Annotated in this window: 103 protein-coding genes and 1 riboswitch; of the genes, 45 read left to right on the top strand and 58 right to left on the bottom strand. The window is 69.9% G+C overall.

All coding sequences use genetic code 11. From position 1 onward, the window contains the following. Positions 1-213 precede the first annotated feature (213 nt). The 7 genes from AC1DMN_RS06985 (at position 214) to AC1DMN_RS06955 (ending at position 7,944) form a co-directional block, all read left to right on the top strand. Positions 214-1,752 (top strand): ABC transporter substrate-binding protein, encoded by a 1,539-nt coding sequence (locus tag AC1DMN_RS06985; protein ID WP_441977273.1) that lies wholly within the window; start codon positions 214-216, stop codon positions 1,750-1,752. 65 nt (positions 1,753-1,817) lie between these two features. Further along, positions 1,818-2,759, top strand: coding sequence for an ABC transporter permease (locus AC1DMN_RS06980; protein WP_441977272.1), 942 nt, complete (start codon positions 1,818-1,820; stop codon positions 2,757-2,759). After that, positions 2,756-4,618 (top strand): dipeptide/oligopeptide/nickel ABC transporter permease/ATP-binding protein, encoded by a 1,863-nt coding sequence (locus AC1DMN_RS06975; protein WP_477230911.1) that lies wholly within the window; start codon positions 2,756-2,758, stop codon positions 4,616-4,618. Before AC1DMN_RS06980 ends, AC1DMN_RS06975 begins: the two co-directional genes overlap by 4 nt. Continuing rightward, a complete protein-coding gene (locus AC1DMN_RS06970) occupies positions 4,615-5,448 on the top strand; it encodes an ATP-binding cassette domain-containing protein (RefSeq protein ID WP_441977270.1) in 834 nt (277 codons plus the stop codon). Before AC1DMN_RS06975 ends, AC1DMN_RS06970 begins: the two co-directional genes overlap by 4 nt. 68 nt (positions 5,449-5,516) lie before the next feature. Next, positions 5,517-6,104: a TetR/AcrR family transcriptional regulator gene (locus AC1DMN_RS06965; RefSeq protein WP_440733394.1), complete on the top strand. Its 588-nt coding sequence runs from the start codon at positions 5,517-5,519 to the stop codon at positions 6,102-6,104. A gap of 46 nt (positions 6,105-6,150) precedes the next feature. After that, positions 6,151-6,879, top strand: coding sequence for an alpha/beta fold hydrolase (locus AC1DMN_RS06960; RefSeq protein WP_477230910.1), 729 nt, complete (start codon positions 6,151-6,153; stop codon positions 6,877-6,879). 81 nt (positions 6,880-6,960) lie between these two features. Further along, on the top strand, positions 6,961-7,944 hold the full coding sequence (locus AC1DMN_RS06955) for a methyltransferase family protein (RefSeq protein WP_477230909.1): 984 nt from the start codon (positions 6,961-6,963) through the stop codon (positions 7,942-7,944). Between the two features lie 182 nt (positions 7,945-8,126). Here the strand turns inward: AC1DMN_RS06955 and AC1DMN_RS06950 are convergent, their stop codons facing one another. Then, on the bottom strand, positions 8,127-9,452 hold the full coding sequence (locus AC1DMN_RS06950) for an amidohydrolase (protein WP_441977267.1): 1,326 nt from the start codon (positions 9,450-9,452) through the stop codon (positions 8,127-8,129). 270 nt (positions 9,453-9,722) lie between these two features. On the opposite strand from AC1DMN_RS06950, the gene AC1DMN_RS06945 reads away from it, so the two are divergent. The 3 genes from AC1DMN_RS06945 (at position 9,723) to AC1DMN_RS06935 (ending at position 13,062) form a co-directional block, all read left to right on the top strand. Then, positions 9,723-11,174, top strand: coding sequence for a glyceraldehyde-3-phosphate dehydrogenase (locus AC1DMN_RS06945; protein WP_441977266.1), 1,452 nt, complete (start codon positions 9,723-9,725; stop codon positions 11,172-11,174). A 177-nt stretch (positions 11,175-11,351) separates the two neighbouring features. Continuing rightward, complete coding sequence (locus AC1DMN_RS06940; RefSeq protein ID WP_477230908.1) at positions 11,352-12,020, top strand: response regulator transcription factor; 669 nt, start codon at positions 11,352-11,354, stop codon at positions 12,018-12,020. A 31-nt stretch (positions 12,021-12,051) separates the two neighbouring features. Further along, positions 12,052-13,062, top strand: coding sequence for a sensor histidine kinase (locus AC1DMN_RS06935; RefSeq protein WP_441977264.1), 1,011 nt, complete (start codon positions 12,052-12,054; stop codon positions 13,060-13,062). Here the strand turns inward: AC1DMN_RS06935 and AC1DMN_RS06930 are convergent. The 3 genes from AC1DMN_RS06930 to AC1DMN_RS06920 are packed head-to-tail and all read right to left on the bottom strand — an operon-like array spanning position 13,055 to position 15,917. Next, positions 13,055-13,930, bottom strand: coding sequence for an FAD:protein FMN transferase (locus tag AC1DMN_RS06930; RefSeq protein ID WP_477230907.1), 876 nt, complete (start codon positions 13,928-13,930; stop codon positions 13,055-13,057). The two genes, AC1DMN_RS06935 and AC1DMN_RS06930, sit on opposite strands and share 8 nt — an antisense overlap. A gap of 1 nt (position 13,931) precedes the next feature. Further along, positions 13,932-14,471 carry an FMN-binding protein gene (locus AC1DMN_RS06925; RefSeq protein ID WP_477230906.1) on the bottom strand — a complete coding sequence of 180 codons (540 nt, stop codon included), beginning with the start codon at positions 14,469-14,471 and terminating at the stop codon, positions 13,932-13,934. 33 nt (positions 14,472-14,504) lie between these two features. Further along, positions 14,505-15,917 (bottom strand): ferredoxin reductase family protein, encoded by a 1,413-nt coding sequence (locus AC1DMN_RS06920; protein WP_477230905.1) that lies wholly within the window; start codon positions 15,915-15,917, stop codon positions 14,505-14,507. 176 nt (positions 15,918-16,093) lie between these two features. Between AC1DMN_RS06920 and AC1DMN_RS06915 the strand changes: the two genes are divergently transcribed. After that, positions 16,094-17,164 carry a winged helix DNA-binding domain-containing protein gene (locus tag AC1DMN_RS06915; protein ID WP_477230904.1) on the top strand — a complete coding sequence of 357 codons (1,071 nt, stop codon included), beginning with the start codon at positions 16,094-16,096 and terminating at the stop codon, positions 17,162-17,164. A 45-nt stretch (positions 17,165-17,209) separates the two neighbouring features. On the opposite strand, the gene AC1DMN_RS06910 is transcribed toward AC1DMN_RS06915, so the two are convergent. After that, positions 17,210-18,649, bottom strand: coding sequence for a helix-turn-helix domain-containing protein (locus tag AC1DMN_RS06910; RefSeq protein WP_440733383.1), 1,440 nt, complete (start codon positions 18,647-18,649; stop codon positions 17,210-17,212). A gap of 110 nt (positions 18,650-18,759) precedes the next feature. Between AC1DMN_RS06910 and AC1DMN_RS06905 the strand changes: the two genes are divergently transcribed. Further along, entirely contained in the window at positions 18,760-20,628 is a 1,869-nt protein-coding gene (locus tag AC1DMN_RS06905; protein WP_477230903.1) for a phosphoenolpyruvate carboxykinase (GTP), read from the top strand. 140 nt (positions 20,629-20,768) lie between these two features. On the opposite strand, the gene AC1DMN_RS06900 is transcribed toward AC1DMN_RS06905, so the two are convergent. The 9 genes from AC1DMN_RS06900 to AC1DMN_RS06860 all read right to left on the bottom strand — a co-directional run bounded on the left by AC1DMN_RS06900 (position 20,769) and on the right by AC1DMN_RS06860 (position 31,251). Beyond that, positions 20,769-21,875, bottom strand: coding sequence for a ring-opening amidohydrolase (locus tag AC1DMN_RS06900; protein WP_477230902.1), 1,107 nt, complete (start codon positions 21,873-21,875; stop codon positions 20,769-20,771). Continuing rightward, positions 21,872-23,179, bottom strand: coding sequence for a hypothetical protein (locus AC1DMN_RS06895; RefSeq protein WP_477230901.1), 1,308 nt, complete (start codon positions 23,177-23,179; stop codon positions 21,872-21,874). The genes AC1DMN_RS06900 and AC1DMN_RS06895 overlap by 4 nt, the downstream gene beginning before the upstream one ends. A 99-nt stretch (positions 23,180-23,278) precedes the next feature. Beyond that, positions 23,279-24,412, bottom strand: coding sequence for a sugar phosphate isomerase/epimerase family protein (locus tag AC1DMN_RS06890; RefSeq protein WP_477230900.1), 1,134 nt, complete (start codon positions 24,410-24,412; stop codon positions 23,279-23,281). Continuing rightward, a complete protein-coding gene (locus tag AC1DMN_RS06885) occupies positions 24,412-25,236 on the bottom strand; it encodes an ATP-binding cassette domain-containing protein (protein ID WP_477230899.1) in 825 nt (274 codons plus the stop codon). Before AC1DMN_RS06885 ends, AC1DMN_RS06890 begins: the two co-directional genes overlap by 1 nt. Beyond that, a complete protein-coding gene (locus tag AC1DMN_RS06880) occupies positions 25,233-26,261 on the bottom strand; it encodes an ABC transporter ATP-binding protein (RefSeq protein WP_477384023.1) in 1,029 nt (342 codons plus the stop codon). Before AC1DMN_RS06880 ends, AC1DMN_RS06885 begins: the two co-directional genes overlap by 4 nt. A gap of 8 nt (positions 26,262-26,269) precedes the next feature. After that, positions 26,270-27,142: an ABC transporter permease gene (locus tag AC1DMN_RS06875; RefSeq protein ID WP_440733376.1), complete on the bottom strand. Its 873-nt coding sequence runs from the start codon at positions 27,140-27,142 to the stop codon at positions 26,270-26,272. A 12-nt stretch (positions 27,143-27,154) separates the two neighbouring features. After that, entirely contained in the window at positions 27,155-28,195 is a 1,041-nt protein-coding gene (locus tag AC1DMN_RS06870) for an ABC transporter permease (RefSeq protein ID WP_477230897.1), read from the bottom strand. Between the two features lie 5 nt (positions 28,196-28,200). Beyond that, positions 28,201-29,790 (bottom strand): ABC transporter substrate-binding protein, encoded by a 1,590-nt coding sequence (locus tag AC1DMN_RS06865; RefSeq protein ID WP_477230896.1) that lies wholly within the window; start codon positions 29,788-29,790, stop codon positions 28,201-28,203. 216 nt (positions 29,791-30,006) lie between these two features. Beyond that, positions 30,007-31,251 carry a M24 family metallopeptidase gene (locus AC1DMN_RS06860; protein WP_477230895.1) on the bottom strand — a complete coding sequence of 415 codons (1,245 nt, stop codon included), beginning with the start codon at positions 31,249-31,251 and terminating at the stop codon, positions 30,007-30,009. Positions 31,252-31,898: 647 nt separating this feature from the next. On the opposite strand from AC1DMN_RS06860, the gene uraD reads away from it, so the two are divergent. The 3 genes from uraD (at position 31,899) to AC1DMN_RS06845 (ending at position 34,500) form a co-directional block, all read left to right on the top strand. After that, positions 31,899-32,414, top strand: a complete 516-nt coding sequence (gene uraD / locus AC1DMN_RS06855) for a 2-oxo-4-hydroxy-4-carboxy-5-ureidoimidazoline decarboxylase (RefSeq protein ID WP_477230894.1) — start codon at positions 31,899-31,901, stop codon at positions 32,412-32,414. Between the two features lie 70 nt (positions 32,415-32,484). Beyond that, positions 32,485-33,435 (top strand): hypothetical protein, encoded by a 951-nt coding sequence (locus tag AC1DMN_RS06850; RefSeq protein ID WP_477230893.1) that lies wholly within the window; start codon positions 32,485-32,487, stop codon positions 33,433-33,435. Between the two features lie 30 nt (positions 33,436-33,465). Further along, positions 33,466-34,500: a S66 family peptidase gene (locus AC1DMN_RS06845; RefSeq protein WP_477230892.1), complete on the top strand. Its 1,035-nt coding sequence runs from the start codon at positions 33,466-33,468 to the stop codon at positions 34,498-34,500. Between the two features lie 15 nt (positions 34,501-34,515). On the opposite strand, the gene AC1DMN_RS06840 is transcribed toward AC1DMN_RS06845, so the two are convergent. From AC1DMN_RS06840 to AC1DMN_RS06810, 7 genes are all read right to left on the bottom strand, one after another. Beyond that, entirely contained in the window at positions 34,516-34,716 is a 201-nt protein-coding gene (locus tag AC1DMN_RS06840; RefSeq protein ID WP_440733369.1) for an AsnC family protein, read from the bottom strand. 87 nt (positions 34,717-34,803) lie between these two features. Continuing rightward, complete coding sequence (locus AC1DMN_RS06835; protein WP_477230891.1) at positions 34,804-35,220, bottom strand: hypothetical protein; 417 nt, start codon at positions 35,218-35,220, stop codon at positions 34,804-34,806. A gap of 11 nt (positions 35,221-35,231) precedes the next feature. Next, complete coding sequence (locus AC1DMN_RS06830) at positions 35,232-36,713, bottom strand: aldehyde dehydrogenase family protein (protein WP_477230890.1); 1,482 nt, start codon at positions 36,711-36,713, stop codon at positions 35,232-35,234. Further along, positions 36,710-37,939 (bottom strand): amidohydrolase, encoded by a 1,230-nt coding sequence (locus AC1DMN_RS06825; RefSeq protein ID WP_477230889.1) that lies wholly within the window; start codon positions 37,937-37,939, stop codon positions 36,710-36,712. The genes AC1DMN_RS06830 and AC1DMN_RS06825 overlap by 4 nt, the downstream gene beginning before the upstream one ends. Further along, complete coding sequence (locus tag AC1DMN_RS06820; protein WP_477230888.1) at positions 37,932-38,603, bottom strand: DUF1028 domain-containing protein; 672 nt, start codon at positions 38,601-38,603, stop codon at positions 37,932-37,934. The genes AC1DMN_RS06825 and AC1DMN_RS06820 overlap by 8 nt, the downstream gene beginning before the upstream one ends. Next, entirely contained in the window at positions 38,600-39,055 is a 456-nt protein-coding gene (locus AC1DMN_RS06815) for a RidA family protein (protein WP_477230887.1), read from the bottom strand. Before AC1DMN_RS06815 ends, AC1DMN_RS06820 begins: the two co-directional genes overlap by 4 nt. Then, positions 39,055-40,380 carry a flavin-containing monooxygenase gene (locus AC1DMN_RS06810; protein WP_477230886.1) on the bottom strand — a complete coding sequence of 442 codons (1,326 nt, stop codon included), beginning with the start codon at positions 40,378-40,380 and terminating at the stop codon, positions 39,055-39,057. Before AC1DMN_RS06810 ends, AC1DMN_RS06815 begins: the two co-directional genes overlap by 1 nt. Positions 40,381-40,509: 129 nt before the next feature. Here AC1DMN_RS06810 and AC1DMN_RS06805 point away from each other — a divergent pair, with 129 nt between their 5' ends. Continuing rightward, positions 40,510-41,427, top strand: coding sequence for a LysR substrate-binding domain-containing protein (locus AC1DMN_RS06805; protein WP_441977248.1), 918 nt, complete (start codon positions 40,510-40,512; stop codon positions 41,425-41,427). Positions 41,428-41,451: 24 nt separating this feature from the next. On the opposite strand, the gene AC1DMN_RS06800 is transcribed toward AC1DMN_RS06805, so the two are convergent. The 13 genes from AC1DMN_RS06800 to AC1DMN_RS06740 form a co-directional block, all read right to left on the bottom strand. Then, entirely contained in the window at positions 41,452-43,392 is a 1,941-nt protein-coding gene (locus AC1DMN_RS06800) for a primary-amine oxidase (protein WP_477230885.1), read from the bottom strand. A gap of 81 nt (positions 43,393-43,473) precedes the next feature. Beyond that, the gene (locus AC1DMN_RS06795) at positions 43,474-45,006 is read right to left on the bottom strand and encodes an APC family permease (RefSeq protein WP_477230884.1); all 1,533 of its coding nucleotides are present in this window, start codon (positions 45,004-45,006) and stop codon (positions 43,474-43,476) included. Positions 45,007-45,185: 179 nt separating this feature from the next. Beyond that, positions 45,186-46,643: an MFS transporter gene (locus tag AC1DMN_RS06790; RefSeq protein ID WP_440733359.1), complete on the bottom strand. Its 1,458-nt coding sequence runs from the start codon at positions 46,641-46,643 to the stop codon at positions 45,186-45,188. Between the two features lie 181 nt (positions 46,644-46,824). Then, positions 46,825-47,877, bottom strand: a complete 1,053-nt coding sequence (locus AC1DMN_RS06785; protein ID WP_477230883.1) for a hypothetical protein — start codon at positions 47,875-47,877, stop codon at positions 46,825-46,827. Next, entirely contained in the window at positions 47,864-48,475 is a 612-nt protein-coding gene (locus AC1DMN_RS06780; RefSeq protein WP_477230882.1) for an RNA polymerase sigma factor, read from the bottom strand. Before AC1DMN_RS06780 ends, AC1DMN_RS06785 begins: the two co-directional genes overlap by 14 nt. Before the next feature lie 26 nt (positions 48,476-48,501). Continuing rightward, positions 48,502-49,536, bottom strand: coding sequence for a hypothetical protein (locus AC1DMN_RS06775; protein WP_477230881.1), 1,035 nt, complete (start codon positions 49,534-49,536; stop codon positions 48,502-48,504). 154 nt (positions 49,537-49,690) lie between these two features. Beyond that, positions 49,691-50,047 (bottom strand): Fe-S protein, encoded by a 357-nt coding sequence (locus AC1DMN_RS06770; RefSeq protein ID WP_441977242.1) that lies wholly within the window; start codon positions 50,045-50,047, stop codon positions 49,691-49,693. A 113-nt stretch (positions 50,048-50,160) separates the two neighbouring features. Further along, positions 50,161-50,634 carry a 6,7-dimethyl-8-ribityllumazine synthase gene (ribH, locus tag AC1DMN_RS06765; RefSeq protein ID WP_440733357.1) on the bottom strand — a complete coding sequence of 158 codons (474 nt, stop codon included), beginning with the start codon at positions 50,632-50,634 and terminating at the stop codon, positions 50,161-50,163. Then, a complete protein-coding gene (gene ribA, locus AC1DMN_RS06760; protein ID WP_440733356.1) occupies positions 50,631-51,920 on the bottom strand; it encodes a GTP cyclohydrolase II in 1,290 nt (429 codons plus the stop codon). The genes ribH and ribA overlap by 4 nt, the downstream gene beginning before the upstream one ends. Beyond that, complete coding sequence (locus tag AC1DMN_RS06755; RefSeq protein ID WP_477230880.1) at positions 51,917-52,597, bottom strand: riboflavin synthase; 681 nt, start codon at positions 52,595-52,597, stop codon at positions 51,917-51,919. Before AC1DMN_RS06755 ends, ribA begins: the two co-directional genes overlap by 4 nt. Continuing rightward, complete coding sequence (gene ribD / locus AC1DMN_RS06750) at positions 52,597-53,709, bottom strand: bifunctional diaminohydroxyphosphoribosylaminopyrimidine deaminase/5-amino-6-(5-phosphoribosylamino)uracil reductase RibD (RefSeq protein WP_477230879.1); 1,113 nt, start codon at positions 53,707-53,709, stop codon at positions 52,597-52,599. The genes AC1DMN_RS06755 and ribD overlap by 1 nt, the downstream gene beginning before the upstream one ends. A gap of 53 nt (positions 53,710-53,762) precedes the next feature. Further along, positions 53,763-53,912, bottom strand: a riboswitch (FMN riboswitch). A gap of 81 nt (positions 53,913-53,993) precedes the next feature. After that, the gene (locus tag AC1DMN_RS06745; protein ID WP_477230878.1) at positions 53,994-54,869 is read right to left on the bottom strand and encodes an Fpg/Nei family DNA glycosylase; all 876 of its coding nucleotides are present in this window, start codon (positions 54,867-54,869) and stop codon (positions 53,994-53,996) included. A 79-nt stretch (positions 54,870-54,948) separates the two neighbouring features. Beyond that, positions 54,949-55,518 carry a GNAT family N-acetyltransferase gene (locus AC1DMN_RS06740; protein ID WP_477230877.1) on the bottom strand — a complete coding sequence of 190 codons (570 nt, stop codon included), beginning with the start codon at positions 55,516-55,518 and terminating at the stop codon, positions 54,949-54,951. Positions 55,519-55,767: 249 nt separating this feature from the next. Here AC1DMN_RS06740 and AC1DMN_RS06735 point away from each other — a divergent pair, with 249 nt between their 5' ends. Continuing rightward, complete coding sequence (locus AC1DMN_RS06735) at positions 55,768-56,646, top strand: endonuclease domain-containing protein (protein WP_477230876.1); 879 nt, start codon at positions 55,768-55,770, stop codon at positions 56,644-56,646. 54 nt (positions 56,647-56,700) lie between these two features. Here AC1DMN_RS06735 and trpS read toward each other — a convergent pair whose 3' ends face one another. From trpS to sdhC, 7 genes are all read right to left on the bottom strand, one after another. Continuing rightward, the gene (trpS, locus tag AC1DMN_RS06730; protein WP_441977237.1) at positions 56,701-57,705 is read right to left on the bottom strand and encodes a tryptophan--tRNA ligase; all 1,005 of its coding nucleotides are present in this window, start codon (positions 57,703-57,705) and stop codon (positions 56,701-56,703) included. 85 nt (positions 57,706-57,790) lie between these two features. After that, positions 57,791-58,684, bottom strand: coding sequence for an exodeoxyribonuclease III (locus AC1DMN_RS06725; RefSeq protein ID WP_477230875.1), 894 nt, complete (start codon positions 58,682-58,684; stop codon positions 57,791-57,793). Between the two features lie 10 nt (positions 58,685-58,694). After that, on the bottom strand, positions 58,695-59,957 hold the full coding sequence (locus AC1DMN_RS06720) for a YihY/virulence factor BrkB family protein (protein WP_477230874.1): 1,263 nt from the start codon (positions 59,955-59,957) through the stop codon (positions 58,695-58,697). Between the two features lie 86 nt (positions 59,958-60,043). Continuing rightward, on the bottom strand, positions 60,044-60,814 hold the full coding sequence (locus AC1DMN_RS06715) for a succinate dehydrogenase iron-sulfur subunit (RefSeq protein WP_440733347.1): 771 nt from the start codon (positions 60,812-60,814) through the stop codon (positions 60,044-60,046). After that, entirely contained in the window at positions 60,814-62,640 is a 1,827-nt protein-coding gene (gene sdhA / locus AC1DMN_RS06710) for a succinate dehydrogenase flavoprotein subunit (protein ID WP_440733346.1), read from the bottom strand. The genes AC1DMN_RS06715 and sdhA overlap by 1 nt, the downstream gene beginning before the upstream one ends. A 70-nt stretch (positions 62,641-62,710) precedes the next feature. Then, a complete protein-coding gene (locus tag AC1DMN_RS06705; protein ID WP_440733345.1) occupies positions 62,711-63,166 on the bottom strand; it encodes a succinate dehydrogenase hydrophobic membrane anchor subunit in 456 nt (151 codons plus the stop codon). Further along, a complete protein-coding gene (sdhC, locus tag AC1DMN_RS06700) occupies positions 63,166-63,600 on the bottom strand; it encodes a succinate dehydrogenase, cytochrome b556 subunit (RefSeq protein ID WP_440733344.1) in 435 nt (144 codons plus the stop codon). The genes AC1DMN_RS06705 and sdhC overlap by 1 nt, the downstream gene beginning before the upstream one ends. A gap of 181 nt (positions 63,601-63,781) precedes the next feature. On the opposite strand from sdhC, the gene AC1DMN_RS06695 reads away from it, so the two are divergent. From AC1DMN_RS06695 to AC1DMN_RS06630, 14 genes are all read left to right on the top strand, one after another. Beyond that, positions 63,782-64,597: an aldo/keto reductase gene (locus tag AC1DMN_RS06695; protein ID WP_477230873.1), complete on the top strand. Its 816-nt coding sequence runs from the start codon at positions 63,782-63,784 to the stop codon at positions 64,595-64,597. A gap of 36 nt (positions 64,598-64,633) precedes the next feature. Then, the gene (locus tag AC1DMN_RS06690) at positions 64,634-65,749 is read left to right on the top strand and encodes a mannose-1-phosphate guanylyltransferase (RefSeq protein WP_477230872.1); all 1,116 of its coding nucleotides are present in this window, start codon (positions 64,634-64,636) and stop codon (positions 65,747-65,749) included. 211 nt (positions 65,750-65,960) lie between these two features. Further along, entirely contained in the window at positions 65,961-67,073 is a 1,113-nt protein-coding gene (locus tag AC1DMN_RS06685; RefSeq protein WP_440733341.1) for a BMP family lipoprotein, read from the top strand. A gap of 113 nt (positions 67,074-67,186) precedes the next feature. Then, positions 67,187-68,701, top strand: coding sequence for an ABC transporter ATP-binding protein (locus AC1DMN_RS06680; protein WP_477230871.1), 1,515 nt, complete (start codon positions 67,187-67,189; stop codon positions 68,699-68,701). After that, positions 68,698-70,056 carry an ABC transporter permease gene (locus AC1DMN_RS06675; RefSeq protein ID WP_477230870.1) on the top strand — a complete coding sequence of 453 codons (1,359 nt, stop codon included), beginning with the start codon at positions 68,698-68,700 and terminating at the stop codon, positions 70,054-70,056. Before AC1DMN_RS06680 ends, AC1DMN_RS06675 begins: the two co-directional genes overlap by 4 nt. Further along, entirely contained in the window at positions 70,053-71,339 is a 1,287-nt protein-coding gene (locus tag AC1DMN_RS06670) for an ABC transporter permease (RefSeq protein WP_440733338.1), read from the top strand. The genes AC1DMN_RS06675 and AC1DMN_RS06670 overlap by 4 nt, the downstream gene beginning before the upstream one ends. An 11-nt stretch (positions 71,340-71,350) precedes the next feature. Then, positions 71,351-71,746: a cytidine deaminase gene (locus AC1DMN_RS06665; protein WP_440733337.1), complete on the top strand. Its 396-nt coding sequence runs from the start codon at positions 71,351-71,353 to the stop codon at positions 71,744-71,746. Beyond that, positions 71,743-73,038: a thymidine phosphorylase gene (locus tag AC1DMN_RS06660; protein WP_440733336.1), complete on the top strand. Its 1,296-nt coding sequence runs from the start codon at positions 71,743-71,745 to the stop codon at positions 73,036-73,038. The genes AC1DMN_RS06665 and AC1DMN_RS06660 overlap by 4 nt, the downstream gene beginning before the upstream one ends. A 98-nt stretch (positions 73,039-73,136) precedes the next feature. Then, positions 73,137-74,252 carry an adenosine deaminase gene (locus AC1DMN_RS06655; protein WP_440733335.1) on the top strand — a complete coding sequence of 372 codons (1,116 nt, stop codon included), beginning with the start codon at positions 73,137-73,139 and terminating at the stop codon, positions 74,250-74,252. Continuing rightward, the gene (locus AC1DMN_RS06650; RefSeq protein WP_441977230.1) at positions 74,245-75,123 is read left to right on the top strand and encodes a carbohydrate kinase family protein; all 879 of its coding nucleotides are present in this window, start codon (positions 74,245-74,247) and stop codon (positions 75,121-75,123) included. The genes AC1DMN_RS06655 and AC1DMN_RS06650 overlap by 8 nt, the downstream gene beginning before the upstream one ends. Then, the gene (locus tag AC1DMN_RS06645; RefSeq protein WP_440733333.1) at positions 75,110-75,523 is read left to right on the top strand and encodes a DMT family transporter; all 414 of its coding nucleotides are present in this window, start codon (positions 75,110-75,112) and stop codon (positions 75,521-75,523) included. Before AC1DMN_RS06650 ends, AC1DMN_RS06645 begins: the two co-directional genes overlap by 14 nt. Then, positions 75,520-75,840 carry a DMT family transporter gene (locus AC1DMN_RS06640; protein ID WP_440733332.1) on the top strand — a complete coding sequence of 107 codons (321 nt, stop codon included), beginning with the start codon at positions 75,520-75,522 and terminating at the stop codon, positions 75,838-75,840. Before AC1DMN_RS06645 ends, AC1DMN_RS06640 begins: the two co-directional genes overlap by 4 nt. A 39-nt stretch (positions 75,841-75,879) precedes the next feature. Continuing rightward, positions 75,880-76,317 (top strand): VOC family protein, encoded by a 438-nt coding sequence (locus tag AC1DMN_RS06635; protein WP_477230869.1) that lies wholly within the window; start codon positions 75,880-75,882, stop codon positions 76,315-76,317. 112 nt (positions 76,318-76,429) lie between these two features. After that, a complete protein-coding gene (locus AC1DMN_RS06630) occupies positions 76,430-78,097 on the top strand; it encodes a serine hydrolase (protein ID WP_477230868.1) in 1,668 nt (555 codons plus the stop codon). 21 nt (positions 78,098-78,118) lie between these two features. Here the strand turns inward: AC1DMN_RS06630 and AC1DMN_RS06625 are convergent, their stop codons facing one another. From AC1DMN_RS06625 to AC1DMN_RS06585, 9 genes are all read right to left on the bottom strand, one after another. Continuing rightward, positions 78,119-79,072 (bottom strand): NAD-dependent epimerase/dehydratase family protein, encoded by a 954-nt coding sequence (locus tag AC1DMN_RS06625; protein WP_477230867.1) that lies wholly within the window; start codon positions 79,070-79,072, stop codon positions 78,119-78,121. Between the two features lie 100 nt (positions 79,073-79,172). Then, a complete protein-coding gene (locus tag AC1DMN_RS06620; RefSeq protein WP_477230866.1) occupies positions 79,173-80,516 on the bottom strand; it encodes a flavin-containing monooxygenase in 1,344 nt (447 codons plus the stop codon). 33 nt (positions 80,517-80,549) lie between these two features. Next, positions 80,550-81,137, bottom strand: a complete 588-nt coding sequence (locus AC1DMN_RS06615) for a GNAT family N-acetyltransferase (protein WP_477230865.1) — start codon at positions 81,135-81,137, stop codon at positions 80,550-80,552. 52 nt (positions 81,138-81,189) lie between these two features. Then, positions 81,190-82,338 (bottom strand): mannitol-1-phosphate 5-dehydrogenase, encoded by a 1,149-nt coding sequence (locus AC1DMN_RS06610; RefSeq protein WP_477230864.1) that lies wholly within the window; start codon positions 82,336-82,338, stop codon positions 81,190-81,192. After that, the gene (locus tag AC1DMN_RS06605) at positions 82,338-82,769 is read right to left on the bottom strand and encodes a PTS mannitol transporter subunit IIA (protein WP_441977223.1); all 432 of its coding nucleotides are present in this window, start codon (positions 82,767-82,769) and stop codon (positions 82,338-82,340) included. The genes AC1DMN_RS06610 and AC1DMN_RS06605 overlap by 1 nt, the downstream gene beginning before the upstream one ends. A gap of 36 nt (positions 82,770-82,805) precedes the next feature. Beyond that, positions 82,806-84,401: a PTS mannitol transporter subunit IIBC gene (locus AC1DMN_RS06600; RefSeq protein ID WP_477230863.1), complete on the bottom strand. Its 1,596-nt coding sequence runs from the start codon at positions 84,399-84,401 to the stop codon at positions 82,806-82,808. A 44-nt stretch (positions 84,402-84,445) separates the two neighbouring features. Beyond that, positions 84,446-86,095 (bottom strand): phosphoenolpyruvate--protein phosphotransferase, encoded by a 1,650-nt coding sequence (ptsP, locus tag AC1DMN_RS06595; protein WP_477230862.1) that lies wholly within the window; start codon positions 86,093-86,095, stop codon positions 84,446-84,448. Then, a complete protein-coding gene (locus AC1DMN_RS06590; RefSeq protein WP_477230861.1) occupies positions 86,095-86,376 on the bottom strand; it encodes an HPr family phosphocarrier protein in 282 nt (93 codons plus the stop codon). Before AC1DMN_RS06590 ends, ptsP begins: the two co-directional genes overlap by 1 nt. Beyond that, entirely contained in the window at positions 86,373-86,678 is a 306-nt protein-coding gene (locus AC1DMN_RS06585; protein ID WP_440733321.1) for a PTS sugar transporter subunit IIB, read from the bottom strand. The genes AC1DMN_RS06590 and AC1DMN_RS06585 overlap by 4 nt, the downstream gene beginning before the upstream one ends. A gap of 161 nt (positions 86,679-86,839) precedes the next feature. Between AC1DMN_RS06585 and AC1DMN_RS06580 the strand changes: the two genes are divergently transcribed. After that, the gene (locus AC1DMN_RS06580; protein ID WP_441977220.1) at positions 86,840-88,768 is read left to right on the top strand and encodes a BglG family transcription antiterminator; all 1,929 of its coding nucleotides are present in this window, start codon (positions 86,840-86,842) and stop codon (positions 88,766-88,768) included. A gap of 38 nt (positions 88,769-88,806) precedes the next feature. Here AC1DMN_RS06580 and AC1DMN_RS06575 read toward each other — a convergent pair whose 3' ends face one another. Together AC1DMN_RS06575 and AC1DMN_RS06570 are read right to left on the bottom strand one after the other, a co-directional pair. Next, the gene (locus AC1DMN_RS06575) at positions 88,807-90,498 is read right to left on the bottom strand and encodes a phospho-sugar mutase (RefSeq protein WP_477230860.1); all 1,692 of its coding nucleotides are present in this window, start codon (positions 90,496-90,498) and stop codon (positions 88,807-88,809) included. Then, the gene (locus AC1DMN_RS06570; RefSeq protein ID WP_441977219.1) at positions 90,495-91,325 is read right to left on the bottom strand and encodes a purine-nucleoside phosphorylase; all 831 of its coding nucleotides are present in this window, start codon (positions 91,323-91,325) and stop codon (positions 90,495-90,497) included. The genes AC1DMN_RS06575 and AC1DMN_RS06570 overlap by 4 nt, the downstream gene beginning before the upstream one ends. A gap of 182 nt (positions 91,326-91,507) precedes the next feature. On the opposite strand from AC1DMN_RS06570, the gene AC1DMN_RS06565 reads away from it, so the two are divergent. Continuing rightward, positions 91,508-92,947 carry an NAD(P)H-quinone dehydrogenase gene (locus tag AC1DMN_RS06565; RefSeq protein ID WP_440733318.1) on the top strand — a complete coding sequence of 480 codons (1,440 nt, stop codon included), beginning with the start codon at positions 91,508-91,510 and terminating at the stop codon, positions 92,945-92,947. 63 nt (positions 92,948-93,010) lie between these two features. On the opposite strand, the gene AC1DMN_RS06560 is transcribed toward AC1DMN_RS06565, so the two are convergent. Together AC1DMN_RS06560 and AC1DMN_RS06555 are read right to left on the bottom strand one after the other, a co-directional pair. Then, positions 93,011-94,780 carry an acetyl/propionyl/methylcrotonyl-CoA carboxylase subunit alpha gene (locus tag AC1DMN_RS06560; protein ID WP_440733317.1) on the bottom strand — a complete coding sequence of 590 codons (1,770 nt, stop codon included), beginning with the start codon at positions 94,778-94,780 and terminating at the stop codon, positions 93,011-93,013. Between the two features lie 151 nt (positions 94,781-94,931). After that, positions 94,932-95,591, bottom strand: coding sequence for a Maf family protein (locus AC1DMN_RS06555; protein WP_441977217.1), 660 nt, complete (start codon positions 95,589-95,591; stop codon positions 94,932-94,934). Between the two features lie 73 nt (positions 95,592-95,664). Here AC1DMN_RS06555 and AC1DMN_RS06550 point away from each other — a divergent pair, with 73 nt between their 5' ends. The 4 genes from AC1DMN_RS06550 (at position 95,665) to AC1DMN_RS06535 (ending at position 99,985) form a co-directional block, all read left to right on the top strand. Beyond that, positions 95,665-96,951 carry a class I SAM-dependent RNA methyltransferase gene (locus AC1DMN_RS06550; protein ID WP_441977216.1) on the top strand — a complete coding sequence of 429 codons (1,287 nt, stop codon included), beginning with the start codon at positions 95,665-95,667 and terminating at the stop codon, positions 96,949-96,951. 72 nt (positions 96,952-97,023) lie between these two features. Beyond that, positions 97,024-97,689 carry a response regulator gene (locus tag AC1DMN_RS06545; RefSeq protein WP_440733314.1) on the top strand — a complete coding sequence of 222 codons (666 nt, stop codon included), beginning with the start codon at positions 97,024-97,026 and terminating at the stop codon, positions 97,687-97,689. A gap of 65 nt (positions 97,690-97,754) precedes the next feature. Next, entirely contained in the window at positions 97,755-98,981 is a 1,227-nt protein-coding gene (locus tag AC1DMN_RS06540) for a sensor histidine kinase (RefSeq protein ID WP_440733313.1), read from the top strand. Beyond that, positions 98,978-99,985, top strand: a complete 1,008-nt coding sequence (locus tag AC1DMN_RS06535; RefSeq protein WP_440733312.1) for a hypothetical protein — start codon at positions 98,978-98,980, stop codon at positions 99,983-99,985. The genes AC1DMN_RS06540 and AC1DMN_RS06535 overlap by 4 nt, the downstream gene beginning before the upstream one ends. Positions 99,986-100,260: 275 nt before the next feature. Here AC1DMN_RS06535 and AC1DMN_RS06530 read toward each other — a convergent pair whose 3' ends face one another. After that, positions 100,261-100,485, bottom strand: coding sequence for an acyl-CoA carboxylase subunit epsilon (locus AC1DMN_RS06530; RefSeq protein ID WP_233310488.1), 225 nt, complete (start codon positions 100,483-100,485; stop codon positions 100,261-100,263). Further along, a complete protein-coding gene (locus AC1DMN_RS06525) occupies positions 100,482-102,080 on the bottom strand; it encodes an acyl-CoA carboxylase subunit beta (protein ID WP_440733310.1) in 1,599 nt (532 codons plus the stop codon). Before AC1DMN_RS06525 ends, AC1DMN_RS06530 begins: the two co-directional genes overlap by 4 nt. A 127-nt stretch (positions 102,081-102,207) precedes the next feature. Between AC1DMN_RS06525 and AC1DMN_RS06520 the strand changes: the two genes are divergently transcribed. Continuing rightward, a complete protein-coding gene (locus AC1DMN_RS06520) occupies positions 102,208-102,975 on the top strand; it encodes a biotin--[acetyl-CoA-carboxylase] ligase (protein ID WP_477230859.1) in 768 nt (255 codons plus the stop codon). A 39-nt stretch (positions 102,976-103,014) separates the two neighbouring features. Here AC1DMN_RS06520 and zapE read toward each other — a convergent pair whose 3' ends face one another. Further along, positions 103,015-104,013, bottom strand: coding sequence for a cell division protein ZapE (zapE, locus tag AC1DMN_RS06515; protein ID WP_477230858.1), 999 nt, complete (start codon positions 104,011-104,013; stop codon positions 103,015-103,017). Between the two features lie 46 nt (positions 104,014-104,059). On the opposite strand from zapE, the gene AC1DMN_RS06510 reads away from it, so the two are divergent. The 6 genes from AC1DMN_RS06510 to AC1DMN_RS06485 all read left to right on the top strand — a co-directional run bounded on the left by AC1DMN_RS06510 (position 104,060) and on the right by AC1DMN_RS06485 (position 111,464). Then, entirely contained in the window at positions 104,060-105,877 is a 1,818-nt protein-coding gene (locus AC1DMN_RS06510; protein ID WP_477230857.1) for an ABC-F family ATP-binding cassette domain-containing protein, read from the top strand. 117 nt (positions 105,878-105,994) lie between these two features. Further along, positions 105,995-107,830: a Na+/H+ antiporter gene (locus tag AC1DMN_RS06505; protein ID WP_477230856.1), complete on the top strand. Its 1,836-nt coding sequence runs from the start codon at positions 105,995-105,997 to the stop codon at positions 107,828-107,830. Positions 107,831-107,940: 110 nt separating this feature from the next. Then, positions 107,941-108,615 (top strand): DedA family protein, encoded by a 675-nt coding sequence (locus tag AC1DMN_RS06500; RefSeq protein WP_477230855.1) that lies wholly within the window; start codon positions 107,941-107,943, stop codon positions 108,613-108,615. Between the two features lie 81 nt (positions 108,616-108,696). Further along, complete coding sequence (locus tag AC1DMN_RS06495; RefSeq protein WP_440732401.1) at positions 108,697-109,608, top strand: MetQ/NlpA family ABC transporter substrate-binding protein; 912 nt, start codon at positions 108,697-108,699, stop codon at positions 109,606-109,608. A 123-nt stretch (positions 109,609-109,731) separates the two neighbouring features. Next, complete coding sequence (locus AC1DMN_RS06490) at positions 109,732-110,805, top strand: methionine ABC transporter ATP-binding protein (protein WP_477230854.1); 1,074 nt, start codon at positions 109,732-109,734, stop codon at positions 110,803-110,805. Next, positions 110,805-111,464: a methionine ABC transporter permease gene (locus tag AC1DMN_RS06485; RefSeq protein WP_477230853.1), complete on the top strand. Its 660-nt coding sequence runs from the start codon at positions 110,805-110,807 to the stop codon at positions 111,462-111,464. The genes AC1DMN_RS06490 and AC1DMN_RS06485 overlap by 1 nt, the downstream gene beginning before the upstream one ends. Before the next feature lie 369 nt (positions 111,465-111,833). Here AC1DMN_RS06485 and AC1DMN_RS06480 read toward each other — a convergent pair whose 3' ends face one another. Further along, positions 111,834-112,808 (bottom strand): pseudouridine synthase, encoded by a 975-nt coding sequence (locus AC1DMN_RS06480; RefSeq protein ID WP_477230852.1) that lies wholly within the window; start codon positions 112,806-112,808, stop codon positions 111,834-111,836. Between the two features lie 171 nt (positions 112,809-112,979). On the opposite strand from AC1DMN_RS06480, the gene AC1DMN_RS06475 reads away from it, so the two are divergent. Further along, a partial coding sequence (locus AC1DMN_RS06475; RefSeq protein WP_477230851.1) for a DUF222 domain-containing protein occupies positions 112,980-113,770 on the top strand: 791 nt, incomplete at its 3' end.

The raw sequence follows: 113,770 nt of genomic DNA, 5'->3' as shown, positions 1-113,770 counted from the left end.
GCACGGGCGACAGCTCTGCGCGCTCGGACAAGGGTGATTCGCGCAGGGTCATGGATCCGGTCCGTCCTGTGAGAAGAACCGCTTGCGTTCTTTTTCCACACATGTAGACTAAACGCAACGACACATCGGAGTGACGTCGGTATGGCTCCCCGGAGCGCGGCCGAAGGCCCTTCGAACCCTTCTTCACCTCAACCCGCACCGAGAGAAGGAACCATGAAACGAGTGCCCCTCGCGATCGCCGCGGCCGTGGCCGCGGCCCTCGCCCTCACCAGCTGCTCCGGCGGCGGAGGCACCACGACGCAGACGAGCGACGCCGCCGCTGCCGCGAACGCCCCCGACGACCTCAACATCGGCAACTTCCTGGACGTCACGTCCTGGGATCCGGCCCTGGCCGACATCGGCTTCGACGGGCCGTACCTGTCCGCGGTCTACGACGCCCTGGTCGCCCTCGACAAGGACGGCAAGCCGGTTCCCGCCCTCGCGGAGAAGTGGGAGGTGGCCTCCGACGACCTCAGCATCACCCTGACCCTGCACAAGGGCGGGACCTTCAGCGACGGCACCCCGGTCGACGCCGACGCGGTCGTGAAGAGCCTCGACTACCTCAAGGCGGGCGCCCGTTCCGGCGAGGCCTACACGAACGTGTCGTCCTTCGAGGCGGTGGACGACCACACGGTCAAGATCAACCTCACGCAGCGCGACGACACGATCCTGTACTTCATGGGGCTCGGCCGCAGCTACGTGATGTCGCCCAAGGCCATCGCCGCGGGCACGCTCGGCAAGCAGCCGGTCGGCTCCGGCCCCTACACGCTGGACGGCGCGAAGAGCGTCGCCGGATCCGAGTACCACTTCACGAAGGTCCCCGGCTACTGGGACGCGAAGGCGTACTCCTTCAAGAACCTCGCGATCTTCCCGATCATGGACGCCACGGCGCGCCAGAACGCCATGCTCAGCGGCCAGATCAACGTGCAGTACGGCGACATCACGAACAAGGACGCGGCCCAGCAGCAGGGCTGGAACACGGTCTCGCGGGTCTCCGGCTGGGCCGGTCTCGTCATCACCGATCACACCGGCGCGAAGAACAAGGCGCTCGGCGACCTCAAGGTCCGTCAGGCGCTGAACTACGCCTTCGACGGCGCCGCGATCCTCAAGGCCGTCGGCAGCGGCGCCGGCGCCGCGACGAACCAGGTGTTCCCGGAGGGCGGCTCGATCAACGACCCTTCGCTCAACAAGCAGTACGCGTACAACGTGGACAAGGCGAAGCAGCTCCTCACCGAGGCCGGCTACCCGAACGGGTTCGACATCTCGATGCCGATGTCGCCGGTGTTCGAGCAGTGGAAGCCCGCCGCGGACCAGGCGCTGACCGCGATCGGCGTCAAGGTCACCTGGGACAACATGCAGATGCCCGACTACCAGCTGAACGCGCCGAACTACCCGATGTTCATCTCCTTCCTCGCGATGGACGGCAACGAGGTGGCGACGGTGGCCCGGCAGGTCACCTCCAAGCAGTGGTTCAACCCGGCACCCGACTACGCGAGCAACGCGGTCCTCGCGCCGCTCGTGAAGAAGGTCCAGGAGACGAAGGGCGCCGACCAGACGGCGGCGATCAAGGACCTGAACAAGGCCCTGGTCGACCAGGCCTGGTGGTCGGTCTGGTACCAGGCGGACAACACCTACTACTCGGTGTCCGGCATCAAGGTCCAGCCCGTCATCGGCATGATGTTCCCGACGCTGCGCTACATCACCAAGGGCTGACGCCCCGGGGGCCCGACCCGTCGTAGGTCGGGCCCCCGTTCCTCCTCACCCCCCGAGAGGTCCTCATGCTCCTGTTCACCGCGAAGCGGCTGCTGTCCGGCATCGTGCTGCTCGTGGTCGTCTCCGTCGCGACGTTCTTCCTCGCGCACCTGGCGATCAAGGATCCGACCGCTGCGCTTCTGGGCACCACCGCGAGCCCCGCGCAGCAGGCCGCGCTGGCGACGAAGATCGGCATCGACCGTCCGCTGCTGGTGCAGTTCTGGGACTGGTTCTCGCACCTCGTCACCGGCGACTTCGGATCCTCCTGGCGCAACTTCCAGCCCGTGGGCGCCCAACTCGCCATCAAGGTCCCGGTGACCCTCTCCGTCGTCACCTTCGCGACGCTCATCACGGCGGTGCTCGGCATCGCCTTCGGGATGATCACGGGTCTGCGCCCCGGGACCTGGTTCGACCGGATCCTCAAGGGCATCTCGGTCGTGCTGTTCGCGCTGCCCGGCTTCTGGGTCAGCCTGGTCCTCGTCCTGTGGTTCGCGGTGCAGCTGAAGTGGTTCCCTGCGGTCGGCTACGTGCAGCCGTCGCAGTCCGTCGACGGATGGATCCGCTCGCTCACGCTCCCCGCGATCTCGCTCGCGCTCGGCGGCGTGGTCGCCGTCTCGGAGCAGCTGCGCAACGCCGTGATCGCGCAGAGCCGTCAGGACTGGGTGCGCACCCTGCGCAGTCGCGGTCTGTCGCCGGCCAGGGTGAACCTGCACATCCTCCGCAACGCCTCACCGGCTGCGCTCACCGTCATCGCCCTCATGTTCGTCGGCCTGCTCAGCGGCGCCATCGTGGTGGAGCAGATCTTCAGCCTCCCCGGCATCGGGCAGCTGACCAATCAGTCCTCGCAGAACGGCGACATCCCGATGCTCCTCGGCATCACCGTGGTGTCGATCGTCTTCGTCGTGATCATCAACCTCCTGCTCGACCTCGTGCTCGGCTGGATCAACCCGAAGGTGCGCGTCGCATGACCACCACCGACATCCGCGTCGCGTTCGATCGCGCCAGGCAGCGGCGTCGCTCGAGCCTGTTCCGCCGGTTCCTCCGTCACCCCGGCGGGTACATCCCGCTCGCGATCTTCGTCCTCATCGTGCTCGTGGGCGTCTTCGCCCCGCTGCTCGCGCCGATGGATCCGAACTTCGTCGACCTCGCCGCCGCCAAGGCCCCGCCGTCTGCCACGCACCCGCTGGGCGCCGACTCGACCGGCCGTGACATCCTCAGCCGGCTCATCTACGGCACCCGGATCACGATCTGGGGTGCGCTCATCACGATCGTCACCGCCGTCGTGATCGGAGTGCCGACCGGCGTCGCCGCCGGCTACTTCCGCGGTCCGTTCGACCGGGTCGCGATGTGGGTGAGTGACGCGCTGCAGTCCATCCCCGGCATGATCATCCTGCTCGTCGTCGCCGCGGGCAGCCGCAACAACTTCGAGCTGCTCATGGTCACGGTCGGCGTGTTCATGGTGCCGGGATACTTCCGCATCGCGCGATCGCAGACCCTCAGCGTGCGCGAGGAGCCGTACATCGACGCGGCGCGCGTGTCCGGTCTGTCCGATGCCCGCATCATCTCCCGGCACGTCGTCACCGCCGTCTACCCGCCCGTCATCATCCAGACGGCGCTCACCGCCGGCATGGCGATGGGCATGCAGGCCGGGTTGCAGTTCCTCGGCATCGGAGACTCGAACGTGCCCAGCTGGGGCGCGATGATGCTCGAGGGCTTCCGCCTCATGCTCACCTATCCGCTCATGCTGCTGTGGCCCTCGGTCGCGCTCGGCCTGACGATCGCGGTGCTCGCGATCATGGGTTCCACCCTCGCCGAACTGGCCCAGGTGCGCACCCCGCGGCTGCGCCGCCGCCGCGCTACGGCGATGGACGCCGCGGCCGCCGCCACTCCCGCGACGGGTACCGTGCGGCACGCGGTGGAGGGATCCGCACTGCGCGTGGAGAACCTGCGGGTGAGCCATGCCACCCCGAACGGCGTCGTCGAGGTGGTGCACGGTGTCACGCTCGACGTAGCCCCCGGGGAGGTCGTCGGCATCGTCGGCGAGTCCGGATCCGGCAAGTCGCAGACGGTGTTCTCGGTGCTCGACCTGCTGCCCGCGAGCGGCGCGAGCACGGCCGACGCGATCCGCATCGCCGGTGAGGACGTCACGACGGCGACGCCGAAGCAGCGCCAGGCCCTGCTCGGCCGCGAGCTCGGCTATGTGCCGCAGGAGCCGATGAGCAACCTCGACCCGTCGTACACGATCGGCCACCAGCTCGTGGAGCCGCTGCGCCGCGTGCACGGCATGAGCGCCGCTGATGCGAAGGCCAGGGCGCGCGAGGTGCTGCTGCGGGTGGGGCTGGCGGATCCGGACCGGGTCCTGCGCAGCTATCCGCACCAGGTCTCGGGCGGCATGGCGCAGCGCGTGCTCATCGCCGGCGCGATCTCGGGCCGGCCGTCGATCCTCATCGCCGACGAGCCCACCACCGCGCTCGATGTCACCGTGCAGGCCGAGGTGCTCGAACTGCTGCGCGAGCTTCAGCAGGAGTACGGCATGGCGCTGCTGATCGTCACGCACAACTTCGGCGTCGTCGCCGACATCTGCGACCGCGTGATCGTGATGCGCGGCGGCGAGATCGTCGAGCAGGGCGATGTGGATCCGCTGTTCGCGCACCCGCAGCAGCCCTACACGCGGGAGCTCATCGCGGCATCGCTCGACGACGCCCTGGGGCGAGCGGAGCTCGACGCGGCCGGGCGGGCCGAGCCCGACGCTGGCCGGCGCAGCGCGCTCGACGCGTCGGACCCCGCGGCCGGCGCCACGACGGACACGACGGAGGTGCGCGCATGACCGCGCTGCTCGAGGTGCAGGATCTGGTCGTCGAGTACGGCCGTGGCCGGTCGGCGTTCCGCGCGCTGCACGGCGTCTCGATCGACGTCGCGCCCGGGGAGTGCATGGGTCTCGTCGGCGAATCCGGATCCGGCAAGTCCACCCTCGGCAAGGCGATCCTCGGCCTCGCACCCGTGACCGGCGGCAGCATCCGCTTCGACGGCAGGGACATCACGTCCCTCGGTCGCGCGGAACGACGCGCCCTCGCGGCCGACGTGCAGGTGGTGTTCCAAGATCCGTACGGATCCCTGAACCCGGCGATGACCATCGGCGACATCCTGTCCGAGCCGCTGCTGACCAGCGGACTGGGCGGATCCGAGGCGCGGGCGCGCGTACGGGAGATGCTCGACCGGGTGCGCCTGCCCGAGACCGCGATGGACCGCTATCCGAGCGAGTTCTCCGGCGGTCAGCGTCAGCGCATCGCCATCGCCCGGGCTCTCGTGCGCCGGCCGCGACTGATCGTGTGCGACGAGCCGGTCAGCGCGCTCGACCTCACCACGCAGGCGACCATCCTCGACCTGTTCATCGAGCTGCAGCGCGACACCGGTGTCTCCTACCTGTTCGTCTCGCACGACCTGGGCGTGGTCCGGCGGGTGTGCCACCGTGTCGCGGTGATGTACCACGGCGAGATCGTCGAGACCGGAGCGGGGGAGCAGGTCACGCGCTCGCCGCGGCATCCCTATGCCGAGCGACTGCGCCTGGCGTCGCCGGTCGCCGACCCCGTCAAGCAGAGGACGCGCCGTGCCGAATGGCTGGCGCTGCGCGAGGCCACGGATGCCCCGGTACGGTAGCAGGCAGCGATTCCGCACGTCCGCGCCCCGGTGCGCGTCGCCGGCGGACGCCATGTCGGAAGGAACCCATGCCGAAGATCATCGATCACGATCAGCGTCGTCGGGAGATCGTCGAGGTCGCCAAGGGAATCATCCTCAAGGGCGGGTTCGAGGCGGCGACCATGCGCAGCATCGCCGCCGAGGCGGGCTTCGCGAACGGTGCCCTGAAGCACTACTTCCCTGGCAAGGAGAGCATCGTCGCGGCGACGTTCGAGACGATCCTCGCGCAGATCTCCGAGGGTGTGCAGGAGGCCGGATCCGCCCCGGACGGTGCGGAGGCGGCGCTGCGCAGCTTCCTGGAGGCGACGATCCCGCGAGATCCCGAGCAGATCGCCGCCGGACGGGTGCTGCTCGCGCTTTGGGAGTACGCGATGTCGAACGAGCAGCTCGCAGAGCTGTACCGGAGCCATCTGCGCTCCTGGCGCGCATCGCTCGTGGAGCGGATGGAGGCGGCCCGCGACGAGGGCGCGATCCGCGACCAGGACTTCGCGCCCCTGGCGAACGAATACATCTCTTCCGCCGTGGGAGCGACCGTGATCAACCTCATGTACCCCGACGGCGATCGCATCGCCGACTATCAGGCCTACATCGACCAGTTCCTCGCGCGGCTGCGCTGACCCTGCTCCGGGCGGCCTCCACGCGTCATCGAGAGGAGGGCGCCCGATGACCGGCGCACCCAGGATCGCCCTGTCCGTCGTCCGCTCGGAGGGTACCGGCCGACCGGCCCTGTTCCTGCACGGCCTCGCCTCGCGCGCCCGGCTCGACTGGCCCTGCGCCGCATGGGAGCCTGCCCTCGCGGATCGACCGGCTCTGCTCGTGGACCTGCCGGCGCACGGCGACAGTCCTGCGGCCGGCGTGCTCTCCACGTCACGCGTGGTCGACCTGCTCGCGCAGACTGTCGCGTCGATCGCCTCGGGGGAGGAGATCGACGTCGTCGGCTACTCCCTGGGCGCGCGTCTCGCGTGGGCGCTCGCCGGGCACCCCGAGGTCGCGGTGCACCGTCTCGCACTGGGCGGACTCAGCCCGTGGGAGCCGTTCACGATGGTCGACCTGCCCGCCGCCCGAGCCGCGCTCGCCGGAGGGCCGGCGCCGGCGGATCCGATCACCGGCATGATCCTGGGTATGGCTGCGCTCCCCGGGAACCGCCCCGAGGAGCTGCTCGATCTCATCGAGGGGCTCGCGTCGGAGCCGTTCGACCCGGCGGCCGTCGCCGCGCCGACGCAGCCCGTGCTGCTGCTCGGCGGGACCGAGGACCCGATGTCGGAGGGCATCGACATGCTCGCCGCCGCCGTGGCGGGCTCCCGCGTCGTGCGGGTGCCGGGCGACCACCTCGCGGCGCTGCACGCTCCCGAGTTCCGCACCGCCGTCGTGGAGTTCCTCGCCGAGGACTGAGCCCGGCGCGGTCCCCGAAGCTCCCCTGGACACCCCCTGTCCATTATTTCCTACAATTGTAGAAACATGAAAGGCATGTACATGACCACCACTCCCGACGCCGCGCGGATCCTGGACATCGCGACGGGCTACATGGCCTCGAAGCAGCTCTTCGAGGCCAGCCGGATCGGCCTGTTCCCGGCGATCTCGAATGGCGCCGACACGGTCCCCGCCATCGCCGAGCGCACCGGCGCGAGTGAGCGCATCGTGCGCATCCTCGCCGACGCGATGACGGGCAAGGGGCTGCTGACGCGTACCGAAGGCCGCTATGCGCTCGAGCCGGACGCGGCCGCCTACCTGGCCGGAGACGCCTCGGTCGTGGACCTCGCGCCGTTCCTCACCTTCCTCGGCGAGATCAGCTACCCGCACTGGCTGCAGTTCGCGCACACCGTCGACACGACCGAGCCCGGCGACCTGCAGATGGACGACGCCCGCTGGGGGACCTTCATGGCCGGCGTCATGACCTACAACGCCCTGCACGCGCAGGAGTTCGGCCGTCTCGTCGACCTCTCCGCCGCGACGAACGCGCTGGACTTCGGCGGCCTGTCGGCGGGCTTCGCGCTCGAGGCGATGCGGCGCAACCCGGGCCTGCGCACCACCTTCCTCTACGCGCCCGGGTTCGAGGGCGGCATCGCCGAGGCCGTCGAGGCGGCGGGCGTGGCGGACCGCGCCACGGTCGAGGTCGGCGACACGGCGGGCGCGCAGCCGCAGGGCGCCTACGATGCGGTGCTCGCGAACCACGTGATTCACCGGTTCTCGGCCGAGGAGAACGCGCAGCTCTTCCGCAACCTCAGGGCCGCAGCGGTGCCCGGCGCCACCCTCACCGTGCTCGACTTCTTCCTCGACGACGACGCGCAGCAGCGCGGCATCGACGCGCTGCATGCGGGGGAGTACCTCGTGATCGACGGCACGGTCGTCTACCCCGAGGCGCAGGTCCGCGGCTGGCTGGCCGACGCGGGCTGGGAGGTGCGCGAGAAGATCGCCCTCCCCGCAAGCCCGCGGGTGCTCATCGCCACGGCGGTGTGAGAGCGGCGCGGCCTCGCGCGGCTCCTGTTCCGGGCGAGGCCGCGCGTCAGGATCCGGCTCTCGCGGACGGGACCGGATCCAGGGCGGGCGACGAGCGGACGCGTCGCCCGCCCCGTTCATCCACACGGCTCCGTGGCGAGCGTGAGGCGGCGAGCGGTGTGGTGGTCGCTCGCGCGCCCGCACTACGCCTGTGCGAACACCGTCCTGCCGTCGACGATGGTCCGCGCGATGCCGACATCGCCGAACGGACGACCTGGCGCGGCGGGGTCCTCGTCCAGGACCGTGATGTCCGCGACCTTGCCGACCTCGAGCGATCCCTTCCAGGCTGCGGCGCCGTCCTGGCGCGCCGGATCGATGGTCACGCACCGGAGCAGCTGCTCGCGGATGCCCGCGTCGTCGCGGCCGAGCAGCGCGAGCGAGGCGTCCAGGCCGATGCGCCAGTCCGGCGTCGCGATCGGTGCGTCGCTCGTGATCGTGGTCAGCGCCCCCGAGGCGATCATGTGGCTCAGCGGCCAGGCGGCGGCGATACGGGCCGCGCCGAGCTGTGCGCCCGCCCAGTCCCGGGTGTGCTCCGCGATGAGCGGCTGCACGGCGAAGCCGGCGCCGACGGCGCCCATGCGCTCGATCTGAGCAGGGGTCGCGAGGTCGGCGTGCACGACGTAGTGCGGTGCGGCGGCGGCCCTGGGGTGCGCCTCGAGCACCCGCAGGAACTCCTCGATCGACCGGTCGCCCGTCGCGTGCACCGCGACCTGCTCGCCCCGTTCGACGGCGAGGCCGATCATGCGCCGGTACGCGTGCAGCGCTCCCTCGGCGCCCTGGGGCAGCAGTCCGCCCGACGTGCCGTCGGGGTAGGGCTCGCTGACCCAGGCGGTCGTCATCGGAGGGATCCCGTCGGCGAAGATCTTGACCCCGGTGACGGCGAGCCAGTGCGGATCCGTCTCGGGTTTCGGCGCGCGGATCCCCTGCTCGAAGGCCGCGAGGTCGGCCGAGCCGTCCAGTTCCCCGAACAGACGCAGCAGCGTGACACGGGCGGTCTGGACGCCGGCGCGATGAAGCTCGAGGTAGGTGTCCATCATCGCGGTGCCGAAGCACCCGGTCTCGCCGGCGTCCTCACCTGGGCCGATCCCGGGTTCGGTGTAACTCGTGATGCCGAGTTCGGCGAGCAGACGCCAGGCGTTGCGCAGCGCGGCTCGGCGCTCGACGGCGGTGCGTATGAGCGTGCCAGAGGGCTGCTCGTGCGGTGAGGCGTCGGAGAAGAACAGGTGCGGCCAGCGCGCGCCGAGCCAGGCGGCATGCAGGTGCGCGTCGTTCACGCCGGGGATGGCGGTGCGGCCGTCGAGATCGACGGTTTCGGTCGCGTGGAGCCCGAGCGCCTCCGCACCCAGGGCGATGATGCGGCCCGCTCGAACCGCGAGGGCGTCGGTCGTCGACCCGCCCGGATCGAGCGTGCGGATCCGTCCGCCGCGCAGGAGGAGGTCGGCCTCATCGCCGAGGTGATTCGCGTTCATTATTCCACCAGTGTAGACGAAAGGTGGGAGGGCGTGCGGCGTTGGATGGACCAAGGTGGGCTCCGTGTCCAGGCGCGGGTTCCGGGCTCTTTGCGTTCCCGTGCGCGGACATGTCGGCGCTCGCCTTGAGCGGCAGGGAAAGAACCGCGATTCTTGCACCCCGGATCGGCCGGGCGCGCGTCCTGCGTCCGCCTACCCTGGATACGGGCGGATCCGCCCCTCCCGATCCCGCGCCACTGACCCCTGGCGCATCTGCTTGCAAGGACGCTGATGAACGACTTCGCCGCGCGCCGCGACGACTGGAAGGCCAGAGAAGAACTCGCAGAGCGGATGATCCCGCTGATCGGCGGGCTGAACCGCGATCGTGACGTGGTGACGTCGCTGCACGGACATCGCCTGCTCGGCCTGTCCACCACGGAGATTCTCGAGGTGCACGAGCGCGTCGCCGCGCTCGGTCATGACGAGCTCGCACTCGAGGACACCCTCGCCGTGCTCGAGGCGCTGCGCGAAATCTCGCCCTCCGCCGCATCGCTCGACCTCGGCCGCCTCAGCGAGAGCGTGCAGGGCGACGTCGCAGGGCTGACCGAGCGCCTCCGCGTCGAGCTCGCGCCGGCCCTCGGCGAGGCCTCGCCCGCCGAGCCCACCGACGTGGTGCTGTACGGCTTCGGCCGCATCGGGCGTCTGCTCGCCCGCATCCTCATCGCGCACACCGGCGGCGGCAGCGGGCTGCGCCTGCGGGCCATCGTCGTGCGCAAGGGCGCCGAGAACGACCTGGTCAAGCGCGCGTCGCTGCTGCTGCGCGACTCCGTGCACGGCCGCTTCGAGGGCTCCGTCGACGTCGACGAGGAGAACTCACAGCTCATCGCCAACGGCACCCGGATCCAGGTGATCTACTCGAACGACCCCGCGACGATCGACTACACCGCGTACGGCATCCGCGACGCGATCGTCGTTGACAACACCGGCCGCTGGCGCGATGAGGCCGGCCTCAGCCGTCACCTCGAGTCCACCGGCGTCGCCCGGGTGCTGCTCACCGCCCCGGGCAAGGGCGATCTGAAGAACATCGTGCACGGCATCAACCACGACACCATCGCCGACGACGACCGGATCCTGTCCGCCGCGTCCTGCACCACGAATGCGATCACGCCGGTGCTGAAGGCGGTCGACGAGGCGTACGGCATCGTCCGCGGCCACGTCGAGACGGTGCACTCGTTCACGAACGACCAGAACCTCATCGACAACTTCCACTCCGGAGACCGCCGCGGCCGCTCCGCCGTGCTGAACATGGTCATCACCGAGACCGGAGCCGCGAAGGCCGTCGCCCGGGCTCTGCCGGAACTCGCGGGCAAGCTGACCGGATCCGCGATCCGCGTGCCCACGCCCGATGTGTCGCTCGCGGTGCTGCACCTCACCCTGGAGCGTCCGGCCGAGAAGGCGGAGATCAACGACTACCTGCGCCGCGTGTCGCTGCACTCGAAGCTGCGCCAGCAGATCGACTACGTCGAGTCGCCCGAGGTCGTCTCGACCGACTTCGTCGGCTCGCACCGGGCGGGCATCGTCGATGGCCTCGCGACCATCGCGAACGGCACCGACGTGATCCTTTACGTCTGGTACGACAACGAGTTCGGCTACTCGAGCCAGGTCATCCGCGTGCTCGAGGTCATGGCCGGTTCGCACCCGATCGTGTTGCCGGTGCGCCGCGAGGTCACGCTGCAGGGCTGAGCGCTCGCATCGGGCGGCTCCCCGTCGTGTGGGGTCCGTCGTCGCATTCTGGGGCGCGTCCCGCCGGATCTTCCCGGTGGGACGCGCCCCGATTGCGTGGAGGGCGCCCCGAACCGGGCGTTTCCTGGGCCTCGTCTTGGAACGCGTGTGGTGCAATCCTGAGGACAGGAGGCCTGCATGATCGACGCCCGGCCGCGTCTCCTCTATGTGGAGGATGACGCGGACATCGCCGAGATGACACTCGAGGTGCTCGGCGAGACCTACGCCGTCGACCACGTGACCGACGGCGCCGTCGCGCTGCGCCGGGCGCTCGACGAGCGCTACGACGTCATGCTCGTCGATCGCCGCCTTCCCGGCATGGATGGGGCGCGCCTGGTGGAGGCGGTCCGCACCGCGCGGATCACCACGCCCGTGCTCATGCTGACCGCGCTCGGCACCGTTCCGGATCGCGTGGAGGGGCTGGACGCGGGCGCCAACGACTACCTCACCAAGCCCTTCGACTTCGAGGAGCTGCTGGCGCGGCTGCGCGCGCTGCGCCGCGGCTTCCAGGCGGAGGGCCGTCGGCGGGCGATCGGCGCGTGGACGTTCATCCCCGACTCCTGGGTGCTGCATTCGCCCACCGGCGCGCGCGTGTCGCTGACCGCCACGGAGGCTGCGCTGCTCGAGTTCCTCTCTGCGAGTCCGGAGCGGGTGTTCAGTCGCGAGGAGATCCTGCGCGGGGTGTTCTCCTCGGCGGACGGCGTCGGGACCGTCGACACCTACGTGCACTACATCCGGCGCAAGTCCACGCCGGAGATGATCGACACCGTGCGCGGGCGCGGCTACCGGGCGGGGGATCCGGGATGATCCTGTGCGCCCGGCGACGGGGGACGACGTCGTGAGCGGATCCGCCGATCGCGATCGGGTGCGCCGCTCAGCCCGGCAGATCGGGGTGTGGACGGGCCTCGCCTCGGCGATCGTGATCGCCGCCGGGGTCGGACTACTCATCGCGGTGATCCTCGCGACCTCGCGGCCGCAGGGAGACGACCGCGTCACGGCGGGGCCCCGGCCTGGCGACTTCGACATCGGAAACCCCGATCACGTCGTCGTGGATGTCGACCGGGTGCTGCCATGGGTGGTCGTGCTGGGCATCGCGGGAGTGGCGCTGCTCGGGCTCATCGCGTGGTTCACGGCCCGGCGGGCGGTCGCCCCGCTGGAGGTGGCGCTGCAGGCGCAGCGCGACTTCGTGGCCGACGCCAGCCATGAACTGCGCACCCCGCTCACGGCGCTGTCCAGCCGCGTCCAGATCCTGCAGCGCCGTGTGGCCCGCGGTGAAGACATCGGCGATGCCCTCGACCGGCTGCGCGGTGACACGGCGGCGATGGACGACATCCTCACCGAGCTCCTTCTGGCAGCGCAATCCGACCAGGGGCCTGTCTTGGCGGCGGTGTCGGATGCCGCCGCGGCGGTGCACGGCGCCGTCGACCTGATCCGGCCGATCGCGGAGAGCGCGGACGTGACGCTGCAGGCGGCGGTCCCGGCGGGGCTGTCCGTCGCCGTGCCCGAGGTCACCCTGACCCGTCTGTGCACGGCTCTGCTCGACAATGCCGTGCAGCACGCGCCGTCGGGTTCGTCAGTGGCGCTCTCGGCGGGAGCCGGCAGCAGCGCGGGCCGAGGTTTCGCGGAGTTCCGAGTCGCCGACCGCGGTCCCGGCATCAGGGCCGAGGACCGGGAGCGGATCTTCACGCGGTTCGCCCGTGGTCCCGAGACCGGAAGGCGGCGCGGATTCGGGCTCGGCCTCGCGCTGGTCCGCGACATGGCGACGCGTTACGGCGGGTCTGTCGAGATCGAGGAGACCTCGGACGCGGGCACCACATTCCTGCTGCGACTGCCCCTCGCGCTCAGCTGAGGAGCGCCGTCTCCGCGGGGACCACGGCGACCTCCACCCCGTGCGCCCAGCGGCGGATCCGACCGTCCGCCGCGATCAGCATCCCGGAGCAGTCGGGGGCGGCGCGCAGCCAGGTGAGGTCGTCGAAGCCCGCGACCACGGCGACCGTCGCCCAGGCGTCGGCGTCGCTCAGGTGCTCGGCGATCACGGTCGCCGTGGGGGCATCGCGCACGGCGTATCCCGTGCGGGGATCGACGATGTGCGCCCCGCGCTCGGCCGGCCCGGAGGTCGCGACGGCGCCCTCCCGCAACGGCACCTGTGCCCGCACGGCGCCGGGGCGGAGCGGATCCGCGATGCCGACGGTCCAGACCCAGTCCGCACCGGGCGCCGTGACCAGCTGCATGTCGCCGCCCGCGGAGAGCCCCGCCGCGAGGATGCCGTCCTCGGCCAGCAGCGGGGCGAGGTGCCGGAAGGCCGCTCGCTCGACGGCCCAGCCCTTGACGTACCCGGTCGGGTCTAACCAGCCGTGCCGGTTCGCGTCGAACCGCCCTCCGCTGGCCGACGCGAGGCGGACGCAGGCCTCCGACACCTCGAGGATCCGCGGATCCGCATCCTCGGGACGCAACGAGCCCGCGCGCAGCAGCGAGATCTGCGAGTCGGCGCGGAACGGGGAGAACAGTGCGTCGATCTCGTGCAGCTCGTCCATCGCCGCCGACTGCGCGGCGGCGATCCGTGTGGCGACGTCCGGGGCGGGGGAAGAGGAGGCGGTGAGCACATGCGCGCTCGCGACGGTACCCATGAGCTCCGCGGTGACGACGTGGCGCCGAGGTCCGGCCGCGCGCGCGTGCTCGGAAGACGGCGGCTGCACGGGCCGTGCCACGGCGCTCATGTCATGCCTTCGCCTGGTCGATCGCGCTCTGCAGCGACTGGGTGTAGCCGTCCGAGGTGAACGTGGCGCCCGAGACCATGTCGATCTGCGCCGACTGGGCGCCCTTGGTCTCCGAGACGAGGATCGGGATCGCCTGCGCGTTGATCTCCTCGTCACGGCGCTCGGTGTTCGGGTACTGCGGCACCGACACGTCGGTGATCTGCCCTCCGGACGCCGTGATCGCGACCTGCACGGCGCCGTAACGGGTATCGGCGGCCTGGCCGGTGAACGTGCCGTCCTTGAGACCGGTCGGGGTCGTGGCGGATCCGGGTCCCGAGGTCGTGGAGGAGGACGATCCGGAGGCGGTGTCGGATGACGCGCCAGAGGCCGTCCCGGACGCTGTGCTGCTCGGACTCGTCCCGGTGGCGGATCCGGTCGTGCTCTTGGTCGTGCCCGTGGTGCCGTTCGCGGCCGGCGTGACCACCTCGAGCGAGGTGCGGTAGCTGAACAGCAGGACCAGCCCGGTCAGCGTGGCGAGGACGGCGTAGACGATCTTCTTCATGATTCTCTCGCTCTCGGATCCGTCATCCGCCGCTCAGACGGCGAAGGCCTCACTGTGGATGCGTTCGGCGGCGACGCCGGCGGCGCGCAGGTCGCGGCGGATGCTCTGCATCCACGGGACGGGTCCGCACAGGTACACGTCGTACGGGGACAGGTCTCCGGCGATGCGCTGCAGCAGCTGCGCACCGTCCCACTCGGCGTGCGTGGAGGGCACCCAGCTCGTGCCCGTCTCGGCACGGCGCCCGTGCAGCGTGTAGTGCACGAGCCCGCGGGAGACGGCGAGACGGTCGATCTCCGCGCGGCGCAGTCCGTGGGAGGCGGAGTAGTCGCGGGTGACGAGGATCGCCTCGCCAGGCGCGTACGGCTCGGACTCGAGCAGGGCGACGAGGGGCGCGACGCCCGCTCCGGCGCCGAGCATGAGCAGGCGTGATCCGCTCCGGCGCTCGCCGGTCATGTGACCGTACGGGCCCTCGACCATGACGCGAGTGCCTGGACGCAGCTCGGCCAGCCGGTCGGTGCCGTCGCCGACGCGGCGGGCCGAGATGACCAGCTCGTCGCCGGCCGGATCCGCCGCGAGGGAGAACGGGTGACCGCGGGTCCAGCCCGGTCCGTCCACGAAGCGCCAGATGAAGAACTGGCCGGCGCGCGCTCCGAGTCGATGCACGTCGCGACCGGCCACGCGGACCGACACCCCGTCCTGGCCGTCGGGCGACACGGCGACCACGCGCAGTCCGTGCCGGGCGCTGCGGATCAGCGGCACCGCGACCCGGAACCACAGCACGCACAACGCCGTGCACGCCCACAGCGCCCACGAGTAGAACGTCGCACCGGCGGAGGCCGTGAAGTCGGCGCCGGTCCAGAGCATGTGCGGTATCGCGAGGCCCACGCCGAGGTAGCCGTACAGGTGCAGCAGATGCCAGGACTCGTAGCGCAGCCGACGGCGCGCCCGGCGGATCGATGTGACAACGACGAGGATCAGCAGTCCCGTGCCGGCCGTCGCGAGCAGCATGCCGGGGTAGTCCCAGACGAAGTCCCAGGCCTGCACGAGCACGTCGGTGTGCGACGTGATCGCGTACCCGGCGGTGATGAGCACCAGGTGCGCCAGCAGCAGCCAGAACGACCAGAACCCGACGAGGCGGTGCAGCCGGGTGATGCCGTCCCGGCCGAAGCCGCGCTCGAACACGGGTACGCGGGCCATCAGCAGCACCTGGTACAGCAGCAGGTTCGCCGACACGAGGCCGGTCAGGCGGCCCAGTGTCGTGAGCGTGTCGCCGTCGACAGCCAGCAGGGACTGGACCCCGGCGCCACTCACCCAGAGCGCGAGCACGAACAGGCTCGTCGCCCAGATCAGCGTCACCGCGGCCATCCGCCAGAGCGCCGGGCGCAGCCGGCGGGCCGGCGCGGCGACGAATCGCGGGACCGGAGTGAGGGTGGTGAGCGATGCCATGGCACCATCGTCGGCGTCCGTTTGACAGAGAAAGCCAAGAATCGGCCGCCTTGAGCATCGTCATAGGAAACTCATCGGATCCGACGGATCCGCGCTGTTCGACGAGTCCCGACAGCGTGCGTGGTGCTGTCCGCGGCGCCCGCCCAGTGTCCGCACCTCACGGCATGATGGACCCCATGACGGCTCTCCTGAGCGAACGGCTCCGTTCGCACCGGCTCACCGCCCCTGCGCGCACCCCGGTCGCCGCCGCCCGGCACATGCTCGCCGTGCAGGGCCAGGAATTCATCGCCGGCCGCTGGGCGCTCGGCATCCGATCGTCCGGTGCGCCGACGCTCGCCGCCGTCGACGCCGCGTTCGACCGTGGCGAGCTCGTGCGCACCCACACCATGCGGGGCACACTGCACGTGATCCCCGCCGAAGACCTGCGCTGGGTGCTGTCGGTGACCGGCGATCGCCAGCTCCGCCAGGACGCGACCCGCCAGCGCCAGCTCGGCATCGACGACGCCCTCATCGCCCGCGTCGAGGCGGCGTTCCGCGAGCGCCTGACCGACGGCGGGCGCACCAGGGCGCAGCTGTTCGACGACCTCGCGGAGATCGGCATCGATCCGGCGGGCCAGCGCGGAGTGCACCTCATCTACGCGCTCAACGTGCGCGGCATCCTCGTGCAGGGGCCCGTCGTGCACCGCGACGACGCGGTGTCGCGCGAGCAGCTGTTCATGCTCGCGGCGGAATGGATCCCCGAAACGCCCTTTCCGGAGGATCCGCTCGCGGAGCTCTTCGTGCGCTACGTCGACGGACACGGCCCGGCCACGATCGATGACTTCGCGTGGTGGTCGGGTCTGCCCATCACCGTGGCACGCGAGGCCGCGGAGCGGGGGCGCCCCCGCGTGACCGAGCAGGCGGAGGGCGTGTTCCTCGGAGCGGCCCGCCCGCGACGCGGGCCGGGGGCGGATGACGCCAGAGCGCTCGCTCTGCCGATGTTCGACGAGTACTACATCTCTTACGCCGACCGCTCGGCCGTGGCATCGGCGGAGAGCATGGCGTCGATCGGCCCCGGCAAGAACGGCATGGTGCGCGCGAGCCTGCTCGCCGGCGGACGCATCGCCGGCGCCTGGACCCACTCTGCGGCGGTCGGCCGGCACCGCGACGAGCCGATCCCCGAGCTCTTCAGCGGAGAGCCGGCACCCGATCCCGCCGCGGTGACTGCGGCCCTGCGCCGCTACGCCGACTTCGTGTCCGTGCACTGAGCGACGCGCTGAGCACCGTGCACTGACCGCCGTGCCGGCCCGCTGCTACTGGGCGGCGTGGCGGTCCAGGAAGGAGTACACCTCGTTGTCGTCGACGCCGGGGAACGCGCCGCGGGGGAGCGGCGAGAACATGTGCGTGTGCACGCGGGCGCTCGGCCAGGCCTTGTTGTTCCAGCGCTCCGCGATCCCGGCCGGAGGGCGGCGGCAGCACGCCTCGTCGGGGCAGGTCGACTGCGCACGATCGGTGGTCTCCCGCCCGCGCCACCAGCGGGCGTCGTCGAACGGCACACCGACCGTGATCGAGAAGCCGCCGCCGTCGGTGGATCCGGTCTGCGTCGAGCACCAGAACGTTCCGGACGGGGTGTCCGTGTACTGGTAGTGCTCCGTGGTGCGATTGCGCTGGCTGAAGGCGGCGCGCGCCGAGAACTTGCGGCACACGGTGAGACCCTCGACGGATCCGGTGACGTCCATCGGCAGCGGCAGGTCGTCGTTCTCGTACACACGGGTGAGCGCGCCCGACTCGTCCACGCGCAGGAAGTGCAGTCGCATGTCGAGGTGCTTCGTCATGAGGTTGGTCATCCGCATGCCGGCGGCCTCGTGGGTCACGCCGAACGCGTCGCGGAAGTCCTCGACGGCGAGGTTGCGGTCCTTCTTCGCCTGCTGCAGGAAGGCGACGCCCGCGGTCTCGGGGATGAGGCAGCACGCGGCGAAGTAGTTGATCTCCACCCGCTGCTGCAGGAAGTCGGCGTAGTCGGTCGGGGGAGTGTGGCCGAGCAGGCGGTGCGCCATCGCCTGCAGCGCCATCGAGCGCAGGCCGTGGCCGCCGGGGATCGATGCCGGCGGGAGGTAGATCCGCCCATGCTCAAGATCCGTGACCGAGCGCGTGGAGTGCGGCAGGTCGTCGACGTACAGCAGCTCGAACCCGAGCTGCTCGGCCATGATGCTCACGGTGCGGTGCGTGAGAGCTCCCGAGGAGTGCCCTGCCGCCTTCAGCTGCTTCTCGGCGAGCGCCTCGATCTCGGGCAGATGGTTGTCCAGCGCACGCATCTTCAGACGCAGCTCGGTGTTGGCCCGCCGCGCCTCCTCCGGCGTGGCGATCGCCTCGCGCTCACGGCGATGCAGCTCGCGGTGCAGGCCCAGGATCGACTCGATCGTCTCGTCGGGCATGCCCTTGCTCACCCGCACCGGGGCGATCCCGAGCTGACGGAACACCGAGCTGGACTGCGCGCGGTCGAGTTCGATCTCCAGCGCGGCGCGCCGGTTCGGCGGCTCGCCGGAGATGAGGTCGCTCACCTCGGTGCCGGTCGCGTCGGCGATGGCCTGCAGCAGCGAGAGCTTCGGCTCCCGCTTGCCGTTCTCGATGAGGCTGAGCTGGGAGCCTGCGACACCGACGGCGGCGCCGAGCTCGTCCAGGGTCATGCCGCTGCGCGTGCGGTGGTGTCGGATGCGATGTCCGAGGGTTGTGAGCTCGAGTCCGGAGGCCATGGAATTGATCCTAGCGAAAGAATCAATGTTCTTGAAGCCAACAACGCCCCGAAGAGTGCCGAATACTGGCGCAGAATGGTCACATCGCCCCAGGCTTTAAGGAGCAGACAATGGCTATCGCCGAGACGTTCACCCCGCGGACCTCCCCCCTCGCTGTTGTGCGCGAGTACGGTGCGGCTCCCGAGTACGACACCCCGGCCTTCGCCGCGCTCAGCGCGTGGGTCGACGAGATCAGCGCGCTGACCCAGCCCGACCGCGTGCACTGGATCGACGGATCCGCCGCGGAGAACGACGCCCTGCTGCACGAACTCGTCGACGAGGGCAAGCTCATCAAGCTGAACCCGGAGTGGCGTCCCGGCTCCTACCTGGCGCGTTCGCACCCCAGTGACGTCGCCCGCACGGAAGGACGCACCTTCATCGCCTCGGCGAAGGAGATCGACGCCGGCCCCACGAACAACTGGGCGGATCCCGCCGAGATGCACGCGAAGATGAACGAGATCTTCGAGGGCTCGATGCGCGGTCGCACGATGTACGTCGTGCCGTTCTCGATGGGCCCGGTCGGCGGACCGATCTCGCAGATCGGCGTGCAGGTCACCGACAGCGCCTACGCCGTCGCCTCGATCGGCATCATGACCCGCGTCGGCGAGGCCGTGGTCCGGGAGATCGCGAACGGCGCCCAGTGGGTGCGCACCGTGCACTCCGTCGGGGCCCCGCTGGCCACCGGTGAAGCCGATACCACCTGGCCCTGCAACGACGAGAAGTGGATCGTGCACTTCCCCGACACGCTCGAGGTGTACTCCTTCGGGTCCGGCTACGGCGGCAACGCGATCCTCGCCAAGAAGTGCTTCGCGCTGCGCATCGCCTCGGTGCTCGCCCGCGACGAGGGCTGGATGGCCGAGCACATGCTGCTCATCCGCGTCATCTCGCCCCAGGGCAAGGCCTACCATGTGGCCGCAGCGTTCCCGTCGGCGTGCGGCAAGACCAACCTCGCGATGCTCCGCCCCACGATCCCGGGCTGGAAGGTCGAGACGCTCGGTGACGACATCACCTGGATCCGCCCGGGTGCTGACGGCCGCATGCGGGCGATCAACCCCGAGGCCGGCTTCTTCGGCGTCGCGCCGGGCACCGGCGAGTCGACCAACGTCACCGCGGTCGAGACGCTCTGGGGCAACACGATCTTCACGAACGTGGCGCTGCGCCCCGACGGCGACGTGTGGTGGGAGGGCCTGACCGATGAGGCTCCCGCGAACCTCATCGACTGGGAGGGCAACGCGTGGACTCCGGAATCCGGCCGTCCCGCCGCGCACCCGAACTCGCGCTTCACCGTGTCGGCGGCGCAGTGCCCGCAGATCGCGGAGGACTGGGAGGATCCGGAGGGCGTGCCGCTCGACGTGATCCTGTTCGGCGGACGCCGCGCCACCAACGTCCCGCTCGTCGTCGAGGCGACGGACTGGAGCCACGGCGTGTTCCTGGGCGCGACCATCTCGTCCGAGCGCACGGCGGCGGCGGAGGGCACGCTCGGCGAGCTGCGCCGCGACCCGTTCGCGATGCTGCCGTTCTGCGGTTACAACATGGGCGACTACTTCGCGCACTGGCTGAAGATGGGCCGTGCCGTCCGCTTCGACAAGGCTCCGCGCATCTTCCAGGTGAACTGGTTCCGCCGCGGCTCCGACGGCCGGTTCCTGTGGCCCGGCTTCGGCGACAACGCCCGCGTGCTCGACTGGATCATCCGTCGCATCGAGGGCGAGGTCGACGCCGTCGACAGCCCGATCGGACGCCTGCCCAGGATCGAGGACCTCAACCTCGAGGGTGCGGATGTCGCCGACGAGGATCTCGCCGAGCTGTTCAGCGTCGACACCGCGTCGTGGACCCGCGAGGCCGACTCGACCGAGGAGTTCTTCGCGACGTTCGGCGACCGCCTCCCGGCGGCGCTCACCACCGAGCTCGCCTCGCTGCGCTACCGCCTCGCGAGCGCATAAGACGTGATCCGGTTCCTCCGCCCGTGTGAACGGACGGGGACCGGATCCACCAGGACCCGTGGCGGCGGGATGCCGGAGACAGCCCCATGGCTGAGTGGTCTCCGGCATCCTGCCGCCACGTTCTCGTCGGTGCGTGACGGTCAGCCCACGTCGAGCACGATGGCCAGGGTCCCCCCGCCGGGAGGACCCTGCTGCACGCCGCCCGCGGATATCCAGATCATGTTGTCCTGCAGCATGGCGGAGAACGCGCTCGCGACCACGGTCTTCAGGTTCTTGACGTACACGGGGTCGTCGGTGACCAGTCGCCGACCGCGGATGAGCCCGTCGACCGGCTCCTGGTACTTGACGTAAGTCGCGCGGATGCGCGAACGGACCGCGGGTGGCAGGGGACCCTCGCCGACCGCGATGCCGGCATCTCTGACCGCTCGGGTGACCGCACCGATGTCGAGCAGATCCGCGATGACAGCCCGTCCGACGCGCAGCCGGCCGCCGGCACCGCGGCGGTTGCCCAGCGCCAGCAGGTGCGTCTGCGGCCCCGCACCGCCCACGTCCTCCCAGATGTTCGACGACACCGCCACCTTGTCGCTGAAGAGCGCCGGATCTGTGCCGATCGCGGCCTCGTCCGGGAACGGGGCGCCGTCGACCACGACGCGCACGGCCTGCGCGATGCTGCCGCTGGAGAACCCGAAGACGCCCTGCGGATCCAGCTCGGGTGCCGCCCCGGTGCGCGCAGCCGCGATGTCCTCGAGCGGCGGGTAGTAGGACTTGCCGATCACGAACTCGACGTCTGCGGGGGCCATGCCGGCATCCGCCGCGGCAGCGCGTACCGCGTCCGCGTTGGCCTGCACGTGCGCGGCCCTGCCGATCCACTCGGGGAGGATCGTCGTGGAGGCGGCGCTCCCGATCGCGAGCCGGGGCAGGCCGTCCGCCGCCGGCTCCGCGGCGGTGCGCGTGTACACGACCAGATGCGGCGTCATGATCGTGCCGACACCGGCGCTGAAAGCCATCGGCACCGCTTCGATCGCAGGGACGGGCCGGGTGCCGTGGTCGAGCAGGAACCGGCGCACGGCCTGATCCGCATCGACCCGGCTCGTGTTGTACGTGTCGCCCCAGCCGCCGGTCTTGCCGGTGACGGCCACGATGTCGTCCGGATTCAGCCGCCCGTCCGCCACGAGCGCGGCGAGCCCCGACACATCCCGCAGGCCGCTCATCGGCACGCGGAACGCGTCGACGGCCTCCGCGCTCATGCGCGGCTCGGTTTGCCGCTGCGCACCGCCTCCCGCAGTACGGCCTCGCGCAGTACGGCCTCCGCTCGCTCCGGGGTGAGCCAGCGCGGGTACTCCACGATCTCGTCGATCGCGTCGTTGAGCGCCCGGTATCCGGTCTCCACGGCGTCGTTATCGAGCTCCAGGCCGAGGTTCACGGCCAGCTGGCGCACCATGGCTCGGGTGCTGAGGCGGTCCCACACCCAGCGGATGTCCGCACCGACGACGTCCGCGTGCACGCACCCCGAGATCGGCGGGAACGTCCGGACGCCGTCGCGCAGCGCGCTCAGGACATCGGCCGTCGTGCTCTTCAGGTAGGCGTACTCGCCGGTGACCGGCTTGAGCGCCGGGTTGGGGATCCCGGTCTCCTCGTAGACCAGATCCGACAGGGCCTGCAGCCGATCGAGCCTGATGCCGGTGTCGACGCCGTAGAGCACCTCGAGGCTTGTCGCCACCTCTTCCAGCGGCGGGAAACCGCACCGGTAGGAGACGCCGTTCACCGAGACGTCGGGTCCGGCGCCCGCGGCGGCCGCGGCGATGGCGGCGGCGGTGCCGAGGCCGAAGTCGTCGTGCACGTGCATGGTCAGCGGCACGGCGGTGGTCAGCCGGGAGCGGAAGCGGCGGATGAACACCCGCATCGCCTCGGGGCCGAGGCTGCTGGTGGAGTCCATGAGGTCGATCCGCCGGGCGCCGAGTGCGACGGCCTCGTTCGCGGCGCGCATCATGGCGTCGAAGTCCCGGCGGCCCGCCTGGGCGAGCGTGACGGTCCACTCCAGACCGTTCGACGCGGCGTACTGGGTGACCTCGGCCAGCTGCGCGAACTGCCGTGCTTCCGCCTCGGGGGAGGAGGCCTCGACGATGCCGGGGCCGATGACGGTCGCCCCCAGTTCGAGGAGCAGGTCGACTGTCGAACGCGGATCGATCTTCGGGGCGCCCTCGCCGTTGCCGAGCAGGGTGTCGGCGTAGACGTTGCAGGTGAACCCGAAGCCACCGGCCAGGATCTCGCGCACCAGTGCGAGCTCGCGGGCGTTCGGCTCGTCGTCGCCCCACCAATCGAGGTTGAGGCTCTCGTCCTTGATCCCGATGTCGTCGAGCGCCTGCGCGATCCGCAGATATCCGTCGATCGTGGTGCGGGTGCCGGCCGTGTAGTTGGTCTTGCGGAGGGTGCTGTCGATCAGGCCCAGGGGGCGGGGGAAGTCGAACTCGCGGGTGACCTCTTCCTCGAAGTTGATCGGGCTGACCCAGTGGCTGCCCTCGACCCGGTATTCGTGGCGGGGGTTGATCATGTCTCGTCCTTGTCGTCTCGTTCTTCGTCGTTCGGGGTCGGCGACCACCGGCCGATGCGCCAGGGAGACGCGCACCGGCCGGTGTGCCCGTGCCCGACGTCAGCGCCCCGCGCCAGCGGTCTCGGCGACCGGGGTGTGCAGCGGGTAGCCGGCGTCGGCGATGATGGAGCGGGCCATGCGGGCCCCGGTCCGGATCGTGTCGACGGCCTCGTCGTACTCGTAGGGTTGCGTCAGGTAGCGGCGCCAGTCCGGAACCTCACCGGACTGGATGCGCTGCTCGTACGCGTGCACCATGTCGAGGTAGGCGGCGAGCTCCTCGACGCCGAGGTCCGGGTGACCGGCCAGGAACTCGGGATCGAACGCCTCGATCACGCGCGGGCGCTGAGCCGGCGCCTTGTCCGCGTAGGGCTGCGGCGGTTCGATCGTCACGTTCATCCGCGGGTTCGCGGCGACGATGATCGGCAGCAGTCCGGCGAAGTCGACGAGGCCCGTGCCGTACGGGCGCAGCTGGTGGGCGAGACCGCCCTCTTCATGCGCCACATAGGCGTCCTTGAGGTGCGTCTGACGCACGTACGGCGCCACCCGTCGGGCCGAGAACACCGGATGCTCCATGCGCTGCAGCACGTTGGACGTGTCGAACACGATGCCGGTCGTGTCCGGTCCCACGGCCTCCACGAGGCGCACCAGCTCGAAGCTCGTGACCTCCTCATGGGTCTCCAGGTTCATGTGGATCCCGAGATCGCGGGCAATGGGCGCGAGTCGCTTCAGGAACTTCTCCGTCGCGGCCAGCTGGTCCGTCCAGTCCGTGTCGGTGCGGAACCGGTCGTAGGCGAGCCTGCCGAAATAGGTCCCTTTGAAGTTGGCCGTGGCGACCCAGAGCTCGCGGCAGCCGATGGCGGCGCTGGCCTCCATCATCCGCCGGAAGCCGCGCAGGATGTCCCCGTCCCCGATGGCCCGCAGCTCGGGGGCCTCCGGATTCGCGTACGGGTTCACCTTGCCGAGGCCTGTCTCCAGATACAGGTCCAGATCGTCCGCGCGCTGCCGGAGCTCGCGCAGCACTCCGGGGTCCAGCGTCGGACTCATGTCGAGCACGCTGCGGAAGAACAACCCGTCCATGCCGAGCTCGTGCGCGTGGCCGATCGTCGCGAGCGGCCCGCGCTTGGCGGCCTCCGGGATCTTCTTGCCGTCGACGCCGACCCGGATCCGGTGGGTCGATGCCGTTGACTCGGTCATCACGCCACCTTCTCCTCGAGAAGCCGTTCCAGCGCCCGCTGCCGGGCGATGGTCGGGTTGGGGTTCGGCACGGCAGCGAGCAGCGCCTTCGTGTAGGGATGCGACGGGTGCTCGAGCACGGTCTCGGCGGGACCATCCTCGACGATCCGGCCGAGCTGGATCACCGCGACCTGCGAGCAGATCTGCCTCACCACCGCGAGGTCGTGCGCGATGAACAGCACGGTGAAGCCGAGGTCCTCCTGCATGTCCTGCAGCAGGTTGAGCACCTGCGCCTGTACCGACACGTCCAGTGCCGAGACGGGCTCGTCGCAGATGAGCAGCTTCGGCCCCACGGCCAGAGCGCGCGCGATCGCGATGCGCTGCCGTTGCCCGCCCGAGAAGGATCGCGGGTAGCGGTCGAGATCGCGGTCGCTGAGGCCGACCTGCATGAGCAGCTCGGCCACGCGCGCGCGTCGCCGCTTGCGATCCGGTTCGAGGTCGTGCACGAGCAGGCCCTCGCCGACGAGCTTCTCCACGGTCATCCGCGGGTTCAGGCTCGACGTCGGGTCCTGGAACACGAACTGCACCTCTCGGCGGATCCTCCTCAGGGTCGCGCCCCTGGCCTCGGGGATGTTGATCCCGTCGTAGGTGATGGTGCCGCTCGTGGGCTTCTCCAGGCCCATGATGCTCTTGATGATGGTGGTCTTGCCGGATCCCGACTCGCCCACCAGCCCGGTGATCGTGCCCGCTTCGACCGTGAGGTCGACGTCGCGCAGGGCGTGGACGGGCTCGCGCCCGAGCGCGTGGAACACCTTGTTCACGTCGCGCAGCTCCAAGAGGCTCATGCTGCCGTCTCCTCTCCTGCGAGGGGGTAGAGGTGGCAGGCGACGAGCCCGCCGTCGGGGGCGGGCCGCAGCTCCGGCACCTCCCGCGTGCACAGGTCGAACGCCTTGGGGCAGCGCGGGTTGAACGCGCAGCCGGTCGGGCGGTTCGCAGGGTGCGGCGGGGCGCCGGGGATGGTGAGCAGGCGGGGAACCGTCTGATCGATGCGCGGCACGGCCTGCAGCAGACCCTGCGTGTACGGGTGCGCCGGGTGTGCGAACAGCGAGTCGACGCTGCCCTCGTCCACTTTGCGGCCGGAGTACATGACCGCGACCCGGTCGGTGAAACCGGCCACGGTGCCGAGGTCGTGCGTGATCAGCAGCACGGCGAGACCGCGCTCCTTGGACACCTTGTCCATGAGCGTGAGCACCTGCTCCTGCACGCGCACGTCCAGGGCGGTGGTGGGCTCGTCCGCGATGATCAGCGACGGGTCCGAGATGAGCGCCATCGCCAGGACCACGCGCTGACGCATGCCCCCGGAGAACTCGTGCGGGTAGGCCTTCATCCGGGCCTCCGCATCGACCACGCCGAGCTCCTCGAGCACCGCCTTCGCGCGCTTCGCGGCCTCGGCGTGCGAGACGCCGGCGATCCGCAGCGGCTCCATCACCTGGTCGCCGATCGTCATGAGCGGGTTGAGGGCGCCCATCGGATCCTGGAAGACCATGCCGATCTTGTGCCCGCGGACCCGGACCATCTGCTTGTCGTTCAGCTTCAGCAGATCCTGGCCCTCGAACTCGACGGATCCGGAGAGACGGAAGTCGGAGTCGAGGCGCATGATCGAGCGTGCGGTGACGGATTTGCCGGATCCGGACTCGCCCACGAGCGCCACCCGGTCTCCCGGGCGCATCTCGAGGCTGAAGTCCTCGACCAGCCGGATCGGCTCGTCCTTCGGACCGGCGTCGATCGTGAGGTTCCGCACCGACAGGAGCGGAGCGGCTGCCGGCGTGGCGCCGGTCGGCGCTGTGCCGACGTTCGTGAGAGTGTTCATTGCCGTACTCACCTTCTGCGAAGGGCGGGGTTGAAGCGGACCTGAAGGATGTCGCCGAACAGGCCGAAGGCCACGGCGGTGATGGCGATCGCGAGACCGGGGGCGAACGCCGCCCACGGCGCGGTGGCGATGATGCCCTTCGCGCTGGTGACCATCGCGCCCCACTCGGCGCTCGGCGGCTGTGCGCCGACGCCGACGAAGGACAGGCCGCCGAGGATCAGGATCGTGTTGCCGATGTCGCCGGCCCACTTGACCACGAGCACGTCGAGCGAGTTCGGGATCACGTGGTGCAGCATGAGCCGCGTCCGGGAGACGCCCAGCACACGGGCGTTCTCCACGTACGGCTGGGCCATCGTCTCCTTCATGACGCCGCGCAGCACGCGTGCCGTGACGGGCCATCCGGTGAGGATCATGGCGATGACGGCCGAGTTGAGGCTCGGACCGAGCGCCGCGGCGACACCGAGGGCGAAGATGATCGGCGGGAATGCCAGGGCGGCGTCGACGACCCGCATCAGCACCTCGTCGGCCCACTTGCCGCCCAGGGTGGCGAGGGTCGCGACCAGGATGCCGATGATCGAGAAGCCGGTGACGATGATCACCGAGCTCAGTAGCGACGACTGCGCGCCGGCGATGATGCGCCAGAACACGTCGCGGCCCTGCTCGTCCGTGCCGAACCAGTGCGCGGCGTTCGGCGGCTGCAGTGCGTTCAGGATGTCCGACCGGTAGACCGCGTCATACGGCGCGATCAGCGGTCCGACGATCGCCAGGAGCAGCAGCAGCACCACCACGATGGGGATGATGATCTGCATCCCGGAGATGCCGGTGATGGAGCGGACGGTGCGGCGCCGCATGGGCGCGATCATTGCGAGAGTGTTGCTCATGATTCTCCCCTCCTAGCCCAGCTGCCCTGCCCGCAGACGCGGGTCGCGGATGAGCTGGAGGACGTCGACGATGTAGTTGCACACGACCACCAGGACGCCGATCACCAGCACCCCGCCGAGCACGGCGAAGGTGTCCTTCTGGGCCACCGCGTTGGTCAGGTAGGAGCCGACTCCCACCAGACCGAACACGGACTCCACGAGGACGGCGGCGCCGACCATGGCGCCGAACTGGATCCCGACGAGGGTCATCGAGGGGCCGATGGCGTTCGGCAGGACGTGCCGCCAGACGAGCTGGCGCTGGGGGATCCCCTTGGCGCGGGCGACCGTGAGGTGCTCGCGGGCCAGGACCTGGATGAGCTCGGCGCGCATGATGCGGTACAGCTGCGCAGCGAACGGCAGGGCCAGGACGATGGCCGGGAGGATCAGATGCTGCACACCGTCCCAGGCGGCCATCGGGTTGCCGGCGAGCAGCGAATCGACGATCACCGAGCCCGTCCGGGTCGGGACGTCGAACCCGCGCGACAGGCGACCGGAGATCGGGACCAGCTGCAGCTTCGTGCCCAGCAGGTACTGCAGCAGCAGTGCGAGCCAGAACGTCGGCAGGCCGGCGCAGATGATCACCAGCGTCTTGATCGTGAAGTCGGCCGCCCCGTCGCGTCGCAGCGCCGAGAGAGTGGCCAGCGGCGTCACGCAGGTGACGACGATGATCACGGCCAGCAGCACCAGCTCGATGGTCTGCGGGAGCACCTGTCCGATGCCCTGTGTGACCGACACGTGGGTGGTGATCGAGGTGCCGAGGTCGCCGCGCAGGAGCCTTCCGAAGAAGGTCATCAGCTGAACGAGGAACGGCTGATCCAGACCCAGCGCCTTGCTGACGGCTGCGACCTGCTCGGGACTCGCGTTCTCACCGGCGGCCACCCTGGCCTCATCACCCGGGATGAGCTTGACCATCAGGAAGACGAACGCGCTCAGGCCGATGAGGGTGATGACCGAGGAGAGCGCTTTGCGCAGCAGGAAGACCGTGGTCTGCCGTGCCGGATTGCTTTTCGCCATCGTCCTCACCCCACTCGGAGGGTGAAGAAGGAGATCGGCGTCGCGGACCAGGAGAAGTCGATTCCCTTGAGGTCGCTGCGGTAGCCGACCGGGAACGCCACCTGGAAGAGGTTCGCCTGCACGGAGTCGCCGGCCACGGTGGTCTCCACCTGCTTGTACAGGTCGCAGCGGTCACCGGCGTCGGCGGTCGCGCGGGCCTTGCTCAGCAGCTCATCGACCTTCGGGTTGCTGTAGGCGCCCTTGTTGGTGCCGCCGATGTTCGCGGAGTTGTACAGCTTGTCCAGCCCGGCACCGGGGTCCGGGGTCAGGATGTAGTCGTTGATCAGGGTGAGGCCCGGGATCGTCGCAGGGTCGGACAGCGTCTTGAGGTAGTCCGGGAAGGCGATCGGAACCAGGTTCACCGTCACGCCGAGGTCCTTGAGGTTGGACTGGAACAACGTGGCGATCTGGGTTTGCGTGGAGTCGACGGACTGGTAGCGCAGGTCGAGCGCTGTCGAGCCGAGACCGGAGAGCAGCTCCTTGGCCTTCGTCTTGTCCTGCGCGGACGGCTTGGCACCGGGCCGGCAGGTGAACGCCGGCGACAGGATGCCGCTGGAGATCGCGCCGTTGCTGTTCAGGATCTTCTGGAAGCCGCCGGAGTAGTCGAACGCCAGCTTGAGGCCTTCGCGGATCTTCGGGTCGGCGGTGGGCCCGGTCGACGTGTTGAACCACAGCTGGGTCTGGCCCGACGTGGGCACGAACTTGACCGAGACGCCGCTCTGTCCCTTCAGAGCAGTGGCATCGATCGCGGACAGGCCGAAGGAGACGTCGATGTTGCCGGCCTTGAGCTCGTCGCGGTTGGTCGCGCTCTCATCGATGCGACGGAACACCATCTGCGTGGGCCGCTTGTCATCGAATCCCCAGTACTTGTCGAACCGCTTCACGGTGGTGCCGTCGGCGGACGATGCATCCGTGCCCTCGAACGGGCCCGTCCCTGCCTCGTGCGCCTGCAGCCAGCCCTGCGCGTCGTCTGCGCCCGCGTTCTTGGAGACCAGGTCGGCCTCCAGGATGTAGATGTTCGCGAGGCCGTTGATGAAGAACGCGTTCGGCGCCTTCAAATTGATCACGATGTGCGAGTCGTCCACAACGGTCGTCGAGTCGTAACCCTGCAGCAGCGAGGCGACGCCCTGGCCGAGCCGGGTGTAGCGGTCGAAGCTGTACTTCACGTCCTTCGCGGTGAGGCGGGTGCCGTCATGGAAGGTGACGCCGTCGCGCAGGGTGAAGGAGATGGACTTCGCGTCGTCGGCGACCTTGAAGTCCTTTGCGAGCGCGCCGATCATCTTGTTGTCCTGAGCGGCGTCGAACTTGATCAGCGGCTCGTAGACGATGTTGTCGACCATGTTCGTCTGCGCGTAGTCGGCACGCAGCGGATCCATGGTGTTGAACTCGTGCTTGAAGCCGACGACGACGGACGTCGATGCGGCCGTGGTGCTGCCGCCGCCACCACCGCCTCCGGATCCGCCTGCGGTGCAGGAGGCGAGGGAAGCGGCGACGAGCGGGAGAGCGAGAAGTGCGGCGGCGAGAGTGACCTTGCGGCTGCGGTGCTGAATTGACATGGAGTGACTCCTGGATGAGAAAAGGGTGATTTCTCAGGGCGCGGGCTGGCGCCCTGCTCGGGGTTCGGGCATCACCGCACGGAAGACCCTTGAGGGTGAGGGGCAGCCGTGCGATGGCTCTTGTGGAGTGCTCCGGTGTCTGATGTTGAGTTATGCGGGCCGGATCGGGATCCGGCAGGGGCTGTGCGCTGTGATGCGGTCAGCTATGGGTGCGGATCAGAGTTCCCAGATTCCTCTGGGCGATTCGGTGATCCAGACGGCCCCATCATCGGTGACGAGGGCCATGTCGCCGGCGACGATGCAGCCGAGACCGGGAACGGTGAAGTTGGGATGCACTTCGATGACCATTCCCTTCTCGATCCGGACGCCGGAGTCATCGAGGGATCTGTCCCGGAGGGGATTGAGATCCCGCGCCATCCCGGGCTCGACATAGGTGAGGCCGAGTCCGTGACAGCTCTGGAAGCGGAATGGATCCGTTTCCCGGGTGAAGGGGGCGTGCGCCGCGTACTGGTCCTCGATGACGTCGATGACGCGGTGCAGCGGCTCGCCGGGGCGCATGACCTTCAGGGCCGCGTCCTGGATCTGGATGAGGATGTCGGCGTAGGCGGCGAGTTCGGTGCTCGGCCGTCCGCGGACGCCCATGCGCAGGCACTGACCGAAGTAGCCCTCATAGGAGGTGGTCGTGCCCAGCTGCACGCGATCACGGTCGGTGATCCGTGCGGGGAGTTCCATGAATTCGAAGTAGGTGGTCGGCGGCTCCTCGCCGATCGACAGCCAGCAGTTCGCCGAATCGGCGCCGAGCAGGCGGCCGACGTGCTCGGCCTCCGCCATGACCGAGGGGCCCGAAGCGCCGGGCCGGGTCGACTCGGCGAATGCCGCCGCGACCATCGTGTCCGAGATGCGTGCCGAGGTGCGGAGCATCTCGATCTCCTCGGGTGCGCGCGTGAGGCGCAGGCGATCGAGAACGCCCTCTGCTGCGATGATCCGGAAGTCGCGGAAACGCTCCGCCAGCTCCTGGTGCGCGGGGTGGCTCAGCTCGTCGATCCCGATCACGCCGATCCGTGCTCCACCGCCGACGCCGGCGTCGGAGAGCATCCGGGCTGCGGCCTCGGGATGCAGGCGCTGCTCGCCGGCCAGCACGATCTCGCCGAGCCAGGCGGAGCGCTGTGAGAACTCGCGACGCTCGTGCACACCGAAGGCCAGCACCGCGGCCTTGCCCGATGCGGTGACGACCACGGTCGACGGGGTGGGCTTGGCCGCGTAACCGGCGAGGTACTGGACGTACCCGGCGGTCTTCGTCCGCGAGCCCAGCATGCGCGGGCTGCCGAAGACGACGAGGGCGTCGAGATCCTCCGCGATCATCGCTGCGCGGACGCGTTCGATGCGCTGTTCCAGTACCGGGACCGGGACGGTGGCGGTGAAACGCTCCCGCGGGGCGACCGCGGCCTCCACCAGGCTCATGACAGCCGGTCCGGGGGTGAGTCGGACAGAGGTGGGCGGTGGTTGTTTCCGGCGATCCGTACGGGGACGCGGAGCCGCGACGACGCGGTTCCTATGCCCCGGAGTGCCGAACTCGCTTTCGGCACTCGGGCGTCTGAAGCAGCCATGATTCAGAGCCAATCGTTCTTGGTTCAAGACCCCCTCGGGTGGGGGTGAGGTCACTGTAGATCTAAGACCAATGATTCCGCAAGGGGAGACCAAACTTTCGCGATGCGATATTTCTGAGACATATCACACCCGGTCCAAGTGGTGTACCAAAATGGTGTACCAAAATCCGCTCGCGCGCAAGACCTGTCTGCGCCGCGCTCGGCGGGCTCTTGCGGGAGGGTACCGGTTGCTCTCGGGGCGCTCGTGTCGACTCAACGCCGAGCGCAGGATTTGGTGTACCAAATCTTGACGCGGCTCTCCGTGCATGGGAGAGTCGATTCCACATCGTCCAGATGGAATAGGAATCCCGCATCGTGGAACTGGGAGCCCTTTCGTTGTAGGACGGGTCCGGACCGCGCTGCCCGATGCGGAGAGATCAAGAGATCAAGGGAGATCCCGATGTCCTCACTTCAGTTCGACCTGTTCGCCGCCGGCGTGCGGAACGTCGCTCAGGCGGGAGCGTGAGCGCCGTGACACTGGATGAGATCAACGCGCTCGACCAGGACGCCTTCGTGGCCGCGCTCGGGCCGGTCTTCGAGAACTCGCCCTGGGTGGCGCGCGCCGCCTGGCACTCTCGGCCCTTCGAGGACGTGCGCGAACTGCACCGTGCGATGTTCGCCGTCGTTGAAGCCGCCGACCGGCAGACCGTGCTCGACTTCCTCAATGCGCATCCTGCGCTCGCAGGCAAGGAGGCGCAGGCCGGCGAGATGACCACGGAGTCGGTGGGAGAGCAGGCCAGCGCCGGGCTCGACGCCCTCAGCCCCGAGGAGTTCGCGCGCATCGGCGAACTGAACAGCACGTACCAGGATCGGCACGGGTTCCCCTTCGTGATCGCCGTGCGCGGCCACACCAAGACCTCGATCCTCGCGGAGTTCGAGCGGCGCATCGGCGCCGACACCGAGGCGGAGCTGCAGGCCGCACTCGACCAGATCGCGCTGATCTCGCGGGGCCGGCTCGATCGCGTGGTCGCAGCCTGAGCCGCGCTGATCGGTGACAGCACTCGATGGCGCCGTGCTGGACGTCGGCGCGACGGGGTAGCGTCGCGGCATGGACGTCATCGATTACCTGATCGACTCTGATCCCGCGATCCGCTGGCAGGTCCTCCGCGACCTGACGGATGCGTCTCCGGAGGAGGTCGCGACGGAGCGTGCGCGCGTGGCCGCCGAGGGGTGGGGTGCCCGGCTCCTCGCGCTGCAGGCGGAGGACGGGCTGTGGGATGGCGGGGTGTACCGGCCCGGCTGGGTCGACGAGAGCCGTCCGATGTACGACGCGTGGACCGCGACGCACTTCAGCCTGCAGCAGCTCGTCGACTTCGGTGCCGACCCGGCGGACGAGCGGGTGCGGCGGGCGGTCACGCGGGTGCGTGAGGGCGTGCGCTGGGATCAGGACAACGCCCCGCGGTACTTCGACGGCGAGACGGAGCCGTGCGTCAACGGCGTGGTCCTCTCGAACGCCGCGTATTTCGGGGAGTCCGGCGACGCCGTAGTCCGCACTCTCCTCGCCGGGCAGCTGGCTGACGGCGGGTGGAACTGCTGGGCCGAGTACGGCGCCACGACCTCGTCGCTGCACTCCACGATCTGCGTGCTCGAGGGGCTCCTCGCCTGGGAGCAGGCGACCGGCGGCACCGAGGTGTCGCGGACCGCGCGGCTGGCCGCAGAGGAGTATCTGCTGGCGCGCCGGCTGTTCCTGCGACGCAGCACGGGGGCGGTCATCGACCCGCGCTTCACGATGGCCTCGTACCCGGTGCGCTGGTACTACGACGTGCTGCGCGGCCTGGACTACCTGCGCCGGGCACGCCCCGAGGGGGATCCGCGCTGCGCCGAGGCACTCGAGCTGCTGCGCTCCCAGCGTGATGCGAATGGGCTGTGGCGGCTGGGCAACACGCACGAGGGGCCGACGCCGTTCGCCATGGAGGGCGAGTCCGAGGGGTTCCCGAGTCGCTGGGTCACTCTCAGGGTGCTGCGGGTGCTGCGCTGGGCGGGGGACGACGTCGTCTGACGGGGGAATCCGCGCCCTTAGGCTGAAGCGATGCTCCTTCCGCCCAAGGCCAGACCAGGCGACCGCATCGCCGTGCTCTCCCCGGCATTCGCCGCACCTGCCGTCTCGCTGCCCGTGCACGAGCAGGCGATGCGCCGACTGGAGGAGATCACAGGGCTGATTCCGGTCGAATACCCGACGACGCGGCAGCTCGGCGCGTCCGCCGAGGCCCGCGCTGCCGACGTGAATGCGGCCTTTGCGGACCCGTCGATCCGAGCCGTCATCGCGACGATCGGCGGAGACGATCAGATCCTCGTGACGTCGCATCTCGACGCTGCCGCTGTGCAGGCGGACCCCAAGCCGTTCCTGGGATACAGCGACAACACCAACATCCTGAACTGGCTGTGGCGGCAGGGGATCGCGGGCTACTACGGCGGCTCGACGCAGGTGCATCTCGGCCCAGGCCCCATGGTCGACGAGATCCACGCCCGCTCGCTGCGCGCGGCGCTGCTCGATGGCGGCACGATCGAACTCGACGAACCGGGGGAGTCGGAAGACTTCGGGCAGCGTTGGGAGCACCCGGACGCACTCACTCGGTTCGGCGAGCGGGAACCGACCGAGCCGTGGGTATGGGCAGGGAGTGCCGTTCACGTGGCGGGACCGACCTGGGGCGGGTGCATCGAGGTGCTCGCTCAGCTCGCGCTCGCGGGACGCTTTCCCCGGGAGGAGCGACTCGACGGTGCGATCCTGCTCCTCGAGACGAGCGAGCGGCTCACCCCGGCGCCCATGGTGACGGAGCAGCTCCGCGCCTACGGGGAGCGGGGATTGCTTGCGCGGGTCTCGGGGGTCGTGGTCGCGCGGCCGCCTGTCAGCACCCACGAGGTCGTCCCCTCGGCGCAGGAGCGCGCCACCGCCCGTGCTGCTCAGCGCGATGCCGTTCTCGCTGCGATGACCCGCTACAACCCGGACGCGGTGGTGTGCGTGGGAGTGCCGTTCGGGCACACCAGGCCGCAATGGATCGTGCCGTACGGTGGCACGCTCGTGCTGGACGGCGCCGCGCACCGGGTCATGGCCGACTACGCCTGACGGCGCACGCCGACGTCAGCGCCGCCCGAACCTGCGGTGCGCCGCCTGCCGGGTGGTGCCGAGTGCGCTGGCGATCGCCTGCCAGGAGTAGCCGGCGGCGCGGGCACGGCGCACCTGCACCTCCTCGGCGCGGGCGATGTCGCGACGCACCTCGACCAGTCGGTGCAGCTCGGCGAGAGGTTCGCCCTGCGGATCCGTCGCCTGCGCGGTCTTCATGATTCTCTCGCCTCCATGATGAAGTCTTCTCGCGTCAATGCTGGTTGACGCGAGGGAGGCGCGTCAAGGGATGTTGACGGGATCCGATCAGCCCTGAGCGGACAGCTCGCCCGCCCGACGGCGGTTCCGCACCCCGATCGCGAGGACGGCGCCCATGACCAGCGCGAGCTCGAGCGCGTTGAGGCCGAGCGCCGCACTGTGCAAGGCGTCGAGCGGCGTCGCCTCCTGCGCGAGGCCATGCGTGTGCCCGCCCATTCCCGTGCCCCCCGACCACACGTGCAGCAGCAGCATCGCGGCCGCCATCGCCATCGCCGCACCCCACGCCGCGTCGGGAAGGGCCGCGCGGCGAGGGCGCAGGCAGAGCGCACAGGTCGCCGCGAGCAGCACCATCGCCGCCGCGAGCACGGACGGGCCGCTCAGCAGCATCGCCGCGTGCACTGCGACGCAGGCGACGGTCGTCAGCAGCGTCGCGAGCTGAAGCACGGCCCAGCGCGGGTGGATCATCGTCGTCCTTCTCATCCGTGCTGGAACCAGGTCGTCTTCCAGTCGGTGTAGTTGTCCAGCGCATGCCGCGACAGGTCTCGGCCGAAGCCCGACTGCCGGAACCCGCCGAACGGCGTCGTGAGGCCCAGCGCATCGACCGTGTTGACCGAGACGGTGCCGGCGACGAGCCGCTCCGAGACCCGGTGCGCGCGGCCGAAGTCGGTCGTCCACAGCGAGGCCGCGAGGCCGTACTCGGTGTCGTTCGCGAGGCGGACCGCTTCGTCCTCGTCGTCGAAACCGAGTACCGCCACGAGTGGGCCGAACACCTCGACGTGGTGCAGGTCATGGTCCGCGCCGAGGCCGGTGACGATCGCGGGGTTGAGGTACGCGTCGGATCCGGTGATCGTCACGCGATCGCCACCCGCGACCAGGTTGCCGTCCGCAGCCGCCTGGGCGATCGCGGCGGAGACCTCGTCGGCGTGCGCGCGGCTGATCAGACTGCCGTTCCCATCGCTGCCCGCAAGCGGGTCGCTGGGAGCGTAGCCCCGTGCGGCGGCGGCGAGCAGGGCGACGAACTCGTCGTGCACCGACCGCTGCACCAGGATTCGCGAGTTCGCGGAGCACACCTGGCCCTGGTTGTAGAACGCGCCGAACGCGGCCTTCGCGGCCGCGGCCTCGAGGTCGGCATCCGCGAACACGAGGTTCGAGCTCTTCCCGCCGGCCTCGAGTGCGACCCGCTTCATGTTCGAGGTCCCGGCGCTCACCATGAGGCGCTTGGCGACGGCCGTCGAGCCGGTGAAGGCGAGCACATCGATGTCCGGGTGCAGCGCGATGCGCTCCCCGACGACGGATCCGCGCCCCGGCACGACATTGAGCACACCCGCGGGGATCCCCGCCTCGAGCGCCAGATCCGCGAGCCGCAGTGCGGTCAGCGAGGTCTCGGTCGCGGGCTTGTGAACGACACTGTTTCCGCTCGCGAGCGCCGGCGCGAGCTTCCACGCGGCGATCTCGAGAGGGTAGTTCCACGGCGTGATCGCGCCGACCACGCCGAGCGGCACGCGCTGGACGAGCGCGGTCGAGCCGGGTGGGGTGGCCGGGATCTCGTCGAACCGCTTGTCGGCCAGTTCGCCGTACCAGCGGAACGTCTCGGCGGTGCCGGGCACGTCGACGGTCAGTGTCTGTGCGATCGGCTTGCCGGAGTCGAGGGTCTCGAGCAGTGCGAGCTCCTCGAGGTTCGCCATGATCAGGTCGGCGAGACGGATCAGCGCCCGGCCGCGGTCGGCGGCGCTGCGCCGGCTCCACGAGCCCTCCTCGAACGCGCGCCGGGCGATCGCGACCGCGCGGTCGACGTCGTCCGCTGTGCCGGCGGCGAGATCGGCGAGGTGCGCGAGTGATCCGGGGCTCTGCACCGCGATCGTCGCAGCGTCCGACGCGTCGACGCGGCGTCCGTCGATCACGGCACGGCCGTCGATCGCGAGCGCGCGGCTGCGTGCGGTCCAGTCGATGGTGGTCATGAGGCACTCTCCTTCAGAGCATTCTCGGGGATCGGAGCGCGCGCGCGGGCGGTGGCGACGTCGATCACGGTCCACGCCATGAGGACCGCCGCGTCGAGCAGCGCCTTCTCCGCGACGGAGCCGACGCACGCGGCGGCGAACTCCTTCTGGTGGTTGCCGTACGGCAGCGAGCCGACCCCGATGTACGGGTGGATCGCGGGGACGAGCTGGGACACGTTGCCCATGTCGGTGGACGCCCGGTTCATCCGCCCGGCGACCTCCGGATCCGCGAACACGCGCCCGCGTGCGATCGCGTTGGCCCGATAGAACGCGAGGGCGCGGTCGTCGGTGCGGAACTCGGAGTACGGCTTGCTCTCGGGCGTGACGCGCAGGGTGGCGCCCGAGGCGAGCGCCCCGGCCTCGAAGCAGCGGTTCACGCGCTCCTCGAGGACCTCCAGCTCCGCGAGCGAGTTCGCGCGCACGTACCAGCGGCCCTCGGTGCGCTCCGGGATCGCGTTCGGGGCGTGGCCGCCGACCGTCTGCACGCCGTGCACACGGGTGTCGGCAGGCAGCTGCTGGCGGAGCAGCCCGATCGCGACCTGCGCGACGAGGAACGCATCGTTCGCGTTGACGCCCTGATCCGGATAGGCGGCGGCGTGCGCCGACACCCCGTCGTAGGCGATGTGGCTGTGCGAGACCGCGAACGGCCGAGCCTCGGCGACATCGACGGGCGCGGGGTGCACCATCATCGCGAGGTCGAGGTCCCGGAACGCGCCGGCCTCGATCAGCTCGATCTTGCCGCCGCCGCCCTCCTCCGCGGGGGTGCCGTAGACGCGTACGGTGAGGCCGAGCTCGTCGGCGAGCGGCGCGAGCGCGAGCCCGGCGCCCACGGCACCGGCGGCGATGAGGTTGTGGCCGCATGCGTGCCCGAGCCCGGGCAGTGCGTCGTACTCGGCCATGATCCCGATCACCGTGGGGCCGGATCCGGTCTCGGCGAGCAGGGCCGTCTCCAGACCCAGATACGCCGGAGTGACCTGGAAGCCGGCCGCGGTCAGCGCCTCGCCGACCCAGCCGGCGGCGCGGTGCTCCTGCCAGGCCGTCTCCGGGTTCGCGTGCAGCGTCTCGGACAGCCGGATCAGGTCTGTGGCGGCCGCGGCGACGCTCGCGTCCGCGGCGGCCTTGAGCGCGGCGACGTCGGCGGGCGACCCGGCCGCGGGGGCCTCGGGGTGGACGGCGGCGTCACTCATCGCCGGGCACCCCGTAGCTCGGCGCGGCGGACGGGTCCATCCCGCGCGTGATGTACGCGTCGCGCTGCGGCAGCCAGACCTCGAGCAGCTCGCCCAGCTCGGCGATCGGGTCGCTCTCGGTCCAGTCCACGCGCAGATCCGTGACGCGCCAGCCGGCGTCATGCACGACAGAGAGCCCGGCCGAGTGCACCGGGCCCTCCTCGCCGCCCGCGGTGACGGCGGCCTGCATGGCCGCGAGCAGGCGCCGCTCGAGCTCGCCTTCGGCGGCGGCGAACGCGTCGACCATGAGCTGCGGGATGTCCGTCGAGGCGAGCATGTTGCCGCCCGCGGCGACCCCCGCGCCGGTGGCGGCGCCGACGTTGCCGAGCGCGCGCTCGCCCGAGTACACCGCCGCGCGGCCCTGCGCGTCGACGGCCAGCAGCTGCCGGAACGCGATGTGCTCGGTCCCTGCGGTCACGGCGTCCAGCGCCTCTTCGGCCGAGGCGCCGTCGCGCAGAGCGGCGAGCAGGATCGGGCCGAGGCGCGGATCCGTGATGTTCTGCGAGTTCACCGCGCCGACGCCGTCGGCCAGGTGCACGCAGCGCGCAGCGACCGCGGGGGAGGACGACGAGATCGCGGATCCGAAGGCGCCGGTCTCGTCGCGCGCGACGATCGAGAACGTCATCGCGCCGCCTCGTCGTCGGCGGCGGGCCCACGATCGGCCGCGCTGCTGATCACAGCGGTCGCGTCGATTTCGACCAGCCACTCCGGGCGGGCCAGCGCGCTCACCACGAGGCCGGTCGAGACCGGGAAGACGCCGGTGAGCCAGCGACCCATCACGCGGTAGACGGTCTCCCGGTAGCGCGGGTCGATGAGGTAGACGACGACCTTGACGATGTCGTCGAGGGAGGATCCGGCCTCTTCCAGCAGCATCGCGATGTTCGCCATCGCCTTCTCGGCCTGCGCCTCGACGTCGCCGATCCCGACCGACTCGCGGGTCTCCAGATCCTGACCGATCTGGCCGCGCAGGTACACGACGCCGTTCGCGACGACTGCCTGGCAGAGGTCGTTGTCGAGGTTCTGCTCGGGGTAGGTGACCTTGGTGTTGAACGGGCGGATGCGGGTGTGCGTGGGCATCATGCGACTCCTGTCTGTGCGAGGGCGGGGACGGACCGGGTGACGTCGGCCTGGGCGCTGGCGGTGGCGCCGGTCGCGGCGGGGTAGGCCGCATAGCCGCGCTGGATGCCGATCTGATCGGCGATGTAGCGCGCGTCGTGCCACACGCCCCAGAGGAAGCTGGAGCCGCGGCGGGACTGCCAGGGCAGCCCGAGGAAGTAGATCCCGGGCTGCGCGGAGACGCCGCGCTGGTGGATCGGCCGACCGCGCTCGTCGAAGGCCTCAGGGTCGATCTGCAGCCAGGAGTAGTCCAGCGCGAAGCCGGTGGCCCACACGATCGAGGTGATGCCGGCGTCCTTCAGGTCGAGCGAGAGGATCGGGTGCGTGAGGCTCTCCGGATCCGGTCCGATCACATGCGCCTCGGGCTCCTCCGGCAGGTCCAGCCCGTTGCGCAGCACGTAGGCGTCGGCTTCGTCGAGCACCGAGAGGTAATTCGCGTCTCCCGCGGCGATGTTGGCGCGCAGATCGGGCGCGATGGCGAGCACGCCGTCCTCGTAGTCGCCGGCGCGGCCGAGCAGCGTGACCCCGGTCGCGGCCAGCGCGCGGAAGTCGACGGTGTGCCCACCGCGCGCGCCGCTCACGGCGATCGTGACGTGCTCCGCGCCCACGGGTGGAGCGGCCATGTCCCACTTGCCGAGCACGCCCAGCCACCAGCAGAAGTCGCGGCCGCGGTAGCGCCGTGGCGGCCGGTCGTGCGGGCCCACCGCGAGGTAGACCTCGCGACCGGAGCGGCGCAGCTCATCGGCGATCTGCACGCCCGAGGATCCGGCGCCGACCACGAGCACGGCGCCCTCCGGCAGCTGCGCCGGGTTGCGGTACTGGTTGGAGTGGATCTGGTGGATCCCCGCGTCCTGCGGGACGACGGCCGGGATGATCGGACGCTGGAACGGCCCGGTCGCGGCGACCACGTAGCGGGCGTCGATCGTGCCCTCATCCGTCTCCACCCGGAAGCCGGGGCGGTTCACGTGCCGGCGCACGCTGTGCACCTCGACACCCGTGCGGATCGGTGCGTGGAACTTCTCGGCGTACGCAACGAGATACTCGGCGACCTGCTCCTTGCCCGCGAAGGCGTCCGGATCCACGTCGAACTCCAGGCCGGGGAAGCGGTCGTGCCAGGCCGGGCCGTTGGCGACCAGCGAGTCCCACCGCCAGGAGCGCCAGCGCTCCGCGATCCGATCCCGTTCCACGACGAGGTGCTCCACGCCCGCCCGGCTCAGGTGCTCGCTCATCGCGATGCCCGCCTGGCCGGCGCCGACGACCAGCACCTCCACGTCTTCGTGCGACATCCGTTCCTCCACTGCGCCGTTCCTCTACTGCCTCGGGTACTGCTGCTCCTCCATGCTCCCGAGGAGAGCGGCATCTGTACACTTCACAGATTCGAAGACCTGCATCTGATCTATTGATACTCTTTCGCCATGGCCAGACTGCAGAGCGCCGACATGACCCTCGTCCAGCTGAGGTACTTCGTCACGGCGGCGACGCATCGCTCGATGACCGAGGCATCGATCGACCTGCACGTCGCTCAGTCCGCCGTGTCGACCGCGATCGCGCAGCTCGAGCGCTCGCTCGGCGTGCAGTTGTTCGTGCGGCAGCGCAGCAAGGGGCTCGCGCTGACGGAGGCAGGGGAGCAGCTGCTGCATGACGCGCAGTCGGTGCTCGCCCAGGTCGAGGAGATGACCGACACCGTCCGCGGACATCACCACCAGGTGCGCGGCACGCTGCGGCTGGCGTGCTTCGTCACGCTCGCGCCGTTCGTGCTGCCACGACTGATCTCCCGCGTCGAGCAGGAGCACCCGGAGCTGCGGATCGAGATCATCGAGGCCGACATGGAGGGCACCACCGACCTGCTGCTGTCCGGCGCGGTCGAGGGCGGGATCGTCTATGACTTCGGCCGGGTGCACGACCTTGCGTTCGATCCGCTGTTCTCCGCGCCGCCGCACGTGATCCTCGCGGCCGATCATCCTCTCGCGACGCGTGAGGAGGTCGCGCTCACCGAACTCGCCGACTCCGAGCTGGTGCTGCTGGATCTGGCGCAGTCGCGCGAGTACTTCCTGGGGATGCTGGAGGGCGCGGGCGTGATTCCGCGAGTGCGGTACAGCTCGCACAGCTACGAGACCGTGCGCTCCCTGGTCGCCCGCGGGCACGGCTACTCGATACTGAACCAGGTGCCGCTCGCGCCGCTCACGTACGACGGGGGAGAGTTGCGGGCGCTCCGGATCGCGGGGGATGCGCCTGCCCTCGAGGTGTGCTTCGCCCGCGTGGCGCGGGTGCGGCCGACGGCCAGGACGCGCGCCGTGGCAGCCCTGGCCCGCGAGCTCTTCGGCACAGCGTGAGGCTCGCGGGCTGAGGTTCGTCCGTCAGCAGTGGCACTCGCCCTCGGCGCAGTGCGCGCAGGCGTGGCCGCTCGGCGACGGCGGCACGTCGAGCGCCGGGTTCTGGTCGAAGAAGCCGGTCGGCTTGAGCGTGAAGCCGGTGTAGTCCACCGGCATGATCGGCCAGTCCTCGGTGCGCGGGAAGTGCGTCAGGCCGAAGCTGTGCCAGAGCACGATGTCCTCGCCGTCGATCCCGCGGTCCGCCTTCTGGTACTCCGGGAGGCCGGGGGATCCGACGCTCTGGTTCACGAAGTCGCCGGCGGGGTAGCGCTCGCCCTCCGCGTAGCGGGTGACCCAGAGGTGCTCGGTCGCGAAGGCCGCGCGCTTGCTGATCGAGGATCCGTCGGCCGCCGCCAGGGTCGGCTGACCCTCGGGGAACAGCGTGTACGCGACGGGCTCGCCGACGTGGTTGTGCTTCTCGGTGTTGACGATCTCCCACACTCGGCCGAGCGATCCGTCCGCGCGCAGGCGCCCCTCGGACTCTCGCCCGATCACGCGACGGGAGCGGCTGAACGCATTGCCGTGCGGGTTGCCCTCGCCCTGCGGAACGCGCTTCAGGTCGAGCTCGTGCACGGCGTTGCTCTCGCCGTCGACCGACATGTCGAGCCGCGCGCAGAACAGGTGCTGGTGGAACGGTGCGGCGAGGCCCGGCGCGATCTGAGATGCGTAAGGGTAGCCCTCGCCGGGGTAGCGCGCGGTGAACACGATGCCCGTTGCCTTGGCCTCGAACTGGATCGTGCCGTCCAGGTAGAAGTACCAGTAGAAGCCATAGTCGTAGTTGCCGACGGTCGTGAAGAAGCTCACCACGAGGCGACGCTGCCGCCGCGAGGAGCGGTGCTGCGCCCACTCGTCGGTGTGCTTCCAGAGCAGGCCGAAGTCCTCCTCATGGATGCAGATGCCCTGGGAGATCTCCCGCGGGTTGCCGAAGTCGTCCGCGACGACGGGGGAGAGGTAGGTGATCTCGCCGAGGCAGTCGCAGCCGAGCTCGAGCGAGTTCGCGTCGCGTCCGACGAGGTACTCGCCGGTGTCGAAGTAGTTCTGCCAGGAGCGGTAGGGAGCCGGATCTCCGTAGGGAACGACCATCTCGGCGATCGAGGCGCGCTCGACGATGGAGCGGCGCACACCGTGGTCGTCGAAGCCGATCTGGCCGAGGATCAGTCCCTCGCGGGCGTCGAAGCCCACGTGCAGGTCCCACTTCTGCCAGCGCAGCACGTTGCCCTCGAGCGTGAAGCTCGGCCCCTCGGGCTGCACGATGTGCAGCGGCTTGAGGTCGGTGCGGAGCGCGCCGGTGAGCTCCGGGCTCTCGAAGTTGCCGTTCGTCAGCGGGTCGTCGCTCGGGCCGTCGTCGATGATCCGGACGACTTTGCGCTCGATCATGTCGACGAACGCGACCAGCTGGTCGACCGGGTGGCCCCAGGCGTAGTCGTGCTCGTCGCGCTGCACGAACGCGAGTCCGCGGAGCAGGCGCTTGCCCTCCTCGCCCTCGTAGTCGAAGATGCCCGCGCTCAGCGGCGCGACGCGCACGCCGTCCGGCGTGAGTCCGCGGGAGGCGAGGGCTGCCTGCCAGCCCGGATCGGCTTTCAGGATCCCCTCGATCGCCTCGAACTCCTCGATCAGCACGGGAGCCTGGCCGCTCAGCGCCGGATCGACGTCGACGGCCGAGAGCGTGCTCGCGGTGGCGAGGTCGATCAGAACATCAGTGGTCGCGCCCGTGGCCGTGTCGAGCAGGATCGCGCGCGCCTCGCGCGGAATCGCTCCGCCGGCGCGGAGCGCGGCCTTGGCCGGCTCGTGGAGTGAGAGGTACGCAACCCGCACGGTCTCGCCGAGGCGGCCCTCGGCGACCAGGTGGTCGCGCGCCGCGGTGATCTCGGCGGCGCTCAGCGGATCCAGCGGGTGTGCCGGCGGGGTGTTCAGAGGGGTGCTCACGGTATCTCCTTCGGGGCGAGCCGCGGCGGGCTCGGGGCGACGGTTCTGGTCTGCGGGGGTCGGCGCGTCCGGCCTCTTCGGTCAGGCTTCGCGGGCCTGGGCGGCGACGGATTCGAGATCAGCCGCGGATGCGGTGGCCGGGTCCTCGGGAGCGTATCCGGGGCGGCGCCGCTCGTACAGGTAGCCGACGACGGCGAGCACGGTGATCACGACGAGGGTGCCGATCGTGAAGGTCTCGAACGTGCCGCGGTCCACACCCCAGGTGTCGACGAAGTCGTACTTCACGCCGAGCACTCCCTCGAGGGTGCCGGGGAACACGGCGACCCAGGAGCCGAGCACGACCCAGGCGTAGATCACGACCGTGCAGACCCACAGCCCCGCACGTCCGCCCGGGACGCGGAACGGACGATGCACGTCCGGGTACTTCTTCCGCAGCGCGATGACGGTCGGGAAGATCACCAGGTAGGACAGCAGCAGCGTCGAGATCGCGACCGTCAGCACGACCGTGAAGACGTCGGCGGTGCCGCCCTTCAGCAACAGGGTCGCGGCGACGCAGAAGACGGTCGCGATGATGCCGGAGAGCAGATTCATCCGCACCGGGGTGCCGAGGCGCGGGGAGAACTTCCCGAAGTAGCGGAAGAACGCGCCGTCGGCGCCGGCCGCGGCCTGCACCCGATCGGAGGCGATCATCCAGGCGCTGGCCTGGGTCAGCACGACGAACACGAACAGCAGCGCGGCGATGAACATCAGCGGTCCGGACGCGGCGCCGTAGACGGTGAAGACCTCCTTGAACGCGTCCAGCAGGCCGCTCGCACCCTGCACCTTCTCGGCGGGCAGCACCGCGAGGATCGCAAAGATCGGCACGAGGTAGCACAGGATCGAGACCAGGCCCGAGGTGGCGACGGCACGGGGGACGTCCTTCTGCGGGTCGCGCATCTCCTCGGCGGCGCCGTTCGGGGCCTCGAAGCCGACGACGGCGAACAGGATCACGGGCGTAACGGCGAGGAAGCCGCCGACGGTGGGGGAGAAGTCGCCCACCGCGTAGCCGTGCACGCCGTTCTTCGCCGCGTAGACGACCACCGTGACGACGAAGATCACGAGCAGCGCGACCTTGACGATGCCGCCCGCGGCGACGATGTGCTTGCCGTACTGCAGGCCGACGATCGCGGTCGCGATCGCGATCCAGATGAACGCGACCTTGAACAGCAGGTCGACCGGCGATCCGTCCGGGAGCGGGGAGATGTAGGCGTTCCAGGTCGCGGCGGAGATGAACACGAGCGACCCGCCCATCCACAGCGGGTTGGTGATCCAGTAGAACATCGTCGAGATCGCCGCGGCGAGCTTGCCGTACGCGAGGCGCACCCACACGAACGGGCCGCCCTCCTCGTGGAAGGCGCTGCCGAGCTCGGCGACCACGAGCGCGTACGGCAGCAGGAACGTGATGCCGATCACGAGGGTCCAGGTGAACGCCTCCGCGCCGCCGCCGGCCGCGATCTGCGCGACGGTGTCGATCGCGATGATCGCGCTGATCGACAGCAGGACGATGTCCAGTCGTCCCAGCGTCTTTCGGAAGTTCTGGGTACGAATCGCGGATGTGGCGATCTCAACGCTCATCGGGGACTCCTCTGTCCGAGCCATGGCTGATCCTCGCTGCCCCGATCGCGAGATGCGACGGGAGCCTTCTTCGGGTGGTGGTCTCAGTCAAGCGCGCGGATTCGAATCACGCCAATACACAGATACGCGGCGCTGCATCAAGGGAAATGATGCAGCGCCGCGCACGGGCGAGTGCCGGATCAAGGGAGAGTGGGCACGCCCAGATCGTCCTCGTAGGCGTGGTCCTTGGTCTCGGGGATCAGGATCAGCGCGATGAGGGTGAGCACCGCCATCGACGACAGGTAGATGCCGACCAGGACGGGCGAGCCGTCCGCGAGCTGCCACAGCCACACCGCGATGAGCGGGGCAACGGCGGCGCCGAGGATGGACGACACGTTGTACGCGACCGCCGAGCCCGTGTAGCGCACGTTGGTGGGGAACAGCTCGGGCAGCAAGGCGCCCATCGGGCCGAATGTCGTGCCCATGAGCAGGAAGCCGAGGATCAGGAACGACTGGGTCAGCACCACGGCGAACGGCTCGCCGGCGTGCTGTCCGAGGAACAGCGGGAACGTGAAGCCGAACAGGATGATCGCGATCGTCGTCCAGATCAGCAGCTTGCGGCGGCCGATCCGATCGGCCCAGGGGCCGGAGAGCAGTGTGAAGATTCCGAAGAAGACGACGCCGATGATCTGCATCACCACGAAGTCGGTGTAGCCGAAGCCCTGGCCGGGGTAGAACTGCGCCGCGAACGCGGCGGGGTCGAACGGGGCGCCCTTCGCCTCTGCGGCCTTCTGCGCCGCGGCGGACGCGATCTCCACCGACCACGGCTTGGTGCCGAACGAGAGGGTGAAGTTCGTCATCAGGTAGAACAGCACATACGTGGCGAGCATCACGAAGGTGCCGAGGATGAGGTGCTTCCAGTGATGACGGAACACCGTGGCGAGCGGCAGCTTGCGGATCGTGCCCTTGTCCTCGGCGCGCTTGAAGGTCTCCGACTCCACGAGCTTGAGACGCACCCACAGCCCGATGATCACCATCACGGCGGAGAACAGGAACGGCACGCGCCAGCCCCAGCTGAGGAATGCCTCCGACTTCAGCGTCGGGTCGGAGGCGTGCGGCAGCAGCGCATTGATGGTCAGGAACAGGCCGTTCGCGATGATGAAGCCGAGCGGGGCGCCGAGCTGGGGGAAGGATCCGTACCAGGCGCGCTTTCCCTCGGGGGCGTTCTCGGTGGCGACCAGCGCAGCCCCCGACCACTCGCCGCCCAGCGCGAAGCCCTGCGCCAGGCGCAGGATCAGCAGCAGCAGCGCCGCCCACCAGTTGATCTGCTGAAACGTCGGCAGCAGGCCGATGAGGAAGGTGGCGATGCCCATCGTGAGCAGAGAGGCGACGAGGGTGGCTTTGCGCCCGTAGCGATCGCCGAAGTGGCCGAACACCATGGCGCCGATGGGGCGCGCGATCATCGCGGCGCCGAACACGCCGAACGACGCGAGCAACGCGGTCGTGTCGTTGCCGGTCGGGAAGAACAGGATCGGGAAGACGAGCACCGCGGCGGTCGCGTAGACGTAGAAGTCGTAGAACTCGATCGTCGTGCCGATGAGGCTCGCGAGGATCACCCGCGATCGGGGGTTGGCGGGTGCGGTCGTGGCGGTGCTCATGCAGTCCTCCGGTCGGTGCGTCGAATGCGCTCGTCGGGTCCCCAGCCGTGCGACGAGCACGGGGGAGTCTACGCCCGGCGTTCAGCGAGTCCACAGGTGGACACGCGAGCACGGCGGAGTGTGACGGCGACGCGCCTCGGATCCGGTCGGGTCCCCTCCGACCGGATCCGAGATGCGCCTGTCAGTGCGACAGCCAGGCCTTGTATTCGATCACCGATCCGGGCGCGACCTTCAGCTTCATCGTGGATCCGCCCGCGTAGATGGTGTCGGCGGCGATGATCTCGTGCGTCGACGTGTCGAGCACCAGGGTCGCGGTGAACTGCGGTCGCTTCGTAGAGGCGATCTTCAGAGCGATTCCGGGGCGGCCGAGTCGGTCCGTCACCGAACCCAGCACGCTGACACCGCCCGCGTCGCGCACCAGTTGCAGCGCCGCGGCCTGCTGCGCCGGGCTCAGCGCCCAGCTGTCCCGGATCGAGCTCACGACACCCCAGATCGCGAGCGCGTCGGCGCTCCCGGACGGCCCGACCCGATCCTCGATGTAGGCCCTCAGGCCCGCCGCGTCAGAGGGAGGTTCGGCGAAGAAGAGGTTGGAACTGTGATGCCCGGTGCCCGGCAGGGGCGAACCCTCCTTCGGAGCTTCCCCGGCGGGCGGGACGATCGTGCCGTCCTTCGTGACGGAGTAAGGCGCGCCGGTCCGCGACTCGAGATGGCCGGTGCCATCCGCATCCCACACCCATTCCTGCCACTCCGGCACGATCACCGGATCGGGCTTGCCATCGTCGCGCATCGCCCAGCGCACCACCAGGGAGTCGCGCGTAGCGGTGCGTTCCTGTGCCGCTTGCAGCGCGGCGATCGACGTCGCGAGCACCTCGTCCGCGGTCTGGGTGATCGGCTGCGCCACCAGCGCGGGCGGCGTGACCGCGTAAGCGGGCGCAGCGGTCAGCGGTCCGATGGCGAGCCCGATCGCGAGGACGGCGGCGAGCGCCGGGACCGCCCACGCGGCGCGCAGCGCGATCCGGAGGGGAAGGGAAGCACGGGCGCGCCGGCGCAGTGCCGCGACACGGTCGCCGATGGTTGCCCGCCGCGTCGAGCCCGTGGGAGACGTCTGGGTGGCGTCCTCGAGCATCAGACGCAGGCGGGCCCAGTCCGCGGCGGTCGGCTCGAGGCCGATCGGCGTCGATGCAGGATCCGCCTCGCGGATCAGTGTTTCGAGCAGGTCGTCAGTCAGCGGCATACGTCATCACCCCTTCCCCGGGCGTCGGTGCGGATGGTCTTCGGTCGGATCCGGGATCCCGATCCAACCGTGGCGGGGGAACCGCCGCGGGCTCCTGCAGCAGGATCCGCAGGGCCGCCCGTGCGCGGCTCAGCCGCTTCCAGGCAGTCGCCGTGCGACAGCCGACGACCTCGGCGATTTCGTCGGCGCTGAGGCCGTCCCAGTAGTGGAGCTCGAGCACCTCGCGGTCGCCGCGGCGCAACAGGGACAGCGCGTGGCGCAGCTCCAGGTGCGCGAGGTCGTCGCTCGGCCGTGCCGCGGTGGCGAGATCTCGCAGGCCCTCGCGCTCGCGGTCGCGCTTGCGATACGCGTCGCCGACGAGGTTTCGCGCGGTCTGCAGCAACCATGGACGGCGGTACGGCTCGCGCTCGTCGAACCGTCGCCAGGCGATCTCGAAGCAGTCCATCGTCAGTTCTCTGGCGTGTTCGCGGTCGTCGACGCGTCGTTCGACATAGCGCAGCACCGCTGTGTGGTGCTCGGCGAAGAGCGCCTCGAAGGCGGCCCGACGCGCGACGGCCGGGGTTCCCGGAGGAACTGCGCCCGGAGGATTCGCGTGCATGTTTGGGAGTTCCCGTCGGATCCGGATCAGTGCAGCGGCGGGTTGTCGGCGATGATCTGCCGGGCCTGGGCCGTGAGCGTCTCAATGTCGGCCTTCATCATCTTCAGCTGGTCCGCGTGCTTCTGCACGACCCTGACCTCGGCGTCCCACTGGGCGTCGTAGTAGGTCTTCGTCCAGCCGCTGGAGTCGCGGCAGGTCGCGTCGGCGACGGCGAGTTCGATCTCGGCCGGCGTCGTCTTGCGCGGACCGGCAGTGTCGGGATCGACCTCGGTGTCGCCGTACGTGCGTCCGTTGGTGGGAAACTCTGACGGCGGCGGCGCGAAGAACCCGAGCTCGATGCCGAGCTTCTGCGTCGGCATCCACTCACCCTCGTCTCCGACGGGCGCGGAGAGGGAGACGTCGTAGCCGGCGGCCGCGATGCACTCCTTCCAGGACGCGGCCGCCTTCTGCACCGCCGGATCCTGCGGCACCTTCTTCGAGTTCTCATACATCCACATCCCCGAAGTTCTGGAGATATCGGACACCTTGATGACGTCGAAGGTCTTGCGGCTCTCGTCCAAGCACGCTTGGAACACCGGTTCGAACCCGGGGGAGGATTCCGCGATCCGGTTCAGCTTGGTGAAGCTCTGGTAACCGTCTTCGAGCCAAATTCCCGGCATGTAGTTCGCGGTGTAGCCGAACTGCTTGGCGATCTCCATGGTCAACGCGGGGAAGGACGACTTGTTCTTCGGGAAGACGAGATAACTCGCATCGTCGGTGGGCTCGACGGGGATCGGCCAGCTGAAGCCCTCCTTGCTGAGGCAGGTCTCCATACGCCGGTTCTCCGCGTAGTTCGAAAGGTGCTCGAGCATCACCGTCGAATAGGGATCCATCGGCATCGTCCAGTGCGCGATGTCCTTCGCAGGCAGATCCGATGTCGGTGCGGTCGCGGTCGTGCCTGCGGGCTTCGGTCCAGTCGCGCTCGCGGGGGGCGTCGCGCACCCCGCGATCGGCGCGACCAGCGCGGCGACGGCGAGGACGGTGATCGTGCGGCGGTGACGCTTCGTCGCGATTCGGGTCATGCGGAGCCCTCTCTTCCCGAGCCGTTCTCGACTCTCACCGTAGAGGTTGGTCCGCGGGCCGGATCCTGACATCGCGGATCCGGAAACGCGAGAACGCGGGACCCGACGGCTCGGATCCCGCGTTCTCGATGGCTGTCAGGAGGTCAGCGCGGCGTCACCAGATGGCGGCGATACCGGCGTTCGCGGCGGTCAGGATGCCGACGAGCCAGAACATCGCCGGCGGGACGGCCTGGCCGCGCTTCTGCCGGGCCGAGCCGATGCCGATCAACGCGCCGATGATCAGCAGGATCACGAGCTTGGTGCCGATCTTGGCGTAGTTCATGCTCACGCCCTCGGGCAGTCCCCACGGGGCGGCGAGCACGAGCCCGGCGACGCCGGCGATCGCGAGACCGGTGTTCATCAGGCCGGTCATCTGCTTCTTGCCGCCGAAGGCCTGCACGGCCCATGCGCCGAACAGCGTCGCGAAGCCGATCAGATGGACGAACAGCACGATGTGGCGCAGGGTTTCCATGACCTCAGGCTAGGCCTGGGATCGCTCCGGCACCAGGAAGGCGCACCTCATCGCGCGTTCAGCCAGAGCAGTCGTCCGAGTGTGGATGCCGTGGGCGTTCCGTGTCGCGGCGATCAGCCCCGCAACGACCGGATGACCTGAGCGGTGCGCAAGGCGGCGTCGGCCGCCTCTGCGCCCTTGTCCTCCTTCGAGTCCTCGAGGCCGGCACGCTCCAGACCCTGCTGCTCATCGTCCAGCGTCAGCACGCCGAAGCCGACGGGCTTGCCGGCGTCGAGCGCGACCCGAGTGAGGCCATCGGTGGTGGCCGCCGAGACGTACTCGAAGTGCGGGGTGCCGCCGCGGATGATCACGCCGAGCGCGACCACCGCGTCCGCACCGCCCGCGAAGGCGGCCTGCGCGGCCACGGCCAGTTCGAATGAGCCGGGGACGCGCACCAGACGGTGGTTCGCCCCTGTCTCCTCGAGCACGCGCTGGGCACCCGCGATGAGGCCGTCCGTGATCGTCTCGTGCCAGGTGCCGGCGACGATCACGACATTGAGCCCGGTCGCGTCGATTCCGCCGGTGGTGGGTGCTCCTGCGCCGCTCATTCGTCGTCCCTTCCGTTCTCCGCACCATTGGCGGCCAGGGCGGCGGCGAGCTCGGACTCGCCGATGATGTGGCCCATGCGGTCGCGCTTGGTCTCGAGGTACTGGTGGTTGTTGGGGCCGACTCCGACGATCAGCGGCACCTGCTCGATGACATCGAGCCCCAGTTCGCGCAGCTGCGCGACCTTGTCCGTGTTGTTCGTCAGAAGGCGCACCTTCCTCACACCGAGGTCGGTGAGGATCCCGGCCGCCGCGGCGTAGTCGCGGGCGTCGGCGGGGAGGCCCAGCGCGAGGTTGGCATCGACCGTGTCGAGGCCCTCCTCCTGCAGGGCGTACGCGCGCAGCTTGTTGATCAGGCCGATGCCGCGTCCCTCGTGGCCTCGCATGTAGATGACGATGCCACCCTCCTGCTCGATCGCGTCGAGGGCCGCCTCCAGCTGCGGGCCGCATTCGCACTTGAGGGATCCGAACGCCTCGCCCGTCAGGCACTCCGAGTGCACCCGCACCAGCGCCGTCTCCGTCGGCTCGCCCGAGACGACCGCGATGTGGTCGGTGCCGGTGATGCGGTCCTTGTAGGCGAGGAAACGGAACACGCCGTGCGTCGTGGGCACGGTGGCGTCGGCGCGCAGGCTCACCCGGCGACGGGTGTTGTTGGCGACGCAGTCGGCCTCGTCCCGTGGGTCGACCTCGTTGAGATGCGCGATCAGCTGCTCGATCGTGATCACGGGGATCCCGTCGCGCTCGCCGAGCTCCATCAGTCCGGGCAGACGCATCATGCTGCCGTCCTCGGCGACGACCTCAGCGATCGCGCCGACCGGGCGCAGACCGGCCAGCCGCATCAGCTCGACGGCCGCCTCGGTGTGTCCGCCGCGCTGGCGCACCCCGCCGTCGACCGCACGCAGGGGCAGCACGTGCCCCGGACGGATGAGGTCGTTCGGCAGGGACGCCGCGTCGGCCAGCACGTTCAAAGTGCGGGCACGGTCGGCGGCGCTGATGCCGGTGGTGACGCCGGAGGCTGCGTCGACGCTGATCGTGTACGCGGTGCTGCGCGCGTCCTCGTTGGCCTCGACCATCGGGGGCAGGTTCAGCGCGTCGGCGATGTCGGCGGGCATGGGTGCGCACAGGTACCCGGAGGTCCAGCGCACGGTCCATGCGATCCACTCGGGGGTCGCGAGCTCGGCCGAGAGGATGACGTCGCCTTCGTTCTCGCGGTTCTCGTCATCCGCGACGAGCACGGGGCGGCCGGCGCGGAGCGACTCCAGCGCCTCGGCGATCGTGGAAAGGCTCATCGCGAGCCTCCTTCCGGTGTGGCGGCGCGGTCGGCGCCGGCGTCTGCGGCACGGAACGCGAGCAGCCGCTCGACGTGCCGGGCGAGGATGTCGGTCTCCAGGTTCACCCGGTCGCCGACGGCGCGGGATCCGAGCGTGGTCGCCGCGAGGGTCTCGGGGATGAGCGAAACCTCGAACCAGTCCTGTGGGGTTGAATCGGTCCCTGAGCCTGTCGAAGGGGGCTCGCTGACTGCGCTCACGGTCAGCGATGTGCCGTCGACCGAGATGGATCCCTTGTCCACGACGAGCGGGGCGAGGTCGTGCGGCAGCGAGATGCGCAGCACGCTCCACTGTGCACCGGGCCGCACCTCGAGCACTTCACCGACGCCGTCGACGTGGCCCTGCACGATGTGGCCGCCGAGGCGGGCGCCGACCGGCATCGCCTTCTCGATGTTCACCCGCGTGCCCACCGTCGCGCCGCCGATCGCGGCGACATCGAGCGTCTGCTTCATGACGTCGGTGTCGAAGGCGTCGGAGGTGGATCCGACCACGGTGAGGCACACGCCGCTCACGGCGATGGACTCGCCGTGCACCGCGTCGGACGCGGCCTTCGGGGCGCGCACGGTCAGGCGCCAGCCGTCGCCGGCGGGCGTGATCGCAGTGATCTCGCCGATCTCCTCGATGATTCCGGTGAACATCAGGCTTCTCCTTCGCTCCGGGAGGGTTCGTTCCGGGAGGTGTTCTCGTCTGCGGGGACGGCGTTCACCGTCGCGTCGTTTTCGGCGGCGGCCGCCTGGGCGGCGGCCGGCCGGGCGATCGCCAGCAGATCCGGGCCGAGCGGCAGCCACTCATCGACGACCAGGCGCCGGGCTTCACCGATCGAGGACACGCCGATGTCGCCGAGGGCCAGCTTCGGTCCGCCGATCAGCACGGGGGCCAGGTAGGCCAGGACCTCGTCCATCAGCCCTTCGGCGAGGAACGCACTGGCCAGGGTCGGCCCGCCTTCCACGAAGACGCGCTGGATCCCACGATCGCGGAGATCCGCGAGGATCGCGGTGAGGTCGTGCTCGGTGTAGAACAGCGGCGCGTGCGGATGGCGGCGCACGGCGGCCTCGGCGGGAGTCTCCCTCGCGCCGATGACCACGGGGACGGGCTGGCGGGGGAGCAGGGCATCGCCGTCGCGGGCGGTGAGGGCAGGGTCGTCGGCCAGCACCGTGCCGGTGCCCACGATGATCGCGTCGGCCGCGGCACGACGGCGGTGCACGTCGGCGCGGGCCGCGGGGCCGGTGATCCATTGGCTGGATCCGTCCGCCGCGGCGGCGCGGCCGTCCAGGCTCTGCGCCCACTTCACCGTCACATGCGGACGGCCGAGGCGCTGCACCGTGAGCCAGTCGCCGATCAGAGCCTCGGCGGCGTCGGCCTGCTCACCGGCGACGACGTCGAGGCCGGCGGCGCGCATCCGCTCCGCGCCGCCGCCGGATCGCACGCCAGGATCGTCGAGCGCGTAAAGGACGCGGGCCACGCCGGCGTCGATGAGTGCCTGGGCGCACGGACCGGTGCGGCCGGTGTGATTGCACGGTTCGAGCGTCACCACGGCGGTCGCGCCGCGGAGCTCGGCCGGCGCGAGCTTCGAGAGCGCATCGACCTCGGCGTGCGGGGTTCCCGCGCCACGGTGCCAGCCCTCGGCGAGCACGTCGCCGGTGGGGGAGAGGATCACGGCGCCGACCTGCGGGTTCAGCCCGCGCGGGCCGCGGCGCGCGATCTCGAGCGCGTGCGTCATCGCCGCCCGCTCCGCCGCTGTCGCCGTCATGTCGCCTTCTTCATCCTGGTCCAGATCACCGGGGTCGGGGCGCACGTCGATCGTGCGTGCTGCCTCTCATCCGGACTCGCGAGCCTTCGCTCGCATCACCGTCGGTCCCGGAATTGCACCGGATCGGCCTCGGATCCGTGTCGGATCCTCGGTTCGCGGACTGTCACCGCCGGTTCGGATTCTCACCGACCCCGGAGCACGTTGTGTTGCTCTCAGCTTAGTCAACGCGCGGATGCCGGTTTCATTCCGGCGGATGCATCTGTGACGCCCCATGTCGTTCCGGCTCACTTCAGCAGCCGCGACAGCCGACGGTCCGCGAGCACCTTGCCGCCGGTCTGGCAGGTGGGGCAGTACTCCAGCGATCGGTCGGCGAAGAACACACTGCGCACCGTGTCGCCGCACACCGGGCAGGGTTCCCCCCTGCGGGCGTGCACCTGCATCCCTCGTCGTTTCGCGTCCTTGAGTTCGGCTGGCGGCTTGCCGCTCGCCTCTGCCACGGCCTCACGCAACGTCGACTGCATCGCGTCGTACAGCCCGGTGACCTCTGCCTCGTTTAGACCGCCGGCGGGCGCGTAGGGCGACATCCTGGCGGCGTGCAGGATCTCGTCCGAGTAGGCGTTGCCGATGCCGCCGATCACCGCCTGGTCCCGAAGCAGACCTTTGATCTGCGTGCGCCGGCCCTCGAGCAGCGCCGCGAACACGTCGCGGGTGAAGGACGGATCCAACGGGTCAGGCCCCAGTCGTGCGATGCCGGGTACATCGGCCGGATCGCGGACGACGTACACGGCGAGGGACTTCTTCGTGCCCGCCTCGGTGAGGTCGAAGCCGCTGCCGTCGTCGAACGCGATCCGCAACGCGATCGGCGACTTGCCCGGGCGGATCAGCGTGGTGGGGAGGGCGTCGTACCAGCGCAGCCATCCGGCCTTGGCGAGGTGGAAGACGAGGTGCAGGTGCGGTTCGGTGTCGCTCTTCAGCGTCAGATCCACGAATTTCCCGTGGCGTGCTGCACCGTCGATCCGTGACCCCGCCAGTGCGGTCACGGGCGGGTCGAAGGTCTTCAGCGCCGCGATCGCCGACACCGAGGCGCGGGTGATGGTGAGCCCGACCGCGCGCTCCGCGAGGAAGTCGACCAGCCCCTGCACCTCAGGCATCTCCGGCATGGGATCATCCTGCCACCCCCGTGCGACATCGGGGGCAGGGCGGTCCGGATGACGGCCGCCGAAGCGCTCAGGGGAGGGCTCAGCCGAGGTCGATCGGCCAGTCCACGGGAGCGCGGTCGTCGCTGCGCAGCAGCGCGCCGCTCCATCCGTCGTCCCGGCCTCGCGGCCCCGGCAGTCCCTGCCGCAGGAGGCCTTCGTAGCGGAACCCGAGCGCCCGGGCGCTCCGCGCCGACGGCACGTTGCCGACCACGGCGCGCCACCGGATTCGGGCGAGACCCAGCTCGGCGAATCCCCAGTCGATCACGGCGCAAGCGGCCTCGGTGAGGTATCCGCGTCCGCGCGCAGGCGCGGCCACCCAGTAGCCGAGCTCGGCGTCGCCGCCCGTCGGGTGCTCGACGATGTGATGCAGTCCGATCGACGCGATCAGCGTGCCGTTGGCGTACGCCGCCCACACCTTCTGGGATCCGTCCTCCCACCACTCACCGACGAGCCGGACGTAGTCTTCGGCGTCCGCGCGACCGTAGGGGCTCGGCACAGTGGTCCAGCGCGGGATCTCCGGGTCCTGGCACGCCTCCGAGATCGCTTCGACGTCGGCGGAGGTCGGGGCGCGCAGGACCAGGCGAGGTGTGCGCAGCTCGACCGGTTCCATCGGTTCAGCCTAGGCCCGCCGCCCGGCCCGGATCGTCCACGTACGTGCGAAACTCAGTCGATCCCGCCGCAGAACCGATCGACGAGGTCATCCGGTGCGCGATCGACTGAGTTCGGAACGGCGAGTGCCCGAGCCCGGAACTGGCGACGCCGTCCGCATCGTCCTGCACAGGCGCGGCAGAATCCGCAGTCTTCACAGATTCCGGCGGCGAGAGCCCATGGCAACTCGCGAACGGCCACCCTCGGGGGGATGATCGACCAGCGATTCAGGACCTTCGAACTGCGCGCCCAGGGGTATACCGGCAGGATGATCGCGCAGGCGGTGCAGCATGGGACGCTGATCCGGCTGCGACAGGGGCAGTACACGACGGCGCGCTGCCCGGAGTACGCGCTCGAGGCGGGACGGTTCGGCGGGCGGGCCGACTGCGTGAGTGCGCTCGCGCTCGCCGGCGTCTTCGTCCGCGAACGGCATCCGCTGCACCTGCAGATGACGCCGCACTCCTCGCGTCACGCTCTCCCCTCGGCACTGATCGTCCGGCACTGGCGGGCGTGCTCCGCGCCCTGGAACGACCTCGCCGTCCCCCTCGTCGATGCACTCGCGCAATCGCTCGCCTGCCAGGAACCGCGGGACGCCGTGGCGTCGCTGGACAGCGCCCTCCATCAGGGGCTGATCGACCTCGACGGGCTCGACGAGGTCTTCGAGCTCGCCCCCCGGCGCACGCGCGTGCTCCGTCGCCTCGTGGACGGGCGGGCGGAGTCCGGACCGGAGACGCTCGTGCGCATCGCCGCCCGCGCGCTGGGGTTCGATGTCGCCGTGCAGGTGCTGCTCGACTTCGGCCGGGTGGATCTGCTGCTCGACGGCTGGCTCGTGGTCGAGTGCGACTCCCGGGCGCATCACGAGGACTGGGCGCAGCGGCGCCGCGACTACGCGCGGGACCGTCAGGCGGCGGCGCAGGGACTCTGCGTGCTGCGACTGATCGCCGAGGACATCATGTACGACCGAGAGGGCGTGGTGGCGGCGCTGCGGGGCATGCGCGGCTTCCGACCGGCACGCCGCCGCAGCGTCACGAACTCAGTCGATCTCGGGGCCCGATCGCAGAACGCGCCGGCGCAGCACCGGATCGACTGAGTTCGGCACGCCGAAGCACGCCGAACACCGCCGAGCACCCGCCCGACCGCCGACTCAGACTCGGCGGAGCAGGCCGACCTTGTCGTACACCTGGGCGAGGGTCCGGTCGGCGACCTCGTCGGCGCGGGCGGCGTTGGCGGCGAGGATCCGGTCCAGCTCGGCGGGATCCGCGAGCAGCTCGTTCGCGCGGTCGCGCACCGGGCCGAACTCGTTCACGACGACCTCGGCGAGCCCCTTCTTGAAGTCGCCATAGCCGCGGCCCGCGTACTCGTCCTCGATGGACGCGATCTGACGGCCGGTGAGGGCTGCGTAGATCGTCAGCAGGTTGGAGACGCCGGGCTTGTCCTCGCGGTCGTACCGGACGGATCCTTCGTTGTCGGTCACGGCGCGCATGATCTTCTTCGCCGACTTGGCCGGGTCGTCCAGCAGCCACAGCACGCCGGCGTCCGACTCGGCCGACTTCGACATCTTCGAGGTGGGGTTCTGCAGGTCGTAGATGCGCGCGGTGTCCTTCTGGATCACCGGGATCGGCACCACGAACGTCTCGCCGTAGCGCGCGTTGAACCGCTCCGCGAGGTCGCGGGTCAGCTCGACGTGCTGCTTCTGATCGTCGCCCACCGGCACGACATCCGTCTGGTAGAGCAGGATGTCGGCGGCCATCAGCACCGGGTACGTGAACAGGCCGACCGAGGTCGCGTCGGTGCCGTACCGTGCCGACTTGTCCTTGAACTGGGTCATGCGACCGGCCTCGCCGAACCCGGTAATGGTCGACAGGATCCACGCGAGCTCGGCATGCGCGCGCACATGCGACTGCACGTACAGCGTCGACTTCGACGGCTCGATCCCCGCCGCGATGTACTGGGCGGCGGTGCGGCGGGTCTTCTCCCGGAGCTCCGCCGGGTCGTTCGGCTGGGTCAGCGCGTGCAGGTCGACCACGGAGAAGAACGCGTCGTAGGAGTTCTGCAGGTCCCGCCACTGCAGCAGCGCCCCGATGTAGTTGCCGGCCTGGAGAGAGTCGGCGGAGGGCTGCATTCCGGAGTAGAGGCGGGGTTTCGTCACAGAACAATCCTATGGGGACGGGATCGAGCGCCCGACCGTGCGTTCGGAGCCTCGACCACAGCGCGGCGACGCACCGTGCGGCAGCTCAGTACGTGTAGTCGACGATGACCGGAGTGTGGTCGCTCCAGCGCTCGGCGTAGGTGGCGGCGCGTGCGACGCGGTAGTTCGTCGCCCGTGCCGCGAGAGGTGCCGTGGCGAGGTGGTAGTCGATGCGCCAGCCGGAGTCGTTGTCGAAGGCCTGGCCGCGCATCGTCCACCAGGTGTACGGGCCGGCGACCTCGCCCGCAGCGACGCGTCCCACATCGACCCAGCCGAGGCCCTTGCCGTCGCCCTCCGCCACGAAGGGGCGCGTGTCGCTGAGCTGGCCCACCATTCCCCGGCCGATGCCCTCCTGACCGATCGCAGGTTCCCCCGCGGCGCCGAGGAAACGGTCGAAGTACGCACGCTCGCGCGCGAGGAAGCCGGCCTTCTTGACGTTGCCCTTCCAGTTCAGGATGTCGAGGGGCCGATGCCCGACGTTGAGATCGCCCGTGACGAGCGAGAGGGCGTCGTCTGCACCCAGCTCGCCCATGCGCGTGGTCATCGCGTCGAGGAACTTCCACTTCTCTTCCTGCTTGGGGGTGTCCGCCTCACCGCTGTGCACGTAGGCGCTGACGACCGTGAGCGGGACGCCACCGAGATCGAAGTCGGCCTCGAGCCAGCGGCCCTTCGAGTCGAAATCCTCGGGTCCGAGCGCAGTCCGCGATGCGGTCGCCGGGATCCGGCTGAGCACGGCGACGCCGGCGCGGCCCTTCGCCGTGGCTTCGTCGTGCAGGATCGACCAGCCGGGGAACGCCTGCTCCAGGTGCTCGTCCTGCGCGCGCACCTCCTGCAGGGTGAGGACATCGACGTCGGCGGCGTCGAGCCAGCCATGCATTCCGTTGCGGACCGCGGCGCGGATCCCGTTGACGTTGACCGTGGCGATACGCAGGTGGGGCATGGTCTCCAGCCTAACGAGCGCCTCCGACATCGCTTCCCACGTCCGGGGTGCGACGACGCGGCCGTGCTTCGGTCGGCGCATCGGTGCGCGGTTCACTGCGGCGCGGGCCCTCCAGCAGCAGCCCGAGCAGGCCCTCCTCGTCATCAGCGGGCGCTGCCGCCGCCTGCTCGGCGAGCGCATCGCCCCAGTCGTCGTGAGCCTCGCGCACCGCGCGGGCCGTCGCGGCACGGCGCCACCACGGTGCGGCGTCGTGCGCCTGCTCGGCCCGGCGCACGCGCACCTCGGCGGCCAGAACGAGGGCCGCGAGCTCCGCGCGGTGCGCGGCGTCCTCGTCGACCTCCTGGAGGGGCTGGTCGCGGTCCTCGGCCGTGAGCGCGATCCACGCCGCGGCGACCAGGATCACGACCGCCACCCAGCGGCACCAGAGCAGCATCGCGATGATCACGGCGAAGGTCGCCAGCAGCGGATTGCCCGGGGTGTGGGCGAGCAGCAGCCCGGCCCCGAGCTGCAGCACCACCACCGCGCCGCCGCCGAGCATCGCTCCGGGGAGGATGGTGCGCCAGGCGAGCCTGGTGCCGGTGAGGAACCGCACGAGCAGTGCGATCGCCGCGGAATCGATCGCGAACATGACCACGACCGACCCGGCCCGGGTGAGCAGGTCGAAGGCGGTGGCGCCGAGATGCCAGCCGAGCAGGTCGAGCACCTGCCGGAGCGCCCATACCCCGGCGAAGCCGAGCACCGATCCGACCAGCAGCGCCAGACCGAACAGGATCCCGGCGACGCCGTCGCGCAGCTTCAGCAGCACGAAGCTGCGGCCGTCGTAAGGCAGCCCGAAGATGTCGCGCACGGCGCGCCGGGTGAAGGTCACCGCGGTGATCCCGGTCCACGTGACGACGACGGCGGCGACGATCCCCGTGATGCTCAGCACGCTGCTGGCTTCGGAGGCGAGCGACTGCACGTCATCGGGGTGGACGAGGCCGTGATCACTGATGATGCCGGGGATGTAGCTGTTCGCGATCGCGGTGAGCAGGGCGATCGCCCGTTCGCTGCCGCCGAGCCAGAGACCGGCCGAGGCGAACGCGATGTAGAGCAGCCCGAACACGGCGAAGAGGCCCTGGTAGCTCATGCCCGCGGAGAGCAGGAATCCGTTGCGCTGCAGGAACCGGCGCCATACCCGGATCGGGAACGCCCGCATTGTGCGGCGGGTGAGCGCGGCGGCGCGCTCGATCGGCGCCTCGAGTCGCGCTCTCAGCTCCGAATCGGATTCCGCCACGCACTCACCCTAGCGACCGGCTGACACGCGAAGAGGCGCCACCCGCAAGGGGTGGCGCCTCTTCGACAGGCTCGGGGGCCGGCGGATCAGGGACGGCCGCGCAGGACCGCCTGCTTGACCTCGGCGATCGCCTTGGTGACCTCGATGCCGCGGGGGCATGCCTCGGTGCAGTTGAAGGTTGTGCGGCAGCGCCACACGCCCTCCTTGTCGTTGAGGATGTCGAGGCGCACGTCGGCGGCGTCGTCGCGGGAGTCGAAGATGAAGCGGTGCGCGTTCACGATCGCGGCCGGGCCGAAGTACTGCCCGTCGGTCCAGAACACGGGGCACGACGAGGTGCACGCGGCGCACAGGATGCACTTGGTGGTGTCGTCGAAGATCGCGCGGTCGGCGATCGACTGCACGCGCTCCTTGCCCTTCTCCGGCTCGCTGGTCGCGAGCAGGAACGGCTTCACCTCGCGGTACGCCGCGAAGAACGGATCCATGTCGACGACGAGGTCCTTCTCCAGCGGCAGGCCCTTGATCGCCTCGACGTAGATCGGCTTGGAGATGTCCAGGTCCTTGATCAGCGTCTTGCAGGCGAGGCGGTTGCGGCCGTTGATGCGCATCGCGTCGGATCCGCAGATGCCGTGCGCACAGGAGCGGCGGAACGTGAGGGATCCGTCGACCTCCCACTTGATCTTGTGCAGCGCGTCGAGCACGCGGTCGGTGGAGTACAGCTCCACGTCGTAGTCGACCCAGTGCGGCTCGCTGTCGACCTCGGGGTCGAAGCGGCGGATGTTGAACGTGACGAGGAAGGACTGCACGCCCGTGTCTTCGACGACGGCCTCTGCGGCGGTTTCCGTGGCGACGGCGGACATCAGTACTTCCTCTCCATCGGCGGGTAGTTCAACTCGCCCTGCTCGTTCTTGGTGAACACGACCGGCTTCCAGTCGAGCTTGATGTGGTCGCTCGGCGTCGACGAGTGCGGGTCGCCGGTCAGGTACGCCATCGTGTGCTGCATGTAGTTCTCGTCGTCGCGCTTCGGGAAGTCGTCGCGCATGTGACCGCCGCGGCTCTCCTCGCGGTTCTGCGCGGCGTAGACGACGACCTCGGCGATGTCGAGGAGGAAGCCCAGCTCGACGGCCTCGAGCAGGTCGGTGTTGAAGCGGCTGCCCTTGTCGTCGACGTGCACGTTCTTGTAGCGCTCGCGGAGCTCGGCGATCACGCCGAGCACGTGCTCGAGGGACTCGTGCGTGCGGAACACCTGCGCGCCCTTGTCCATCTCCTCCTGGAGCTTCTTGCGCAGGACCGCGATGCGCTCGGTGCCGGCGTTGTTGCGCAGGCCCTCGAGCATCTCCTTGACCGCGGTCTCCGGGGCCTCGGGGAGGGGCAGGAAGTCGGCGGTCTTGACGTACTCGACGGCGTTGCGTCCGCTGCGCTTGCCGAACACGTTGATGTCGAGCAGGGAGTTCGTGCCGAGGCGGTTCGCGCCGTGCACCGACACGCACGCGCACTCGCCGGCCGCGTACAGGCCCGGGACGATCGTGTCGTTGTCGGCGAGCACCTCGCCGTTGTTGTTGGTCGGGATGCCGCCCATGGCGTAGTGCGCCGTCGGCATCACGGGGACCGGCTCGACGACCGGGTCGACGCCGAGGTAGGTGCGCGCGAACTCCGTGATGTCGGGGAGCTTCGTCTCCAGGACCTCGGCACCGAGGTGCGTGCAGTCCAGCAGCACGTAGTCCTTGTGCGGGCCGGCGCCGCGGCCCTCCGCGACCTCCTGCACCATGCAGCGGGCGACGATGTCGCGCGGCGCGAGGTCCTTGATCGTGGGGGCGTAGCGCTCCATGAAGCGCTCGCCCGAGGCATTGCGCAGGATCGCGCCTTCACCGCGCGCGCCCTCGGTGAGCAGGATCCCGAGGCCGGCCAGGCCGGTCGGGTGGAACTGGAAGAACTCCAGGTCCTCGAGCGGCAGGCCCTTGCGCCACACGATCCCGACGCCGTCGCCGGTCAGGGTATGCGCGTTCGAGGTGGTCTTGAAGATCTTGCCGAAGCCGCCGGTCGCGAAGATCACGGCCTTGGCGTGGAAGACGTGCAGCTCGCCCGTGGACAGGTCGTAGGCGACGACGCCGGCGATGCCGGTCTTGCCCGCCTCGTCCTTCACCGTGATGAGGTCGAGCACGTAGAACTCGTTGAAGAAGTTGATGCCGAGCTTCACGCAGTTCTGGAACAGCGTCTGCAGGATCATGTGGCCGGTGCGGTCGGCGGCGTAGCAGGCCCGGCGCACGGGCGTCTTGCCGTGCTCGGCCGTGTGTCCGCCGAAGCGGCGCTGGTCGATCTTGCCCTCGGGCGTCCGGTTGAACGGCAGGCCCATGTTCTCGAGGTCGATGACTGCGTCGATGGCCTCCTTGGCGAGGATCTCCGCCGCGTCCTGGTCGACGAGGTAGTCGCCGCCCTTGACGGTGTCGAAGGTGTGCCACTCCCAGCTGTCCTCCTCGACGTTCGCGAGCGCCGCGGCCATGCCGCCCTGCGCCGCGCCCGTGTGGGAGCGGGTGGGGTAGAGCTTCGAGATCACCGCGGTCTTCGCGCCGGGGCCGGCCTCGATCGCCGCTCGCATGCCGGCGCCGCCGGCGCCGACGATCACGATGTCGAACTGATGGTGGTGCACGCCGTTCTTGACGACGGAATCCTGGGTCTCAGTGGTCACTGGTTCTGCCTATTCTCTGAGCTTGGTCGCCGCTGCCGCGGGGGAGCTGGTCTCGCCGGTGGTCGCCGGGCTATTTGCCCAGCGCCTTGCAGGTGTCCCACATGGCGCCGCTCTCGAACACGCCGTTGCAGGGGTCGAAGGTGAACACGACGAGGGTGCCGAGCAGGACGAGGAGTGCGGTGGCCAGGCCGAGCACGACCAGCAGGGTCTTGCGGATGCCCGTGTGGCCGACGTAGTCGTTCACGACGGTGCGCATGCCGTTGGCGCCGTGGATGAGGGCCAGCCACAGCATCAGCACGTCCCACCACTGCCAGAAGGGCGTGGCGTACTTGCCGGCGACGAAGGCGAAGTCCAGCGCGTGGATGCCCTCGCCGAGCATGAGGTTGACGAAGAGGTGGCCGAAGATCAGCACGACGAGCACGACGCCCGAGACGCGCATGTAGATCCAGCCCCACTTCTCGAGGTTGACGCCCTTGCTGCGGCGCGGGGCCGCCATGTGCTGGGTGGTGAAGACGTCCGCGGCCATCAGCTCGCACCTCCCACGTGAGAGAACACGTTGATCAGGTGGCGCGGCACGAAGCCGGCCAGCAGCACCAGCCAGAGGCCGATCACGACCCAGAACATCTGCTTCTGGTACTGGGCGCCCTTCGACCACACGTCGATGAGGATGATCCGCAGCCCGTTCAGCGCGTGGAAAACGATCGCGGCGACGAGCACAGTCTCGCCGAGCCCCATGATCGGGTTCTTGTACGTGCCGAGGACCGCGTCGTACGCCTCCGGCGAGACCCGGATGAGCGACGTGTCGAGCACGTGCACCAGGAGGAAGAAGAAGATGGAGATTCCGGTGATGCGATGCAGAACCCAGGACCACATGCCCTCGCGACCCCGGTAGAGGGTGCCGCGCGGCGTCTTGGACGTGGTTTCCGCAATCGAAGGTGTCAAGCGCGTGCTTGCGGACACAGTCGTCCTCCCTGATCGATAGCGAAGGATCGCGGCGCGCAGGCGTCCGATCCCCCTCATCCTATTCCTGTCAGATGGCTGGGAGCGACGAAGGCGACCCTTAGCGATCATGCGGTTCTGCGATCGGAACCATGCATGGATGCGATCGTGGGCACGGCGACCGACGTCCTACCGTGAGGGCATGAGCATTCGCTTCCCGAACGGCGCCATCGTCCCGAGCATCGGCATCGGCACCTGGAACGTCGGCGACGATCCGGCGCGACGGGACGAGGAGATCGCGGCGATCCAGGTGGGGCTCGACGCCGGTCTGCGCGTCGTCGACACGGCGGAGATGTATGGATCCGGCCGCTCCGAACGACGGGTGGGGGAGGCGATCCGCGGGCGGCGCGACGACGCGTTCCTGGTGAGCAAGGTGCTCCCGCATCACGCCGACGCGGCCGGGATCCGTCGAGCGGCGCACGACAGCCTCGCCCGGCTCGGCACCGACCGGCTCGACCTGTACCTGCTGCACTGGCGCGGGCCGGTGCCGCTCGAGGAGACCGTCGCCGCGTTCGAGGACCTGCGCGACGCCGGCGACATCCTGGACTGGGGCGTGAGCAACCTGGATCCGGACGACCTCGCCGAGCTTCCCGCGGGAGCCGCGACCGATCAGATCCTCTACAACCCGTCCCGCCGCGGGCCCGAGCTCGATCTGCTCCCGTTGCTGCGCCGCCGCGGGATTCCGGCGATGGCGTACTCGCCGCTCGAGCAGGCGCGTGTGCTCGGCGATCCCGTGCTCGCGGAGCTGGCTTCATCGATCGGGCTGACGGTGGCGCAACTGGTGCTCGCCTGGGTGATCCGCTCCGGAGACGTGCTGGCGATCCCCAAGGCGGGCGACGTCGCGCACGCGCGGGACAACGCCGCGGCAATCGATGTCGAGCTGCCTGCGGAGGTGCTCTCGGCGATCGATGCACGCTTCCCCGCCCCTGCCTGTCCGGTGCCGCTGGAGATGCTCTGAGCAGGTGGCGACGGGGCCCTCGCTACGCTGGATCCCATGCGCGAGCCGATCCCTGACTTCTACGCCGTCATCCCCGCCGGAGGCATCGGGAGCCGGCTGTGGCCACTGTCCCGGGCCGATGCGCCGAAGTTCCTTCACGATCTGACCGGATCCGGACAGTCGCTGCTGCGCGACACCTGGGACCGGCTGGAGCCGCTGACCGGCCCCGACCGGATCGCGGTGGTGACCGGGCGCGCGCACCGCGCTGCGGTGGAGGCGCAACTGCCGGGCATCGCCGACAAGAACGTGTTCCTGGAGTCCGAGCCGCGCGAGTCGGCGGCGGCGATCGGGCTCGCGGCAGCGATCCTGCACCGACGCGACCCAGATGTGATCATCGGATCCTTCAGCGCGGATCATGTCATCCGCGGCACCCGCGTGTTCGAGTTCGCCGTACGTGACGCCGTCGAGGTCGCGCGAGAGGGGTACATCGTCACGATCGGCATCACGCCGACAGAGCCGGCGGTCGGCTTCGGTTACATCAAGCAGGGGACGGAGCTCGAGATCGAGGGTGCGCGAGAGGCCGCCCTGGTGGAGCGGTTCGTGGAGAAGCCCGACCTCGCCACGGCAAGGAAGTACGTCGCCGACCGCAGCTACCTCTGGAACGCGGGCATGTTCATCGCAAGGGCCGACGTGCTTCTGGCGGAGATCGAACTGCACCAGCCCGCCCTGTACGCCGGTCTCATGGAGCTCGCCGAGGCGTGGGACGACCGGGAGCGACGCGGACCCGCGGTGGATCGGGTGTGGCCGGCGCTGCCGAAGATCGCGATCGACTACGCGGTCGCCGAACCGGCGGCGGAGCGCGGCCGGCTCGCGGTGGTGCCGGGCCACTTCGACTGGGACGACGTGGGGGACTTCGCGTCGCTCACGAAGCTCATCCTGAACGGGCGCAAGAACGACCTCGCCGTGCTCGGTCCCTCCGCGCGGGTGTTGTCGGACGCGGCGAGCGGGATCCTGGTCAGCCAGACCTCGCGGGTGATCAGCCTGGTCGGCGTGCAGGACATCGTCGTGGTGGACACTCCGGACGCGCTGCTCGTGACGACCATCGAGCACGCGCAGCGGGTGAAGGGCGTGGTGGAGTCGCTCAAGCTCACCGGGCGCGGCGACGTGCTCTGAGGCCCCCGCGATCATCCGCAGATGCGCACGGGCCTGCACGAAAGCGGGGATGACCCGGGTGCTCTGCTCATATGAGCATGGACGAGCGCATGTGATCTCATGTTTGTAACCATTGACTCCAGCGACACGGACGAGGATGCCCGATCTTCGTCATAGTCGGTAACTTTCAAGTGACCCGCGATGGCCGCGGGCTCGTTTTCTGGAGGCCCGTGTGACCATCACCAAGAAGCTGATCGGCGCGACCATCGCCGCCGGTGTCATCGTCGCCCTCGCAGGTTGCGGATCCGCTCCTGCTCCGGCGAGCTCGAGCGGCGGTGCCAAGCCGGCCGACGCGAACTTCAAGCCCTGCCTCGTCTCCGACAGCGGCGGCTTCAACGACAAGTCCTTCAACGAGTCGGCCAAGATCGGCATGGACAAGGCGGCCAAGACCCTCGGCGTGAAGGCCCTCGAGGTCGAGTCGAAGTCGGACAACGACTACAAGAGCAACATCGACTCGCTGATCTCCGGCAAGTGCACCATGATCATCGGCGTCGGCTTCAAGCTCGACGCCGCGATCTCCACCGCCGCGCAGGCGAACCCGAAGATCAACTTCGGCATCATCGACTCGCTGGCCGACACCAACAACGACGGCAAGCCGGACGCGCCGAACATCAAGCCGATCCTCTTCGACACCGCCCAGGCCGCGTACCTCGGCGGCTACGCCGCAGCGGCATGGTCGGCGCAGGAGGGCGCCAACAAGGTTGGCACCTTCGGCGGAATGAAGATCCCGCCGGTGACGATCTTCATGGACGGCTTCGTCGACGGCGTCAAGAAGTACGACGAGGACAAGGGCGGAAACGTCGCCTCGGTCGGCTGGGACAAGGCCGCGCAGGACGGTTCGTTCACCGGCGCCTTCGCCGCGAACGACACCGCCAAGCAGACCGCGAACTCGATCCTGGGTCAGGGCGTCGACGTGATCTTCCCGGTCGGCGGTCCGATCTACCTCTCGGCCAGCGCTGCGATCAAGGACAGCGGCAAGAAGACGGTCATGCTCGGCGTCGACTCCGACCTCGCCGCGGCTGACCCGTCCGTCGCCGACCAGATCCTGGTCTCGGTCATGAAGCGCATCGACGACGCGGTCAACACCACGGTCCTCGACGCTGCCAAGGGCAGCTTCGACCCGACCCCGTACGTCGGCACGCTCCAGAACAACGGCGTGGGCCTGTCCTCGTTCCACGACTTCGAGAGCAAGCTCCCGAAGGGCCTGACCGACGAGCTGAAGGCGCTGCAGGACAAGATCATCAAGGGCGACATCAAGGTCGAATCGGCCGCGTCCCCGAAGTAACCCCCTCTGACGCGGGGCGCTCCGATCCCGCCATCGTCGCCGACCGGCGCGATGGCGGGATCCGGCGCCCCGCGCTCTTCTTGAGTCCCCCCTTCCCGGATAGGGTCACAGTTATGAAGCTCGAGCTCCGCGGCATCACCAAGCGCTTCGGATCCCTGGTCGCCAACGACCACATCGACGTGGTCGTCGAACCTGGCGAGATCCACGCCCTGCTGGGCGAGAACGGGGCCGGCAAGTCGACCCTGATGAACGTCCTCTACGGCCTGTATCAGGCCGACGAGGGCGAGATCCTGCTTGACGGCGTGCCGCAGCACTTCCGCGGCCCCGGCGATGCGATGGCGGCCGGCATCGGCATGGTGCACCAGCACTTCATGCTCATCCCGGTGTTCACCGTCGCAGAGAACGTCATGCTCGGGCACGAGCAGTCCAAGGCGCTCGGCGTGCTGGACATCGCGGCGGCGCGCGATCACGTGCGCGAGGTCGCCTCGCGGTTCGGGTTCGAGGTCGATCCGGACGCGATCGTGGGGGACCTGCCGGTCGGCGTGCAGCAGCGCGTGGAGATCATCAAGGCTCTGAGCCGTGACGCGAAGGTGCTCGTGTTCGACGAGCCGACCGCGGTGCTCACCCCTCAAGAGACCGACGAACTCATGGAGATCATGAAGCAGCTGCGCGACGAGGGCACAGCGATCGTGTTCATCACGCACAAGCTTCGCGAGGTTCGCGCGATCGCCGACAAGATCACCGTGATCCGTCTGGGCCGGGTGGTCGGCGAGGCCGACCCGAAGTCCTCGAACACCGAGCTCGCCTCGATGATGGTGGGGCGCGCGGTCGAGTTGACGGTGCACAAGGATCCGCCCAAGATCGGCGAAGGCGGGCTGCACGTCAAGGGCCTGCGTGTGATCGCGCCGGACGGCGTCGTCGTGGTCGACGACATCAGCTTCGATGTGCGCCCGGGCGAGGTGCTGGCCGTCGCCGGCGTGCAGGGCAACGGGCAGACCGAGCTGGCCGAGGCGATCATGGGACTGGGTGCGCGCTCTACCGGATCCATCTCGCTCGACGGCATGGAGCTGATCGGCCGCAACGTGCACCAGGTGCTCGAGGCCGGCGTCGGGTTCGTCCCGGAGGACCGCAACGAGGATGGTCTCGTGGGCGCATTCTCCGTCGCGGAGAACCTCATCCTCGACCGCTCCGATGACCCCGCTTTCACCCGCTTCGGGACCATCATGCGCGGCGTGCTCGACACGTTCGCGAAGGAGCGCATCGTGGAGTTCGACATCCGCACGCAGGGACCGGGCCAGGCGGCTGGATCCCTGTCGGGCGGCAACCAGCAGAAGGTCGTCATCGCGCGCGAGCTCAACCGCGACCTCAAGCTGCTGCTCGCCTCGCAGCCCACGCGCGGCGTGGACGTCGGATCCATCGAGTTCATCCACAAGCGCATCGTCGAGACCCGCGACTCCGGCATCCCGGTGATCGTGGTGTCGACCGAACTGGACGAGGTCACCGCCCTCGCCGACCGCATCGCGGTCATGTACCGCGGCCGCATCGTCGGCATCGTCCCGGGGGACACCCCGCGCGACGTGCTCGGCCTGATGATGGCCGGCGAGAACCCCACGGAGGCAGCCGCATGAGCAACGAATCCGCGCCCACCTCCGGCACGCCGGCACCCGAGCCCGCGCCCAGCGCGGACGGCGGTCCGGTCGCGCCCGCACCTCAACCGCCGATGACCCGCAACATCCAGGAGATCCCGGTCTCGAACCGTGTGCTCCGGGAGATCCTGCGCGGGAGCGCGGTCACCACGGTGCTGGCGATCCTCCTGGCGCTCATCGTCGGCGGGGTGCTGATCGCCGTCACCAACCCCGATGTGCAGGCGGCGGCCGGGTACTTCTTCGCGCGTCCCACCGACACGCTGGGCGCCGCCTGGAGCGCAGTGATCGGCGCCTATTCCGCGCTGTTCAACGGATCGATCATCGACTTCGGAGCCAGCGACTTCTGGTCCGCCGTGAGGCCGCTCGGCAACACGATCTCCTTCGCCGCGCCGCTCATCGCCGCCGGCCTCGGCATCGCGGTGGCGTTCCGCGTCGGCCTGTTCAACATCGGCGCCCGCGGCCAGATGCTCATCGCCTGCGCGGCGGCGGCGCTCGTGACGTTCCAGCTGAACCTGCCTGCGATCATCCAGATCCCGCTCACCCTGATCGTCGGCATCGCCGCTGGGGCGCTCTGGGGCGGGCTCGTGGGCCTGCTGAAGGCACGCACCGGTGCGCACGAGGTCATCCTCACGATCATGCTCAATTACGTCGCGTTCTACTTCGTGACGTGGATGGTGCAGGTGCCGCAGCTGCTGCAGCGGCCTGGTCAGATTCAGCCGATCTCCCGACCCACCCCTCCGAGCGCGATTCTGCCCAAGCTCCCCGGACTCGACCTGATCGACTGGGGCTTCCCGATCGTGATCGTCGCGACGCTGTTCGTGTGGTGGTTGGTCGAGCGGTCCGGTCTCGGCTTCCGGATGCGCGCCGTGGGGGAGAACCCCAATGCGGCACGGGCCGCGGGGATCAGCGTCCCGCGCGTCTACATCTACGCGATGCTGTTCTCCGGGGGACTTGCCGGCCTGGCCGGCATGTTCCAGATCCAGAGCACGATCACGAGCGGCTTCGACGGCGGCATCGACGCCGGTATCGGCTTCACCGCCATCACGGTGGCGCTGCTCGGGCGCAGCCGTGCGTGGGGCACGTTCTGGGCCGGACTGCTGTTCGGCGCGCTGAAGGCGGGTTCGTTCCCGATGCAGGCGCTCCAGTCGATCCCCGTCGACATCGTGCTCGTGGTGCAGTCGCTGATCGTGCTGTTCATCGCGGCGCCGCCGCTGATCCGCACCATCTTCTTCCTGCCCAAGGACGACTCGGAGCGCTCACAGCGTTCCAAGGCGCGGATCGCGCGCCGGGCGGCCAAGAACTCCGATTCCTCCGACACGAAGGCGGCGGCAGCATGAGCACCTCCCTCACCTCGGCACCCGTGCTCGACGCGCCCACCGTCGTCAAGGTCCGCTCGCTGAAGGTCCCGATCACGCTGCTGGCGATCGTCGCCCTGCTCGGGTTGCTGTTCCTGTTCGTGCCCCGCTACGGGACCACGACGTTCCGCCTGTCCGAGGCGAGCGCAGTGATCCGCCTCGGCGACGTCGCCGTCCCCGCGGGACCGGTGCTCTGGACCACGTGGGTGATCGCAGTAGGACTCGGCGTGCTGGCACTGATCGCCGCGCTGCAGTACCGGAAGATCCCCCTGTGGGTGCCGATCGTGTACGCGGTGCTCGCGATGACCGCGTTCCTCACCTGGGCGGGTGCGGGTGCAGCGGGCGCGATCACGCTCACCGGCCTGCTCGGAGGATCCATCTCGCTCGCGGTGCCGCTCGTCTTCGGTGCCCTCGCCGGGGTGATCGGCGAGCGCGCCGGTGTCGTCAACGTCGCGATCGAGGGACAGTTCCTGCTCGGCGCATTCACGGCGACGATCCTCGGCTCTCTCACGCACAACCCGTTCGTGGGTCTCATCGGTGCGATGCTGGGCGGCATCCTGATCTCGCTCGTGCTGGGCGCGTTCGCGATCAAGTACCTCGTCGACCAGGTCATCGTCGGCGTGGTCCTCAACGTCTTCGCCTCGGGCCTGACCGGCTTCCTGTATCAGGGCGTGCTCGCGCCGAACGCGCAGACGCTGAACAGCCCTACCCGGTTCTCGCTGATCAAGATCCCGGTCCTGGGCGATATCCCCGTGATCGGCCCTGCTCTGTTCAACCAGACCTTCCTCGTCTACCTGATGTACGTCGTGGTCGCGCTGGTGGCCTGGGGCATGTACCGCACCCGCTGGGGCCTGCGCGTGCGCGCCGTCGGCGAGCACCCGCACGCGGCGGACACCGTCGGTATCAAGGTGAACCCGACGCGGTTCTGGAACCTGCAGCTCGCCGGAGCGATCGCCGGCATCGGCGGCGCCTACTTCACCCTGGTCTCGGTGCCGCAGTTCACCAAGGACATGACGGCGGGGCTCGGTTTCATCGCGCTCGCCGCGGTGATCTTCGGGCGCTGGGATCCGGTGCGCGCGGCGCTCGCTGCGCTGCTGTTCGGTTTCGCGACGAACCTGCAGAACCTGCTCGCGGTGCTGCGCACGCCCATCCCCGGCGAGTTCATGCTGATGCTGCCGTACGTGGTGACGATCCTCGCGGTCGTCGGGTTCGTGGGGCAGATCAAGGCCCCCGCGGCCGACGGCAAGCCGTACATCAAGTCCTAGGAGGGCGTTTCATGGACATCGACTGGGATGAGCTGCGCCGCGTCGCCGACGAAGCACAGCACAAGGCTTACGCGCCGTACTCGCACTACCGCGTGGGCGCTGCCGCGCTCGTCGACGACGGACGGATCGTCTCCGGCTGCAACGTCGAGAACGCCTCCTACGGCGTCACCCTGTGCGCCGAGTGCGCGATGGTGGGCGATCTGTTCATGTCGGGCGGAGGACGCCTCGTCGCGTTCCTCTGCGTGAACGGCGAGGGCGACACGATCATGCCGTGCGGCCGCTGCCGGCAGCTGCTGTACGAGCACTCCGCGCCGGGGATGCTGCTGGAGACGGTGTCCGGGATCAGGACCATCGACGAAGTGCTGCCCGACGCGTTCGGGCCGAGAGATCTGGAGAACGTCCGATGAGTGCGGTCGAGCCTTTCGACGCGGTGGATGTCATCCGTGCCAAGCGCGACGGCGGGACCGTGCCCGAGCCGGCACTGCGCTGGATGGTCGACGCCTACACGCGCGGCTACGTCACGGATCCGCAGATGGCCTCGTTCGCGATGGCGGTCTTCCAGCGCGGCATGGAGCGCGACGAGATCCGCGTGCTCACCGACGCCATGATCGCGTCCGGGGAGCGGATGAGCTTCGCCGCCCTCGGCAAGAAGACCGTCGACAAGCACTCCACGGGCGGCGTGGGAGACAAGATCACGCTCCCGCTGGCCCCGCTCGTGGCCTGCTTCGGCGTGGCGGTGCCGCAGCTGAGCGGCCGTGGGCTCGGCCACACCGGCGGCACCCTGGACAAGCTCGAATCGATCCCCGGCTGGCGTGCCGCACTCAGCAACGAGGAGATGTTCGCGCAGCTGCAGGGTGACGTGGGCGCGGTGATCTGCGCGGCCGGATCCGGTCTCGCTCCCGCCGACAAGAAGCTCTACGCGCTGCGCGACGTCACCGGCACGGTCGAGGCGATCCCGCTGATCGCCTCGAGCATCATGTCCAAGAAGATCGCCGAGGGCACCGACGCGCTGGTGCTGGACGTGAAGTTCGGATCCGGCGCCTTCATGCAGGACATCGATCGCGCTCGCGAACTCGCCCGCACCATGGTGGCGCTCGGCACCGACTCCGGTGTGCAGACCACCGCGCTCCTCACGGACATGAACGTGCCGCTGGGCCTCGCGATCGGCAATGCGAACGAGGTCCGCGAATCGGTCGAGGTGCTCGCCGGAGGCGGCCCCGCGGACATCCGCGAGCTCACGATCGCGCTCGCCCGGGAGATGCTGGCGCTCAGCGGACAGCCCGACGCCGACGTGGAGAAGGCGCTGGACGACGGCCGCGCGATGGACTCGTGGAAGGCCATGATCCGGGCGCAGGACGGCGACCCCGATGCGGCTCTGCCGACCGCACGCGAGACGCACACCGTGACCGCCGCATCGGACGGATTCGTGACCCGCATGGACGCGCTGCCGTTCGGCATCGGCGCCTGGCGCCTGGGAGCGGGCCGCGCCCGCGCGGAGGACGCGGTGGTGTTCGCCGCGGGCATCGACCTGCACGTGAAGCCCGGCGATGCCGTGCGCGCCGGCGACCCGGTGTTCACGCTGTCCGCCGACGACGCGGCGCGGTTCGACCGTGCGCTGGAGGCGGTGGACGGCGCGTGGGAGATCGGCGCAGAGCACATCGAGCGCGCGCCCCTCGTGCGCGAGCGCATCACGGCCTAGGCTGATTCCGGGCGCGGCGTCTGCGCGGCGCCCTGTCCGGTTCCTCTCGGAACATCCCTGACGATTCCCATCGATCGACCGCTGAGGAAGGATCTGTCATGCCCATCGACGCGAACGGCGACCTGGAGGTCGAGGGTCTGTCCCTTCGGAGCCTCCCCAAGGTCTCGCTGCACGATCACCTCGACGGCGGAGTGCGCCCCGCCACGATCATCGAGCTCGCTGACGCGGCGGGGATCGAACTGCCGCACACCGACCCGACCGGGCTCGCGATGTGGTTCCGCACCCAGGCGTCGGCCGGATCCCTGGTCGATTACCTGAAGACGTTCGACGTCTCCCTCTCCGTGATGCAGAGCGCGGAGAACCTGCGCCGCATCTCGCGCGAGTTCGTCGAGGACCTGGTGCGCGACGGCGTCGTGTACGGCGAGGTGCGCTGGGCGCCCGAGCTGCACCTCGCGAACGGACTCAGCCTGCAGCAGGCGGTCGACGCCGTGCAGGACGGCATCGACGAGGCGGAGGACGCCGCGGAGAGCCGCGGCAAGAGCATCCGGGTGGGACAGCTGCTCTCCGCGATGCGTCAGACCGAGCGTGTGCGCGAGATCGCCGAACTCGCCGTCGCCAACAGGGATCGCGGCGTGGTCGGCTTCGACACCGCGGGCCCCGAGGCGGGGTACCCGTCCTCGCGCTACCGGGAGACCTTCGAGTACCTGGCCGGGCAGATGTTCCCCACGACCGTGCACGCGGGCGAGGCTGCGGGACCGGACTCGATCCGCTCCGCGCTGGTCGACGGCCGCGCGCTGCGCCTCGGTCACGGCGTGCGGATCGCCGAGGATCTGGAGATCGTCAACCGCGACGGCGAGGAGGTGCAGGTCCGCTTCGGCGATCTGGCGCGCTGGGTGCGCGACCGGGAGATTCCGCTCGAGCTCTCGCCGTCGTCCAACCTGCAGACCGGCGCGATCGCCGCCTGGGGGACCGAGTTCGCGGACCATCCGTTCGATCTGCTCTACCAGCTGGGCTTCGCGGTGACCGTGAACGTCGACAACCGCACGATGAGCGCGACCTCGCTGACGCGGGAGATGGCGCTGCTCGTCGACGCGTTCGGCTACGACCTCGAGGACCTCGAGTCCTTCCAGTTCAACGCCGCCGCCGGTGCGTTCCTCCCCGTCGAGGAGCGGGAGGAGCTGGTCGAGCTGATCGCCGAGGGCTTCGATGAGTGAAGCCCCCGATGCGGGGCGGGTCGCCGTCGTCGGGGCGGTGTCGTGGAACACGATCGTGCTGCTGGACCGGCTGCCGGAGCCGACGCCGCACATGCAGTTCGCGGAGGCGGACTGGCAGACGGTCGGCGGAACGAGCGCCGGCAAGGCGCTGAGTCTGCACGGACTCGGGCGCGCCGTGTCCCTGCGCGCGCGGGTCGGCCGCGACGCGGCGGGACTGCGGATCCGCGATGCGCTCGGAAGAGCCGGGGTGCCCCTGCTGGGCCTCCGCGAGGCCACCGTCTCCGAACGCCATCTGAACCTCATGACGGATGCCGGCGAGCGGGTCTCGGTGTTCCTGTCATCGCCCGAGCTCGCCCCGGGGTGGGAGGACCTCGCCGGCGATGAGCCCGCGCTCGCCGGCGCCGCCGCGATCGTGCTCGACCTCTCCGCCGAGGGGCTCGCCGCGATCGACGAGGCGCGCACGGCCGGGGCCCCGATCTGGGTCGATCTGCACGACTACGACGGAACCGCGACGTTCCACCGGCCATTCGTCGCCGCTGCGGACGTGATCTTCTGCAACGCCGACCGGCTTTCGGATCCCGAGGGCTTCCTGCGCGACTGCATCGACGCGGGGGCCTCCCTCGCCGTCTGCACGCTCGGGGCCGACGGCGCGATCGCCGTCGACGGCGAAGGCGCGCTGCATCGCGTGGCGGCGGTGCCGGTCGACGTCGTCGACACCAATGGCGCCGGCGATGCCTTCTTCGCCGGCGTGCTCGATGCGACGCTGGCGGGCCATGCGGTGGACGACGCGCTGGCGGCCGGCGCCGCGAACGCCGCGCGGACGCTGCGCTCCCGGCATCTGCACCCGCTGCTCGACGATGTCCTCGCCTGAGCCGGCGGGCCAGGCCCCTGATGCCGGGGCCGGTGGTCGTCACCTGCCCAGCGCCTGGCCGCCCCTGCTGCTCGCGATCGTGTTGGAGGTCAGTGCGACGCTCAGCCTGCGAGCGGTGTCGACGGGCGGATCCTGGTGGTGGCTGTGCGTGGTCGTGCTCGGGTACGGCGGGTCGTTCTGGCTGCTCGGGATCGTGCTCACCCGCGGCATGCCCGTGGGCGTGGCCTACGGCATCTGGTCCGCGATCGGCGTGGCGCTCACCGCGCTCGCTGCGGCGGCGCTGTTCGCCGAGGCGCTGAGCCCGCTCTCCCTCGTCGGGCTCGGGGTGATCATCGCCGGCGTGCTGCTCGCCGAGTTGGGCACCAGGCACGCCCGCGGAGATACCGGGAGCGCCTCATGACCTGGCTGCTGCTGCTCGGCGCGATCGCCTCCGAAGTGACCGCCACCCTGAGCCTGCGCGCCTCCGAGGGCTTCCGCCGCCGTCGCCACATCCCGGCCATCGTCCTGGGCTACCTGGCCTCTTACGTGCTGCTGGGTGCGGTGCTGGCGCTGGGCATGCCGGTCGGCATCGCGTACGCGGTCTGGGCGGCGCTCGGCGTCGCCGCCACCGCCGTCCTCGGGCGCGTCCTGTTCCGCGATCACATCTCGGTCATGACCGCGATCGGTCTCGCCGTGATCGTCGGCGGCGTGATCCTGGTCGAAGCCGGCGCGCACTGACGCCGGGGCCCACGGACCGGGCGGCGTAGAGTGCGAGGCATGGCCATCCGCATGGACAACGTCGGCATCGCCGTCCGGGACCTCGAAGCGACCATCTCCTTCTTCACCGACCTCGGCCTCACCGTGCTGGGACGCGACACCGTCTCGGGCGAATGGGCAGACATCGCCGTCGGGCTCGACGGCAATCACGCGAGGATCGCGGTGCTGCAGACGCCGGACGGGAACGGGCGCGTGGAGCTGTTCGAGTACATCCGCCCCGACGCGATCGAGACCGAGCCGACGCTCCCGAACGAGATCGGCATGCACCGCATTGCGTTCGCCGTCGACGACATCGACGAGGCGCTCGCGATCGCCGCCCGGCACGGCTGCTTCCCGCTGCGGGGCGTGGCGAACTATCAGGACGTGTACAAGCTGACCTACCTCCGCGGACCCAGCGGCATCCTGGTGATGTTCGCCCAGGACCTGCGGGCATCCTGACAAGTGGCGGAAGTCGACGGGAACGAATCGGTCTCAGCACGCGGTGACATCTTGCCCCGCGTGTTCCGCGCTCGCTAGCCTCACCGAGGGGGGTCGCGAGAAGAGGAGCGGCATGGCGCCCGCAAGGAACAGGACCGGTGCTGCGCGCCGGGGATCGCCGTTGATCGCCGCCTCGGTGACACTGCTGATGGTCGGTGCCGTGGCGGGGTGCTCGGCGCCGCCGCAGGGCGGACAGCCGGTGCACGTGCAGACCGGGGCGGCGCCGAACCAGGACGTGATGCCGCTGTACACCGATCGCGCGACCGCCGTCGCCGCCGCACTGAAGAAGCTCCCGGCGCACGTCGCCGACGCGCTCAAGCGCACCGGTGTCCCCGGCGCCACGGTCGCCGTGGTCTCGAAGGGGAAGACCGTGTATGAGGGGGCGTTCGGAGTGCGTGACAAGCGCACCGGAGCCCCGGTCGACGTCAACACACTGTTCATGATCGCGTCGATGTCGAAGCCGATCTCGGCCACGATCGTCGCGCGGGCGATGACCGAGGATCCGAGCATCACCTGGAGCACCCCGATCAAGGATCTGATGCCGTCTATGACGTTCAACGATCCGTACGTCACGGCGAACGCGACGATCGGCGACGCCTTCGCGCACCGCACCGGCATCCCGACCGGCGGCGGCGACGAGCTCGAAGATCTCGGCTTCGACCGCGACTACATCCTGGCGCACCTGAACCAGATCCCGCTCGCGCCCTTCCGCACGACGTACCAGTACTCGAATTTCGGGCTCACCACCGGCGCGGTGGCCGTCGCCGCCTCCCGGCACGAGACCTGGGAGCAGACGGCGAAGGAGCTGCTGTTCGACCCGCTCGGGATGACCTCCACCACCTCCTCGCATGCCGAGTTCCTCGCCACGCGCGACCGGGCCGTGCAGCACGCGCGGATCGGGGCGGGCGACTTCGAGCCGCTGTTCGACCGCGACCCCGATGCGGAGGCGCCGGCCGGCGGCGTGGCGTCGACGGCGGGGGACGTGGCCAAGTGGATGGCGGTGGTCCTGGACGACGGCAAACTCGCCGGAAAGGACTTCATCGATCCCGCGCCGCTCACCCAGGCGTTCTCGGCGCAGATCGTGAACTCCCGGAACAGCGCGCTCGACCAGCGGCCCGGGCACTACGGATTCGGCAGCAACGTCGGGTCGGGCGCCGGCGGACGGGTCGTGCTGAGCCACTCCGGCGGGTTCGAGCTCGGTACCGCGACCGCCGAGGCGATGGTCCCGGATCTCGACCTGGGCATCGTCGTGCTCACGAACGGGGCGCCCATCGGCGTGCCGGAGGCGGTGAACCAGCAGTTCCTCGACGATGTGCTCTACGGGGCGCAAACGCGCGACTGGGTGAAGGCGTACGGTGGCGTCTTCGCGCATTACAACGCTCCTGTCGGCGACCTGGCCGGCGAGAAGCCGCCGGCCGGCGCTGCGCCGCAGGCACCGGACGCCGACTATGTCGGCACCTACACGAGCCCGTACCTCGGCACCCTCACGATCACGTCCTCCGGCGGAAAGCTGCACGGGGCGATGGGGCCCACGGGCGGTTACACGTTCGACATCGACCCGTGGGACGGAGACACCCTGTCGTTCGCGCCGACAGGGGAGGGCGCGCCTCCGGGATCCCTCTCCTCGGCCGTGTTCACGCGTGCGGGCGGGGCCGTGCACGGCGTGACGCTGGCGTACTTCGACAAGTTCGCGCAGGTGCCGCAGCCGTCGGGCCTCGGGGTGTTCACGAAGACCGGCTGAAGGGCCGCCGCGTGGCGACGGTCAGCCGGTGTGCACGACGTCCGGGTGCGTGCGCAGGTACTCCTCGAACGCCTCGGCCGAGGTGAGTCGCGGCGTGTAGCCGAACTCGTGCTTCAGGCGATCGTTGCGCAGCACCGGCCGGTATCGCAGGAAGCGGATCTTCTCCGGACCGTGCTGCGTCAGGCGCAGGGCGCCGCCGACCGCGAGGGCTATCGCCAGAAGCGGCGCCGGGATCGTCAGCAGCGGCTTGCGCAGCCGACGAGCGATCTGCGGCACGGTCAGAGCCCCGTCGCCCGCCACGTTGTAGATGCCGGCGGGCCCGTCGCCCAGCGCCGCACGCACCATCGCCGCGGCCACGTCGTCGACCCAGACGAACACGAAGGGGGAGTCGGATCCGGCGATGTGCAGGATCCGCTTCGCATCCCACAGTGCCGTGATCTGGTTGCGCACGGTGGGTCCCAGGATCGTGCCGATCCGGAAGACGACCTGCTCCAGCGCCGGATGCGTGGTGCGCGCAGCCGCGAGCATCTCCTCGACCATGCGCTTGTGCCGCGAATAGGGGAACTCGTCGTTGCCGCGCAGCGCGTCGGTCTCGTCGATCCAGTCCGGATTGTCGGGATGGTACCCGTACGCGGCGCCCGAACTCGAGACCACGAGGCGGCGCACACCGGACTCCACGCATGCGGCCAGCACATTGGAGGAGCCCTGGACGTCGACGCGGAACTCGCCCTGCACGTCGCGGCCGGGGTTGACGATCGCGGCGAGGTGCACGACCGTGTCGACGCGATGCCGGCGCAGCAGCTCGGGCAGCCCGAGCGGATCCGTGACGTCCACGGAGACCGAGACGACACCGGGCACCTCGGATTCGCGGAGGTCGCCGCAGATCACGACGTCGACATCGGGGTGGTCGGTGAGGAGGCTGGTGACCCTGGTGCCGAGGAAGCCGGCGCCGCCGGTGACCATGACGCGTCTCATCACTCTCCTGCCCGGACGGCTCTGCGGGAGTCATCGCCGGTGCGCGATCCCGTGCGGCGCGTGGTGTGCATGCCCCAGAGCGTAGCGACACATTCGAAGGTCATCGCCTTGCTCTCCCCGATGCCGTCGGCGCCGGGCCGTCGGCCAGGGCGGCCTTCTCGGTGCGCACGGCGCGCCGGTAGGCGTCCTTATTGACGTAATACGACATGCGCGCGAGTCCGAGGTAGCGGTATCCGCCGGTGAGGTCGGGCCAGGAGCCGGTCGCGACCCGCTCCCGGAACGCCGCAGCGCGGGCCGGATCCGCGCTCTCCGCGGCGAGGTACGCGGCGATCAGCTCGGCCTGCTCGTAGCGGCCCTGCCAGCCGATGCCGCTGGCCTCGATCATGCCCATCATGTACAGGCCGTTGAACGACGGCGGGAACACGTTCAGGAACAGCCGGGGCGAGGCACCCGTCCAGTTCAGGTGCTCCCGGTCGACGAACGGGTAGTCCAGGGCGTAGCCGGTCGCGAGCAGGACGAGGTCGTAGTCGCCTGCCGTGCCGTCGCGAAAGCGCACGGTGCGTCCGTCGAACCGATCGACGTCTGCGCGGATCCGCAGATCGCCCTGACCGAGATGGTTCAGCACGAGGGTGTTCACGATGGGGTGCGACTCGTAGATGCGGTAGTCGGGCTTGGGGAAGCCGAAGCGCACGGGGTCGCCGGTGAACGCCCGCAGCACCCGGGAGTCGATCGCCTGCTTGAGGCGTGCCGGCAGCGGCCTGCCCTGGTTGAGGGTGTCGCTGGGGCGGCCGAAGAGGTAGCGCGGCACGAAGTAGTAGCCGCGACGCACGCTCATGTCGACGCCGGCCGCGTGGTGCACGGCGTCCACCGCGATGTCGCAGCCGGAGTTGCCGGCGCCGATGATGAGCACCCGCCTGCCGGCGAGTTGCGCCGGATCCTTGTAGGCGCTGGTGTGCATGATCTCGCCCGTGAACTCTCCGGGGAAGGCCGGGACGTTCGGTGCGGCGAGCGTGCCGTTCGCGAGGATGACGCCGTCGTGGCGCCGGACGACGGACTCGGTCCCGCCGTCGTCGCCCCGTGCCGTGGCGTGCAGGATCCAGCCGTCGCCGTCGCGCTCTAGTCGGTCCGCCCTGATGCCGAACCGGAACCGCTCACGCAACCCGAAGGCGTCGGCGTACTCGTCGAAGTACCGCTTGAGCACGCGATGGCCGGGGTAGTCGACGTCGCTGTCCATCGGGAATTCGGTGAACTCCGTCGTGGTGCGTGACGAGATCAGGTGCGCCGAGGAGTACACCGTGCTGCGAGGGTTCGTGATGTCCCAGAGCCCGCCGACGCCATGCGAGGCCTCGTATCCTGTGGCGTCGATGCCGGTCTTCTGCAGCGCGCGCATCACGGCGAGTCCGGAGGGGCCGGCGCCGATCACGGCATATGACTTCGTCGTCATGCTCTCCTCATTCGCGCGCGGCGTGCCGGGTGCTCAGCGCCGACGATCGAGCCGCGCGTCGAGGCTGTTACGGACCGCGGGCCACTCGTGGGGAAGGATCGAGTACACCACCGTGTCGCGGAAGGCGCCGTCGGCCCCGATGCGGTGGTTGCGCAGGATCCCGTCCAGCTTCGCCCCGAGCCGCTCGATCGCCGCGCGGGACTGCCGGTTGTGGAAGTGCGTGCAGAACTGCACGCGGATCGCGTCGCAGTGCTCGAAGGCGTGCCCCAGCAGCAGGCGCTTGGCGGAGGGGTTCACGGCCGTGCCGTGCACCTCGGGCGACAGCCACGTGTAGCCGATCTCGACGGTGCGGTTCGGCTGGTCGATGTCGCAGAACGTCGTCATGCCGACCGCGCGCCCGGTGTCCAGCCGCACGATCGCGAACGGGTTCATGGCGCCCTCGGCGGCCAGCGCGCGGCGACGGGCGATCTCCGTGGGCACGCCTTCGGCGGACGGAACGGAGGTATACCAGCGGTCCTCGAGCCCTGCGGTCGCGGCGGCGAGATCGTCGGCGTGCTCGGGGGCGAGCGGCTCCAGTCGGACGAAGTCGTTCTCGAGGGTGACGGCGGCGAGGAAGTCCATGGCTCGAGCGTATCCGGCGGCGAGATCTGTCCCGGACCGCAGGGCGCTGTTGCTACCGGTCCTGGTGACGGGCGACCTCGTCGCGCACGGCTGCGAACAACGGATGCCCGGCGTCGAGACCGGTCACCTCGACGGTGAAAGCGTCGGCGTCCAGGGTGCGCAGCAGCTCCTGCAGCCGAACGGCCTCCTCGTCCTCGGGCGCGTCGAAGGAGAGCGCGGCGCCGACCGCGGCGACGAGCGCCGCCGTGCCGAGGCCGCGCTCGGCGGCCTGTGCCGCCGGGCCGATGAACCGCTCGTGCCGGGAGAGCTTGCGCAGCGGCTGCCGGCCGACCCGGCGCACCGTATCGGGGAGGAGGGGGTTGCGGAACCGGTCCAGGATCTTCGCGCGGTACTCGGCGAGCTCGGCCGGATCCAGCCCGTGCACCGCGGACAGCACGCTCGACGTCTCCTGCAGCGCCGCATCGACGGCCGCTGCGGTCGCGGGATCCTCGAGTGCCTCGGCGATCGTGATCGCGCCGGCGCGCTCGCCGAAGTACGCGGTCGCGGCGTGACCCGTGTTGACGGTGAACAGTTTGCGCTCGATGTACGGGGCGAGATCGGCCACGAGATGGGCGCCCGGGATGTGCGGCGGGTCGTCGCCGAACGGCCCGCTCTCGATGGCCCACTCGAAGTAGGGCTCGACCGTCACGTCCACGCCCTGACCGGGCGCCTGCGCCGGGACGATCCTGTCGACGGCGGTGTTCGCGAAGACCGCGCGGGCGAGGAGGGCGGGTGCGTCCTCGCCCGCCGCGGTGGCGATCTCCGTGCGCAGCAGATCGGTGGCGCCGATCGCGTTCTCGCACGCCATGATCTGCAGCGGAGCCCGGCCCGCATCGCGCAGTCGCAGCCCCGACACGATCGTCGGCGCTACGAACCGCAGTACGGTCACCCCGACCGCGGTCGTGACGACGTCGGCGGTCGCGACGGCGGAGGCCGCCGCCTCGGGATCGGTGCGGCTGTCGACCGCACGGTAGCCCGTGACGACGTGGTCGACGCCCCCGGGACCCGCCTCGTGCACGGTGTACTCCGGCGCCGCGTTGATCGCGTTCACGAGATCGGCGGCCACGTCCGAGAACACCAGGTCGTACCCGCCCTCGTGCAGCAGCAGGCCGACGAAGCCGCGGCCAATGTTGCCCGCGCCGAAGTGCACCGCGACGGGCATCAGCCGTTCACCTCCGCGAGCATGCCGTACAGCTCTTCTGCGGACCCTGCGGCGGTGAGGCGGGCGACGTCATCCTCGTCGGAGAACAGGATCGCGATCTGCGACAGGATCTCCAGGTGCTCGTCGCCGCGCCCGGCGATGCCGATCACGAACGTCGCGGGGTCTCCTGCCCAGTCCACGCCGCCGTCGTAGCGCACGACGCAGAGCGCGGAGGCGAGGATCTCGTTCTTGGCCTCGTTCGTGCCGTGCGGGATGGCGAGTCCATTGCCCATGTACGTCGACACGGTCTGCTCGCGCTGCCGCATGGCGTCGAGGTAGGCGGGCGTCACCGCGCCGGCCGCGACCAGGAGGCCCGCCGCCTCCTGCAGCGCCTCCTCCTGGGTGGCGGAACCGGTGTGGATACGGACGCGATCGGGGGTCAGGATGCTCATCTCGGGATTCCTCTCGTTCGGTTCTCGCGGTCGGGATCAGGCGTCGCCGTCGTGCTGCTTGCGGACGAGCTCGACGACCTCGTCGTACTTCGGCGAGTTCATGAAGTTGTCGACGGAGACGTGCGTCGCATCGCCGTTGCGCGCCCTGGCGCGGTCGGTCAGCTGCTGCTGGGTGACGATGAGGTCCTCCGTGCCGTCGAGGTTCGCGATGGCCTTGTTCGCGACATCGACGTCGGCGATGCCGGCCTTCTTGAACTTGTTGCGCAGCACGCTCGCGCCCATCGCGGAGGAGCCCATGCCGGCGTCGCACGCGAAGACGATGGTGGAGATCCGGCGATTCGTGGCGACGGCGGACGGCGCGGACGCGGTCTGCTGGCGCAGTCCCGCGAGCGCTGCCGACTCCTTGCCCTTGTTCGCCTCGGTCTGCGCGATCGCCGCGGCGAGATCGCCGGCGCCCTCGGTGGCGAGATCACGACGACGGGTGCGCAGCAGGAACACGGCCGAGACCAGGAACGAGACCGTGGCCGCGAGCACGACGGACAGATACACGACGAGCAGATTCCCGACCCCGGCCGGAGCGGCGGCGAGCGTGACGGCGATGATCGATCCCGGTGCGGCGGGGAACTTCAGACCGCCGCCGAAGATCGCGTTCGTCGCCACGCCGGTCATGCCTCCGGCGATCGCGGCCACGAGCAGGATCGGCTTCATGAGCACGTACGGGAAGTAGATCTCGTGGATGCCGCCGAAGAACTGGATGATGATCGCGCCCGGCGCGGTCGCCTTCGCCTCGCCGATGCCGAAGAAGGTGAAGGCCAGCAGGATGCCGAGTCCCGGGCCGGGGTTCGCCTCGATGAGGAACAGGATCGACTTCCCGGCCTGGCTCGCCTGCTGGATCCCCAGCGGCGTGAACACACCGTGGTTGATCGCGTTGTTCAGGAACAGCACCTTGGCGGGCTCGACGATGATCGAGAGCAGGGGGAGCAGGCCGTTCGCGACCAGCCAGGCCACGATCGTTCCGAGGAACGCGCTGACCGCGGAGATCACGGGACCGAATCCGAAGAAGCCGGCGATTGCGAGGATCATGCCGAGGATGCCCGCCGAGAAGTTGTTCACGAGCATCTCGAATCCGGGCCGGATCTTGCCGTCCCAGAGCCGGTCCATCTGCTTGGTGATCCAGCCGGCCAGCGGCCCCATGATCATCGCGCCGAGGAACATCGGGATCGTGGTGCCCACGATCACGCCCATGGTCGCGATCGTGGCGACCACGCCGCCGCGCTCGCGGTAGACCATCCGTCCGCCGGTGTTGGCGATCAGCAGCGGCAGCAGGTAGGTGATCATCGGCCCCACCAGACCCACGTACTGGCTGAACGTCTTGCCGTCGGGATCCTGCGCGAGGGTGGTCATCGCATGCTGCCAGCCAACCTTGCTGACGTCTCCGAATCCACCGAGCATGTCGGCGACGGGATGCCAGTTGCCCAGCCAGCCCACGGCGATGAAGAACGAGGTGATGAAGCCCCACGCGATGAACGCGGGGATGTTCGGCATGATCATGCCGGAGAGGAAGGTGCCGAAGCGCTGGACCGCGACGCGCGCGGATCCCGGCTGCTTGGCAGTTGTTGACGTCGTCGTCATGATGTGACTTTCTGTGTGTGTGGGGGGATTGCTGCGGGAGGGGTTCAGCCTGCGGCGTGAGCGGCCGCACGAGCGGATGTCGCGTCGTCCGCGGCCAGGGCGGCTGCGGCGATGCGCCGGGCGTCGTCGAGCGTCCGCTCTGCCAGGGCGCGGCGGACATCGGCGAGTGCCGAGGGCGCCATCGACAGGGATCCGACGCCGAGGCCGACGAGCACCACGGCGAGCAGGGGGTCGGCGGCGGCCTCGCCGCAGACCCCGACGGGCTTTCCGAGCTCGCGGCCGGCGCGGCCGACCTCGGCGACGAGGCGCAGTACGGCAGGGTGCCAGGGATCCTGGAACGAGGCCACGGAGCCGAGCAGGCGATCGGCGGCCATCGTGTACTGCGTCAGGTCGTTCGTCCCGATGGAGGCGAAGTCCGCGTGGGCGAGCAGACGGTCGGCGAGGAGCGCGGAGGAGGGGACCTCGACCATGATGCCAGCGGTGCGAAGGCCGTACTCGCGGGCGAGCGCCGTGAAGTACGCGGTCTCCTCGACAGTCGCGACCATCGGGGCCATGACCCAGAGATCCGCCTCGGTCTCGGCGTCCGCCTCCGCGAGGGCGGTCAGCTGCTCGCGCAGGATGTCCTCGCTGGCGCGGAGTGCGCGAAGCCCCCTGAGGCCGAGGGCCGGGTTCTCCTCGTGCGCGTCGTTGAGGAAGGGCAGAGGCTTGTCCGCACCTGCATCGAGCACGCGCACGACGACCTTGCGACCCGGGAAGGCCGCGAGGAGCTCGCGGTAGGCCTCTCGCTGCACCGATACGGTGGGCGCGTGCGTCGCCGAGAGGAACAGGAACTCGGTGCGGAACAGGCCGACCCCCTCCGCGCCCCTGGCCGCAGCGTCCACGGCGTCGCCGGGCTTTCCGAGGTTCGCGAGCAGTGCGATCGGGGTGCCGTCGGCGAGTGCGCCGGGCGAGGCCGGTGCAGCATCCACGGCCTTCCGCTCGGCCGCGCGCTCGGCGGCGCGCGCGAGCTCCTCGGCACTCGGGCCGGTGACCACCGTGCCCGCCGCGGCATCCACGATCACCGTCTCGTCGTCGGCGAGGGAGACCGCGTCGACCGCACCGACGAGGGCGACGATGCCCTTCTCGCGGGCCAGGATCGCGGTGTGCGAGGTCGGGCCGCCATCCGTCGTGATGAGCGCGAGCACCTGGTCCAGGTCAAGCAGCGCCGTATCGGCAGGGGCGAGGTCGCGCGCGACGAGGACGAAGGGGTGACCGGGTTCCGGGACGCCGGGGGCCGGGACCCCGCGCAGGCGCGCCAGAACGCGCTGGGCGATGTCGTCGAGGTCGGCGGCGCGTTCGCCGAGGTAGCCGCCGACAGCCTCGAGCGAGGCGCGGAAGCCCGCGAACGCATCGTGCACGGCCCACTCGGCAGTGGCTCCTGCAGCGACCCGCTCCTCGACCTCGTCGGCGAGCGTCGGATCCTCGGCGATCATCGCCTGCGCCTCGAGAACCTCGCGCGCGGTGCCGTCGACGGCCTCGGCGCGCCGGTTCAGATCGGCGGCGACGTACGAGATCGCCTCTGCGACCCTGGCGCGCTCGACCTCGGCGCCGACGCCGCTCGGCGTGTTCTCCGGGGCGGGCAGGGGCTCGGCCATCCGTCGGACGGGGCCCGTCGCGACGCCCTGGCCGATCCCGACCCCGCGGAGGATGGCCATCAGACCGTGCCCTCGTCGTGGTCGGTGACGAGCAGCTCGGCGAGCCTGTCGAGGGCGGCCTCCGCGCCATCGCCTTCGGCGGAGAGGGTGGCATAGTCGCCCTGCTCGAGGCCGAGTGCGATGACGCCGAGGATGCTGGCGGCGTTGACCGCTTTGCCGGCGTCTTTCGCGATCGTCACCGGAATGCCGGTCTCCTTCGCGGCCTGCGCGAAGATCTTCGCGGGACGGGCGTGCAGCCCGTGTGAGGAGCCGATGCGGACGGTGCGGGACAGAGCGGTCATGGCGTTCCTTTCGGTGCGGAGTCGGCGGCGACCACGAACGCGTGGATGCGGCTGCCGTCGAGGTCGGTGAAGGCGTCCTCGGGAAGCACGACGACCCGGGCGCGGGGCGCCCTCCGGCCGATCTCCTCCGCGAGCGCGGCGATGTGAGGTCCCAGCAGGATGAGGTCGGCGAACGGATCCGCGCCGTCGACGGGCGCCGCGGCGACCTCCCAACCGGAGCCCGCGGCGAGTGCCGCGCGGCGGAGTCGTGCGGCCACGAAGGTACTGGATGCACCCGCGCCGCAGATGACCTGGATCCTCATCGATTCGTTCCTCCTGCCGTCATTGTTCGACGCGGGCTAGAACCGCCGCCACCAGGATCTCTTCCGCCCGGGCGGAACGAGGGCACCCGAGCCCGACGGTCCCGATGCTGGCATCATGAGGATGACCGTGCGGTGCGCGGGGGACGGTGAAGGGACAACGGGTGTCTACTCGACGGCAGGACCGGCTGCTGAGTGTGCTGCTGCGCGAGGACTCGTGGATGACCGGTCCGAGATTGGCCGATCTGCTCGGCGTCACGCCCCGCAGCATCCGCGCGTACGTGACCGCCCTCAATGCGCGTGTGCCGGACGGCGATGCCGTCATCTCGGGTGCGGCGGGCTACCGTGCCGGCGCCTCGGCGCGGGCTGCACTCGCCGCCAAGGCGGGGGCGGACTCGACGCCGCGGGCGCGGTTGCATGGACTGGTCCGCGCGCTGCTCGACGACGAGGCCGGGATCGACGTCTTCGACACCGCCGATCGTCTGCACGTCAGCGAGGCGACGCTCGAGGCCGACCTGGTCCGGGTCCGCTCGCTGCTGGAGGGGACGCGCCTGACCCTGGAGCGCGACAGGGACGTCGTGCGGCTGCGGGGTGCGGAGCGCGACCAGCGCCGGCTGCTGAGCAGGCTCGCGCACGACGAGATGGACGCGGCGGACTTCCCGGTGGACCCGTTCCGCCTCGCGCTCGCCGGGGGCGCCATCCCGCCGGAGTCGGTGGCCCCCTTCAAGGACGCGCTGGTCGCGGCGCTGGGCGGACTCGGCTACTACGTCAACGAGCTTGCGATCGCGGATGTGCTGCTGCACATCGCCATCGCCGCGGATCGCGTCGCCTCGGGTCGTGAGCTGGAGGGGGCGGACCGCGCGGACGCCGCCGATTCCGCGATGGGGACCGTCTCGGACGCGATCCAGAGGCTGTCGCGTGAACAGCTCGGGATCGCGCTGGGCGCGGGGGATCTCACGCACCTCGCCCGCCTCGTGCTCACCCGGATCGTCACGCCGGGCGGCGCGGATCTGGCGAATCTCGCGCGCGCAGGGCTCGACGCGGAGGTCGAGGCGGCGGTGCGCGCCGAGGTCGTGCAGGCGTCGTCGGACTATCAGGTGGACCTGGTGGACGACGCGTTCATCCTGCGCCTCGCCCTGCACGTGCAGAACCTGCTCCGGCGCGCGCAGGAGGAGTCGCGTGCGCGCAACCCCCTGACCCGGTCGTTGAAGGCGGCGTACCCGATGATCTTCGACGTCGCCGTCTCGGTGGTCAGCGGGCTGCAGGAACGACTCGGACTCCGTGCCGACGACGACGAGATCGCATACGTGGCGATGCACATCGGCGGCCGGCTGGAGCGCAGTCGCCGGGCGGAGACCCTCCTGACGGCAACGATCGTCTGTCCCGGCTACTACGAGCTGCACGAGGTGCTGCGCTCCCGCGTCGACCACTCGCTCGGTCAGGGGATCGAGGTGGTGCGGGTGATCACGGCGGTGGATCCGCGTGAATCCGAGATCGACAGCGATCTGGTGCTCAGCACCGTTCCGCTCCCGGCGGCGGCCGATCGGGTGGTGCTGATCCAGCCGTTCCTCACGGAGACCGATGTGGAGCGCGTGCAGCAGGCGGCCGCGCGGCTGCGGCGCGCGCGTCGGCTGGCGCGCCTCCGCGAAGAGCTGTCCCGCTACTTCTCCGAGGATGCATATGTGCATCCTCTGCCGGACACCGGAGAGGAGGCGATCATCCGGCTGTTGGGCGGCCGGCTGGTCGATGCGGGCCTGATCGGCGAGGACTACATCGAGAACACGATCCAGCGGGAGAGGCTCTCATCGACCGCGTTCAGCGATGCGCTCGCGGTTCCCCACGCCCTGCAGATGACCGCGCAGCGCACCGCGATCGCGGTCGGCGTCGCCGCGGGCTCGGTCGCATGGGGGAGCGGGCGGGTGCAGGTCGTCGCGCTCGCCGCGTTCAGCGAGCAGGACCGCGACGCGTTCCAGACCGTGTTCGAGCAACTCGTCGAGGTGTTCGGCGAGGGCGACAGCGTGCAGCGGATCGTCCGAAGGGGAGGGTCTTTCGCGGGCTTCCTGGATGAGCTCGTCGCGGTGATCGACGGCTGAACCGATATCGGCGTTCAGCCGTCGACCACCGAGCGCGGTCAGCTGAGCCGGGCCAGCAGGTCGCGGATCGCGGCATCGAGACCCGCCACCGCGTCGCGGGCGGCATCGGCGGAGTCCGCCCGAGCGTCGATGTAGACCTTGAGCTTGGGCTCGGTGCCGCTCGGGCGCACGATCACGCGGGAGCCGTCGGCAAGGCGGTAGCGCAGCACATCGCCGGCGGGAGCGCCCTCGGCGGCCGTGAGGAGGTCCTCGACCGACGAGATCGCGGTCTCGCCGAAGGCGGTGGGCGGATCCTGCCGCAGCGCGGCCATGATCCGGCCGATCACGGCGACGTCATCGACGCGGATCGAGACCTGACCGCTGGCGTAATGACCCACCTCGGCCGCCACCTCCTCCAGCAGGTCGGCGAGTGTCGCCTCGCGTCCGCGCGCCTCCGCGGCGAGGCCGAGCAGAGCCACCGCGGCGGAGATGCCGTCCTTGTCGCGCACCGTCTCGGGGTTCACGAGGTAGCCCAGGGCCTCCTCGTAGCCGAACGCGATGCCCGGGGCGCGCGAGATCCACTTGAAACCGGTGAGCGTCTCGTGGAAGTCCAGTCCGTAGTGCGCCGCGACCGCGCCGAGTGCGGGGGAGGACACGAGCGAGCACGCCAGTGATGTCCCCGGGGCGGCCGGACCCTCCGCCGTGGCGGCGCGAGCGGCACGCCAGCCCAGCAGCAGACCGACTTCGTTGCCGGTGAGGCGGCGCCAGCCGCCCTCGGCAGCCGGGTCCGGGATGCCGACGGCCAGCCGGTCCGCATCGGGGTCGTTCGCGATCACGAGCTCGGCGCCCAGCGTGCGCGCCTTCGCGAACGCGAGGTCCATGGCGCCGGGCTCCTCCGGGTTGGGGAAGGAGACCGTGCGGAACGTCGGATCAGGATCGCGCTGTTCGCTCACGGTCCACGGCGCCGGGTAGCCCGCTTCGCCGATGATGCGGGAGAACGTCTCCCAGCCCACCCCGTGCATCGCGGTGTAGACCCAGCGCAGTCCCGCGGTGCCGACCGGAGCAGGGGCCACCGCGGCGGTCGCGGCGACGTACGCGTCGAGGATCCCCTCACCGGCGGTCTCGTATGCCGTGGAGCGCGGGATGCTCAGGGCATCGCCTCGATCCGCCACCTGCTGGATGTGCGCGGCGATCTCGGCGTCGGCCGGCGAGACGATCTGCGAGCCCTGGTCCGCGCCGCCGAGGTAGACCTTGTAGCCGTTGTCATTGGGGGGATTGTGGCTCGCGGTCACCATGACACCGGCGTCGGCGCCGAGGTGGCGCACGGCGAACGCGAGCACCGGGGTCGGCAGCAAGCGTGGCAGCAGGATCGCGCGCAGCCCTGCGCCGGCGAAGATCTCGGCCGAGTCCTTCGCGAAGACGCGCGAGTTCTTGCGTCCGTCGTACCCGATCACGACGGTGGGTGCCGTGCCGGGCGCCTTTTCCCGCAGATACGCGGCGAAGCCGGCGGCGGCCTGCGCCACGAGCACGCGGTTCATCCGGTTGGAGCCCGCGGCGAGCTCGCCGCGCAGGCCCGCGGTGCCGAATGCGAGACGCGCCGAGAAGCGGTCGGCGAGGTCGCCGAGCGCCGCCTCGTCACCGGATCCGGCACGCGTGATCAGGCCGGCCAGCTCGTCGCGGGTCTCCGGATCCGGATCCTGGCGCAGCCAGGCGCGCGCCTGCGTGAGCAGCGCCGCCTCCTGCCCGCTCACAGCGCCCCGATCACGCGGGCCAGCAGATCCGAGATGACGGGCTCGGCCTCGCGGCCCGCCTCGATCACCTCGGCATGGCTGAGCGGGGTCTTCTGGATGCCGGCGGCGAGGTTGGTGATGAGCGAGAAGCCGAGGATCTCCATGCCGGCCTGCCGCGCGGCGATCGCCTCGAGCGCGGTGGACATGCCGACGATGTGGCCACCGATGGTCTTCGCCATCTGCACCTCGGCCGGGGTCTCGTAGTGCGGGCCGCGGAACTGCGTGTAGACGCCCTCGTCCAGGCTCGGATCGATCGTGCGGGCGAGGTCGCGCAGCCGCGCGCTGTACAGATCCGTGAGGTCGATGAAGGTCGCGCCCTCGAGCGGCGAGTCGGCGGTGAGGTTGAGGTGGTCGCTGATCAGCACCGGCTGCCCCGGCTTCCAGGTCTCGCGGATGCCGCCGGCGCCGTTGGTGAGCACCATGGTCTTCGCCCCGGTGGCGGCGGCGGTGCGCACGCTGTGCACGACCCGGCGCACGCCATGGCCTTCGTAGTAATGCGTGCGTGCGCCGATCACGAGCACGTTCTTGCCGCCCGGGGTGACGATGCTGCGGAGGGTCCCGACGTGCCCCTCGAGCGCGGGCTTGGAGAAGCCCGTGACCTCGGTGGCGGGGATGGTGGCGATCGTCTCGCCGATCAGCTCGGCGGCCTTGCCCCAGCCGGATCCGAGCGTGACGGCGATGTCGTGGCGTTCGACTCCCGTAAGCCGGTGGATGTCGGAGGCGGCCTCTGCAGCGATCGCGAAGGGGTCGGCACTCGGGTCGTCGAGGGGGTGGTTCCAGTCAGCCATGAGAACGAGGATACGGCCCCGTGCGCTGCCCGAGCGAGGTGAGCGCGGAAGAGCGGGAGCCGCGCTCTCGGGTGCTCAGGGTCTCCGACGGCGCGGAACGAGAGGCGAACGGCGTCGGAACGCTCACCCCGTGCGGGACAGGCTGATCCCGGCGGCGCGGCGGATGCGGAAGAATGGAACCCATGACCTTGATGTTCGAGCGCTCTCAGCGTGTGGCCGTCCTCGGCGGCGGTCCCGGCGGTTACGAGGCGGCGCTCGCCGCAGCACAGCTCGGTGCGGAAGTGACGCTCGTGGAGCGGGTCGGCGTGGGCGGATCCGCGGTGCTCACCGACGTGGTCCCCTCCAAGAGCCTGATCGCCACCGCTGACGCGGCCGTCGCGATCAGCGAGGCCAGCGACCTCGGGGTGCAGTTCTACGCGAAGGGCGCGGAGGGCAAGCCGCTCAAGCCGCAGGTCGCGATCAACCTCGCCGCCGTGAACAAGCGGCTGATGGCGCTCGCCGGGCAGCAGTCCGAGGACATGCGCACGACGCTGCTCGACGCCGGCGTGACGATCCTGTCGGGCCACGGCCGCCTGGACGGCCCGAACGCGATCGTCGTCTCCACCTCGGTCGACGGCACGGAGTTCGACCGCATCGAGGCCGACACCCTCATCGTCGCCGTGGGCGCTGCACCGCGCGAGCTCGATTCCGCCAAGCCCGACGGCGAGCGGATCCTCACCTGGACGCAGCTGTACGACATGAAGACGCTGCCCGAGCACCTCATCGTGGTCGGATCGGGCGTCACGGGTGCCGAGTTCGCATCGGCGTACATGAACCTGGGCGCCAAGGTCACCCTGATCTCCAGCCGCGACCAGGTGCTGCCGGGCGAGGACCAGGACGCGGCGCACGTGCTCGAGAAGGTCTTCAAGCGCGGCGGCATGCAGGTGCTGTCCAAGTCCCGTGCCGACAAGGTCGAGCGCACCGCGAACGGTGTCACCGTGACGCTGTCGGACGGTCGCACCGTCGACGGCAGCCACTGCCTCATGGCTGTCGGATCCATTCCGAACACCGCGGGCATCGGCCTGGAGGACGTGGGGGTCGAGCTCACCGAATCGGGTCATATCCGGGTCAACCGGGTGGCGCGCACCTCGGTCTCCAACATCTACGCCGTGGGCGACTGCACCAACTTCTTCCCGCTCGCCTCGGTCGCCTCGATGCAGGGCCGCACCGCGGTGTTCCACGCACTCGGCGACATCGTGATCCCGCTGGAGAAGCTCAAGATCACCGCGAACATCTTCACCGCGCCGGAGATCGCCACGATCGGCTTCTCCGAGAAGGACATCGAGGACGGCGTGGCCGACGGCATCGCCTACAAGCTGCCGCTCGCCGCGAACCCGCGCGCCAAGATGCAGGGGATCCGCGACGGCTTCGTGAAGATCATCGCGCGCAAGGGATCCGGCACCGTGATCGGCGCCGTGATCGTCGCGCCGCGCGCCTCCGAGCTGATCTACCCGCTCGCGATCGCCGTCGAGCGCCGTCTCAACGTCGACCAGGTTTCCCGCGTGTTCGCGGCGTACCCGTCCATCACGAGCAGCATCACCGACGCCACCCGCGCGATGCACCAGGTCTACATCGCGAAGTGATCCCGACGCGAAGAAGCGGCGCCCCCTTCCGGGGAGCGCCGCTTCTTCGTTCTGCGGATCTGATCAGCTGATCGTGAGGAGCTGGTGTCCGGCCGACACGGTCGCACCGGCGTCGGCGTTGATGTTGCCGATGACGCCGTCCTTGTGCGCCTGCAGCGGCTGCTCCATCTTCATCGCCTCGAGCACGACCACGAGGTCGCCCTTGACGACCTGCTGGCCCTCCTCGACGGCTACCTTGACGACCGTGGCCTGCATGGGCGACTTCACCGCATCGCCCGAGGCGCCGGCGTTCACGGTCTTGGCGTGGCTGCGCCGCGACGGCGGCACCGCGGCCGGGCGTCCGCCCGTGCCCACGACGGAGGCGGCGACGCGGTCGGGCAGGCTCACCTCGAGGCGCTTGCCGGCGACCTCGACGACGACCGTGTGGCGGCCCTTCGGCTCGGCCGCGGCCTCGAGCTCGCCATCCCACGCCGGGATGTCGTTGACGAACTCCGTCTCGATCCAGCGCGTGTAGACGCCGAAGCGGCCGTCCTCGGCGGTGAAGGCGGGGTCGTTCACGACCTTGCGGTGGAAGGGCAGCACGGTCGGCAGGCCCGAGACCTCGAACTCGTCGAGCGCGCGACGCGAGCGCTCCAGTGCTTCAGCGCGGTCCTTGCCGGTCACGATGATCTTCGCGAGCAGCGAGTCGAACGCGCCGGAGACGACGTCGCCCGCGGTCACGCCGGAGTCGAGGCGGATGCCGGGACCGCCGAAGGTCTTGAACACGTGCACGGGCCCCGGCTGCGGCAGGAAGCCCCGGCCGGGGTCCTCGCCGTTGATCCGGAACTCGATCGAGTGGCCCTGAGGGGTCGGGTCGTCGTAGTCGATGGTGCCGCCGGCCGCGATGCGGAACTGCTCACGGACGAGGTCGATCCCGGTGACCTCCTCGGAGACCGGGTGCTCCACCTGCAGGCGGGTGTTCACCTCGAGGAACGAGACCGTGCCGTCGGCGCCGATGAGGAACTCGCACGTGCCGGCGCCGACGTAGCCGACCTCCTTGAGGATCGCCTTGGACGCGGAGTACAGCAGCGCGTTCTGCTCGTCCGTGAGGAAGGGCGCGGGCGCCTCCTCGACGAGCTTCTGGTGCCGGCGCTGCAGGGAGCAGTCGCGGGTCGAGATGACGACGACGTTGCCTTCGGCGTCGGCGAGGCACTGGGTCTCGACGTGCCGGGGCTTGTCGAGGTACTTCTCCACGAAGCACTCGCCGCGCCCGAAGGCGGCGACGGCTTCGCGGGTCGCGGATTCGAACAGTTCCGCGACCTCGTCGAGCTCGCGCGCGACCTTGAGGCCGCGTCCGCCGCCGCCGTACGCCGCCTTGATCGCGATGGGCAGACCCACCTGCTCGGCGAACGCGACGACCTCGGCGGCCGTCTCGACCGGACCGGGGGTGCCGGGGGCGAGGGGGGCGCCGACCTTCTCCGCGACGTGGCGCGCGGTGACCTTGTCGCCCAGCGCCTCGATCGCCTCCGGCGAGGGACCGATCCAGACCATGCCTGCGCCGATCACGGCACGGGCGAACTCGGCGTTCTCGGCGAGGAAGCCGTAGCCGGGGTGCACCGCGTCGGCGCCGGCGCGGCGGGCCACCGAGAGGATCTTGTCGATCTGCAGGTAGGTGTCGGCGCTCGTGGAGCCGTCGAGGGCGTAGGCCTCGTCGGCGAGCCGGGTGTGCATGGCGTCCCGGTCCTGGTCCGCGTAGACGGCGACGGAGGAGAGACCGGAGTCGCGCGCGGCGCGGATGATGCGGACGGCGATCTCGCCGCGGTTGGCGACGAGCACCTTGGCGATGGCAGGCATGATTGCCAGCCTATCGACACGGCCGCCGATATTTTTGACGACTCTCCACAAGAATCGGCGCGGAACGCGTCTCGGATCCTACGAACCGGATCCGTCCGAGACGGAGCCTCGGATCCGCCGCGGACGGAGTCACGCGGAGGCGCGGACGGAGTCACGCGGAGGGCGGCACCGCGTTCCACAGATCGGTCCAGCGGATCCCGAGCCGTCCGATGAGGTGGCGCAGCGTCGACAGCGACATGCCGACGACCGTGGACGGGTCGCCGTCCACCCGCTCGATGAAGGCGCCACCGAGGCTGTCGACCGTGAAGGCGCCCGCGACCAGCAGCGGCTCCCCGGTGGCGACGTACCGCTCGATCTCCGCGTCGTCGACGTCGGCGGCGAACGTGACGGCGGCCTCCGCGACCCCGTAGGCCTCTTCGGCGCGCTCGCCCGGGCGCACCAGGAAGACGCTGTGCCCCGAGTGCAGCACGCCGGTGCGGCCGCGCATCGCGTGCCAGCGCGCGATCGCGCGCTCCGGCGTGTGCGGTTTGCCGTGCACATCGCCGTCGAGCTCGAACATGGAGTCGCCGCCGATCACGATGCCCTCGAAATCGGGATGCTCATCGTGGATGCGTGCGGCCACCTCGGCCGCCTTCGCACGTCCCAGCAGCAGCACGACCTCCTCGGGGGACAGGCGCCGGCCGAGCCGCTCCGCTTCCGCGGCGGCGACCGCATCCTCGTCGACATCGGGGCTCATGCTCAACGGCTCGATGCCGCTCTGCCGGAGAAGAGCGAGCCGAGCGGGCGAGGTGGAGGCGAGGCACACGCGCATGAGACCACGCTAGCGGTGCGCCGGATCGGGATCCGACGGCGGGCCGGTCGCGGAGGTCTGGGATGATCGAGAGGTGACCGACCCTTCGACAGGCTCAGGGACCGCAGCGTCCGAGGGCGCCCTTCTCGATCTCGACGTGACCGCCATCGCCCACGGCGGCGTCTTCATCGCCCGGCATGAGGGGCGCGTGGTGTTCGTCTCGGACGCGATCCCCGGAGAACGGGTGCGCGCGCGTCTGACCGACCCTTCGAGCGGTTCAGGGACCGCCGACTCGCGCTCGTTCTGGCGCGCCGAGACGATCGAGGTGCTCGAGCCGTCCCAGCACCGGCGCCCGCACGTGTGGGCGGAGGCCGACGTGTCGCGCGCCCCCGAGCAGCGCCCGGGCGGCGCCGACCTCGGGCACATCGCGATCGCGCACCAGCGCGTGCTGAAGCGCCAGGTGCTGCAGGAGGCGCTGGATCGGTTCGCCGGCGGGGGGATCGAAGCGCCCGAGGTCGCGGGTACCGGAACCGACGAGAACTGGCGCACGCGGGTCACCCTGCACGTCGATGACCAGGGACGGGTCGGTCCGTTCGCGGCGCGCAGCCACCGGGTGGTGCCGGTCGCCGAGCACGTGCTCGCCCGACCCGCGATCGACGCGGCGGCACGTGAGCTGCGCGGGCTCCCCGAGGGCCGGATCGAGCTCATCGAGCCCGCCGACGGCGAAGTGCGCCGCGTGCTCCGCGCCGAGGTCGAGCGCGTCGCGCACGGCCGGCGGGGCCGGCGCGGGCCGAGGCGCCCGGCGCCGGAGACCATCGTCGAGCGGGTCGGCGAGCGCTCCTTCACGCTCGATGCCGACGGCTTCTGGCAGATCCATCCGGCTGCGGCGGCGCTCCTCGACGGGGCCGTCGCCGAGCTGCTCGCCGGGCACGTCGATCCCGACTCGGCGCACCTCGACCTGTATGGCGGCGTCGGCCTGTTCTCTGCCACCCTGGCGCGACTCGGCGCGCACCGGATCACCACCGTCGAATCCTCTCCTCGCGCGACCCGGCACGCGGCCGCGAACCTGCGCGACCTCGGCGTGCAGGCGGTCACCGCGCGCGTGGATGGATTCCTGCGTGCGGGCGACGCGGGGTCGCAGGGCGTCGCTGGAGGCGCCGTGATCCTGGATCCGCCCCGCTCGGGGGCCGGACGCGCGGTCGTGGAGGATGTCGCCGCGCTGGATCCGGCGGCCATCGCCTACGTCGCCTGCGACCCGGTCGCACTCGCCAGGGACCTCGCCACGTTCCGTGCTCTCGGGTTCGAGCCGCGCGCGCTGCGCGCCTTCGACCTGTTCCCGCATTCGCACCATCTGGAGACGGTGGCGCTTCTCACGCGGTGAGCCGTCTCGGCGCGATGTCGTCGAGCGCACGATGGGGGCGTCGCTCGCCGGACCACGGGCTAAGGTGAGACCGTGAGCAGTGTAGCCCTGATCGACGATCACGAGTCCGTTCGCCTGGGACTCGCCGCCGCGCTCGAGCGGGCGTCCTTCGACGTGGTCTTCGCGGGTGCAGGCGTCGCCGAGTATCTCGACGCGCGAAGCCGTGCGGGCGTCGCGCCCGCCGATGTGGTGGTGCTCGATCTCACCCTGGGCGACGGCACCACCGTGACGGAGAACGTCACCCGCCTCGTCGTCGACGGATCCAGCGTGGTCATCCACAGCGTCGCCGACCGCCCGGTTTCCGTGCGTGAGGCGCTCGCCGCGGGAGCCGCCGGCGTGATCAGCAAGTCCTCCCCGCTGGACGACGTGATCGCCGCCGTCCGGACGGTCGCGCGCGGCGAGGCGCTGAACAATGTGGAGTGGGCGAACGCGGTCGACGGTGACACGGCGTTCGCGGACGCGCAGCTGTCCACGCGCGAGCGCGAGGTGCTCCGTCTGTATGCGACGGGACTGCCCCTGAAGGTCGTCGCCGAGCGCCTCGGCGTGGCCTATTCGACGGCCAAGGAGAACATCACCCGCATCCGCGTGAAGTACGTGGAGGTCGGGCGACCGGCGCCCACCAAGGTCGACCTGCTGCGGCGCGCGATGGAGGACGGCATCGTGGAGGCGGCGCAGGAGGATCCGCAGGGTGTCGCCTGAACCGAGCGGACTCGCTCCCGTGAGCACGGCGTCGACGCCGACGTCGCAGCCGAGGGGCTGAGCGCGTGTCGGCGGATCAGGGCCTCCGGGAGGCATGGGAGAAGATCCCCACGCCCGGCGAGGTCGGGCAGGAGCTGGAGCGCTTCGCCGGACGGCGGATGGAGCGCATCATCGCGATCGTCGTCGGCGTCGGCGCGCTCGCGCTCGGCACCCAGGCGCTCGTGAACGCGCTCCTCAAGCTGCAGGTCGTGGATGTGCCGCACATCGCGATGATGGCTCTGGTGTTCGTGCCCTGGCTCGCGATGCTCGTGTGCTGCACGCTGGGTCGCGGGGTGCGGCTCACGGCCGGGATCTTCTTCGTCGCGTATCTCGTCGACCTTCTGCTGTGGCCGTTCGTGGCGACGCACAAGAACGTCGTTCCGTCGGATCAGCCGTGGATCTTCTTCCTCGTCAACGTCGCCGGTGTGGCGGCGGTCGTGGCCTTCCCCCTCGGCGTGCAGGTGCTGTGGGCGCTCGTGGGCCCGTTCATCTACGGCACGGTGCGACTCGTGCAGGGCGGGTTCGGAGCCGACTTCTGGATCGTCACGGCGTTCGACGTGTCGTTCACGCTGATCCTCGGGCTGGTGCTGGTCGCTCTGGGCTGGATGTTCCGCTCGGTCGCGAACGGCGTCGACGACGCGCGAGGGCGTGCGGTCGCGCTCTACACCGAGGCCGCCTCCGCAGAGGCGGTCGAGCACGAACGCGTCGCGGTGGCAGCCCTCATGCACGACAGCGTGCTGGCCGCGCTGATCGCCGCCGAGCGCGCGACGACCGAACGCGAGCGCGCGCTCGCCGTGGACATGGCGCGTGAGGCCCTCACCCGGCTCGCGAACGCGGAGGCACCGGCGCAGGAGGGCAGCGACGAGCCGGTGCAGGTCGAACTCCTCGCAGAGGATCTGCGCCACGCCGTGACGCAGATGGGACTGACGATCGGGGTCGAACAGTTCGGCCATGGCGCCGTGCCCGACCGCGTGGCGCGTGCGATGGCCCTCGCCGCGCGGCAGGCGATCGGCAACGCCGTGTCGCACGCCTCCGCACGAGGTCTCGCCGTGGTCGTCGAGGGACATGGCGACACCGGTCTCACCGTCAAGGTGAGCGACACCGGGAGCGGATTCGATCCGGCGCAGGTCGGTGCGGACCGGCTCGGGATCCGCGCGTCGATCCTCGCGAGGATGGCCGCTGTCGGCGGCGTCGCCACGATCGAATCCGACCGCCACGGCACGATCGTCACACTGGGCTGGTCGCGGACATGAGGCTGACCGTCCGCATCGTCGCGACCGCGCTCGCGCTCGTGTTCGCCTGCTACTTCTCCGCACGGGCGTTGTGGTGGACCGTGATGCCGCCGCGACCGCTGCTGGTGCTGCTCGCCGTGGCGATCTACCTCGCCGCGATCGCCGTCGTCGCGATCGTCGGCGCAGGTCAGGCTGTGCGCATGCCGCGCTGGGCGGCGGCCCTGGCGCTGCTCGCGGCGGCCGCGATCCCGCAGCTGAGCAACTTCGGCCTGGACGCGAGCACGCTGCGCGCCCCGTACGCGACCTGGTACATCGGCGCGGTCGGACTGATCGGCGTGGTCTGCATCGTGCGCCGTCGCCCCCTCGCCGGATGGCTGGTGCTGGTGCTGCTCACCGTGGCCTCGACGGCGTGGATCGGGTTCCTCGACTCCCTCGGCCTGGGCCTGGTCGGATCCACGGTGTGGATGGTGATCGCCCAGCTGCTGGTCGCGTTCTGGCGGCGTGCGGTGCGCGACACCGACCGCCTGGCCGGAATACAGCAGGCCGCGTCGGCCTGGCAGGCGACGCAGACCGTCCGTCAGCGCGAGCGTCGCGAGCGCGTCCAGTACGCACTGGCGGTCGCGGGGCCCATCCTCTCCCGCGTAATCGCGACTCGGGGTGATCTTTCGGTCGAGGAGCGGCAGGAGGCGCACCTGTCGGAGGGGCGGCTGAGGGACGAGATCCGCGGCGGTGAGCTGCTCAACGAGCGCGCCCGCGCAGCGATCGAGACGGCGCGCGCACGCGGGGCCGCCGTCACAGTTTTCGACGACGGCGGGCTGGACGGCCTCGACGAACATACCAAGGGCCAGATCCGCGAGGAGCTGGCGGATGTGCTCGCGGACTCCTCCTCGGCGCGGCTCATCATCCGCGCCCCCAGGGATGCGCGTATCGCGGTCACCGTGGTCGGTCGCTCGGCCGCGGGGGAGTCCTCCGACGAGGACTCGGTCGAGCTGTGGCATGAGATCCCGCGTACGCCCGAGAGCTGAAGACGCTCGACGACCCGACAGAAAAGGAAGGGCGGGGGGCGGCGAAGCCGCCCACCCCCCGCCAGGGGCGGAACAGTTACCCGAAAACCGTTCCGCAAAGACCGGAGATCGTCTGCCTACCCTGTGGCAGAGATCCGGTCGAACGCGAAGCGTTGCAAGAAAGAGTCTTCCGGGTCGCAAGGGGGATGTCTGTAGGTATTTTGGGGGACAAATCCAGACGGAGGTGAATATCCCGTCGCGGAGCCCCGGGAGACGCCGCGAATCGGCGTCGATCCTCAGCCCGAGAAACGCCCCCACGGCACGTCTCGTCGCAGCGGCGCGCGCAGCGCGCGCTGATTGCGTCCCCAGACCGAGACGGGCTTCTGAGCGGCCACGGCGTCCGCCTCCTCGGCCACGAACGCCTCGGACAGCACGGCGATGAGAGCGGCGAGCTCCTCCTCGGTGGCGGAGCCGCGCAGCACCTGGATCTCGACCGCGTCTGCGGCGTCCTCCGCGCTCACAGCGGGATGTTCCCGTGCTTCTTCGGGGGCAACTCGGCGCGCTTGCCGCGCAGCGCCCGCAGCGCCTTCGCGATCGAGACGCGGGTGTTGGCCGGCTCGATGACACCGTCGATCTCGCCGCGCTCGGCAGCGAGGAACGGGCTGGTGACGTTGTAGGTGTACTCGTTGGCCAGGCGGGTGCGCACGGCGGCGACGTCCTCGCCTGCTTCCTCGGCGCGCTTGATCTCGCCGCGGTAGAGGATGTTCACCGCACCCTGGCCGCCCATGACGGCGATCTCGGCCGTCGGCCAGGCGAGGTTCACGTCGGCGCCGAGCTGCTTGGAGCCCATGACGATGTAGGCACCGCCGTAGGCCTTGCGCAGGATCACGGTCACGAGCGGCACGGTGGCCTCGGCGTAGGCGTAGATGAGCTTGGCGCCGCGGCGGATCACGCCGGTCCACTCCTGGTCGGTGCCGGGCAGGTAGCCGGGCACATCGACGAGGGTGACGATCGGGATCGAGAACGCGTCGCAGAAGCGCACGAAGCGGCTGGCCTTCTCGCCGGCCTCGATGTTCAGGGTGCCGGCCATCTGCGACGGCTGGTTCGCGATGATGCCGACCGAACGGCCCTCGACGCGGCCGAAGCCGATCACGATGTTCGGGGCGAACAGCGGCTGCACCTCGAGGAACTCGCCGTGGTCGACGACCCGCTCGATAACGGTGTGGATGTCGTACGGCTGGTTGGCCGAGTCCGGGATGATCGTGTTGAGCGTGCGGTCCGCGTCGGTCGTCTCGAACTCGAAGCCGCTCTCATAGGTCGGCAGCTCGGCCATGTTGTTGTCGGGCAGGAAGCCGAGCAGCGTGCGCGCGTAGTCGATCGCGTCATCCTCGTCCTCGGCGAGGTAGTGCGCCACGCCGGAGCGGGTGTTGTGCGTGTAGGCGCCGCCGAGCTCCTCCATTCCGACGTCCTCGCCGGTCACGGTCTTGATGACGTCAGGGCCGGTCACGAACATCTGGCTGGTCTTGTCGACCATGATCACGAAGTCGGTGAGCGCGGGGCCGTACACGGCGCCGCCGGCGGCCGGGCCCATGATGATCGAGATCTGCGGGATCACGCCGGAGGAGCGGGTGTTGGCCCGGAAGATCTCGCCGTACTTGCTGAGCGCGAGGACGCCCTCCTGAATGCGCGCGCCGCCCGAGTCGAGGATGCCGATGATCGGCACGCCGCTGCGCAGGGCGAACTCCATGATCTTGATGATCTTGTCGCCGGAGACCTCGCCCAGCGAGCCGCCGAAGGTGGTGAAGTCCTGGGAGTACACCGCCACGGTGCGACCGTTGATGGTCCCGACGCCGGTGACGACGGAGTCGCCGTAAGGGCGGTTCTTGTCCATGCCGAACGCGGTCGTGCGGTGCCGCACGTACTCGTCGAACTCGACGAAGCTACCCGGATCGACCAGCAGTTCGATGCGCTCGCGGGCGGTCATCTTGCCCTTGGCGTGCTGCTTCTCCTTCGCCTTCGCCTCGGCCGCGACGACGGCCTCGTCGTAGCGGGCGCGGAGGTCGGCGATCTTGCCGGCGGTCGTGTAGAGGTCAGGCGTGTCCGTCACGGGTTCCACACTAGCGCCGGGGCTTCCACGTCCGTTGGATGAGAGGCACAACAGCGCGGCCGGATCCTCTGTGCGGACCCTCCCAGAGCGGCCGGCCGTCGATGTGCATCATCCGGCACGCGGATAGGGTGACCGGATGAGCTTCCCGCACAGGGGCGCGGCCGCCGCCCGCCTCGAGATCGTCGCCTCCACCGGCTCCACGAACGCCGATCTGCGGGCCCATGCGGACGACGAGGCTGGCTGGCCGCACCTGTCCGTGATCCTCACCGAGAACCAGGTCGCGGGGCGGGGCCGCCTCGATCGCGTGTGGACGACGCCGGCCGGATCCGCACTGGCGCTGTCGGTACTGCTGCGCGTGCCCGCGATCCCGATGGCCGAGCGGGGCTGGATCCCGCTGGCGGCGGGGCTCGCCATGGCCGATGCGATCGCGGCGCAGCTGCCCGACCGCGAGGTGGGGGTGAAGTGGCCGAACGATGTGCTGGTGGGGGAGCGCAAGATCTGCGGCATCCTGACCGAGGCGATCGGACCCGACGCGGTGATCGTCGGATCGGGCGTGAACACCGCGATGACGGTCGAGCAGCTCCCGGTCTCCACGGCGACCTCGTTCGCTGTGGAGGGCGCGCAGGCCGACCTGGATCTGCTCGTCGCCGGCTACCTGGCCCGCCTGGACGGCTGGATCGAGGCGCTCGCCGAGCACGGTTCGGCCGTCGCGAGCGGCCTGCGCGACGCGGTCTCCGCGCGTTGCGTCACACTCGGCTGCACGGTGCGGGTCATGCTGCCGGGCGGGGCGGAGCTGGTCGGCGAGGCCATCGGACTCGGCGAGGACGGCTGCGTGATCGTCGATGCCGAGGGCGTCGAACACCGGATCGCGGCCGGTGACATCGTGCATCTGCGGCTCGCCTGAGCCTCCGGGACCCGTACGGCCGGCGGACTGGGCGACCGGTCAGTCGTGCCGCAGCGCCGAGATGCGGCTGAGGGCGCGCTCCAGCGATCGCGCCGGCACCGCGGTGTCCAGCGGGCGCTCCGGCAGTGCGCGTGCGTGCACATCGAACCGGATGTCGCGGTCGTAGAGCACATCGATCAGGTGACAGAACCGGAGCAGTGCGTCGCGGTGCATCGTGCGGAGATCCGGGACATCCAGGAGCGTGAGCGCGGTGGTCCGATCCGCGAGCCAGAGATACTGCGGAGTGCCGAGCGGCGCGCCGCAGAGGTCCTCGAAGGTCGCGGTGATCCGTTCGGCAGACCGCTCGCGCACGGTGAGCACGATGCCGTTCTCGGTCGTCATCTCGATCGCCGGTGACGGCGCCCGGGTGGGCGAGAGCGCCCAGGATCCGGCCGAGAAGCCGGTCGCGGAGCGCATCTTCGAGCCGACGCCTCGGTAGTCGGTGCCGTCCGCGACCTCGATCACGTCGAGGTGCTGCTCGATGAGTCGGATCGCCGGCACGAAATGCTCGTGCCACAGGCCCGGCATCAGTTCGCCCGGCGCATCGTTCGAGGTCGCGATCAGCAGCACATCCCGGTCGATGAAGTGTCGCAGAGTCGCCGTGAGGTATACGGCGTCTGCCACGTCGTGCACGTGGAACTCGTCGAACAGGATCGCGCGGGATCCGCCGATGAGGCGGTTCAACGCCCGATCGAGAGGCACGCGCCGCGCTCCGAGCGCGCTCTGCAGCTCGAGGAAGAAGTCGTGGAAGTGCACACGGCGCTTGCGCCGAGTGGGCAGCGCCGCGAAGTAGGCCTCGGCGAGCAGCGACTTCCCGCGTCCGACCGGGCCCCAGAGATAGGCGCCGTGGCGATGCGGGGCGGCGAGCGCCGAGGCGGCTTCCTGCTGCGCCGCATCGAGCAGGGTCTCCTCGGGCAGGTGCCCTGTGATCTGCCCGACGCGCGTCGTCAGGGGATGAGCGACGGCCTCGTCCGGCATGGCGAGCGGGACGGCGGTCATCCTCCGAGCGTAGCGAGCGGTGGGCGCGACTACCCTGGAAGCCGACATGGCACATCTCCTCGGGGCCGAAGGCCTCCATCTCGAGTTCCCCACCCGGATCGTCTTCGACTCCGTCACCCTCGGCATCGAAGAAGGGGATCGGATCGGCATCGTCGGCCGCAACGGCGACGGCAAGTCCAGCCTGCTGGCCATGCTCGCGGGACGTCTGGATCCCGACGGCGGCCGGGTGACCGTACGCGGCGGCACCACGATCGGGGTGCTCGATCAGGCCGACGTGCTCGACGACAGCCTGACGGTCGGCGGAGCGATCGTGGGCGACACCCCGGAGCACGAGTGGGCAGGGGATCCGAAGGTCCGCGACGTCATCGACGGCCTCGTGAGCGATCTGGACTGGAACGCCTCCGTCGCCGACCTCTCCGGTGGCCAGCGCCGCCGCGTCTCGCTGGCGAAGCTGCTCGTCGGCGACTGGGACATCGTCGCGCTCGACGAGCCCACCAACCACCTCGACGTGGAGGCGATCGGCTGGCTCGCGGAGCACCTGAAGCGGCGCTGGCCGGCGAATCAGGGCGCGCTCATGGTGGTCACGCACGACCGCTGGTTCCTGGACGAGGTGTGCACCGAGACCTGGGAGGTGCACGACCGGATCGTCGAGCCCTTCGAAGGCGGGTATGCGGCCTACATCCTGCAGCGCGTCGAGCGCGACCGGATGGCGGCGGCGAGCGAGGCGAAGCGGCAGAACCTCGCTCGCAAGGAGCTCGCCTGGCTGCGCCGCGGCGCCCCTGCGCGCACGTCCAAGCCGAAGTTCCGCATCGACGCCGCGAACGAGCTCATCTCCGATGTGCCCGAGATCCGTGACCGGATCGGCCTGCAGTCGCTCGCCGTCTCGCGGCTCGGCAAGGACGTCGTGGACCTCATCGACGCCGGCGTGACGTTCCCGGCCTCCGGTTCGACGCCGGAGCGCGAGGTGCTGCGCGACGTCGAGTGGCGGGTCGCGCCGGGAGAGCGCACCGGGATCCTCGGCGTCAACGGCGCGGGGAAGTCGACGCTGCTCGGACTGGTCGCGGGCACCGTGGCGCCCACGAGCGGGCGGGTCAAGCACGGCAAGACCGTGCAGGTGCGCACGCTCACCCAGCGCCTCGACGAGCTGCAGGACGTGTGGGACGAGCCGGTGCGGGTCGTGATCGGCCGTCTGCGCACGACCTACACGTTCGGGACCGGATCCAAGGCCGCCGAGCTGACGCCGGGTCAGCTGCTGGAGAGGCTCGGCTTCTCGTCGGCGCAGCTGTCCACGCCCGTGAAGGATCTTTCAGGCGGTCAGCAGCGCCGGCTGCAGCTGCTGCTCGTGCTGCTGGACCAGCCCAACGTGATGATCCTCGACGAGCCCACCAACGACATGGACACCGACATGCTGGCCGCCATCGAGGACCTCCTCGACTCCTGGCCCGGCACGCTGCTCGTCGTGAGCCACGACCGCTACTTCCTGGAGCGCGTGACCGATCAGCAGTACGCGATCCTGGACCGGCGCCTGCGCCACCTGCCGGGCGGGGTGGACGAGTACCTGCGGCTGCGGGCGCTCGAGCAGAGCCATCCGAAGGCGCCGGGGACAGGATCCGCGTCCGCGTCGGTCGCCGAGCCGGCGCTGAGCGGTGCCGATCGCCGTGCTGCGGAGAAGGAGGTGACGGCGCTCGAACGACGTATGCAGAAGCTCGCCGCGCAGATCGACAAGGCCAAGCATGCCCTCGCCGACCACGACCAGTCCGACTACGCCGGCCTCGGCGAGAAGATGAAGGAGATCTCCGCTCAGGAGGCTGAGGTCGAAGAGCTGGAGTTGCGCTGGTTCGAGCTCACCGAGCAGCTGGACTGATCGGATCCGCTCCGGGACTGTCCTGCGCGCGTGCACCGGGAATACCGTGGAGGCATGCGGCGCTGTGCTCTGAACGGATGGCGCCCGCGGTCCACGGCCTGGTGAAGGAGACGGCGCATGGAAGGTCTCGAAGTCACGGTCCTGCTGGGGCTCACGATCCTGAGCGGCGCCCTGCTCGCGCCGCGTCTGCGACTCGCGCTGCCGCTCGTTCTCGTCATCCTCGGCCTCGCGCTGGGCTTCATCCCGGCGCTGCGTGAGATCCAGCTGCCGCCGGAGACCGTGCTGCTGCTGTTCCTGCCGGTGATGCTGTTCTGGGAGAGCCTGACCACGTCGCTCCGGGCGATCCGTCGCGACTTCCGCTACATCCTTCCGATGAGCACGCTGCTCGTGGTGGCCTCCGCCTTCGCCGTCGCGGGGATCGGACTGCTGTTCGGGTTGCCCTGGGAGACCGCACTGATCCTGGGCGCGGCGGTCGCGCCGCCCGACGCCACGGCGGTCGCGGCACTCGGCCGGCTGCTGCCGCGGCGCATGTTCATGAAGCTCAAGGCCGAGAGCCTCACCAACGACGGCACGGCCCTCGTGCTCTACGCGATCGGGATCTCGCTCGCGGTCGGCGGGCACATCGACCCGCTCAGCGTGACGTGGTCGGTCGTCGTCTCCTACGCCGGCGGCATCGCGGCCGGCATGGCGGTCGCCGCACTCGGATACTTCCTGCTGCGCGCGATCGCATCCACGATCGTGATCAACACCACGCTGCTGCTGATCCCGTTCGTCGCGTTCCTCATGGCGGAGCTGATCGGCGCCTCCGGGGTGCTCGCCGTGGTGGTCGCAGGGGTGATCATCGCCTACGTGTCGCCGACCGTGACCACGGCGCAGTCGCGGCGGCAGGCGGAGTCCGCCTGGCCGTTCGGCGTGTTCCTGCTCAACGGAGCGCTGTTCGTGCTGATCGGTCTCGAGGTGCAGTACGTCGTGCACCAGATCTCGGCGGGCGCGATCGGGCGCCTGGTGCTCGTCACGCTCGTGGTCTGGGTCGCGCTGCTGGTGGTGCGCTATCTGTTCCAGCTGCTCAGTGTGCCGTTCTATCAGCGCACCGGTCCCCGTCCGCCTCGTGGCGTCAGGGCGCGCTCGCGCGTGCTGAGCACGTTCGCAGGCATGCGTGGGGCGGTCTCGCTCGCGATCGCGCTCTCGGTGCCCGCGGGCGCCGTGGCCGGCGGAGAGCTGGACGGCCGCGACGAGATCGTGTTCGTGACGGCCGGCGTCATCCTGCTGAGTCTGCTCGTGCAGGGCACGCTGCTGCCGGCGATCGTGCGGTGGGCGCGGATTCCGGCCGATCAGGGCGAGGTCGAGGAGTACGAGCTCGCCGAACGCACGATCTCGGGCGCGGCGCTCTCGGCTCTGGACGACCTCGCCGTGCGGCACGAGGTCAGCGACGAGGTGCGCGATCGGATCCGGTTCGAGGGCTACCAGATGCTCGAGTACACGAACGCGCGCACGCTCGCGCGGGAGCAGGCGCTCGTGGACGCCGAGGTCAAGGCGCTCGACGAGATGCTCGGGCAGCCCGACCCGCTCGCCGCGGGGACCGAGCCGGAAGCCGAGGCCGGCGGGAGCGAGGTCGCCTCGTCCGACGGCATCGGATCCGATGGCATCGGCGGCGAGCCGGTCGACGCCGGCGATCCGGGTGCCACGAGCGGATCCGCCCCGCGCCGCACGCTCATCGAGGGCGCGACGCTGCAGATGATCGCGACGTCCGAGGACGTCGACCTCATGCAGCGCTCGCCGCTGGTGCGCCACGAGGAGTTCACGCGGCTCAAGCTGGCGCTGCTGGACCGCAAGCGCGAGGTGCTGCTGGGACTGCGTCGTTCGGGGACGGTCGACGATCTCGTGGTGCGACGGATCTCCGCGCGCCTCGACCTCGAGCAGCTGAGGCTGCAGGGGCTCGAGGACTTCGACTGAGGGCGGCAGAGCCCGCGCACAGACACGGCGTACTCCGGTAGCAGGCGGACGCGCCGGGATCACTCTGCAGAGGGACGCGGCCGGACGCTGCACCGACCTACCGTGAGGGAATGGCCGACCTCCTGAGCACTTTCCTCCTCACCCCGTGGACGCCGATCCTGATCCTGCTGTTCTGCTTCCTGGACGGATTCTTCCCGCCCGTCCCGAGCGAGACCGTGGTCGTCGGCGCTCTGTCGCTGGCGTTCGCGACAGGCCCTGCGGCCATGCCGACGGCGATTCTGGTCCTGCTCGCGGCAGGCGTGGGCGCAGCGGCCGGCGACAGCGCTGCGTATGCGATCGGTCGTCGTGTCGGCACCGAGCGGTGGGCGTGGATGCGCCACCGCCGCGTGCGGTCGGCGCTGGACTGGGCGGGGGAGAGCCTCGCCACCCGCCCCGCGATGTACTTGCTCGTCGCGCGTTACATCCCGGTCGGGCGGGTCGCGGTGAACATGACGGCAGGGGCGACCAGGCTGCCGTACCGCCGCTTCCTGCCGCTGTCCCTCGTCGCGGCCGTGGGCTGGGTCGCGCTCAGCGCGGTGATCGCGACCGTCGCCTCGGCGTGGCTCGGGCATTCGCCCCTGCTCGCGGCGGGGGTCGGCATCGTGCTGTCGATCGTGATCGGCCTGCTGATCGACCTCGGTGCCCGGCTGATCCGTCGAGCGCGCAGCCGGCGTGCGATGGTGCCCGCTTCCCGCTCCACGGCCGAGCACGAACTGGTGACCGCGGGTGCAGACGTCGAGCTGTGACGCCATGTGACAGGTCGATTCGGAGGGCGCTCGACGCCCCTCGTAGCGTGGTGGAGTCCCCCAAGAGAGGAACTCACAGCCATGTCCCGCAAGCTCACCACCGCGCTCGCCGCCGCCACCGCGGCCGCCGCGCTCGTCATCTCCCTCGTCGGCTGCTCATCCGCATCGGGTGCCGGATCCGACCCCACCGCGGAAGCCGGCAAGCCCGTCAAGGTCGGCGTCGTCGGCAAGAGCGACCCGCAGTGGCCCGCGTTCGTCGACGCGGCCAAGAAGGAGGGCATCACCGTCGAGCTCGTGGACTTCGGCTCCTACGAGCAGCCGAACCCGGCGCTGACCGAGGGCGAGATCGACCTCAACCAGTTCCAGCACATCGTCTACCTCGCGCAGTACAACGTGAAGTCGGGCAAGGACCTGCAGCCGATCGGATCCACCGCGATCTACCCGCTCGGCCTGTACTCGAAGAAGTACAAGAGCGTGAAGGAGATCCCCGCAGGCGAGACCGTCGCGGTACCCGATGACGCCTCCAACCAGGCGCGCGGTCTGCTCGTGCTGCAGTCGGCCGGCCTCATCACGCTCAAGAGCGGCGGTTCGATCTTCTCCGACCTCGCCGATGTCGACACCGCGAAGTCGAAGGTCAAGGTCACCGCGCTCGAGGCGGCGCTGATCCCGACGTCGCTGCCGGACGTGGCCGCCGCGATCATCAACAACGACTTCGTCAAGGACGCGGGACTCACGTTCAAGGACGCGATCGCGCAGGACGACCCGAAGGATCCCAACGCGCTGCCGTACGTGAACATCTTCGCGGCCCCGGCCAAGGAGAAGGACAACGCGACCTACAAGAAGCTCGTTGAGATCTTCCAGACCGACAAGGCCGTGCAGGCGGGCCTCGCCAAGGCCTCCGGTGACACCGGGGTGCCGCTGAAGGTCGACGCGGCCGAGCTGCAGAAGACCCTCACCAAGGTCGAGGGCGACGTCAAGACCCACAAGGGCTGAGCTCAGGTCGCACCGCGGCGGAGATGAACCCGCCGTCCGCGAAAGGGAATCGGGCGATGCGCACCGGCGTCGCCCGATTCCGCGTCCGACAGACCCGGACGCAGAACCGAAACCGGAGAACACATGCCGATCGTGAGCCTGCAGGGCGTCACCAAGACCTATCCGACGACCGCGCGTGACGGCGCCCCCGTCGTCGCGGTCGATGACGTGACCCTCGAGATCGCCCAGGGCGACGTGTTCGGAATCATCGGATACTCCGGTGCGGGCAAGTCCACCCTGGTGCGGCTGATCAACGCCCTCGAGCCGACCACGAGCGGTCACCTGGTGGTCGACGGTGTCGACATCACGACGCTCTCCGAGCGAGAGCTGCGCAAGGTGCGCGGCGGCATCGGCATGATCTTCCAGCAGTTCAACCTGTTCTCCGCCAAGACGGTCAAGGCCAACATCGCCTATCCGCTCAAGCTCGCGGGCTGGGCCAAGGCCGACATCGAGGCTCGTGTGACCGAGCTGCTCGCGTTCGTCGGTCTCTCGGACAAGGCGAAGGCGTTCCCCGAGCAGCTGTCCGGCGGCCAGAAGCAGCGGGTCGGCATTGCCCGCGCCCTCGCCACCCGTCCTGCGATCCTGCTCGCCGACGAGGCGACCAGCGCGTTGGATCCGCAGACCACGCACGAGGTGCTCGAGCTGCTCGCCCGGGTGAACCGTGAGCAGGGCGTGACGATCGTCGTCATCACGCATGAGATGGATGTGATCCAGACGCTCGCCACCAAGGTCGCCGTCATGGAGAACGGTCGCGTTGTCGAGCAGGGGGATGTGTTCGAGGTCTTCTCGAACCCGCAGAATCCGGCGTCCCAGCGGTTCGTGGGGACCGTGATCAAGGGCGTGCCGAGCCCGGCGGAACAGGCGTCGCTGCAGGCGCGTCACGACGGTCGCCTCGTCACGTTCTCATTCCGCGACGGCGACTCCTCGCAGGCGCAGGTGTTCCTCGATCTGGCTGCGGCGGGTCTCGGGTTCGAGCTCGTCTACGGCGGCATCAACGACATCCGCGGCCGTGCCTTCGGGCACCTCACGCTCGCGATCCGCGGGGCGGATGCGGCGATCGACGCGACGCTGGAGAAGATCCGCGTGCACGCCACCGTGACCGAGATCGGATCCGATGCTCCGGACGGAACGGCCTCGAGCGAAGGCGGTGTGCGCTGATGGATCGACTCATCGAACTGCTGCCGGACTTCTGGCAGGCGGCGCTCGAGACGCTGTACATGACCACGTTCGCGCTCGCGATGGCGGGCGTGATCGGCACGCTGATCGGCATCGGCCTGTATGTCACCCGTCCCGGGGGACTGCTGCCCAACCGCCCGGTGAGCATCCTGATCTCGTTCCTGGTGAACTTCATCCGCCCGATCCCTTTCGTGATCTTCATCGCGGTGCTCCAGCCGTTCACCCGAATCGTCATCGGCACGGGTATCGGCATCAACGCCGGCGCGTTCGCGATCGGTGTCGCCGCGTCGTTCGCGATCGGCCGCATCGTCGAACAGCATCTCGTGTCGGTGTCGCCCGGCGTGATCGAGGCCGCGCGAGCGATGGGTGCCGGTCCTTGGCGGATCCTTCTCACGGTCGCGATGCCCGAGGCGCTCGGTCCTCTGATCCTCGGCTACACCTTCATCGTGGTCGCGCTCATCGACATGACGGCGATGGCGGGGCTGGTCGGCGGCGGCGGTCTCGGCGCGTTCGCGCAGGTCTACGGATTCCGGCAGTTCGAGCCGGTGGTGATGTGGGCCGCGATCATCCTGATCGTCGTGTTCGTGCATCTCGTGCAGACCTTCGGCACGTGGCTCGCGCGTCGGATCATGCGGCGCTGAGACGAAATGCAGATCGCTCCCCATTGTCGGAGTCTCGTATCATTTCTCGCGAAGGAAATCAAACGGGCTCGGGTCTCGATAGTGTTGATTTGCGGCTCATTTCCGAGTTGCTATTTCATTATGAGCATAGATTGGCAACGAGCTCGGTCGTGATAGCTGCCGTCGTGGGGCTGGTAGTTGGGATCCCGGCTAGCGCAAGCGCGGCTGAACGCCGCGGACCCTTCTCCAGTCGTGGGCAGTGTGCCTCACAGGCCCAACTCGATGCGGTAAATGGATATCACCCGGGCAACTGTTTCCAGCTCGACAATGGTGGATGGTATTACTGGCGATAAGCCGGAACATTGATTCGCAGGATCCGGTGGGGAGATATTAGCGCCCCACCGGATTCGGATCTCCGTGCCGGCCCACGGGCGATGGCGCCTCCTGCAGAGTCCGTCGGGTGCGGAACTCGCGCGCGGCCCCGGTCAGCGGATCCGTGAAGCGCAGCTCCCGCGCGAGCAGCTGCAGCGGTCGGTCGAAGTCGTCGGGCTGTTCGGGCAGGAGTTCGGGGTAGAAGGTGTCGTGGAGGATTCCGGCGCCGAGTTCGGCGAGGTGCACGCGCAACTGGTGCATGCGTCCGGAGTGCGGGTGCAGCACGGTGTGCAGCACGCGGTCGTCGAAGCCGAGCAGTTCGACGAGCGTCTCCGCGTTCGGTTCGCGATCCGGATCCACCTGCACGCAGACGTGTCCGCGCAGCTTCTCGATGTGATTGCGATGCACGAGCGGGAATGCGGATCCACCGAGAGCCGGAGCCTGCGGATCCCACCCTTCGGGCAGCAGGGAGACGGCCTCGTAGACCTTCTCGACGCGGCGGTTCTCGAACAGTAGCTGGTATGCGCCGCGGGTGACCGGCCGCGCAGAGAACATCAGCACGCCCGCCGTCGCCCGGTCGAGACGGTGGATCGGCGTGAGCTCGGGGATGCCGAGTGCATTGCGCAGGCGCACCAGGGCGGAGTTCTGCAGATACTTCCCGCCCGGAGTGGTCGGCAGGAAATGCGGCTTGTCAACGACGACCAGATCCTCGTCCTGATGCAGGATCTCGACATCGAACGGGATGTGCTTCTCGATCGCCGGTTCCCGGTAGTACCAGACGAAGTCGTGCACGCCGAGCGCGGTATCGCGGGTGAGGGGCGAGCCGTCGATGGCGACGATCTCGCCGCGGTCGAAGCGGCTGAGCAGACGCTCCGGGTCGAGGTGGAAGAAGCGCTCGGCCATGAAGGAGCAGACGGTGGGCCACGGCCCCTCCGACGGCACGCGAAGCCGGGTCGCGCCCACGCCGTCGCGGACGGGGAGAGGAGATGCCATGCCCATTCCGTCCAGCCTAGATGGGTAGTGAGTCCGTCCGGCGCCTCGCGCGGGCGGGCGTCACCGACGAGTGCGGTCGTCGGATGGCAGGCGGTAATCGCCGTGATTTTCTCGGGACTTCTCTGGATCGTGGCTCTTCCCAGTGTCGAACATAAATGCTAGACTCGGAGGGTGGAACCCACCACTGTTGAAGCGTTCGAGGAGTCGACTTTCGTCGGCGTCCCGCGGGTGATGGTGGTGGATGAGACGTTCATCGCGGCGCGGATCCTGGATGGGTTGCAGGAGGATGATGTCGCGTTGAATCAGCGGGCGGTGCGGCGTGCGGAGCGGGTCGTGGAGGTCGTGGACCTGGCCCGCCGGCATCCGGAAATCTACACGGTCGGGGATGGTCCGGATGATGCGGATCATGCCCGCCGGTCGGTGTTCTTCGATGTGGCGGTGCGGTTACAGATGTCGGAGAACGAGGTCCGTTCGTTGGAGTGCACGGCGTCGACGGCTCGCGAGTGTCTGCCGTTGTTGTGGGAGCACGCCCGGGACGGGTTCGTGTCGTTGCGGTTCGTGGAGGCCGCCGTCGGGGCGGTGTTGCGGTTGCGGGCCCCGATCGGGGCCGACCCGGCTGTCCGGGAGTACGCGGCGGATGCGATCGCGTTGATCGATGAGACCGCGGCGAGGTGGGCGTTGCACCTGCCCATCAGCACCTTCCGGCGCCGGGTGACGATCCTCACCGACCGGCTCGACCCCACCCCGCCCGAGCGCAAACACGCCCGGGGCTTGGTGGACCGGCGGGTGGTCGTGGAAGACGCCGGTGACGGGATGTCCTGGTTGACAGCCCTGATCCCGACGGTGAAGGCGGTTGCGATCAAGCGACGCCTCACCTCGACCGCGAAACACCTCCAGAAGGACCGCCGTGGGGGCCGCACGAGGGATCAGGTTCGCGCGGACTTGCTGTGCGATTGGCTGCT

Source organism: Microbacterium sp. 01T413_2 (assembly GCF_056398985.1).
The sequence above is the reverse complement of the archived record's forward strand: the minus strand, read 5'-3'. Positions and strand labels throughout refer to the sequence as shown.

Coding starts and splice junctions, on each gene's coding strand:
- AC1DMN_RS06985 (WP_441977273.1), top strand. CDS start 214: ATGAAACGAGTGCCCCTCGCGATCGCCGCGGCCGTGGCCGCGGCCCTC.
- AC1DMN_RS06980 (WP_441977272.1), top strand. CDS start 1,818: ATGCTCCTGTTCACCGCGAAGCGGCTGCTGTCCGGCATCGTGCTGCTC.
- AC1DMN_RS06975 (WP_477230911.1), top strand. CDS start 2,756: ATGACCACCACCGACATCCGCGTCGCGTTCGATCGCGCCAGGCAGCGG.
- AC1DMN_RS06970 (WP_441977270.1), top strand. CDS start 4,615: ATGACCGCGCTGCTCGAGGTGCAGGATCTGGTCGTCGAGTACGGCCGT.
- AC1DMN_RS06965 (WP_440733394.1), top strand. CDS start 5,517: ATGCCGAAGATCATCGATCACGATCAGCGTCGTCGGGAGATCGTCGAG.
- AC1DMN_RS06960 (WP_477230910.1), top strand. CDS start 6,151: ATGACCGGCGCACCCAGGATCGCCCTGTCCGTCGTCCGCTCGGAGGGT.
- AC1DMN_RS06955 (WP_477230909.1), top strand. CDS start 6,961: ATGACCACCACTCCCGACGCCGCGCGGATCCTGGACATCGCGACGGGC.
- AC1DMN_RS06950 (WP_441977267.1), bottom strand. CDS start 9,452: ATGAACGCGAATCACCTCGGCGATGAGGCCGACCTCCTCCTGCGCGGC.
- AC1DMN_RS06945 (WP_441977266.1), top strand. CDS start 9,723: ATGAACGACTTCGCCGCGCGCCGCGACGACTGGAAGGCCAGAGAAGAA.
- AC1DMN_RS06940 (WP_477230908.1), top strand. CDS start 11,352: ATGATCGACGCCCGGCCGCGTCTCCTCTATGTGGAGGATGACGCGGAC.
- AC1DMN_RS06930 (WP_477230907.1), bottom strand. CDS start 13,930: ATGAGCGCCGTGGCACGGCCCGTGCAGCCGCCGTCTTCCGAGCACGCG.
- AC1DMN_RS06925 (WP_477230906.1), bottom strand. CDS start 14,471: ATGAAGAAGATCGTCTACGCCGTCCTCGCCACGCTGACCGGGCTGGTC.
- AC1DMN_RS06920 (WP_477230905.1), bottom strand. CDS start 15,917: ATGGCATCGCTCACCACCCTCACTCCGGTCCCGCGATTCGTCGCCGCG.
- AC1DMN_RS06915 (WP_477230904.1), top strand. CDS start 16,094: ATGACGGCTCTCCTGAGCGAACGGCTCCGTTCGCACCGGCTCACCGCC.
- AC1DMN_RS06910 (WP_440733383.1), bottom strand. CDS start 18,649: ATGGCCTCCGGACTCGAGCTCACAACCCTCGGACATCGCATCCGACAC.
- AC1DMN_RS06905 (WP_477230903.1), top strand. CDS start 18,760: ATGGCTATCGCCGAGACGTTCACCCCGCGGACCTCCCCCCTCGCTGTT.
- AC1DMN_RS06900 (WP_477230902.1), bottom strand. CDS start 21,875: ATGAGCGCGGAGGCCGTCGACGCGTTCCGCGTGCCGATGAGCGGCCTG.
- AC1DMN_RS06895 (WP_477230901.1), bottom strand. CDS start 23,179: ATGATCAACCCCCGCCACGAATACCGGGTCGAGGGCAGCCACTGGGTC.
- AC1DMN_RS06890 (WP_477230900.1), bottom strand. CDS start 24,412: ATGACCGAGTCAACGGCATCGACCCACCGGATCCGGGTCGGCGTCGAC.
- AC1DMN_RS06885 (WP_477230899.1), bottom strand. CDS start 25,236: ATGAGCCTCTTGGAGCTGCGCGACGTGAACAAGGTGTTCCACGCGCTC.
- AC1DMN_RS06880 (WP_477384023.1), bottom strand. CDS start 26,261: ATGAACACTCTCACGAACGTCGGCACAGCGCCGACCGGCGCCACGCCG.
- AC1DMN_RS06875 (WP_440733376.1), bottom strand. CDS start 27,142: ATGAGCAACACTCTCGCAATGATCGCGCCCATGCGGCGCCGCACCGTC.
- AC1DMN_RS06870 (WP_477230897.1), bottom strand. CDS start 28,195: ATGGCGAAAAGCAATCCGGCACGGCAGACCACGGTCTTCCTGCTGCGC.
- AC1DMN_RS06865 (WP_477230896.1), bottom strand. CDS start 29,790: ATGTCAATTCAGCACCGCAGCCGCAAGGTCACTCTCGCCGCCGCACTT.
- AC1DMN_RS06860 (WP_477230895.1), bottom strand. CDS start 31,251: ATGAGCCTGGTGGAGGCCGCGGTCGCCCCGCGGGAGCGTTTCACCGCC.
- AC1DMN_RS06850 (WP_477230893.1), top strand. CDS start 32,485: ATGGACGTCATCGATTACCTGATCGACTCTGATCCCGCGATCCGCTGG.
- AC1DMN_RS06845 (WP_477230892.1), top strand. CDS start 33,466: ATGCTCCTTCCGCCCAAGGCCAGACCAGGCGACCGCATCGCCGTGCTC.
- AC1DMN_RS06840 (WP_440733369.1), bottom strand. CDS start 34,716: ATGAAGACCGCGCAGGCGACGGATCCGCAGGGCGAACCTCTCGCCGAG.
- AC1DMN_RS06835 (WP_477230891.1), bottom strand. CDS start 35,220: ATGATCCACCCGCGCTGGGCCGTGCTTCAGCTCGCGACGCTGCTGACG.
- AC1DMN_RS06830 (WP_477230890.1), bottom strand. CDS start 36,713: ATGACCACCATCGACTGGACCGCACGCAGCCGCGCGCTCGCGATCGAC.
- AC1DMN_RS06825 (WP_477230889.1), bottom strand. CDS start 37,939: ATGAGTGACGCCGCCGTCCACCCCGAGGCCCCCGCGGCCGGGTCGCCC.
- AC1DMN_RS06820 (WP_477230888.1), bottom strand. CDS start 38,603: ATGACGTTCTCGATCGTCGCGCGCGACGAGACCGGCGCCTTCGGATCC.
- AC1DMN_RS06815 (WP_477230887.1), bottom strand. CDS start 39,055: ATGCCCACGCACACCCGCATCCGCCCGTTCAACACCAAGGTCACCTAC.
- AC1DMN_RS06810 (WP_477230886.1), bottom strand. CDS start 40,380: ATGTCGCACGAAGACGTGGAGGTGCTGGTCGTCGGCGCCGGCCAGGCG.
- AC1DMN_RS06805 (WP_441977248.1), top strand. CDS start 40,510: ATGGCCAGACTGCAGAGCGCCGACATGACCCTCGTCCAGCTGAGGTAC.
- AC1DMN_RS06795 (WP_477230884.1), bottom strand. CDS start 45,006: ATGAGCGTTGAGATCGCCACATCCGCGATTCGTACCCAGAACTTCCGA.
- AC1DMN_RS06790 (WP_440733359.1), bottom strand. CDS start 46,643: ATGAGCACCGCCACGACCGCACCCGCCAACCCCCGATCGCGGGTGATC.
- AC1DMN_RS06785 (WP_477230883.1), bottom strand. CDS start 47,877: ATGCCGCTGACTGACGACCTGCTCGAAACACTGATCCGCGAGGCGGAT.
- AC1DMN_RS06780 (WP_477230882.1), bottom strand. CDS start 48,475: ATGCACGCGAATCCTCCGGGCGCAGTTCCTCCGGGAACCCCGGCCGTC.
- AC1DMN_RS06775 (WP_477230881.1), bottom strand. CDS start 49,536: ATGACCCGAATCGCGACGAAGCGTCACCGCCGCACGATCACCGTCCTC.
- AC1DMN_RS06770 (WP_441977242.1), bottom strand. CDS start 50,047: ATGGAAACCCTGCGCCACATCGTGCTGTTCGTCCATCTGATCGGCTTC.
- ribH (WP_440733357.1), bottom strand. CDS start 50,634: ATGAGCGGCGCAGGAGCACCCACCACCGGCGGAATCGACGCGACCGGG.
- ribA (WP_440733356.1), bottom strand. CDS start 51,920: ATGAGCCTTTCCACGATCGCCGAGGCGCTGGAGTCGCTCCGCGCCGGC.
- AC1DMN_RS06755 (WP_477230880.1), bottom strand. CDS start 52,597: ATGTTCACCGGAATCATCGAGGAGATCGGCGAGATCACTGCGATCACG.
- ribD (WP_477230879.1), bottom strand. CDS start 53,709: ATGACGGCGACAGCGGCGGAGCGGGCGGCGATGACGCACGCGCTCGAG.
- AC1DMN_RS06745 (WP_477230878.1), bottom strand. CDS start 54,869: ATGCCGGAGATGCCTGAGGTGCAGGGGCTGGTCGACTTCCTCGCGGAG.
- AC1DMN_RS06740 (WP_477230877.1), bottom strand. CDS start 55,518: ATGGAACCGGTCGAGCTGCGCACACCTCGCCTGGTCCTGCGCGCCCCG.
- AC1DMN_RS06735 (WP_477230876.1), top strand. CDS start 55,768: ATGATCGACCAGCGATTCAGGACCTTCGAACTGCGCGCCCAGGGGTAT.
- AC1DMN_RS06725 (WP_477230875.1), bottom strand. CDS start 58,684: ATGCCCCACCTGCGTATCGCCACGGTCAACGTCAACGGGATCCGCGCC.
- AC1DMN_RS06715 (WP_440733347.1), bottom strand. CDS start 60,814: ATGTCCGCCGTCGCCACGGAAACCGCCGCAGAGGCCGTCGTCGAAGAC.
- AC1DMN_RS06705 (WP_440733345.1), bottom strand. CDS start 63,166: ATGGCCGCGGACGTCTTCACCACCCAGCACATGGCGGCCCCGCGCCGC.
- AC1DMN_RS06695 (WP_477230873.1), top strand. CDS start 63,782: ATGAGCATTCGCTTCCCGAACGGCGCCATCGTCCCGAGCATCGGCATC.
- AC1DMN_RS06690 (WP_477230872.1), top strand. CDS start 64,634: ATGCGCGAGCCGATCCCTGACTTCTACGCCGTCATCCCCGCCGGAGGC.
- AC1DMN_RS06680 (WP_477230871.1), top strand. CDS start 67,187: ATGAAGCTCGAGCTCCGCGGCATCACCAAGCGCTTCGGATCCCTGGTC.
- AC1DMN_RS06675 (WP_477230870.1), top strand. CDS start 68,698: ATGAGCAACGAATCCGCGCCCACCTCCGGCACGCCGGCACCCGAGCCC.
- AC1DMN_RS06670 (WP_440733338.1), top strand. CDS start 70,053: ATGAGCACCTCCCTCACCTCGGCACCCGTGCTCGACGCGCCCACCGTC.
- AC1DMN_RS06665 (WP_440733337.1), top strand. CDS start 71,351: ATGGACATCGACTGGGATGAGCTGCGCCGCGTCGCCGACGAAGCACAG.
- AC1DMN_RS06660 (WP_440733336.1), top strand. CDS start 71,743: ATGAGTGCGGTCGAGCCTTTCGACGCGGTGGATGTCATCCGTGCCAAG.
- AC1DMN_RS06655 (WP_440733335.1), top strand. CDS start 73,137: ATGCCCATCGACGCGAACGGCGACCTGGAGGTCGAGGGTCTGTCCCTT.
- AC1DMN_RS06650 (WP_441977230.1), top strand. CDS start 74,245: ATGAGTGAAGCCCCCGATGCGGGGCGGGTCGCCGTCGTCGGGGCGGTG.
- AC1DMN_RS06645 (WP_440733333.1), top strand. CDS start 75,110: ATGTCCTCGCCTGAGCCGGCGGGCCAGGCCCCTGATGCCGGGGCCGGT.
- AC1DMN_RS06640 (WP_440733332.1), top strand. CDS start 75,520: ATGACCTGGCTGCTGCTGCTCGGCGCGATCGCCTCCGAAGTGACCGCC.
- AC1DMN_RS06635 (WP_477230869.1), top strand. CDS start 75,880: ATGGCCATCCGCATGGACAACGTCGGCATCGCCGTCCGGGACCTCGAA.
- AC1DMN_RS06630 (WP_477230868.1), top strand. CDS start 76,430: ATGGCGCCCGCAAGGAACAGGACCGGTGCTGCGCGCCGGGGATCGCCG.
- AC1DMN_RS06625 (WP_477230867.1), bottom strand. CDS start 79,072: ATGAGACGCGTCATGGTCACCGGCGGCGCCGGCTTCCTCGGCACCAGG.
- AC1DMN_RS06620 (WP_477230866.1), bottom strand. CDS start 80,516: ATGACGACGAAGTCATATGCCGTGATCGGCGCCGGCCCCTCCGGACTC.
- AC1DMN_RS06615 (WP_477230865.1), bottom strand. CDS start 81,137: ATGGACTTCCTCGCCGCCGTCACCCTCGAGAACGACTTCGTCCGACTG.
- AC1DMN_RS06610 (WP_477230864.1), bottom strand. CDS start 82,338: ATGCCCGTCGCGGTGCACTTCGGCGCGGGCAACATTGGCCGCGGCTTC.
- AC1DMN_RS06605 (WP_441977223.1), bottom strand. CDS start 82,769: ATGAGCATCCTGACCCCCGATCGCGTCCGTATCCACACCGGTTCCGCC.
- AC1DMN_RS06600 (WP_477230863.1), bottom strand. CDS start 84,401: ATGACGACGACGTCAACAACTGCCAAGCAGCCGGGATCCGCGCGCGTC.
- ptsP (WP_477230862.1), bottom strand. CDS start 86,095: ATGGCCATCCTCCGCGGGGTCGGGATCGGCCAGGGCGTCGCGACGGGC.
- AC1DMN_RS06590 (WP_477230861.1), bottom strand. CDS start 86,376: ATGACCGCTCTGTCCCGCACCGTCCGCATCGGCTCCTCACACGGGCTG.
- AC1DMN_RS06585 (WP_440733321.1), bottom strand. CDS start 86,678: ATGAGGATCCAGGTCATCTGCGGCGCGGGTGCATCCAGTACCTTCGTG.
- AC1DMN_RS06570 (WP_441977219.1), bottom strand. CDS start 91,325: ATGGCTGACTGGAACCACCCCCTCGACGACCCGAGTGCCGACCCCTTC.
- AC1DMN_RS06565 (WP_440733318.1), top strand. CDS start 91,508: ATGACCTTGATGTTCGAGCGCTCTCAGCGTGTGGCCGTCCTCGGCGGC.
- AC1DMN_RS06560 (WP_440733317.1), bottom strand. CDS start 94,780: ATGCCTGCCATCGCCAAGGTGCTCGTCGCCAACCGCGGCGAGATCGCC.
- AC1DMN_RS06555 (WP_441977217.1), bottom strand. CDS start 95,591: ATGCGCGTGTGCCTCGCCTCCACCTCGCCCGCTCGGCTCGCTCTTCTC.
- AC1DMN_RS06535 (WP_440733312.1), top strand. CDS start 98,978: ATGAGGCTGACCGTCCGCATCGTCGCGACCGCGCTCGCGCTCGTGTTC.
- AC1DMN_RS06520 (WP_477230859.1), top strand. CDS start 102,208: ATGAGCTTCCCGCACAGGGGCGCGGCCGCCGCCCGCCTCGAGATCGTC.
- zapE (WP_477230858.1), bottom strand. CDS start 104,013: ATGACCGCCGTCCCGCTCGCCATGCCGGACGAGGCCGTCGCTCATCCC.
- AC1DMN_RS06510 (WP_477230857.1), top strand. CDS start 104,060: ATGGCACATCTCCTCGGGGCCGAAGGCCTCCATCTCGAGTTCCCCACC.
- AC1DMN_RS06505 (WP_477230856.1), top strand. CDS start 105,995: ATGGAAGGTCTCGAAGTCACGGTCCTGCTGGGGCTCACGATCCTGAGC.
- AC1DMN_RS06500 (WP_477230855.1), top strand. CDS start 107,941: ATGGCCGACCTCCTGAGCACTTTCCTCCTCACCCCGTGGACGCCGATC.
- AC1DMN_RS06495 (WP_440732401.1), top strand. CDS start 108,697: ATGTCCCGCAAGCTCACCACCGCGCTCGCCGCCGCCACCGCGGCCGCC.
- AC1DMN_RS06490 (WP_477230854.1), top strand. CDS start 109,732: ATGCCGATCGTGAGCCTGCAGGGCGTCACCAAGACCTATCCGACGACC.
- AC1DMN_RS06485 (WP_477230853.1), top strand. CDS start 110,805: ATGGATCGACTCATCGAACTGCTGCCGGACTTCTGGCAGGCGGCGCTC.
- AC1DMN_RS06480 (WP_477230852.1), bottom strand. CDS start 112,808: ATGGCATCTCCTCTCCCCGTCCGCGACGGCGTGGGCGCGACCCGGCTT.